This window comes from Streptomyces sp. NPDC002276 (assembly GCF_053891435.1).
In genome coordinates this window covers 224,850-337,286 of record NZ_JBSFCQ010000001.1, presented here as the reverse complement: position 1 = coordinate 337,286, position 112,437 = coordinate 224,850, and the positions used below count along the sequence as shown (strand labels likewise).

The following is a 112,437-nucleotide window of genomic DNA, read 5'->3' as shown; positions in this document are numbered from 1 at the left end:
ATCTGCCGATCTACCGGCGCGCCCTCAGGGATCCGGCGGACAGCGGTGTGTACGACGCGCTCGTGCGCCACTTCGGCGACTACACGCTGTCCTTCATGGCCGACGGCGACCGCCCGGGGCTTCCCGAGGCCAATCGCCGGGTCGTCGCGCAGTTCCTGGCCCACGGCTTCGCGGGCGCCATCAGGGCATGGCTGGAGGACCCGGCGGTCACCAAGGACGGCATGGTCGACGCGGCCGTGGCCTGCGCCCCCGCCTGGTGGACGGCCGAGGGCCGCTGACCGACGGCCCGCCCGGTCAGGCGTCCGTCATCTGCGGCATCTCTCCCTCGGTCGTGCTCATGTCGATCACCGAGAACGACGCGCCCTGCGGGTCGCTGAGCGCCGCGAACCGCCCGAAGGGGCTGTCCATCGGGCCGAAGCGGAGGACCCCGCCGAGCTTGGTGGCCTTGGCCACGGCGTCGTCGCAGTTGTCCACGCCGAAGTACACGTTGACGTACGACGGGATCTCGGGCGGGAACTCGTCGCCCATCTTCATCCGGCCGAGCACCGGGTTCCCGGCGAGGTTGTAGACGCGGAAGTCGACATTGGTGTCGTCCACCTGCTGTGCCGTGTACGGGAAGACCGCCGGGAAGAATCCGTCCGCCTTCGCGGGCTCGCGGGTGAAGACCTCGGCCCAGGCGTACGCGCCGGCCACGCCCGATGCCTCGAAGCCCTCGTGGATGCCGCCCTGCCAGACGCCGAACACGGCGCCGCTGGGCTCACGGGCCAGGCACATCGTGCCGAACTCGCCGACCTGCATCGGCTCCATCAGCACCTCGCCGCCGTTCTCCCGGATCTTCGCCGCGGTGGCTGCCGCGTCCGGCGAGGCGAGATAGAGGCACCACTGCGACTGCCCCTCCTGGCCGGGCATCGGCGGTACGACGGCGGCCACGGCCTTGCCGTCGACGTAGGCCTGCGTGTAGTTGCCGTACTCCGACGACGACTCGCCGAAGGTCCAGCCGAGGACGTCGCCGTAGAAACTCTTGGCTCCCTCGACGTCGCCGAACATCGCGTCGGCCCAACAGGGGGTTCCTTCAGGTTGTACGGCCATGGCTGCGGCCCTCTCCGGTAGCTCGGGTTGGCTGGATCTCGTTGTCCGAATTCTCACGCTAGTCACCAGGCGTGCGGGGCGCGCGCCGAACGCCCGAATCGCCCGCCACCGCGCCCGCGCGCCCCGCGCGCCGGGGTGCGGGCACGAGTCCTCGCCGTCCCCGACCCGACCGGCGCGTTTACGACCTTCGGGTCGTGAAGCCGCCCCCTTCGCGCGGTTACCGGTGCTGGGCAGGACTGTTTGGCTTGTAAACCGACGACGCGCTCACCCCTGTTCACCTCCCGGGAGGGAATGTGTCCACTCCGGAAAGCGTCAACGGACCGGCCACCGACGACTCCGCCCCCGAGCCGGCCGACAACGGACCACTCACCAGCCTCAGTACCGTCGCGGCGCGGCAACTCGCCACGACCACCAAGTCCGAACCGCAGATGCAGGCCATCACCTCCCGCTGGCTGCTGAAGATGCTGCCCTGGGTGGACGTCAAGGGCGGCGCCTACCGGGTCAACCGGCGGCTCCAGCTCAGCGTCGGCCGCGGCCGGGTGCGGTTCGAGCAGAACGGCGCCGACGACATCAAGGTCATCCCCCAGACACTCACCGAACTGCCCGTGCTGCGCGGGTACTCCGACCTGGAGGTCCTCAAGGAGATCGCCGGCCGGTTCCGGGTCCGCGAAGTGCGGGCGGGCGAGGTCCTGTTCGAGGCCGGGCAGCCCGTCACGGAGAACTACCTGGTCGCCCACGGCCGCTTCACCCGCTACGTCGCGGGACCCTACGACGAGGAGGAGATCCTCGGAGTCGTCACCGACGGCGATCAGATGGGGGACGAGGCGCTCGGGCAGTCCGATCCGCTGTGGCTGAGTTCCGTGCGCGCCGAGACCGCGGGCGTACTGCTCGTCCTGCCCTGGGACGTCGTGTCCGAACTCATCGACCGCGTACCGTCGTTGGCCGCGCATCTGGCGGCGTACGCCGAACGGCAGCGGCTGCCGATGAACCGCAAGGGCGAGGCCGATGTGCCGGTGCAGGCCGGCCATGTGGGCGAGCCCACACTGGCCGGCGGCTTCGTCGACTACGAACTCGCCCCGCGCGAGTACGAGTTGTCCCTGACCCAGACCGTGCTGCGGGTGCACACCAGGGTCGCCGACCTCTACAACGATCCGATGGACCAGACCGAGCAGCAACTGCGGCTCACCATCGAGGAGATCCGCGAGCGGCAGGAGTGGGAGCTGGTCAACAACCGGGACTTCGGGCTGCTGCACAGCGTCGACTACACCCAGCGCATCAGCACGTTCACCGGTCCGCCGACCCCGGACGACCTCGACGAACTGCTCTCCATGCGGCGCAAGACCAAGCTGTTCCTCGCCCATCCGAAGGCGATCGCGGCCTTCTTCCGGCAGTGCAACCGGCGCGGTCTGGTGCCGGGCACGGCGAACGTCGACGGGCACGAGATCCCCGCCTGGCGCGGGGTGCCGTTCTTCCCGTGCGGCAAGATCCCGGTCTCCCCGCAGCACACCAGCAGCATCATCGCGCTGCGCACCGGCGAGGCCGACCAGGGTGTCGTCGGGCTCTTCCAGACCGGTATCCCCGAGGAGTACCAGCCCGGTCTGAACGTCCGCTTCATGGGCATCGACTCGGCCGCGATCATCCGCTACCTCGTCACCGCGTACTACTCGATGGCCATCCTGGTCCCCGACGCGGCGGGAATCCTGGAGAACGTGCAGATCGGCAGGACCGCCGAGTGACGGCCTGGAGATGCCCATGAGCACATCCCTTTCGCTGCCCGGTCCGCCGGACCTGGCGGGCACGCTGCGGGCCCGGCGCACCGGCGCGATCCCCGGTCTCACCTACCGTCCGGCGGCGCCCGCCGACCCGGAGAAGGCCGCTGAGCTGGACCGCAGGCTGGAGGCCTGGGCGCGCGGCCTCGACCTCTTCCCGGCCGCGTGGGACGGGGACTTCGCCGGGTTCCAGCTCGGCCGGGCCGTGGTGCTCCAGCACCCGGGGGCGGCCGACCTGGAACGCCTGACCGCCGCCGGCAAGCTGCTGCTCGCCGAGAACATCGTCGACAGCTGCTACTGCGAGGAGGACGAGGGCAAGGGCGGCGCGCACCGCGGCCTCGGCGGCCGGCTGATCCTGGCCCAGTCGGCGCTGGACCCTTACCACGGCACCCCCGAGCTGGAGGCGGAGTGGCGGCAGGGCATGCGGGCCGACGGCCCGTTGCGCTCGTACCACTTCGCGATCCAGGACTACGCCCTCCTCGCCACCCCCAGCCAGACCGACCGGATCGTGCACGACCTCGCGCGGCTGCACCTCGGCTATCTCGCCGAGGCCGCGTGGGCCGAGATCCGGTACAGGCCGCGGGTGTGGGAGTACCTGGTGATGCGGCAGTTCAACAACTTCCGGCCCTGTCTGTCGATCGTGGACGCGGTCGACGGCTACGAACTGCCCGAACAGGTCTACGCCCGGCCCGAGGTCCAGCGGGTCACGGCCCTGGCCTGCAACGCCACCACCATCGTCAACGACCTCTACTCCTTCACCAAGGAACTGGCCAGCGACCCGGAGCACCTCAACCTCCCGCAGGTCGTCGCCGCCAACGAGCGGTGCGGGCTGAAGGCCTCCTATCTGAAGTCGGTCGAGATCCACAACCGGATCATGGACGCCTTCGACGAGGAGTCCGCCGCGCTGTCCGCCGCCTCGCCCCTCGTCGCGCGCTACACCGAGGGCCTGGCCGCCTGGGTGTCCGGCAACCACGAGTGGCACGCGACCAACACCCATCGCTACCACCTGCCCAACTACTGGTAAGAGTCCGGTCCCTGACGTCCCGTCAGTCGCACCACGCAAGGAGTCACCGTTGACCACCACCGACGCCGGCACCACAGCAGCACCGGTGCCGACCCAGTCCACGTACCAGAACCGTGTCGCGGACTACTGGAACGCCGAACAGAACCCGGTCAACCTCGCCCTCGGACAGATCGACGACCTGTACCACCACCACTACGGAATCGGCGGGGCCGACGAATCCGTGCTGGAGGACCCCGACCCCGTCCGGCGCCGGGAACGGCTCACCGCCGAACTGCACCGCCTGGAACACGCCCAGGCCGAACTGCTCGCCTCCCACCTCGGCCAACTCACCCCGGACGACCGGGTGTTCGACGCCGGCTGCGGGCGTGGCGGAGGCAGCGTGGTGGCCCATCTGCGCTACGGCTGCCGGGCCGACGGAGTCACGATCTCCACCAAGCAGGCCGAGTTCGCCAACGCGCAGGCCCGCGCCCGGGGCATCGACGGCAAGGTGCGCTACCACCACCGCAACATGCTCGACACCGGCTTCCCCACAGGGGAGTTCGCCGCGTCCTGGAACAACGAGTCCACGATGTACGTCGAGTTGGACCTGCTGTTCGCCGAGCATGCCCGGCTGCTGCGGCGCGGCGGACGCTATGTGGTGATCACCGGCTGCTACAACGACACCTACGGCCGGGCCTCACGCGAGGTGTCCCTCATCAACGCCCACTACATCTGCGACATCCACCCCAGGTCGGAGTACTTCCGGGCGATGGCCCGCAACCGGCTGGTGCCCGTCCACGTCCAGGACCTCACCCAGGACACGATCCCCTACTGGGCGCTGCGCGGTCAGGCCGACCATCTGGTCACGGGCATCGAGGACACCTTCCTGACCGCCTACCGCAACGGCAGTTTCCAGTATCTGCTGATCGCGGCCGACCGGGTCTGAGTCTCAGCGGCCGGCGATCCTGGAGGCCGCCTCCGGGAGACCGGGCGCCGGATCGAGGACGTCCAGCGTGCCGTGCGCCCGCAACAGGCGCACGGTGCGCGGGGCGCACACCACCGCGAAACCCGCCTCGTGCTCCCGCACCCGGCGGCGGAAACGCAGCACCAGGTTGAGTCCGGTGGAGTCGATGAACGTCGTACGGCGCGGATCGACGACACAGGCTTCGAACCTGCCCAGGCCAAGCACCTGTTCGGGGTCTTCGTGCGGGCGGCCCCGACGGGCCGAGCACACCCGAGGGGCTCGGTCCGGGACTCGCGGTCGCACGCACGGTGGTCGAACTGCACGGCGTCCGGATCGGCGCCCACAGCGAAGGGCCAGGCAGGGGTGCGACGTTCACGGTGCGGCTGCCACGCGCCGACGAGAAGACTCCGGAGCCGGTACGGCCGTCCGCGCCCCCTCGCTCGCGACGCCGACTGGCCATCCTGATCGTGGAGGACGACACCGACCTCGCCGCGACCTACCGCACCCTCCTGGAACGCCAGGGCCACCACGTCACCGCCGTGCACACCGGCGCCGACGCGCTCACCGCGACCGAGTCCGACGTCTTCGACGTGGTGCTGTGCGACCTGGACCTGCCCGACACCGACGGCTACACGGTGGCCCGTACGGTACGCGCCCGGCCGCACGGGGACCGGCTTCGACGCCCGTCTCGCCGAGCCGCTCCCGCTGACGGATCTCCTCGACCTGCTGGAGCGCCTGGAGTAGCGGGGCGTCTTCCCCCTTCACCCCGCCTGTGCTTGCCTGGGGAGCCGGGCGTCCGGGCCCGAGGTCCCTCCGCCGACGCCATCCGTACCGGCCACCGCCCATCGACAAGTCCCCGTCGCCCCGGTGAAGTCGACGCCCGGTGTGCTGTATCTCGGGGACTCCCTCGCGATGGAGAGCCAGCGGGTGCTCGGGCAGGAACTCCGCGGCACGCTCGACGCGACGTACACGAGCGCCCCGTACTCGGGGACCACACTGTGCGACTACCTGGAGGGCACCGGGGCCCGTTCCCTGGTGCCGGACGGCGACAAGGCGGCGGCGCTGGTGCGCGCCCTGCACCCGGACTTCGTGGTCCTCCAGTTCTGGGGCAACGCGTGAGGCTGCACGCCCTGCATGGACGGGATCACCTACGACGCCGACCGGCAGACGTATCTACGGCGGTACGCCTCCGACATCAGGAAGCTCACCGCGCAGATCGCGACCGCCGGAGGTTCCCAACGGCCCACCGTCGTATGGGTGTTGCAGGGGCCGGACCCGAGCGCGTCCGGCGCCCGCTACACCTGGCCCCAGTACCTCCCGTGCACCGCCTACGAGCGCGCCCACCCCGACCACTGCACCCAGCCGGGCAACGGCCGTACGGCCCTCCACCGGGACGACGACTACCTGCACTTCTGCCTGGCCCCGACGACCTCGACGCCGAGGCCGTGTCCGGTCCGCTCCCCCGGCATCCTGCGCATGGCCCGGGAGATCACCCGCGTGACCGGCTCCCAAGCTCCGTCTCGATCAGCCGGTTGAGGTGACGGCGGGCGTCCTCGGTGCTCAACGGGGGTGTCTGGCGCAGCCGTTGCAGGGCGAGGCCGTCGGCGAGGGCGGCGAAGCGGACCGTGAAGCCGTCGAGGTCGTCGGAGCCGAACTCGCCGTCGGCGACGCCCCGTTCGGCCAGCGCGCGGATCTGCTGGTGCCAACTCTCGTACCGCCGGGCCTGCCCGCTGCTGAAGGCCTCGTCGGTGCCCTGTTCGCCCGCGTTCCAGTAGTCGAACCACATCCGCCAGTGCCGGTCGGTGTCCTCGGTGAACAACGCGTCCACGAGCAGCCGCAGCGCCTCGGCCCCGCTGGTCGCCTGCTCGGCGGCCTCGTGCAACTCGGCGTAGTAGCGCTCGATATGCAGGACCATCGCCTCGGACAGGATCTCCTGCACACTGCCGAAGTGGTACGTGACGGTACCGACGGAGACCCCGGCGGCGGCGGCCACGTCCCGCACACCGACCGAGGCGTAGCCGCGTTCCGCTATCAGCGGGACGGCCGCCTCGACGATGAGCCGCCGGCGCACCTCGGTGGGCTGCCGGGTGCGATCGGCGGCGGCGACGGCACGGCGCGGTGCCTTGGCGGCCTGCGAGGGCTTGGCGGCCGTCATCCCGACGTCCTCGGGGTGGTGCGGTGCCATGCGCGCTTGGCCACTGTCTCTCCGTTCGCCCGTGCTTCGACGCGACTGTCCATGACGAAGTCCGCGGCCGTGGCGCGCAGCTCCGTCCGCGCCATGATCTCAGCGTCGTAGTCGTCCCCGCGCCGCAACCGGATCCGCCACTCCGAGACGGCGTGCGCGGACAGCGGGTCGTCGCTCCGGATCCGGTACGTCTCCCGCGCGCTCTCCTCGTAGCGCAGCCCGTCCGGATACGTCCGTGATCCCCCGTAGTTGGGGTCGACCTCCAGCGTCCACTCCCCCTTGGCGACATCGTGCGTGACGAGCCGCTCGGGCGTCGGCTCGGCGGGCCGGTCGTAGGTCACGTCGAGCGGGACCGCCTGCTCGGGCTCCTCGAAACGGATCGACGGCTCCGATCCCCTTTCGCGCACGGGCAGTTGTACGACGCTCTCGGCCGGTACGACCCGCAGCTCGCCGCGCTCGCCGTGCGGCCACACCCACGGCCAGTAGGTGTCGGAGACGGCGACCCGGATCCGGTGGCCGGGCGGGATCGCGTACCCGATGCCGGTCAGCTCGAACTCGACGTCCTCGTACGTCCCCGGTGTCCACTCGACGGCCCGGTCCCGGCCGTGCCGGCTCAGCAGGTTGAGCACTCCTCGCGTGACGAGCGTGGACGAGCCGTCCGGGGCCACGTCGCACAGCCGGGCGACGACATGGGCGCGCGGGGTGGCGCTGTCGAGGCGGAGCCGGACGCGCGGACGGCCGAGGATCTCGACGCGTTCGGTGAGCGGTTCGGAGTCGAAGCACACCGAACGGCCGTCCTCCTCGCGCTGGTCCGGCGGCAGGTCGCTCGCGTTCCCGAAAGGGAAGAAGCGCCCGGCGTCGAGCCCGGTGTGCTGCGGGGACCGCACGAGGACGGGCTCAATGCCTGCGCCGAGCGGCCTTGAGTCCCAACCGACCTTCGGGCTGGGCCAGTTGACGTCACCCACCCAACGGCCGGGCAGCACGTCGTACGACGTCGCCGGCGGCACCGGGTCGGTGATCCAGGCCCGCAGCAGGGGCTCGCCCATCACTCCCGTGTCGATGCCCTTGAGGTGCTGGTCCCACCAGCGCAGGGTCTCTTGGAGGAAGCCGATCGGGGGCCCCGGCGGCAGTCCTCGGTCGGGGTACTGGTGCGACCAGGGACCGATGATCCCCCGGACGCGGTCGCCGGGCAGGTGCTCGACGAGCCGCAACACGGCGTCCCGGTACGGGTCGTTCCAGCCGCCGACCGCGAGGACGGCCGCGTCGATCGCGGTGTAGTCCTCGCAGACGCTGCCGTGCTTCCAGTAGTCGTCGCGCTGTTGGTGGTCGAGCCAGGTGTGCAGGAAGGGTTCGAGGGCGTCGAGGCGTTCGCGCCACATCGGCACCCAGCGGTCCGCGCCGACGCTCGCCGGGTCCGGCGGGCGGGCGGCGAAGGCGAGCATGGTGCCGGCCCAGGCGAGCATGTCGATGCCGAGGACGGCTCCGCCCGTGTAGTGGACGTCGTTGTCGTAGCGGTCGTCGGTCGAGCAGACGGTGACGATCGCCTTCAGGGGTTCCGGCGCGAGGGCCGCGATCTGGAGGGAGTTGAAGCCGCCCCAGGAGATGCCGAACATGCCCACCTTGCCGGTGCACCAGGGCTGCGCGGCAAGCCAGTTGACCACGTCGACACCGTCGGCGAGTTCCTGGGCGTCGTACTCGTCGCCGGGCAGACCCTCGCTGTCGCCGTGGCCCCGGATGTCGACGCGGACGGAGGCGTAACCGTGTCCGGCGTACCAGGGGTGGCGTTGGGCGTCGCGGGGCGCGGTCCAGTCGCTCTTGCGGTACGGGAGGTATTCGAGCAGCGCGGGTACCGGGTCCGACTCGGCGTCATCGGGCCGCCAGACGCGGGCGTGCAGCCGGGTCCTTCCGTCCCGGGTGGGGATCCAGACGTCCTCGCGGACGACCCGACGCTCGAACTGTTCGCGGTACTTCACAGAATTCCTTCTGCCACAGGGGCGTTGAGAGGTCGCCAGCGCCGGACGCGGTGGCCGGTGTCGCCGTGGTCGGTCCAGATGTCGTCGCCGTCCGCCGCGTCGGCCCAGTCGGCGGTGTCGTCGACGTAGGGCTGGGCGTCGGGGTCGGGTTCGAGGGCGGCGGCCATGAGTTGGCGGGTGTAGGGGTGTCGGGGGTCGGCGAAGACGGCTTCGGTCGGGCCCTCCTCCACGACGACTCCGTGGCGCAGGACGACGACCCGGTCCGCGATGCCTCGTACGACCGCCAGGTCGTGGCTGATGAACAGACAGGCGAGGTCGCGCTCGCGACGGAGGTCGTCCAGGAGGCGGAGTACGTCGGCCTGGACCGACACATCCAGGGCGGTGGTGATCTCGTCGGCGATGAGGACGTCCGGCTCGCCCGCCAACGCCCTTGCGATGCCGATGCGTTGACGCTGGCCGCCGGAGAGCTGTGCGGGGAGGCGGTCGGCGAGGGCCGGGTCGAGCCGTACGTCGGAGATGAGTCGGCGGGCCCGCTCGGCCGCCTCCGTGCGGTGGGTCACCGTGCCGAAGAAGCGCAGGGGGTGGCGGACCGCGTCGCCCACGGAACGGCGGGGGTTGAGCGAGGTGTCCGCGTTCTGGAAGACGAGTTGCACGCGTCGCCGCAGCGACAGCGGCCGTTGCTGTGCCGGTCGGGCCAGGTCACCGTCCTCGTGGCGCATGGTGCCGCCGGACGGGGTGCGCAGTCCGGCCAGGGTCCAGGCGAGGGTGGACTTGCCGCTGCCCGACTCGCCTACGAGGGCGAGGACTTCGCCGCGCCGGACGTCGAAGGAGACGCCGTGCACGGCACGCGTACTGCCGTAGTCGATGGTGACGTCCTGCGCGGAGACGGCTACGGGAGCGTCGGCGGGTACCTCGGCCCTGGGCCTGACCTCCCGTTCCCCCGCCTCGCCGACGACCGCGAGACCGGCGTCGTCCAGGCGCGGCACGCTCGCCAACAGGCGGCGCGTGTACGGGTCTTGGGGCTGGGCGAAGAGCTGCCTGGTGGGCGCCGATTCGACCACCCGCCCCGAGCGCAGGACGGTCACCTCGTCGGCCATGTGGGCGACGACTCCGAGGTCGTGGCTCACCAGCACGGCGGCCAGGCCGAGTTCGTCGCGCAGGGCGGCGATCAGGTCGAGGACGCTGCGCTGGGTGACGACGTCCAGGCCGGTCGTCGGTTCGTCGAGGACCAGGACCTTGGGGCGGGCCGCGATGGCCATGGCGATGGCGACGCGCTGCTGCTGGCCGCCGGAGAGTTCGTGCGGGTAGCGCCGGGCCAGGTCGGCGGGGTTCGGCAGCCGGACCTGTTCGAGGAGTTCCACGACGGGGACCTCGCCGCCCGCCTCCGCGATCTGGCGTCCGATGCGCATGGAGGGGGTGAGGGCGTGGCCGGCGTTCTGGCCGACCATCGCGACCGTACCGCCGCGGAGTCGTCGCAACTCCCTGGCGGGCAGGGCGAATACGTCGGCGCCTGACACCTCCACCGATCCCCCGGTGATCCGCGAGCCGTGGCGCAGATGCCCGAGCAGGGTCGCGGCGACGGTCGACTTGCCGCTGCCGGACTCGCCGACGAGCGCGTGTGTCCGCCCCTCGGCGACATCGAGCGACACCTCGTGCACGACGGGCACGTCCCGGCCGCCCGAACGGTAGGCCACGGACAGGGAGTTGACGGAAACGATCGTGGTCATCAGGAGCCCTCCCTGATCCGGTCGACGCCCCACGCCTTGGACAGGCCGTCGGCCGCGAGGTTGAGTCCGACCACGAGGGTGGCCAGGGCGATGATGGGCGCGATGCTCGCCATCGGGACGACGGTGATGGCGGTGCGGTTCTCGGCGACCATCAGGCCCCAGTCGGGAGTTGGCGGGTCGGCGCCGAAGCCGAGGAAGGACAGCGAGGAGATCAGCAGCACGACCCAGGAGGCCCGCATCGCGAACTCCACGCACACCACGTCCGTGATGTTCGGCAGGATCTCCCGGCGCAGGATGGACCAGGTGCTTTCACCTCGGGCGCGGGCCGCCGTCACGTAGTCGGCGGGGACGACCGCGAGCGCGGCGCCGCGTACGACGCGGACGACCTGCGGGACGTAGGTGATCGCGACGGCGAGGACGATGACCGCGGGGCCGGTGCCGAGGGCGGTGACCACGACGAGCAGGGCGAGGATCGACGGGACGGAGAGGACCGCGTCCAGGATCCGGCCCAGTACGTCGTCGAACCAGCCGCCGCGCAGGGCCGCCGCGCAGCCGATGACCGTACCGAGGGCGACGGTCAGGAGGGTGGCGGCGACGGAGACGCCGAGGGCGTACCGGCCGCCGTAGAGGACGCGGGCGAGGACGTCGCGGCCGTACTGGTCGGTGCCGGCCCAGTGGCTCCAACTGGAGCCGAGGAGCGCGTGGTTGGCGTCGTTGGCGATCGGGTCGTAGGAGGTGAGGAGCGGGGCCAGCAGGGCGATCAGGACGTGTACGGCGACGATCGCGAGGCCGACGAGTGCCGTGCGGGAGGTGCTCAGGGTGCGCCAGGCGCGGGTACCGCGCGCTGCCAGGGTCGGGGCGGTGGCGAGCGTGGTCATCGGGTCCTCCCTCGGGTGCGGAGCCTGGGGTTGAGGGCCATGGTGGCCAGGTCGGCGGCGAGGTTGCAGACGACGTAGACGACCGCGCTGATCAGGGCGATGGCCTGGATGGTGGGCAGGTCGCGGTTCTGCACGGAGGAGAGCATCAGCTTGCCGATGCCCGGGTAGTTGAAGACGTTCTCGACCACCGCGACCCCGCCGACCAGCCAGGCCACGTTGAGCGCGATGACGTGCAGGGTGGGCAGCAGGGCGCTCGGCAGGGCGTGTCGGGTGACGACCCGCCAGGTGGAGAGGCCCTTGAGGCGGGCGGTGGTGACGTACTCGGTGGCCATCACGTCGATGACCGAGGTGCGGGCCATGCGGACGATGTACGCGGCCATCACCACGGCGAGCGCGAGGGCGGGAAGCCATACGGCGGGCAGGAGTTGGCCGACGCTCGCGTCGGGGCCGTAGAGGACGACGGCCGGGAACCACGGGAGGGCGACCGAGAAGCACAGGACGAGGACGGTGGCGACGACGAACTCGGGGACGCTCATGCCGACGAGGCTGACGGTGGAAATGAGGTGGTCGGGCCAGCGGTCGCGGTACAGGCCCGCGAGGATGCCGAGGACGATCGAGCCGGTGACCGCGAAGAGGACGGTGACGAGGGCGATCAGCGCGGAGTTGCCCAGGTACATGGACACTTCGCCGCCGACCGCCTTGCCGGAGACGAGGGAAGTGCCGAAGTCGCCGTGGAGCGCGCCTCCCACCCAGTCGACGTACCGCTCCCAGGCGGGCTTGTCGAGTTTCAGCTTCTCCCGCAGGGCGGCCACGGCGTCCGGGGTCGCGTCCTTGCCAAGGATCTGGGTGGCGACGTCGCCGGGCAGGGCCTGGACGGCGAGGAAGACGAGGACGGAGGAGAGGAAGAGGGTGCCAACTGCCGCCGCGATACGGCGGGTTATGAAGGAGAGCATGGTCAGGCTCCCTTCAGGCCGATGTTGAGGTAGTCGAACTCGAAGCCGTGCTCGGCGTATCCGCGTACCTTGCGGGAGATGCCGACGAGCCGGTCGGCGAACATCGGGGTCATCGCCCCGCCCTTCTCGATCACCAACGTCTGTGCCTCGCCGTAGAGTTCGCGCCGCTTGGTGTCGTCGAGTTCGGCGCGGGCCCGGTCGAGGACCGCGTCGAAGCCCTTGTCGGACCAGGCGGTTTCGTTGTACGAGGAACCGCTGCGGAAGATCTGGGTGAAGAGCTGGTCGACGGGTCGGCCCGTGAACCAGTAGGTCGCCATCAGCGGCTTCTTCATCCAGATCTGTGTGTAGTAGGAGTCCGCCGAGGCCGTCTTGACCTTGATGCGGATACCGGCCCGCTTCGCCGAGTCCTGGTAGGCGAGCGCCATCGGCGTGAACAGCGGGTCGTAGGCGGAGGTGTAGAGGTCCATCGCCAGGCCTTCGTGGCCCGCCTGCTTGAGCAGGTACTTCGCCTGCTCGGGGTCGTGCTTGGGGTGCGCGGAGATGTGGGCCGGGTCGCTGGGCGGCACCGGGTTGTCCCAGCCCGCCGTGCCCGCACCCTGGAGGGCGACCTGTACGACGTGCTCGGGGTCGTAGGCGAGCTTCATGGCCTGGCGGACGCGGACGTCGGTGAAGGGCTTCTCGGTGGTGAGCATCGGGAGGACGTACCACTGGGCGTTCTTCACGCGGGCGATGGTGGCGCGGTCGGAGGCGGCGACCACGCGGGCGGTCGCGAAGTCGAGGTTGGTCTGGGAGAGCAGGTCAACCTGCCCTGCCAGCAAGGCGTTTGAGCGGGCCGACATGTCGGCGACCGAGTAGAAGGCGATCGCGTCGAGGACCGGGCGGCCCGCCCAGTGGTCGGCGTAGGCGGTGACGCGGCCGGGGCCTGCCGGTGCGAACGACTCCAGCTTGAAGGGGCCGGTGCCGATGCCGGTGCGGCCGATGGACTTCGCGCTGCCGTCGGGGATGACGTAGCAGTTGTAGTGCGTCAGCAGGCTGGGGAACTCGGCGTTCGGGGTCTTGAGGGGGACGACGAGGGTGTGGGCGTCGGGTGTGCCCAGCTTCGCCGGGTCGATGAGCGGGGCGAGGACCGCGGCCTGCGGGGACGCCGTCGCCTTGTCGAGGATGTGGCGGAGTGTGTAGGCGGCGTCGGCGGAGGTGAAGGCGCGGCCGTTGTGGAAGGCGACGTCCTTGCGGAGGCGGAAGGTCCAGGTGCGGGCCTTGGCGTCGGGTTCCCAGGACTCGGCGAGGTCGGGGGCGAGATCCCCGTCCGGGCCGATGCGGACGAGCCGGTTGTAGAGGGCGCCCAGGTATTCGTACGCGGACAGGGAGCTGGCCGGGTCGAGGGTCTCGGCGTCGGAGGCGGGCGGCCGGGCGATGCGCAGGGTGCCGCCCCGGTCGGGGGCGCCTTTCGCGGCGGCGGCCGGCAGGACGGGGGCGGCCTCCGCCCCGGCACAGCCGGTCAGCAGCCAGGACCCGCCGAGTGCCGCCGCCGAGGCGAGGCCCGCGGTGAGCACCGACCGGCGGCCCGGGTGGTGGATGTCGGACATGTACCGACCGTCCTTGTCGCTATTCGTTCAGCTATTCGTTCAGCGGAACGATTGAGTGAAGTGCGTGAACGATAACGAGGGGATGGATTCCCGCCAACCCTTTGGGCGCGGAAATTAACGTCCGAAACGCACTGGTTACGAGGAGAAGGCGCGCAGGGGGCGCCGGGACGGGCCGAGGGCGGTCGCTCAGCCGGTGGTCTCGCGGGCCCAGGGCAGCAGTGCCCGCTCCGCGAGGACGACGGCGTGGAAGAGGAGCACGCTCATGGCGCTGAGCAGGGCCGTCGCGGCGAACGCGAGGGGAATGTCGGCGTTGCCGCCGGAGGCCACGGTGACGTGGCCGAGGCCCTGGTCGCCGTCCGCGAACTCGTCGGCGCCGAGTCGCGGCGCACGCGCCGCGAGCATCCGTCCACCGTCGTCCTCGTCACCCACTCCGTGGACGAGGCGGTCCTGCCGACCGACCGGGTGGTGGTGCCGACACCCCGCCCCGGCCGGATCCGTACGGTCCTCGACATCACGCTCCCCGGCCGCGCACCCGCGCCAGGGCCGAGCAGGCGGAGCAACTGGCCCAGCGGGCCGCCGAGTTGCACGCGCCGCCGCTGGACAACGACACCTGATCGCCGGCCCCCCTCCCGCCCCCATCGTCAACTGCCGTCCCTCCAGGCCCTGTTGACATCACACAGCGGGCGCCTAGCGTGTCCAGCGCACAGCATGTCGCACGACATTCGGGATCTCGAACCGGAGTGGAGCGGTGGAGGGACACCGCCGCCCCGACTCCAACTCCTCGACATGCGAAGGACATCGGTGATGACCCCACCCCTGGGCAGACGTCAGTTGCTCGCGGCCGCAGGTGCCACCTCGGCCGCCCTCACCCTCACCGGCACGGACGGCACGGCGTACGCCGCCACGGACCGCGCCGCCGACGGACCCACCGCGGTCCGCGCCTTCCCGCTCACCGCCGTGACCCTGCTGGACAGCCCGTTCCGGGACAACCAGCGCCGCAACTCGGCCTATCTGCGCTTCGTCGACCTCGACCGGCTGCTGCACACCTTCCGTACCAACGTCCGCCTGCCCAGCACCGCGCGGCCCTGCGGCGGCTGGGAGGGGCCCGACGTGGAACTGCGCGGCCACTCCACCGGCCATCTGCTCTCCGGGCTCGCGCTCGCGTACGCCAACACCGGCGACACGGTCCTGCGCGACAAGGGCCGCACCCTGGTCGCCGAACTCGCCAAGTGCCAGGCGGCCTCGCCCGCGGCCGGTTTCCGCACCGGCTATCTGTCCGCGTTCCCGGAGAGCTTCTTCGACCGGCTGGAGGCCGGGACCGGGGTGTGGGCGCCGTACTACACGATCCACAAGATCATGGCGGGGCTGGTCGAGCAGTACCGGCTGACCGGGAACGAGCAGGCCCTCGACGTGGTGCTCCGGCAGGCGCGCTGGGTCGACGCGCGGACGGCGGGACTGTCGTACGAGCGGATGCAGCGGGTGCTGGAGACCGAGTTCGGCGGGATGAACGACGTGCTCGCCGATCTGCACGCCCTCACCGGCAACACCACCTGGCTCGATGTCGCCGAACGCTTCACCCACGCCCGGGTGTTCGACCCGCTGACACAGGGCGAGGACCGGCTCGCCGGACTGCACGCCAACACACAGATCCCGAAGATGGTCGGCGCGCTACGGCTGTGGGAGGAGGGGCTGCCCGAGCGGTACCGCACGATCGCCGCCAACTTCTGGGAGATCGTCACCGGCCACCACTCGTACGTCATCGGCGGCAACAGCAACGGCGAGGCGTTCCACGAACCGGACGTGGTGGCAGGGCAGTTGTCGGACAGCACCTGCGAGAACTGCAACAGCTACAACATGCTCAAGCTGACCCGGCTGCTGCACCTCCACACCCCGGACCGCGTCGAGCTGCTCGACTTCTACGAACGGGCCCTGTTCAACCAGCTGTTGGGGGAGCAGGACCCGGACTCCGAGCACGGCTTCAACATCTACTACACCGGCCTGGCGCCGGGTTCGGTAAAGCGCCAGCCGTCGTTCATGGGCGCGGATCCGGACGTGTACTCCACGGACTACGACAACTTCTCCTGCGACCACGGCACCGGCATGGAGACCCAGGCCAAGTTCGCCGACACGATCTACGCGCACGACGAACAGGCCCTGCTGGTCAACCTGTTCATCCCCTCGCAAGTGGTCTGGCGCGAGCGGGGCATCACCTGGCGGCAGACCACCGGCTTCCCCGACCGCTCCACCACCACCCTGACGGTCATCGCGGGCCGGGCCGCACACCGGCTGCGCGTCCGCGTCCCGTCCTGGGCGTCCGGCGCCCGCGCCGCCCTCAACGGCCGTGCGCTGCCCGACCGTCCGAAGCCGGGCACCTGGCTCACGCTGGAGCGGACCTGGCGCGCCGGCGACCGGATCGAGGTGTCACTGCCGATGCGCACGGTCGTGGAACCGACCCCCGACGACCCCGATGTGCAGGCCGTGCTGCACGGTCCGGTGGTGCTGGCCGGGGCGTTCGGCGACCGGGCCGATCCCTGGCTGTCCCGCCTGGACGTCGACTCCGTACGGCAGTTGTCGTCGGACCCACTGCGCTTCACCGCCCGCGCGGACGACACGGACGTCACCCTGCTGCCGATCGCCCGCGTCCACCACCAGCACTACTCGGTGTACTGGCTGACCGGCGAACCCCCGCCCCCTCCACCGGAGTTCACCGCCTGGCACCGCTTCGACGAGACCTCGGGCACGACGGCGTCGGACGCGACGGGCAACGGCCGTACGGCCCAACTGGTCGGCGGAGCCGCATGGTCGGCGGACGGCCGCCTGGGTGGCGCGGTCGCCCTGGACGGTGTGGACGGTCATGTCGCCCTCGCCGACGACCTGTTGGCGGGTGCGTCGGCGTACTCGTTCGCCACGTGGGTCCGGCTGGACGGTCGGCCCGGGACCTGGAGCCGGATCTTCGACCTGGGGACCGGCGTCACCGCCAACATGTTCCTGACCCCGCTGAGCGGCGACGGCACCCTGCGGTACGCGATCACCGCGGGCGGGGCGGGCGCCGAGCAGCGCATCGACGCCGAGCCGCTGCCCGCCGACCGCTGGGTGCACGTGGCGGTGGCCTACGGCGACGGGACCGCCGTCCTGTACGTCGACGGCGCGGAGGCCGGCCGGAATGCCGCCGTCACCGTGGAGCCGCGCCGCTTCGGCAACCACGTCCGGGCCGGGTACATCGGCCGGTCGCAGTACGCGGACCCGTATCTGAAAGGCGCGGTCGACGACTTCCGGGTCTACGGCAGGGCGCTGAGCGCCGCCGAGGTGGCGACGCTGGCGCGACCCACGTAGCCGTAGCCGTAGCCGGGTCACTCCCCCGCGAAGGCCTTCTCCAGTGCGGCGAGGTCGAACTTGCCCATCGCCATGAAGGACTCCGTCGCACGGGCGACCTTCGCGGGGTCCGGGTCGGTGATCATCTCGATCAGCCGGTTGGGGACGACCTGCCAGGACAGGCCGAACTTGTCCTTGAGCCAGCCGCAGGGGCCGGGCTCGCCGCCGCCTTCGAGCAGCTTGGCCCAGTAGTAGTCGATGTCCTCCTGGTTCTCGCACGGGATCTGGAAGGAGACCGCCTCGGTGAACTTGAACATCGGGCCGCCGTTCAGCGCGACGAACTTCTGTCCGAAGGCCGTGAACTCGACGGTGAGCACCGAGCCGGCCGGTTGCTGGGCGCCCTCGCCGTAGTGGCTGACGCGGCCGGTGCTGGAGTTCTTGAAGATCGACACGTAGAGGTCGGCGGCTTCCTCGGCCTGGCCGTCGAACCAGAGACACGTGGTGAATCCGTCGGTGGTCATGCGTTCCTCCATGGGTTTCTGGGGGGGTTCCTGCGGGGCCTGGGGGGGGTTCCTGGGGCATCGAACACGGTCATCTGTATCGACCGATCGTCACCCTGAAACTCATCGGTCGGGCGCCCGGATAATCCAGGTGGCCGATGCGGGGTGCGGAACTAGGCTTGCGCTCCATGACGTATCCGCAGGCAGACAGCGTTCATCCGTTCCGCCTCGACATCCCGCAGGCCGATCTCGACGATCTGTACGCCCGTCTCGACCGTGTCCGTTGGCCAGACGAGCTGCCCGGCACGGGCTGGGCGTACGGCGTACCGGCGGACTATCTGCGGGAGCTGGTGCGGTACTGGCGGCACGAGTACGACTGGCGGGCGGCCGAGGCCGAGCTGAACGCGTGGCCGCAGTTCACGACCACCATCGACGGGTCGAACGTCCACTTCGCACACATCCGCTCCCCGGAACCGGACGCCACCCCGCTGATCATCACGCACGGCTGGCCGGGCTCGATCGTCGAATTCGTGGACATCGTGGGCCTGTTGACCGATCCGGTGGCCCACGGCGGCGACCCGGCGGACGCCTTCCACGTGGTCGTGCCGAGCATTCCGGGCTTCGGCCTGTCCGGGCCCCCCGCGGACACCGGCTGGGAGGCGGGCCGTATCGCCGACGCCTGGGCCGAACTCATGCATCGCCTCGGCTACGAGCGGTTCGGCGCGCAGGGCGGCGACTGGGGCGCGGCGATCTCCCGCGAACTGGGCCGCGCCCACCCCGACCGGGTCATCGGCGTCCATCTCAACCTGCTGCCGGGTGCGCAAGCCCTCACCGAACCCACCCCCGAGGAACTGGAACCGCTGAGCCCCCAGGAGCGGGCGGACACCCTTGAGTCCTGGCGCCGCTGGACCGAGTGGTCGCGCGAGGGCACCGGATACGCCGTCCTGCACTCCACCCGCCCGCAGACCCTGGCGTACGCCCTCACGGACTCGCCGGTCGGTCAACTCGCCTGGATCGTCGAGAAGTTCAGGGAGTGGACCGACTCGGAGGAACTGCCCGAGGAGGCCGTGGACCGGGACCGGCTACTCACCGACGTGATGCTGTACTGGCTGACGGGAACCGCGGGTTCGGCCGCCCGGATCTACTACGAGCGGGCCCACGCCACCGGCGCCCGGGCCGCCGCGCCCACCCTCCCGTCCACCACCCCCACCGCGCTCGCCCTCTTCCCCGCCGAGCTCCAGATCCCGCTGCGCCACAAGGCCGAACGGACCGAGAACATCGTCCGCTGGACCGAGCTCGACCGGGGCGGCCACTTCGCCGCCATGGAGGAACCGGACCTGCTGGCCGAGGACGCACGGGCCTTCTTCCGGCAGCTGCGCGAGAAGGCCGGGGAGTGAGCGCTCTGCCCAGGGCGAATCTGCTACCAGCCTAGAAACCCGCAGCTGGGGCGGTCCCCGGTCGACAGTGGAGACACCACACAGCCTCGACAAGGAGTGCCGATGTCTTCACTCATGGCCAGCTTCGCGCCGGCCATCATGCCTCGCGCCGAGGAGGGCGACACCCCGCCCTCCCGCTTCGACGACCACCTCGCCGCGCAGCTCCTCGCCCAGCGGATCGTCCTCCTCGGCACCCAGGTCGACGAGGTCTCCGCGAACCGGGTCTGCGCCCAGCTCCTGCTCCTGTCCGCGGAGGACCCGCGCACGGACATCAGCCTGTACGTCAACAGCCCCGGCGGCTCGGTGACGGCGGGCCTCGCGATCTACGACACGATGCAGCTGATCCCGAACGACGTCTCGACGCTGGCGATGGGTTTCGCGGCGAGCATGGGCCAGTTCCTGCTGACCGTCGGCGCGCCCGGGAAGCGGTACGCGCTCCCTCACGCGCGGGTCATGATGCACCAGCCGTCGGCGGGTATCGGCGGCACCACGGCCGACATCGAGATCCAGGCGGAGAACCTGGAGCACACGAAAAGGACCATCGAACGCCTCACCGCCCAGCACACCGGCCAGAGCGAGGAGACCATCTCCCGCGACGGCGACCGCGACCGCTGGTTCACGGCCGAACAGGCCAAGGAGTACGGCATGGTGGACCAGGTCGTCGCCTCACTGGCCGACGTGCGCCCGGCCGCCTCGAAGCGACGGATGGGGCTCTGACATGGGTACGTACACGATTCCGAACGTCGTCGAGCGCACCCCGCAGGGCGAACGCTCCTACGACGTGTTCAGCCGGCTGCTGTCCGAGCGGATCATCTTCCTCGGCACCGACATCGACGACGGGGTCGCCAACGTCGTCATCGCGCAACTCCTCCATCTGGAGTCGGCGTCCCCGGAGAGCGAGATCGCGATCTACATCAACTCCCCCGGCGGCTCGTTCACTTCACTCATGGCGATCTACGACACCATGACGTACGTACAGGCCCCGATCTCGACGTTCTGCGTCGGTCAGGCGGCTTCGACGGCCGCCGTGCTGCTCGCGGGCGGGGACCCGGGACGGCGGTTCGTGCTGGAGCACGCGCGCGTGCTGCTCGGCCAGCCTGCGAGCGGCGGGCAGCGCGGCATGGTCTCCGATCTCGCGCTCCAGGCAAAGGAGATGGTGCGGATCCGCTCCCAGGTGGAGGAGGTGCTGTCGCGGCACACGCACCACGACATCGCGACGCTGCGCGCCGACATGGACCGCGACAAGGTGTTCACCGCGCCGGAGGCCGTGGCGTACGGCCTAGCCGACGAGGTGGTCAGCCGACGTCTCGTCGCGGTCTGAGCGACACCGTCAGGCGGCGACCAGGCACAGCCCGTTGTACGGCGAACTCACCCTGCCCTGACGCCTGTTGCGGTGCTGGGTGAACTCGTTCCGGGTCAGCGACAGCAGGTCGCCGAGGTCGAGACCGAGGGCGTGGGCGGCGGCCGCGAGGACCTCCGAGGATGCCTCCTTGCGGCCCCGCTCCACCTCCGAGAGATACGGCATGGAGATCCGGGCGGCGTCGGCCACATCCTTCAAGGTGCGTTCCTGGGCGAGGCGTTCACGTCGTAGGACGTCACCGACCAGGTCGCGCCACAGAGGTTCCTTGGGCGCGGGAACCGCCGGCTCCGGTAGGTGAGGGGCCGGCTCGTGCGGGCGCAGGGGGATCACGCGGGCTTGGTTCGGCGCTTCGTTGCTCACCCCCTCAGACTAAAAGGGTTGGACGCGAGGGCAAGGGATCAGCATTCTGCCCTGGGTGGAATCGCCGATCCGAAGGGTACGGGAACAGTGCTGCGCGACACGTTCGACGGGGTTGCCGAGCGGTACGACCGGGCCCGCCCCCGGTATCCGCGCCCTCTCGTGGCGGAACTGGCCCGGCTGGCGGACCTCGGCCCGGACAGCCGGGTACTGGAGATCGCCCCCGGTACCGGTCAACTCACCGTCCCGCTGGCCGAGTTCGGCTGTCGGCTGACTGCCGTGGAGCTGGGGCCGTCCCTGGCGGCGGTCGCCCGGCGGAACCTGGCAGCCTTCCCCCAAGTCGACGTACAGGTGGCGGACTTCGAGCGGTGGGAACTGCCGGACGAGTCCTTCGACCTGGTGGTGATCGCGACGGCGTTCCACTGGTTCCATGCCCGGGACTTCATGGCGAAGGCGGCATCCGCCCTGCGTCCCGGCGGGCGGCTCGCCGTCGTCACCACCCATCATGTGGCGGGCGGCACCCAGGAGTTCTTCGACCGGATGCAGCGCTGCTACGAACGCTGGGACCCGACCACTCCGCCCGGTTTCCGGAGTCCCACCGAGGACGAATCGGCCACGGACACCGCGGAGTTCGAGCGCTCCGAGCACTTCGACGACGTCACTGTGTGGCGCGATGCGCAGGAGATCACGTACACGACCGACGAGTACCTCGACGTCGTGCTCACGTACTCGGGCCATCTCGCGATGGACGAGCCCTCGCGTCAGGGCCTCCTGGCCTGCCTCCGGGAGCTGCTGGACACACGGCACGGCGGCCGGGCCACCAAGCGGTACCTGCACGAGCTGATCACAGCCACTCGGACCGGAACCTAACCGCTCAGCTCCACCACGGCCCGCACCTGCTTGCCGACCGGTACGCGTTCGACGGTCACCCGGGCGGCCAGGGCGTGCACGATCTCCAGGCCGTGTCTGCCGATCCGCTCGGGGTCGCGGGCGAAGAGCCGGGGCAGGGCGACACTGCTGTCACACACCGACACCGTCACCGCGGCGTCCGTACCCTCCAGCTCCAGGATGTACGGGCCGTTGCTGTGCCGGTCCGCGTTGGTGACCAACTCGCTCACGACCAGCAGCAGTTCGCCCTCGGACCGGTCGTCGATCGTGGCGCACCACTCGGTTCTGAGCTGTTCGAGGAACTGGTGGGTGAAGTGCCGGGCATCGGAGATGCAGCCCGGTTCCCCGGTGTAGTGCGCCGCCCGCCGCAGCGGTTCCACGGGCACGTCGAAACGAGTCGGTATCACTACCCCGTCCCGGTGGTCGATCATGCGTGTCTCTCTCGAAGGCGGGCGCCGGCCTTGTTGCTGTCGCACCAGTGCTCGTACCCAGCCCCACGCCGGGCAGTCCACCTACGAGAGTGACGGTGAACTCGTCCCCGGGGAAACCGGCGCGCTGAAGCTCGACAGCGAAGCCGACGCGGAGTTCGACGCGGACGTCGTCGTAGCGCTGGAGGCGATCGATTCGGGCGCGGAGGACGAGGCCGACGAAGCCGACGACGACTCGGTCGAGGGCGGCTCCGAGGACGGCGATTCCGAACTCGGGGACGACGAGGACGGAGCGGACGGCGACGAGGAGGACGAGGACGGGGAGCTCGACGTCGGCGGGCAGGGGCTCGTGGACGCGCCGGGCGTACCCGGCGTGCCGGGGGCCGTGGAGGCGCACGCCGACGGGGAGTTGGAGGACGGTGAGGTCGGCGGGGACACGGTCACCGAGGGGCTGGCCGGGTTCAGCGGCGGCGGGGTCCGGTGGTCGTGGCGGCCCGTGTCGCCGTGGTGGCGGCCGAACCAGTGCCCGTTGTGGGGGTCGTAGATCACGAAGATGTTGACGACCTGCGGTGCGGGCGTGACCACGACGACGTTCTGCGGCCGGTACGACGACCAGGTGTCGCCGGTCGGCTTCGGGGTGGACTGCTGGGCGACGGGCGGGGAGAGCGGGTTGCCGCAGGCGCAGCGGACGCGGGGCACGCCGTGGCTGTCGACGAGGACGGCGGTGCCCGCCTGGAGGACGGCCTGGTAGCTGGTGGCGACGCCGTCGCGGTAGCCGTGGTTGGTGACGCGGGTGTCCATGCGCAGCTGTACGGGGGTGAGGGAGCGCAGATAGGCGGGGACTCCGGCGGGCTGGACGCCGACGACGGACGCGAACGCCTTGTTCTTCGCCGGGTTCGCCTGGAGCGCCTTGATCTGCTTCTCCACGTCACAGGTGGCGACGTTCTGGGTGCCGCCGTAGAGGCCGGGGGCGCCGCCGTCGACACCGCGCACGGCGTTCGCCGGTTCCGACGCGGTGGGTGAGGCGGAGACGGGCGGGGCGGAGCTCTCGCTCGCGGTGGACTCCGTGAACGGGTCGGGACCGGTCTTCGCCGCGGCCTGGAGAAAGACCTCGCCCTTGCTCGCGGTCTTGGTCGAGCCGCCGTCGGAGCGGGTGAAGACGAGGCCCAGCACCACGGCGGCCACCACGACCGCGGTCAGGATCGCGACGCGCGGCACCGACTTCCACCAGGGGCGGTGGGGTTCCGGCGCCCCGGCGCCACCGCTGCCCGAGGGCTGCGAGGGCGGGCCCGAAGGCGGCTGGGAGGGTCCCGACAGCGGGCCGGAGGGCGGTCCGGTGGGGCGGCCTGAAGACGGAGGTTCGACGCTCACGAGTTCTTCTTCCCGACGCGGTTCTCAGCGGCATTGATGACGTTTGATACCGCTTTGTCCACAACGAACCCATTGTGTGCTCCGGCCCCCGTCCGCCCGCAAGCCGACGCGGACGGCCCTCCCGGCGGGCGCGCTCCCCCGGCGCTGCTTAGCGTGGCAGGCGTGACCCCCCGAACCCCCTCCGACCAGGCAGTCGCCCGCCACGGCTGGATCCAGGCCCTGAGCGCGGTACTGGCCGGGCTGCTCACCATGGGCGTGGTCGCCGCGCTGGGCCTGTGGGCGGCGGGCGCGACGGACCTCCCGGACGGCGCGTTCCCCCGGGTCGTCACGGCGACGGTGGTGACGGCCGTCGGCGGCACCGTGAAGCTCTCCGGCAACGCGGGCGCACTGGCCGACACAAAGGCGGGCCTGACGGTCATCCCCCTCTCGGTGACCCTGGCCGGCGCCCTCGCGACCGCTGCCGCGTTCCTACGGCCCCTGCGGCACCGCGCGGTCGCCTCGGCCGCGGAACTGGCGGGCTGGGCCGCCCGTATCGCCGTGCTGTGGCTGCTCGGCCTGATCGGACTGGCCCTGGGCGCACGCCAGAAGTTCTCGATCTCGCTCGGCAGCGGGACGCTCGGCGACATCGGCGACCTGATCGGCGCCTCGCCCGAGGTCGGTTTCGAGGCGGACGTACCGCAGACGGTCCTGTTCGGCCTGCTGTGGCTCGCCGGGGTACTGGTGCTGGCCCTCCTGGTGTCGCCGGGCGCACCGCTCCCGGCCGCGCTGCTCCGCTTCCACGCGTCCGTCCGCCCGGCCGCGTACGCCGTGGTCACCCTGCTCCTGGCCTACGTCGCACTCGGCGTCGTCATCGCCCTGCTCACCGCGGTGACCCGCGGGAACGTCACCCAGACCTTCGCCCTGATCCTGCTCGGCATGCCGAACCTCGTCTGGCTCACCCTCACGATCGGCCTGGGCGCCACCTGGAACGGCCGGGTCGACGGCCCCTTCGGCCTGCCCATGCCCCACCTGCTGGACGAGGTCCTGCGCACCCCGGACATCTCCACCCTCAACCTCAACTCCATCGCCGCGTACGACGGCAGGGTGTGGTGGCTCCTGGTGGCGAACGCGGTCCTGCTCCTGTCCGCCGCGTTCCTGATGGCCGCCCGCTCCCCGGCCCACACCCGCGCCTGGCAGCACGCCGTCCACCTGGCGGTCGCCTTCGCCCTGGCGGTCCTGATGATCTGCCTCGTCGGCACCGTCTCCGCCCACTACGGCCTCTCCCTCCTCGGCATCGGTGACGTGGGCGGCGGACTGTCCGGAGACCTGTTCCTGAAGCCCGAGTTGTGGTCGGCGGTGGGGCTGGCGGCTCTCTGGGGACTGATCGCGGGCTTCCTGGGCGCACTGCTGGCAAAGCCGGTACGCCGCCACGGCGAGATCGAAATCCCCGAGCAGTCGCAACGCCCGGCATGAGAGTGTGCGCCCAGCCGAGGAAAGGGCAGACATGGCGCTGACGCTCGAAGACCGCCTGGCCATAACGGAGTTGATCGCACTGCACGGCCACTTGGCCGACGAGGGCGAACTCGACCGCCTGGACGAGGTGTTCACCCCGGACGTCGAATACGACCTCACCGACTTCGGCCAGGGCACGGTCATCGGCCTCCCCGAACTCGTGGGCGCGTCCTTGGCGTTGGGGGCCGGGAATCCGGTCGCCCATCACGTCACGAACGTGGTGATCGAGGAATCGGCGGAGGGCCGGGTCCGGGCCCGCTCGAAGGGTCTGGGGATCCGGACGGACGGTTCGTGCGGTTCGGTGACGTACGAGGACATGGTGGTGCGCACGGGGGCGGGTTGGCGGATCTCGCGTCGCAGGGTGGTGGCACGGCGAGTGCCACTGAATGGAGCGCGGGGCTGATCTATATGCGGCTCCGCCGCGGGGCGCGACCAGCTGACAACGAGACCTCACCGCCCCTTGAACACCGGCTCAGCCCACGGAGGTACCGCACCCACCCCCACATCAACCTCCGTCGCCGCATGCCCGGCAGCCCCACCCCGCAACTCCGTCACAAACGCCAGACACGACTCGTACCGATCGTCCGGACTCTTCGCCAACGCCTTCGCGAAGACGGCGTCGACATGCCCCGGCAGATCGGGCCGGGACTCGGTGACCGCCGGAGGCAGGTCGTACTGGTGCGCCCACAGCAGCGCCATGTCGTCGTCCCGCCGGAACGGCGGACGCCCCGCGAGGCTCTCGTACGCGACGCAGGCGAGCCCGTACACGTCACAACGCCCGTCGACCGGCCGCCCGGAGATCTGCTCGGGAGCCACATAGTCGAGCGTCCCGACGAACTGCCCGACCGTCGTGAACCCGGTCAGCGAAAGGGACTTCTTCGTCAGGCCGAAGTCGGTGAGATACACGTGCTCGGGATGGTCGTCGTCCGTACCGCGCGCGACGAGGATGTTGCCGGGCTTCACGTCCCGGTGGACGAGCCCGTGTTCGTGGGCGGCGTCCAGCGCGGAAGCGACCTGGCCGACGATCCGCGTGGCCGCGGAGAGCCCCAACGGGCCCGCCCGGTCCAGGAGATGACGTAGGTCGCTGCCGGAGACGTAGCGCATGGCGATGTACAGGACGCCGTCCGTCTCGCCAGCTTCGAAGACCGGCACGATGTGCGGGTGGTCGATCGCGGCGGCGACCCGGGACTCGTGGGTGAAGCGTTTGCGGAAGGTGTCGTTGCGGGCGAGTTCGGGGGCGAGGAGTTTGAGGGCGACCGTGCGGTCGAGGCGGAGGTCGTGGGCGCGGTAGACGACCGCCATGCCGCCGCGGCCGATCTCGTCCTCGATGCGGTAACCGGCGATCTGCTTGCCGATCAGTTCGGAGGGGCGCCCGGAGAAGAGGCTCGCGTCACGGGCCATCGGGGCTCACGACCTGGGTGGGGGCGTGGCCGGGGTCGGTCGGTTCGGCGCGGGGTCCGTCGTCGGTGGCGTAGGTGCTGAGCCGGGTGCCGTCGCCGTAGACCCAGCGTTCGTGGTCGGGGTCGTAGAGCCAGACGGAGGCACCGTCGACGACCACCCCGATGCGCAGGCCCTTGGTGCGGGCCTCGAAGGAGGCGCCGTCGAGGGCGCCGCCCGCGAGTTCCTCCACGGCGGCGCGGTAGCGGGCGAGGGCCTGTTCGGCGCGGGCGAGGAGCGGGCGTGGGTCGGCGGTGCGGGCCTGCGGGGCGCCGGCGGCGGGCGGGTCCTGGGAGACGGAGATGAGGTGGCGGCCGTCGACCCAGGCGGACCAGCCGTTGGAGCACAGGGTGTGGGCCCAGTCGCCGCGCCGTTCGAGGAGTTGCACGGGGAGCAGCGCGTCGAGGGGCACGGTGGGGCGGGCGGGGTCCGGGGCCTCCCAGGCGGGCATCCCGTGTTCGGGGACGACGTGCGTGGGCCGGAAGCCGGGGGTGGTCGTCATCGGGGCGCCCTATTTCCGCATCACGGCGGGTTCGTGTCGGCGCAGCAGCCAGGACACCAGGAAGCCGAAGAGCAGCGACAGTACGACGAGCATGCCCATGTTGAGCAGCCAGGCCCCTGCGGAGTGCCGGAACAGCGGATCGCCGGTCAGTTCGCCCGGCACGATGCGGGACAGTCCGATGGTGCCGGCCATGCCGCCGAGCGCCCAGCGCGAGGGCACGAGCCAGGAGAGCTGTTCGAGGCCGGGTACGCCGTGCAGTTTCAACAGGGCGCCGCAGAACACCACTTGGACGATGGCGAGCAGCACGAGCAGCGGCATCGTCACCTCCTCCTTGCGGACCAGCGCGGAGACCAGCAGGCCGAGCATCATCGCGGTGAACGCCAACAGGGCGACGGCCACGGTGATTTCGATCAGGGGTGGCATCAACACCCCTTTTCCACGGGGTGCGTTGAGGTCGACGCCGAACAGTCCGACCAGGGTGAGTACCACGGCCTGTGCCACGGTGATGGCGCCCAGCACGACGACCTTGGAGAGCAGGTACGCCGATCTGGACAGGCCGACGGCTCTCTCGCGCCGGTAGATCGCGCGTTCCTTGACGAGTTCGCGGACGGCGTTGGCCGCGCCGGTCAGTACCCCGCCGACGCAGAGGATGAGCAGCGCGTTCATCGCCGTCTCCCGCGTGAGTGTGCTTCCGGCGAGCGCGCGGGCCATCGCGCCCATCACGAAAGGCAGCGCGATCATGATGGCGAGGAAGGTCCGGTCGGCGGCGAGGGCGGCCGCGTAACGACGTACCAGCGTGCCGAGTTGGGCGCTGCGGCTGCGGGGCCGGGGCGGCGGGGCCACGGTGACCGGGCCGGAGCCGAGCAGGTGGGGCTGCGCGGTGGAGTTGCGGATGTACTGGCGTTGGAAGGGGGACTCCTTGAACTCCCCTGCCCAGTCCCGGTCTTGATCGCGTTCGAAGGACTCGAAGGCCTCCGGCCAGTGCTCGAAGCCGAAGAACGCGAGGGCGTCGCCGGGCGGCCCGTAGTAGGCGACCCTGCCGCCGGGCGCGAGCACCAGGAGGCGGTCGCAGACGTCGAGGCTGAGGACGCTGTGGGTGACGACGATGACGGTGCGGCCGTCGTCGGCCAGGCCCCGCAGCATGTGCATCACCGAGCGGTCCATGCCGGGGTCGAGTCCTGAGGTGGGTTCGTCGAGGAAGAGCAGCGACGGCTTGGTCAGCAGTTCCAGGGCCACGCTGACCCGCTTGCGCTGGCCGCCGGAGAGGCTGTGCACGGGCTGCTCGGCCCGTTGCTGGAGGCCCAGTTCGCGGACGACCTCCTCGACCCGGGCCTGCCGCTCGGCCTTCGCCGTGTCCTGCGGGAAGCGCAGTTCGGCCGCGTAGGACAGGGCGCTGTGCACGGTCAGCTGGGCGTGCAGGATGTCGTCCTGCGGGACGAGGCCGATGCGCTGGCGGAGTTCGGCGTAGTCGCGGTAGAGGTCGCGGCCGTCGTAGAGGACGGTGCCGCGGTCGGCGGGGCGCTGGCCGGTGAGCGCGTTGAGGAGGGTGGACTTGCCGGCGCCGCTGGGGCCGACGACGGCGAGCAGGCATTTCTCGCCGACCGGGAACGACACCTGGTCGAGCAGGACCTTGCGGCCGTGGTCGACGGCGACCGTGAGGTCCTGTACGTCGAGGGAGACCTCGCCGGTGTCGACGTACTCCTGCAACTGGTCGCCGACGAGACAGAACGCGGAGTGTCCGATGCCGACGATGTCGCCCGGGCCCATGGGCGCGCGGACGACGGGCTGGCCGTTGAGGTAGGTGCCGTTGTGGCTGCCGAGGTCGACGATCTCGTACGTCCCGTCGGCGAGGGCGCGGAGTTCGGCGTGGCGGCGGGAGACGATCAAGTCGTCGACGACGAGGTCGTTGTCGGCGGCCCGGCCGATGTGGATGGTGCGGGCGGGCAGCGGCCGTACGGTGGTCGGCTGCCGGAAGGTGCCGGTGAAGGCGGGCATGGACACGGACGAGGGGCGTTCCGGGGCCGGGGCCGGGCGGTCGGCGAGGGTGACGCGGGGGCCGTCGGCGGCGCTGCCGAAGCGGATCACGCTGCCGGGGCCGACGCCCCACTCGTGGACGCGGCGGCCGTCGGCGTAGGTGCCGTTCGTGCTGTGTTCGTCCTCCAGCGTCCAGTGGTCGGCGTCGGGCCGCAGTACCGCGTGGTGCCAGGAGACCCGGGCGTCGTCGATGACGATGTCGCTCAGCGGGTCGCGGCCCACGTGGTAGTCGCGGCTGGGGGTCATGACCGTGGAGCCCGACTCCGTCTCCAGGAGGAGTTCGGGCGCGGTCGGCGCCATCGGCCGCTCTGGCATGCCCCGAATTCTACCGATTGGTTCACCTATGCGCCCGGCCAGCGGTCAGGGGTGCGCGACGGGCGACACGTGTCAGGCGACAGGGACGACGAGTGCGGGAACGGTCCGCTGCATCCGGAGGGCGTCCACCGATTCGGCGAGCAGCTCGTACTCGGTGGTCTCGTCACTGATGGCGATCTGCACCAGCCGCCCGGCCGCCAACTCGTAGGCGACCTGCTCCTGATGGCCGACGTCGCGGGCCCAGGTGCGTAACGCCTTCGGCACGTCGGGCGCCGTGTCGGCGACCGGTACCAGTGCCCCACGGGGGAAGCGCGGGTTCTCCGGCTGCGGGTCGAGCCGGTCGGCCATCCACACCGCGCGGTCCCGTAACCACCACAGGGCAAGCGCCAGCGTGGGAGCGCGGTAGGTGCCCAGGGGCACACCGACGCGCTGTCCGTCGCAGGTACCGTACGCGGTGACATGGCACAGGAATTCGTCGTGCACGTTCACTCCCCCGTCGCGTGTCTCGATTGCCGGTCGGGCCTCGCTTTCGATGCGGCTCTGGCTGGCGGCTCGGGTGGCTCAGGTGGTGCGCACGATGGCGGATTCGCATCGTGAAGTTGTGCTCTAGCAGACGAGTATGTTCACTCCCGAAACACTGTCACCACGACTTTTTAGCCAGTCTCTTGGCATATTCACAGCCTCTTTTGGCCGAAAAGCTTCGGGATCCCTTTTGTGGCGTTCTCCGGCGGCCATTACCCGAGAGGTAATCGACCCTCCGCGCGGCCCCCGGCATGGTGGAACCACCGGGTCGACACGCATCGGGATCCGGTCCCTGACCAGTACGAACGACCTCGACGGAGGCTGATTCACCATGTCCGAGAACACAGACCGATACGAGAATGCCGTCGCCCGCTACTTCGAGGCCTGGAACGCGGGCGACCCGGAGGCACTGGCGAAGGCGGTTGCCGCCGCCTGGTCCGTCGAGGGTACTTATACCGACCCATTGGCGACAGTCACCGGCCACACGGAGATCGCGGGACTCATCGCCGGGGCGCACGCACAGTTCCCGGGGTTCGCCTTCCGCCCCCTCGGGACGGTCGACGGGCACCACGACACCGCGCGTTTCGCGTGGGAGTTGGTGAGTGATGCCGACGGTTCGGCGCCGGTCGCCGGCTTCGACGTGATCACGCTGGACGCGGACGGCCGTATCCGCTCCGTGCTCGGCTTCCTCGACCGGGTACCGGCCGGGGCGGCCGGGTGACCGTACGGCTCAGCTCCCTGCCAGGGCCTCCTGGCGGTACTGCCTCGGCGCCACCCCGACCGCGCGCTTGAAGGCGTTGCTGAAGGCGCTCTCGGAGGTGTAGCCGACGGACCGGGCGAGGGCGCCGACCGGGGCGGCGTCCTGGCGGAGGGCCCGGGCGGCGAGGTTCATGCGCCAGTTCAGCAGGTACGTCAGGGGCGGCACTCCGGCCGCCTCCTTGAACCGTACGGCGAACGTGGTGCGGGACATCGCCGCCGCCCGGGCCAGCTCCTCCAGCTGCCAGGGGTGGGCCGGGTCGCCGTGCATCAACCGCAGGGCGGGGGCGAGCCGTTCGTCGGCGAGGGCGCGCAGCCAGCCGGGCGGCAGCCCGTCCGACTCGGCCAGGCAGACCCGCAGCACCTGCACGAACATCAGCTGGGCGAGCTGCGCCGACACGAACTCGACACCGGCCCTGCGGGTCCGCATCTCGGCCGCCAACTGCCCGATGAGCCACCGCAGTACACCCGCCTCGGGCGAGTCGGCCCGCACGTGGACCAACTCCGGCAGCGCCCGGCGCAGCAGGTCGCCGCGGTCACGGCTGAGGTCGATGTGCCCGGACACACAGGCGACATCCACCGCCTCGCCCTGCCCGAGGCGGCCCATCCGCGTCTCCGGGTCCATGACCACGTCGTCGGAGTCGGTCGGCTCCACACCGGGCCGACTGCACAGCGTGTACGGCTGTCCGCCGTCGGAGATCACGACGTCCCCCTCGGCGAGCCGCAGCGGTTCGCCGCCGTCGTCCCGGACCAGCAGGCAGCCGCCCTGGAGCACGGCGTTCACCTTCAGCCGGTCGCGCCCGCGCAGCTGGATCGCCCAGTCGCCACCGGCCGTGAACCCGCCGGAGAACACACTGCGGGCATCGGCGACGGCGAGGGCGTCGGACAGGGGATCCACGGTCATGCTCGAACTATCACGCAAGTAATGCGGATTCTCAAGTATTCATCGTACGGAACCGTCGACCTACGGTGGTCTCACCAGCTCAAGCTGACAAGGAGAGCGCAGACATGACCACCACCGCACAGCAGCCCCTGAACTCCGGCTTCGGCGCCGCGTCGACCGCCGAGGAGGTGGTCAAGGGCATCGACCTCACCGGCAAGGTCGCGATCGTCACGGGCGGCTACTCCGGCATCGGCCTGGAGACGGCTCGGGTGCTGCGGGCCGCGGGCGCCGAGATCGTCGTACCCGCGAGGGACGTGGAGCGGGCCCGGACGGCGCTGGAGGCCGTGCCCGGAGCCGAGGTCGAGTACCTGGACCTGCTGGACCCGGCGTCCATCGACACCTTCGCGGAGAAGTTCCTCGCCTCCGGGCGCCCGCTGCATCTCCTGGTCAACAACGCCGGGATCATGGCGACCCCGCTCGCACGGGACGCGCGCGGCTACGAGGCGCAGTTCGCCATCAACCACCTGGGGCACTTCCAGCTGACCACCCGGCTGTGGCCCGCGCTGGTCGCCGCGAAGGGCGCGCGGGTCGTCGTCCTCTCCTCGCGGGGTATCCGCTTCGCCGGTGTCGACTTCGACGACCTGAACTTCGAGCACCGGACCTACGAGCCGTTCCTCGCCTACGGCCAGTCGAAGACGGCCAACGCCCTCTTCGCCGTCGAGGCGGACCGGCGCGGCAAGGAGCACGGCATCCGCGCCTTCGCCGTGCACCCGGGCCTGATCATCGACACCGGCCTGGTCAAGCACATCGACCCGGCGATGCTCCAGGCCGCGGGCGCGCTCGACAGCGCGGGAGCGCCGATCCGCGACCCGGAGCGGCAGATGAAGACCGTGCGGCAGGGCGCGGCCACCACCGTCTGGGCCGCGACCAGCCCGCGGCTCGACGGTCTCGGCGGGGTCTACTGCGAGAACGTCGACATCACCCCGCTGGTGACCCCCGAGAACGAGGCCGCCTGGGCCACCGGGGACACGATCCCGGGGGTGCTCCCCCGCGCCGTGGACCCGGAGGCGGCGACCCGTCTCTGGGAGGTCAGCGAGCGGCTTATCGCTTGATAATCGCGTCGATTCGGGCCAGCTCGTCGGCGTCGAAGTCCAGGTTGCGGGTGGCCGCGACGCTGTCCTCGATCTGCTGCGGGCTGCTCGCGCCGACCAGGGCCGAGGTCACCCGCCCACCGCGCAGCACCCAGGCCAGGGCCAGCTGGGCGAGGGTCTGACCGCGTCCCTTGGCGATGCCGTCGAGGGCGCGCAACTGACCGACCAGGTCCTCGGTGACCGCGTCCGAGTTCAGGAACGGGCTGTCGCTCGCCGCCCGGGAACCCTCCGGGATGCCGTCCAGGTAGCGGGAGCTGAGCAGCCCCTGCTCCAGCGGGGAGAACACGATCGAGCCGACCTGGAGTTCGTCGAGGGCGTCGAGCAGGCCCTCGTCCTCGGGGCGGCGGTCGAGCATCGAGTAGCGCGGCTGGTGGATGAGGAGCGGGGTGCCCAGCTCACCGAGGATGCGGGCGGCCTCCCGGGTCTGCTCCGCCGAGTAGTTGGAGATGCCGACGTAGAGCGCCTTGCCCTGCTGGACCGCCGAGTGCAGGGCGCCCATCGTCTCCTCAAGGGGAGTCTCCGGGTCGGGGCGGTGCGAGTAGAAGACGTCGACGTAGTCCAGGCCCATGCGCGTGAGGCTCTGGTCGAGCGAGGACAGCAGATACTTGCGCGAACCCCACTCGCCGTAGGGGCCGGGCCACATCAGATAGCCGGCCTTGGTGGAGATCACCAGCTCGTCGCGGTACGACCCGAAGTCCGCCTTCAGCGCCTCGCCGAGGGCGGACTCCGCGGCGCCGGGCGGCGGGCCGTAGTTGTTCGCGAGGTCGAAGTGCGTGACGCCGAGGTCGAAGGCGCGGCGCAGGATCGCGCGCTGGGTGTCGACCGGGCGGTCGGGCCCGAAGTTGTGCCACAGGCCGAGCGAGATCGCGGGCAGCTTGAGACCGCTGCGGCCGGTGCGCCGGTAGGGCAGGTCCGCGTAGCGGTCGGGGTGTGCGGTGTACAACGCGACTCCAGAGGGGTTGGCACACGGGATACCGGTTCCAGGGAACCGTTGCCCACTCTGTCCGACCTGCGGGCAGTGGTCCAACAGGAGAATCCGATGGAATTCAGCGGTTACGCTTCTCAATCATGGAGCTGCGTCATCTTCAGCATTTCATCGCCGTCGCCGAGGACCACCACTTCACCCGGGCGGCCGAGCGGCTGATGGTGTCCCAGTCGGGTCTGTCGGCGTCGATCCGGGCCCTGGAGCGGGAGTTGCAGACCCCGCTGTTCGTGCGCACCACCCGCCGGGTCACGCTCACGGAGGCAGGCCGGGCCCTGCTCGGCGAGGCGGAACGGATCCTCGCGCAGGTGCGGTCGGCGCACGAGGCGGTGGCCGCGGTGCAGGGCGTGCTGCGCGGCACCCTCTCCCTGGGCACCGAGCAGTGCATCGCCGGGGTGCATGTGGCGGGACTGCTCGCCACGTTCCGGCGCCGGCACCCGGATGTGGAGATCCGGCTGCGGCAGGCGGGTTCCGGTGCGCTGGCGGAGGAGGTCGCGGCCGGGCGCCTCGACCTGGCCTTCGCCTACCGCACCCAGGCGGACACCGACCAGCTGCGCTCGGTGTCGCTCACCAGCGAGCCGATGACCGTGCTGTGCCATCCCAGCCACCGGCTCGCCCGGATCGGCGCGGCGGTGACTCCGGACGACCTCGGCGGCGAGGTCTTCGTCGACTTCCACCCCGACTGGGCCTCGCGCCGCACCACGGACGCGGTCTTCGCCGCGGCGGGCGTACGGCGGACCGTCGCGCTGGAGGTCAACGACGTGCACAGCCTCCTCGATCTGATCGACGAGAACCTCGGGATCGCCGTGGTCCCCCAGCACTTCCGCCACAAGCGCGAGCCCCTCACCGCCCTCCCCCTGAAGGGAACAGGCGAGGAGGTGTACGAGACGGTGGCCCTGCTCCCGCCCCCGCAGGCGACCAGTCCGGCGGCCCGCGCCCTGATGACCCTGCTGGAAACCGGGACTCCGGCCGCATGAGCGACGGCGATGCGCGATGGTGGTCGTATGCATGCCAACGACATCCTCATTGACGCGTTCGGCCGCGTCCAGGAAGAAGTCCATGCCGCCCTCGACGGCCTGACACCGGACCAACTGCACGCGCGCGTGGCCGCCGACGCCAACTCCATCGCCTGGCTCATCTGGCACCTCACCCGCATCCAGGACGACCATGTCGCCGACGCCTCCGGCCTCGACCAGGTGTGGCTGACCCAGGGCTGGGAGAAGCGCTTCGGACTCGATCTGCCGCCCCGGGACCACGGATACGGTCACACCTCCGAGCAGGTCGCCAAGGTGCGCGTCGAGTCGGCCGGGCAGCTGACCGGGTACTACGACGCGGTGCACGAGCAGACCCTGGAGTATCTGCGCGGGCTCGTCCCCGAGGACTACGAGCGGATCGTGGACGAACGCTGGGACCCGCCGGTCAGCCTGGGCGTACGGCTGGTCAGCGTCCTGTCCGACGACCTGGAGCACGTCGGACAGGCCCAGTACGTGCGGGGGCTGCTTCAGAGCGCGGCGGCGTAACCCGGCAGGACGACGTCCTCGATGAGGGCCTTGCGCTCGTCGTACGGGATGAACGCGCTCTTCAGGGCGTTCACCGTGACCGTGCGCAGGTCCTCGGCCGTCCAGCCCGCCTCCTCGACCAGGAGGGACATCTCACGCGTCATCGTCGTACCGGACACCAGTCGGTTGTCGGTGTTCAGGGTGACGCGGAAACCGAGGTCCTTCAGGGCGGTGATCGGGTGTTCGGCGATCGAAGTGGCCGCGCCCGTCTGGAGGTTGGAGGTCGGGCACATCTCCAGGGCGATCCGGCGGTCCCGCACCCAGCCCGCGAGGCGGCCGAGCTTGCCGTCGACGATGTCCTCGGTGATGCGGACCCCGTGGCCGATGCGCTGGGCGCCGCACACCTGGAGCGCCTGGTGGATGCTGGGCAGGCCGTGTGCCTCGCCGGCGTGGATGGTGAACGGGACGCTCTCGCGGCGCAGGTGCTCGAAGGCGGCGAGGTGGTCGGCGGGCGGGAAGCCGTCCTCGGCACCGGCGATGTCGAAGCCGACGACACCGGCGTCCCGGAAGGCCACCGCGAGATCGGCGGCCTCGGCGACCCGGTCGAACATCCGCATCCCGCACAGCAACGTCCGCACCTGGACCGGCGTCCCCGCAGCCGCGGCCTTCGCCATACCGGCCGCGAGCCCCTCCTGCACGGTCTCCACGACCTCGCTCATCGTGAGGTCGCCGTTGGTGTTCAGCTCGGGGGCGTAGCGCACCTCGCCGTAGACGACGCCGTCGGCGGCGAGGTCTAGGACGTACTCCTCGGCGGCACGCAGCAGGCCCTCGCGGTTCTGGAGCACGGCGAGGGTGTGCTCGAAGGTGGCGATGTAGCGCACCAGGTCACCGGAGTTGGCGGCGTCGAAGTACCAGGCAGCGAGCTCGTCCGGGTCGGTGGTGGGCAGGGTGTGCCCGACCGTCTCCGCGAGTTCCACCACGGTGGCGGGGCGCAGGCCGCCGTCGAGGTGGTCGTGCAGCACGGCCTTGGGGAGCCGGCGGAGGGCGTCGGCGTCTATGCGCGTAGATGACATGTGCGGTCGTTCCTCGGTCGTCGTTCGGTGAGCGGGGCGGGGCGGGCGCTACGGGAGGTCAGCCGGCGGGTTGGAGCAGGTCCCAGCGATTGCCGTACAGGTCCTGGAAGACGGCGACGGAACCGTACGGCTCGTGGCGCGGCTCCTCCAGGAAGGTCACGCCCGCGGCGAGCATGCGGGCGTGGTCGCGGGCGAAGTCGTCGGTGTGCAGGAAGAAGCCGACACGCCCGCCGGTCTGGTCACCGACCCGGCCGCGCTGGTCCTCACCCTTGGCGCGGGCGAGCAGCAGGCCGGTGCCGGAGCCGTCCGTGCCGGGCGGCGTCACGACGACCCAGCGGGAGCCGTCGGGGCGGGGCGTGTCCTCGACGAGGCGGAAGCCCAGGGCTTCGGTGTAGAAGCGGATCGCCTCGTCGTAGTCGTCGACGACGAGGGTGACCAGGGCGATACGGCTCATCGGGGGCTCTCCGTGCGGTTCCGTTCGGTGGGATGTTGACAGGCGAGGTTATACGTAAAACGTTGATCGCGCCAGTCGCCCGGGCCCGCCCCTCACCGGGCCGCCTCCCCCTGCGCCACCTCCACCCGGTGGTGGACGTCGATCATCGAGGTGGCCGAGGCGGCGAAGGAGAGCACCGCGCAGGCGATCAGCAGGGCTGCGAGTCCGCAGGCGGCGGTGCGGTGGGGGCCGCGCGGGGCCGCGAGGAGGGCCTTGACGCGCTGCGGGACCGGGCCGGTGGTGGCGCCGGGGACGAAGTCCGGGCGCCGGGAGCGGGCCGACTGTCCGGCGAGGGCCGCGCGGGCGATGGCACGGGCGATCAGGCGCCGGTCGCCGACGACGGTGGCGGCGGCCTCGTCGGCCGCGCGTTCGGCCGCGAGCCGGATCGCGTCGCGGACCGGGCCGAGCGCGGGGTGGCAGCGGGCGGCGAGTTCGGCGGCGACGAGGAAGTAGTGGTGGCCGCCCGCGTTGTGCGCCCGCTCGTGCGCGAACAGCGCCTCGCGCTCGGCGGCGCCGAGGCTGCGCAGCATCCCCGTCGTTACGACGATGCGGTGCGGTCGCCCGGGCAGGGCGTAGGCGTCCGGGTGCGGGGAGTCGAACACGCAGAGGTCACCGGCGACGGGCCCGCTCCCGGCCTGTGTACGGGCGGCGCGGAAGGCGCGGGACTGGTGCAGCGCCCACCGGGTCAGCGACCAGGCGCACACGGCGAGGGCCCCGGCGGACAGCACCGCCGCCGGCGGGACGAGACCGCCGTAGGAGGTGCGCAGTGGGTGGATCAGTTCGCCGAGGGACGCGAACAGTGGGAGCCGGAGCAGGCCGGTCAGGACGAACGCGCCGAGGGCGGCGAGCGTGCAGCCGGCCGCGATCACCGCGGAGCCGGTGAGCAGCCACAAGGCGGTGGTCGGCGTGAGCCGCTCCAGGGCACGCCGGGCCGGTGGCCGTAGCGCGAACGGCAGCACGAGCGGGAGGAGCAGCAGGGCGATCATCGGTCACCGGATTTCATCGCATCCAGGATCCCACGCCCCACCGCGCCTCACTCCTGCTCACCGGATTCGAGGAGGTCGCGCAGGACGCGTTCGTCGTCGGGGCTGAGCTGGGCGACGAAGCGGGCGAGGACGGTCTCCCGGTCGCCGTCCCGGTCGAGTTCGGTGTGCATACGGCGGGCGGTGAGGCCCTGTGCGTCCTGGACCGGGAAGTAGGCGTAGCCGCGGCCCTGGCGCAGGCGGTCGACGACGCCCTTGTCGTGCAGCCGGGTCAGGATCGTCGTCACCGTGGTGCGGGCCAGGCCCGTGCCGAGGCTCAGCTGCACCTCTCCAGGGGTCTGCGGGTCACCGGCGGCCCAGAGGGCGGCCATGACGGTGGCCTCCAGCTCACCCGCCGGTCGGCGTTCGTCCTTCGCGTCGGCCATGGGAACGATCCTCACCCCGTCCTCGTCGTACAGTCCAGCAGACCGTCTACAGAATTGTAGTCGCCAAGGTGCCGTGTCGTCACGGCACCCGAGCGCCCGTTCCCGCGTGCCCCTTGCGGAAGGGGTCGGAGCGACCTCCGGGTCCGGGCGTGACAGGGTGGTGATCGTGTCGAGGCCGCCCCGGCACTCCCCCATCGAGCACCGCCGTACAGGAGTTGAGCGTCATGTCCTCCGAGCTGCCGAAGTCGACCGGAGCCCCGGCCCGTCAGAACGTCACCTTTCCCAGCGCCGGGGGCACCGCCCACGGCTATCTCGCGCTGCCGCCGTCCGGGAGCGGGCCGGGTGTGATCGTCATCCAGGAGTGGTGGGGCCTGACCGACCACATCGCCGATGTGGCCGACCGGCTCGCGCGGGAGGGCTTCGTCGCGTTCGCCCCCGACCTGTACGGCGGGAACGTGGCGCACGAGAGCGACGAGGCCCTGCGGATGATGCTGGCCCTCCCGGTCGCCCGCGGTGTCGAACTGCTCTCCGGCGCGGTCGACCACCTCCTGTCCCTGCCCGAGGTCACCTCGGACACGGTCGGCGCGGTCGGCTTCTGCATGGGCGGCGGCTTCGTCCTGTACCTGGCCGCGGCCGACCCCAGGGTGAGCGCGGCGGTGCCGTTCTACGGCGTGATCCAGGGCGAGCTGCCCGACTTCTCCGGCCTGAAGGCGCAAATCCAGGGCCACTACGGCGAGTTGGACGAGAGCATCCCGGTCGCGGGCCTCGACGCACTGCGCGAGCACATCCAGGCGCAGTCCGGCATCACCGCGGACCTGCGCCTCTACCCGGCGAACCACGCCTTCTTCAACGACGGCCGCCCGGTCTACGACGCCGACTCCGCGACCCGCGCCTGGGCGAGCACGGTGCCCTTCCTGCACGCCCAACTGGGCTGACTCCAGGCCCCTTTCAGGTTCCCGCAGCCGAACTGCCGCCACCGCGCCCTCGGTCCGAGGTCCTACGCCCCCGGCCCGAGGCGCCGCGCGGGCGCCGCCGGTAGCGTCCCCGGCATGAAGATCACCGAGCCGCCCCGCGGCCCCGAGGAGCGCAAGCGTGACGTACTGGCGCGGCTGGAGCGGGAGTTGGACATCTGGGTGGCCTCGGCTGACGCCGACGGGCTGCCCTGTCTGGTCCCGCTGTGGTTCGTCTGGGACGGGCAGGCCGTCTGGCTGTGCACCCGGCCCACGAACCCCACGGGCCGCAATCTGAGCGACGGTCGGCGGACCCGGCTGGCCTTCGCGGACACCCGGGACGTCGTACTCGTCGACGGCGAGGCCACTGCCTTCACCGCTGAGGACGTCCCGGCCGCCGCTGCCGACGCCTTCGACGCGAAGTACGGCTGGGATCCCCGGAAGGACCGCGCGCCCTACGCCTTCTTCCGGGTACGGCCACTGGCCGTCCAGGCGTGGCACGAGGTGCGCGAGCTGCCGCAACGCCATCTGATGCGGGACGGAGTCTGGCTGGTGTGAGCGGCCCGGCCCCGGCTCAACCGGCCTTGCTGTGCAGCTCGTTGAGCCCAGCCAGTTCGTCGTCGGTCAGGCGGATCGCGCCGGCCGCCACGTTCTCGGCGAGGTGCTCGGGGTTGCCCGTGCCGGGGATGGCGAGGACGTGCGGGCCCTGGGCCAGGGTCCAGGCCAGGCGGATCTGGGCGGGGCTGGTGTCATGGGCGTCCGCGACGGCCAGGACCTCGTCGTCGTGGGCGGTGGTCGCGCTTCGCGCCCCGCCGGCGCCCGCGATGGCGAAGAACGGCACGAACGCGATGCCCTGTTCCCCGCAGATCCGCAGCATGTCGTCGGTCTCGGCCTGGTAGGAGTCGAGCGCGAACCGGTTCTGGACGCTCACCACCGGGGCGATCTCCTGCGCCTCGGCGAGGTGCGCGGGTTCGACGTCGGAGAGCGCGAGGTGCCGGACCAGGCCCTCCTCCTGGAGTTCGGCGAGCGCGCCGAAGTGTTCGGCGATCGAGTCCTGGCCCATCCGGCGCAGATGGACCACGTCCAGCTGGTCGCGCCCGAGCTGGCGCAGGTTCTCCTCGACGTGCCCGCGCAGGTCGTCGGGGCGTGCCGAACTGCTCCATTCCCCCGAGTAGTTGCGGAAGGGGCCGACCTTCGTGGCGATCACGAGGTCGTCCGGGTAGGGGGCGAGCGCGGTGTTGATGAGTTCGTTGGCCGACCGCAGCGACGAGAAGTAGAAGGCGGCCGTGTCGATGTGGTTCACGCCCAGCTCAACCGCCTTGCGCAGCACGGCGATCGAGCGGTCGCGGTCGCTCGGCGTGCCGAGGTTGAAAGCGGCGCTGCCCGTCAGCCGCATCGCGCCGAAGCCGAGGCGGTTGACGGTCAGGTCGCCGAGTTTCCAGGTGCCCGCGGCTGCGGCGGTGATCTTCGCTGAGGTCATCAGCGGAGTTTCGCACACACGCGCGCCACGGCCACCCGCACTTTACGGATACGTGTAGGTGTTCAGGCTGTCGACGGCCGAGGCGGGGTTGCCGAGGTCGTAGCGGTCCACAGCGAGGAAGTTGGGCTTCTTTCGGGCGGCCGGCTGGCAGAACCGCTGGGCCCGGTCGAGGACCTTGGTGTTGTCGGTCTGCGCCGTTCCGGCGATGGTGGCGTCACGGAAGTGGTTCATGACGAACAGCGGCCGGAACCCCGAATAGGTCTGGGTGAGCGGGACGTTGAGGTCGCTGCCGTACCAGCGGCTGTAGCAGGACCAGTCGGAGGAGCCGGCGCCGGAGCCCATAGACCAGTAGTTCTCGACGGTCCACTCGCGCTGGTACATCACTCCGAAGCTGTCCCGGGTCAGTCCGGCGGACTGGTCGGAGGCGCGGCTGTGGTCGGTGAAGATCAGCAGGCGGTGGTTGGCGGCGATCAGGTCGGCCATCTTCGGCCAGCCGTTCTGCTGCACGCCGGTCTGGTCGGGGCGGTACAGCACGTCGTACAGGCCGTTGACGCGGGCGAGTTCGCCGCGCAGGACCGTCGGGTCGACGTAGTCCTCCAGGAAGACGGTGACGAACTGGTCGGTGTGCGACTTGAGGAAGTCCACGATGCGCTGGAGGTCGACGTTGAGGGCGACCGGGCTGCTGACCAGGGTGCAGCTGTCGTGGCAGAGGATCGCGCCGTCGGGGGTCTGGTGGATGTCCAGCATGAACCCGCGTACGCCGTCGGAGAGTTGCTGGTTGATGCCGCGGGCCTGGTTGGGGAAGAAGTTCACGAAGGGCGGGGCGAAGCCGCCGTCGACCCCGTTGGCGTAGGCGTTGTGCGCGGTGAGGAACGTGACCTGGTCCAGGGTGCGTTGGTCCTGGGCGGGGATCGGTTTGGTGGGTGAGCTGATCGGGGTCAGGTACCAGGAGGCGAGGCCGCCGGAGGAGCCGATGGCGAGCTGGGCCGGGTAGTTGGCGCCTGAGGGCTTGGCGCCCACGGTCAAGTAGCTTGCCGTGCCCGGGACTTGGAGCGTGTACTGGTCACCGCCGGTCGCGGTGATCTGCCAGGCGGCGTCGGCGCTCGTGCAGGCGACGGTCTTCGCCTGGGTGCCCGAGCGGCCGAGGCAGCTGCCGGCCGTGTCGGCGCTCTCCAGGACGTACGAGGATCCGCTCGCCTTGAGGTTCCACTGCTGGTGGTCCTCGTTGCCCTTGGGGTTGTGCTGCTCCACCGCTCCCCCCTTGTCGGCCGCGTTGAGGCCGGTGGTGGCGCTCTGGACGTAGTAGGTGCCGGGGGCCGGGACCGCGTCGGCGGCGCCGGCCGGTGGCGAGACGAGCGTCGCGGCGAGCGCCGCGGTGATGGCGAACAGGGCGTGGGGGGTTCGCATGGGTGCCCTTCGGTTTGAGTGTGGTCAGGCTCATGACACCGGAAAGGTGATCGCGCCACACCCAAGCGTCTTTGGTCTCGACCAGTCAAGAGGCAGGAACGGTCCGCGGAATGAACGGCGAAGGGCGGTCACCGGTCAGCGCGATTTCCTCAACTCCCGCCAGGCCACGTAGTGATCGACGAGGGTCTCCTCCAACGGCCGGTACTGGATGCCCAGTTCCTCCACTCCGCGCCGGTTGTCGACCGCGAACCTGATCCCGAGGTGCTTGCGGATGTAGTCCTGGGTGAGCCCGAACGCGGGCCCCAGGATGCGCACCGGCCAGTGCGGGAGGCCGTGCCGGGGCAGCCTGTAGTGGCGCGGGAAGCGCTGCCGCAGGGCGCGTGACATGTCGAGGAAGGACGCCATCCGGCTCGCGGCGACGATGTAGCGGCCGTGCGCGTCGGGGCGTTCGGCCGCCGCGATGTGCGCGCTCGCGACGTCCCGTACGTCGGCGACGGTGAAGCTGAAGTCGGGTGCCCCGTAGAAGAAGTAGCCCTTGAAGAGTTCGTCGAGGAGGAACAGGCTGCCGGAGTCCGAGGCCGGGGTGAGTGAAGGCCCCAGGATCAGGCCGGGGTTGACGGAGACCATGCGCCAGCGGTCCTGTGCGTGTGCCGCGTCCCAGGCGGCGCGTTCGGCGACGGTCTTGGCGTAGTGGTACGGGTTGTTCTCGACCGTGCTGGTGGTGTTGACGTAGTCCTCGGAGAGGATCTCGTCCTTCATCTCCCGTACGTCGGCGTAGTCCCCGAAGATCGCGCCGACCGTAGAGGTGAACACCAACTTCTCGACGGTGGGCGTGCGTTCGATGCTTGCGAGGACGTTCCGGGTGCCGGTGAGCGCGGGCTCGACGACGTCCCGCCGACCGTCCTTGATCTTCTCCGGCATGAGGAACGGCGAGGCCACATGGAACACGACCCGGCAGCCGTCCATCGCCGCGCCGAAGGAGCCCACGGCCAGCAGGTCGGCCTCGAACAGCTCAAGAGCGCCGGGGAATTGGTCCCGCATCACCCGCAGCGGCGCGACCTTCGCCTCGTTGCCGAGGGACCGCACGGTGGTGTGCACCCGGTAGCCGCGCTCCAGCAGTTGCCGGACCAGATGGCTGCCGACGAATCCGCTGCCGCCGGTCACCAACACCGTCCCGCCGCCGACACTCATCCCTGGCTCCGATCACCCGTGGCATCCAGCGCGCACGCTACAACGGTGATCGGTCCCGGGTCAGCGGTTCGGCCGCTACGACTCTCAACTCCCGCTTCCCGTGTAGGCGGCCGTGGTCCGGTCGGCGGACGCGCGGGCCACCGCCTCGTCCTCGCCGCTCGCGACGTTGGCCGTGTACCAGGCCTCGCTGCTCAGGGTGACGAAGCGGCGGCCCTCCTCGGACGCGAGCCAGGCCATGGCGTCCTCGGGCTTCACGGGACTGCTGCCCGACAGGTTGCCGTCGAGCCCCAGGAGGATCGAGTCCCAGCCGACGCCGACCGCGCCGGGCCCGAACTCGGCCCACTTCGTGTCGTCGACATGCGCGATGTGCTCCAACTCGAAGCGCGTGCCGTCGCCCTCGGGCGTCAACCGCAGCTCGATCCAGCTGACTTCACCGCCGTACTCCCAGGTGGTGAAGAAGCTGTTGGGCGGGTCGCAGCGCTCGACGGTGCCGCCCGCGTTGCCCTGCAACTGGTACTTGCCGCCCACCCGCAGTTCGCCGGTGACCGGCAGGAACCAGCGCGGGATGCGCTCGGGGTTGGTGCAGGCGTCCCAGACGTCGGCGACCGGTGAGTCGTAGGACTGGGCGATGGTGATCACGCGGGCCTCGCCCGCCTGGAAGTCGCGGCGGCCGACCTCGCGGCTCACGGAGTTGATCTGGTGGGTCACGTCGATCATGGGGTGCTCCTCGACTCTTCGGGGCTGTCGTCACCGGCCTCGCGGAGCCGGCGCTCACGCTTGCCTCGGGCCAACTCGGTTGCCAGGGCGTCCAGATGGGGGGTCCAGTAGCGGCGGAACCGGTCGAGCCAGGCGTCGATGTCCCGCAGCGGCTCGGAGTTCACCGCGTACAGGCGGCGGGTGCCGTCCGGCCGTACCGTCGCGAATCCGTTCTCCCGCAGCACCTTCAGATGCTGGGAGACCGCGGGCTGCGATATCCCGAACTCCCGCCGGACGGCATCACTGACCGTCCCGGCGGGCTGCTCGCCCTCGGCGAGCAGCTCCAGGATGCGGCGGCGCACGGGGTCTCCGAGCACATCGAAAGCGTGCATGAGCACCAAAATATCACCGGTCGCTTATATAAGCGACCGGTGATACATGGGGAGGCGGGTCAGGCCAGCGGCTTCTCCAGCAGGGCCTTGCGGTGGCTGAACGTCTCGATGGAGTAGCGGCCGTGGTAGTTGCCCATGCCGCTCTCCCCCACACCGCCGAACGGCAGGTCGGAGACGGTGAGATGGGCGAGCGGGAGGCCGTAGCCGACGGCGCCGGAGGAGGTCTCGGCGGCGATCCGGGCGCGGGTGTCGTCGGAGTCGGTGAAGACGTACAGGGCGAGGGGCTTGTCGCGGTCGTTGATGAAGTCGATCGCCGCGTCGATCCCGGGGACGGTGACGATCGGCAGGATCGGGCCGAAGATCTCCTCCGCCATGACGGGCGCCTTCGGGTCCACGTCGGCGAGCACGGTCGGGGCGATGTACTTGTCGCCGCGGTCGCTGCGTCCGCCGACCACCACCCGGCCGGAGTCGAGCAGTCCGGCGAGCCGGTCGAAGTGCCGCTCGTTGACGATCCGGCCGTACTCCCCGGAGGTCTGCGGGTCGGCGCCGTAGACCTTCTCGACCGCGGTCACCAGCAGGGGTTCGAGCGCGGCGGCGGTCTCCGGGTCGGTCAGCACGTAGTCGGGGGCGACGCAGGTCTGGCCGGCGTTGAGGAACTTGCCGCGCGCCAACCGGTCGGCGACGACGGCGAGATCGGCGTCGCGGTCGACGAACGCCGGTGATTTGCCGCCGAGTTCGAGGGCGACCGGGGTCAAGTGCTCGGCTGCGGCGCGCAGGACGATGCGGCCGACGACGCCGTTGCCGGTGTAGAAGATGTGGTCGAAGTGCTCGGCGAGCAGGGCCGTGGTCTCCGGGATGCCGCCCTCGACGACGGCGACCGCGTCGGTGTCGAGGTAAGCGGGCAGCAGCCGGGCGATGGCGGCGGAGGTGGCCGGGGCCAGCTCGCTGGGCTTGACGACCACCGCGTTGCCGGAGGCCAGTGCGCCGACGACCGGGGTCAGCAGGAGCTGCACCGGGTAGTTCCAGGGGGCGATCACGAGGACGACGCCGAGCGGGTCGTACTGCGTCCAGACGGTGGCGTCCGTGCCGAGGTGGGCCGGTACGGGGGCCGACTCGGGGCGCAGCCACTCTTCGAGGTGGTCGAGGGTGTGGTCGATCTCGCGGATCGTGAAGCCGATCTCGGTGCGCTGGGCCTCGGCGGCGCTCTTGCCGAGGTCGGCGTGGAGGGCGGCGGCGAGGTCGTCGCCGTGCTCCGTGAGCAGGTCGCGCAGGCGGTGGAGCTGCGCGGTGCGCCACTCGACGGGCTTGGTGCGGCCGGTGCGGAAGGTGGCGCGCAGTCGGGCCACGATGTCGGCGGGCTGCTCGGGACTGGGCTGGTTCACGGTGCCTCGCTGCTGGTGCGTGGGAGTGGAGTTCTCTACGGTCAGGTGTATATAGCAACCATTCATACACCGGGGAAAATTCCGGTGGAACCATGGTCACTCCCCACGTGAGGGCTGTCACATCCGCACGAGTTCCCGGCAGCGGCGTTGCAGGTACCCGCGCTCCGCCGCGCTGTCGGTGCGGGCGAGGGCCGCCTCGTACGCCGCCACCGCCTCCGTGTGGCGGCCCAGGCGGCGCAGCAGATCGGCGCGCACCGCGTGCAGCACGTGGTAGTCGTCGAGGTCCAGCGCGTCCACGAGGTCGAGGGCCTTGCGCGCGCCGTCCACCTCGGCGACGGCGACGGCCCGGTTCAGGGCGACGACCGGGCTCGGCGCTACGGCCATGAGCTGGTCGTAGAGCTGGAGGATCTGTCCCCAGTCCGTCGTGTCCGCCGTCTGCGCGTCGCTGTGCACGGCGTTGATCGCGGCCTGGATCTGGTACGGCCCGGGGTTGTTCAGCCGCAGGCACCGCCGGACGAGTGACTGGCCGTCGGCGATCAGCTCGCGGTCCCACCGGTCGCGGTCCTGCTCGGGCAGCGGCACCAGCTCGCCGTTCGCGCCCTCCCGGGCCGACCGGCGCGACTCGATGAGCAGCATCAGCGCCAGCAGGCCGGTGACCTCGGGCTCGTCCGGCATCAGCTCGGACAGCAGGCAGCCGAGGCGCAGGGCTTCGGCGCACAGCTCGGGCGAGTCGGTGTAGCCCTCGTTGAAGATCAGGTAGACGACGGCCAGCACGCCCCCCAGCCGGTCGGGGAGGTCGGCGTCGCGGGGCACCCGGTACGGGATTCTCGCGTCGCGGATCTTGGCCTTGGCGCGGACCAGGCGCTGGGCCATCGTCGGTTCCGGCACCAGGAAGGCGCGGGCGATCCGGGCGGTGGTGAGCCCGCCGAGCAGCCGCAGGGTGAGCGCGACCTGTGCCTGGGTGGCGAGCGCGGGGTGGCAGCAGGTGAAGATCAGACGGAGCCGGTCGTCGCGCACGGGTCCCTCCTCGGCGGGCGCGTCGGACGCGTACAGCAGGGCGGCCTCGCTGTGCCGGGCCTCCCTGGAGGACTCGCGGCGCAGCCGGTCGATCGCGCGGTTGCGGGCGGTCGTGATGATCCACCCGGCCGGACTCGGCGGCACACCGGTCTCCGGCCACTTCTGTACGGCCGTGGTGAAGGCGTCCTGGACCGCTTCCTCGGCGAGGTCGATGTCGCCGAGGAAGCGGACCAGGACGGAGACCGCGCGCCCGTACTCGGTACGGAAGACGGCCTCGATGTCGGTGTCGAACGCCATTAGTCCTCGGAGGTATTCATGAAGGGGCGCACCTCCACAGGCAGGGTGGTGGCCCAGGTCGCCCGCTTCCCCCACTCCAGGGCCGCGTCCAGGTCGGCCGCCTTGATCAGGCAGAGCCCGCCCAGATACTCCTTGCCCTCGGCGTACGGGCCGTCCGTGATCAGCACGTCACCGTCCTTGGGGCGCAACACGGTGGCGGTCTCCGGTCCGTGCAGTCCGCCGGCGAAGACCCAGGCACCGGCGGCCTGGAGCTCGTCGTGGAAGATCTCCAGCTTGCGCCTGATCTCCGCCATCTCCTCGGGCGAGGGCATCTGTCCGTCGGTCGGCGTGATCACACTGAGCAGGTAGTGCTGCATGGCGTCCTCCATGGCGCAGGGGGTTCTCGGAGTCCCTCGGGGGATCTCTCACCTCCTACACGAACGCCGTGTTCCCGGATCGACAGCGCGCCTCAGGAGACCGGCAGGATTTTCTCCGCGGGCTCGTCCCTGGTCTCTTCCGTGGGCTCCTGGTCCAGGGCCGCGGTGAGCCGCGCCAGCAGTCGTACGAGGTCGCCGTGGTCGTCGATCGCGTCGAGCAGCCGGGTCTGGTCGGTGAGGAGGCGGTGCGCGGCGCGCTGATGGAGGGTGCGGCCCCGGGCGGTGAGGTGGAGGAGGACGCGGCGGCGGTCGGCGCTGTCGGGACGGCGGTATACGAGGTTGTCGGCCACCATGCGGTCCACCAGCTTGGTCAGGCTCGGCGCGGGCATCAGGGCCTGGTCGGCGATCTCGGTCATCGGATGTCCCTTGCCGTCCGCGATGATCGACAGGACGCGCCACTGCTCGACCGAGCAGTCCTCCTCGGCCAGTACGGCGGCCATGCGCAGGCCCAGTCGCCGCTCGGCGTGACTCAGCAGGTGGGCGAGGCCCGGCGACGGTACGGACGACATTGCCGCTGTCCTTCCGGTAGGTCTACTGTGCGGTTCAGATTACGAGCCTCTGCGAGGGCGCCGGGGCCGGGCCCGGTTTCCGTGCCCTCAGGCCCTCACGGAGGTGGTCTGGTGCGTTCCCTGCCGCCCGGGCGGATCAGCGGCCCGGTCAGGACTCTGGTCGTGGCGCTGGTCGTCCCGCTGCGAGGTCCGGCGGGCGTCTTCGGCCCGTCCTGCGAACTGGCCGCGCAGCTCGCCGTGGAGGAACTCAACGCTACGGGCGGGGTGTTGGGCCGCGAGGTCCGGCTGATCGTGGTGGACGGCGGTGCTCCGGCGGAGCAAGTGGCCGCCGAGGTCGAGGTGTTGGTGTCGATGCGCGCGGTCGACGCGGTGGTCGGCTGGCACACCTCGGCGGTCCGCAAGGCACTGGTGCCGCGCATCGCGGGCCGGGTGCCGTACGTCTACACCGCGCAGTACGAGGGCGGCGAGCGCACCCCCGGCGTGTTCCTGACCGGTGAGACCGACGCGGCCCAACTCCTGCCCGCCATGCGCCTGTTGGCGGAGGAGACGGGTGCGCGCCGCTGGTGCACGGTGGGCAACGACTACGTGTGGCCGCGCGTGACCGCACGGGCCGCGCGCCGCTACGCCCGGGAGTGCGGCGGCCGGGTGCGCGACGAGGTCTTCGTCCCGCTGGGCACGTACGAGTTCGGTCCGGTCCTGCGCCGCGTCGAGCGGTGCGAGGCGGACGCCGTGCTGATGCTGCTGGTCGGGGACGACGCGGCGCGCTTCAACAGGGCGTTCGCCGCCCACGGGTTGCATCAACGCTGCCTGCGGCTGAGCACGCACATGGACGAGAACATCCTGCTGGCCACCGGCGCGGAGGCCACCGAGGGACTGTGGGCGGCGGCCGGCTACTTCGAGACCCTCGCCACCGCCGAAAGCCTTGATTTCAGCGGGCGTTACGCGGCCCGCTTCGGCGTGGAGGCACCCGTCGTGGGCAGTCTCGGCGAGTCGTGCTTCGAAGGCGTACGGCTGCTGGCGGCACTGGCCGAGCAGGCGCGGTCGCTCGACGTGGGGACCATGTGCGCAGTCGGCGGCAGCGTCTCGTACGAGGGCCCGAGGGGCGTACTGCGTCTGCACGGCAATCACCTCCGCCAACGGCTGTATCTGGCGCGGGCGGACGCCTTCGACTTCGACATCGTCGCCCAACTCTGACCTCCCCCACCTGCCAGGACTGAGGCTACCTTCCCGCAGAAATAGTTTCCACAGGAAGTATCAATTAAATCTACGCGCGTCGCCAAAAGAATTTTGAAAGGTCTCTCATTTAAAGCGTCCGAAACGGTCGGGAAACAATTCGGCGTGACTCTTCCGTCCAACTCCCCCGGGCCGTCCGGGAGATGACCCACACCCGTGGAAGAGGGAAGTGTCGTGACGGAGATCGTCGACGAAGAGGCGCCGGCAACGGCTGCCGGACGGACCTACAACGACTGGGCGCAGAACGACACCCTGGAGGACTACTCGCTGCGCTACGCGCCGAAGTCCTTCCGGCGCTGGACGCCGTACGTGGTGGCCACCACCGCGCTCGGCGGCATCGCGTACCTCGCCGACTTCGCCATCGGCGGTTCGATCGCGATCTCGAACGGCTTCTCCAGCGCCATGGTGGCGATCCTGGCGGCGGCGGTGACGATCTTCCTCACCGGCATCCCGATCTCGTACTACTCGGCCAAGTACTCCATCGACATGGACCTGTTGACCCGGGGCGCGGGCTTCGGCTACCTCGGCTCGACCCTCACGTCGGTCATCTACGCCAGCTTCACCTTCATCTTCTTCGCCCTGGAGGGCTCGATCATGGCCCAGGCGCTCGACCTGGGCCTCCACATCCCCCTGGCCGTGGGCTACTTGATCTGCTCACTGATCATCCTGCCGCTGGTGATCTACGGCATGACCGCGCTCTCCAAGATGCAGGTGTGGACCCAGCCGGTGTGGCTGGTGCTGATGGTCGCGCCGTTCGTGTCCATCGCCATTCAAGAGCCGGGCAAGTTCTCGCAGTTCGCGCACTTCGCGGGCAACTCCCCCACCGGGTCCAGCATCAGCATGCTCGGGGTCGGCGCGGGCGCCGGTGTGGCGCTGTCGCTGATCGCGCAGATCGGTGAGCAGGTCGACTATCTGCGCTTCATGCCCGACAAGACCCCGCAGAACGCCAAGAAGTGGTGGGGCGCGGTGCTCTCCGCCGGCCCCGGCTGGGTGATCCTCGGTGCGGCGAAGCAGATGGGCGGCGCGTTCCTGGCCTTCTACATCGCCGGCAGCGTGGGCCTGGCCAAGGCCAACGAGCCCATCCAGCAGTACGTGCACGGCTTCAAGACCTTCGCCGCTCCGGTCGCCCTGGGCCTGGCCACGTTCTTCGTGATCCTCTCCCAGGTGAAGATCAACTCGACGAACGCGTACTCCGGTTCGCTGTCCTGGTCGAACTTCTTCTCCCGCCTGACACACCGTCACCCGGGCCGCGTGGTCTACATCTTCCTCAACGTCGGCATCGCCCTGGCCCTGATGGAGGGCGGCGTCTTCGGCTTCCTCAACACGGTCCTCGGCTTCTACTCCAACGTGGCGATCGCCTGGATCGGCGCGGTGGTCGCCGACCTGGTCATCAACAAGCCGCTCAAACTCAGCCCGTCCTACATCGAGTTCAAGCGCGCCCACCTCTACAACTTCAACCCGGTCGGCTTCGGCTCGATGCTCATCGCCTCGGCCGTGTCCATCGCCGCGTACTTCGAGGCGTTCGGCGACTACGGCAAGGCGTACTCCCCCTTCATCGCCCTGTTCCTGGCGATGGTCCTCTCGCCCCTGTTCGCGTACCTCACCAAGGGCAAGTACTACATCGCCCGCCTCGACGACCTGGAGGAGCCGCTGCTCGGCCCCGACGGGCTGCCCTCGGCCGTGGAGCTGACCTGCACGGTCTGCGCGACGGCCTTCGAGCGCCCCGACGTGGCGAACTGCCCCTTCCACTCCGGCCCGATCTGCTCCCTCTGCTGCTCCCTGGACAAGGACTGCCACGACTCCTGCAAGACCGGCCCCGGCGACACCGGCCCGGTCGACCTCGCGATGCCCGCCGTACGCTCGTCCGACTGACCGCCGCGTCGTCCCCACCGCTCCGGCCCGCGTCCTCCGACACGGGCCGGAGCGTCGCGCGTGACCGGCCCGGCCGATCGGGAGAATCACCCGCATGACCTCCCACGTTCTCGTCACCCGCGCCCGACGACTGGCGGACGACCTCCTCGCCCCGCACGCCGAACAGGTCGACCAGGAAGGCGTACCGGCGACCCACATCGAGGCGATCAAGAAGTCCGGCCTGCTGGGCGTGAGCGCCCCCGTGGCCTACGGCGGCTCGGCGGCACCCGGCGCGGTGGCGAGGGAGACGGCGGAGATCCTGGCCGGGGCGTGCTGCTCCACGTGGTTCGTGCAGACACAGCACCACACGCCCGTCATGACGCTGACGAAGAGCGAACTGCCGGTGCGGGAAAGCCTGTTGGGCCCGCTCTCGCGAGGCGAGTTGATGTCCGGGGTGGCGTACGCGCATCTGCGGGCGTATCCCCGGATCCCGGTGCGGGTGTCGCGGGAGCGGGGCGGCTGGCGCTTCGACGGGACGGTGCCCTGGTACACGGGCTGGGGTCTGAACGACGTCATGCTGCTCGCGGGGGTGACGGACGCGGACGAGGCGCTGTTCGCGTTCACGGAGGCGCGGGAGCAACCCGGCCTGCGCCCCTCAACTCCCATGCGGCTGGCGGCACTTACCGCGTCCCGGACCGTGTCGCTGGAGCTGGACGGCCTGTGGCTCCCCGAGGAGGCGGTGGCCCTGCGCACGCCGTACGCGGAGTGGGCGAAGGCGGACCGCCCGAAGCCGACGAACGCGTCACCGGCGGTGTTCGGAGTCGCGGCGGCGGCGCTCGGCCTGCTGGACGACGACACCGCCGACCCGCTCCGCACCCGCCTCGACGAGGTACGCGAGCAGGCCTACGCCCTGGCCGAACTCCCGCTGCCGCACGAGCACTTGGCCGAGCGGCTGGCGCTCAGGACACAGGCGTACGAGGTGTTGATGACGGCCACGACGGCGGCCGTGGTGGCCGGTGGCGGCAGATCCCTGTCCTTGACGAGCAGGGCCCAACGCCTCGCGCGCGAGGCCCTGTTCCTGCTGGTTCAGGGCCAGACGGCGGAATCGAGAGCGGCCCACTTGAAGGCGCTGGCCGACGCTTAATTCGCTTGACCCGGTCGCGGAGCGACGCTGCACTGTGGCGGGGCATCACGGGACGTGGTGCCGTTATCCCCGGGGAGGTAGCGACAGTGGTGGAGATCCGTCCCACGACCGACGAGGACCTGGACGTGTTCGTCGACACGCTCCATGCCGCCTTCGGGCTCTTCCCGGAGACCCCGACCGACGGGGGCGGTCTCTGGTGGTCGGCGCTCGAAATGGATCGCTGCCTGCTCGCCACGGCGGCGGACGGCCGCCCCATCGGAACCGCCGGTGCGCACTCCTTCGAGCTCACGCTGCCCGGCGAGATCGTCGTCCCGGTCGGCGGGGTGACCGCGGTCGGTGTCCTGGCCTCGCACCGGCGTCAGGGTGTGCTCAGCGCGATGATGCGCCACCAGCTCACCGAGCTGCGGTCCCGCGGGGAGGCCCTCTCCGTGCTGCTGGCCTCCGAGGCCCTGATCTACCGCAGGTTCGGCTACGGACCGGCGACGTACACGCAGCGCCTGACGGTGCCGCGCCACCGGGCCGCCCTCGCCCCGCCCCGGGCGCGCGACACCGCCGACGGCTCGGCGTCCGACTCGGCTTCCGGTTCGGTCGAGTTGCTGCCCCGCGCCAAGTGCGGCGACATCCTGGAAGAGGTCTACGACCGCTACCGCCGCGCACAGCCCGGCGCGCTGTCCCGGCCGCACCGCTGGTGGGCCCTGCGCGCGGGACAGCCCCCGATCTCTCCGAAGCCGCGCTATGTCGCCGTCCACCGAGACGCCGACGGGGTACCGGACGGCTACGCCAGCTATGCGCTCGGCGAAGCCAAAACCCTGACCGTGGACGAGACGATCGCCACCGATGACGCCGTCTTCACGGCGCTGGCCCGGTTCGTGCTCGGCCACGACCTGGTCGATCAGGTGGTGTTCAGGCACTTCCCGCCCGGCCATCCGCTGCGCTGGCAGCTCACGGACTTCCGCGCCGGAGAGGTGAGCGGCGACACCGACTGGCTCTGGGTGCGGCTGCTGGACGTCCCGCGTGCGCTGACCGCGCGCGGCTGGTCGACGGACGGCGAGCTGGTCCTCGCCGTCGACGACCCGTTCCTCGACGAGCACGGCCGTTACCTGCTGACCGTTCGGGACGGCAAGGCCGACTGTGTCCTCACGGGCCGGGAGCCCGATCTGTCCATGGACATCGGCGACTTGGGCTCGGTCTACCTCGGCGGCACCGCCCCGAGCACGCTCGTGCGCGCCGGACACATCCGGGCCCACCGCCCGGGCGCGGCCGCCCTCGCCGACGCCCTCTTCCGGGCGGATCGCTCCCCGCACTGCCTGCACTGGTTCTGACGAGGGTTCAGCCCGCGAACGGCACCTGCGCCTGGGCGGGTTGCCGCCCACCGACCGGGTGCCGCCAGACTCCCTCGGCGGCCAGCCTCGGCAGCACGCCCTCGCCGAACCAGTACGCCTCCTCCAGGTGCGGATACCCGGACAGCACGAACTCCTCGATGCCGAGGGCCGCGTACTCCTTGATCCGCTCGGCGACCTCTTCGTGGCTGCCGACCAGGGCCGTTCCCGCTCCACCCCGGACCAGCCCGATTCCGGCCCACAGGTTGGGGTGGATCTCCAGCCCGTCCCGGCTGCCCCCGTGCAGGGCCAGCATCCGCTGCTGCCCTTCGGACTCGCTCCGGGCGAGCCCCGCCTGCACGGACTTCACGGTCTCGGAGTCGAATCCTTCGAGCAGCCGGTTCGCCTCGGCCCAGGCCTCCGCGGACGTGTCACGCGTGATGACATGCAGCCGGATACCGAACCTCAGCGTCCGTCCCTCCTTCGCCGCCAGCCCCCTGATCCACGCGATCTTCTCGGCGACCTGGGCGGGCGGCTCGCCCCAAGTGAGGTACACGTCCACGTACTTGGCGGCAATCTCCCCGGCAATCGGTGAGGACCCCCCGAAGTACACCTCCGGCACCGGCTCCGGCAGCCGCGCCAGCTTCGCGTCCTCGACGCGTAGATGCTCCCCGGCCAGGTCGACGGTCTTGCCGTCCCACAAATCCCTTACGATCTCCAGGAATTCGCCGGTACGGCGGTAACGGTCGTCCTTGTCGAGGAAGTCCCCGTAGGCCCGCTGCTCGTGGCTCTCGCCGCCGGTGACGACGTTGAGCAACAGCCGTCCGCCGGACTGCCGTTGGAACGTGGACGCCATCTGCGCGGCGAGCGTCGGCGAGACGAAGCCGGGCCGGAACGCGACCAGGAACTTCAGGCGTTCGGTGTGCTGGCTGACCATCGCGGTGGTCAGCCACGCGTCCTCGCACCAGGCGCCGGTGGGTGTGAGGGCGCCCACGAATCCCAGGTCCTCCGCCGCGCGGGCGATCTGGCTCAGATAGGCGACCGTCGGCGGCCGGTCCCGTCCGGAGACGGTGGCGGGGGTGCCGTGACCGCCGCCGACGACATGGCGGCTGTCTCCGTTGGTGGGGAGGAACCAGTGGAAGGTGAGGGACACGTGGGGTCTCCGATCCGGACTGTCCTGAAGGTGGGTTAGAGAAGGCCGTGGCGTGGCGGCCTGGTGCCATTGAGCACGTACCTGCCGATGTGCTGGATCTTCCAGCGCGCCGGGTCGTGCAGCGTGTGGGTGCGGGCGTCCCGCCAATGGCGGTGCAGGTTCAGCGAGTTGAGGGCCGAGCGGGTGCCGGACACCTCGAAGAGGGCGCCCGCCACCTCCACGGCCGTCTGCGCCGCGTGCACCTTGGCCGCCGCCACCGCGATGGACGCTTCCGCCGCCGAGTCGTCGGTGAGGTTGGCGCGCGCCGCGTCCACGGCCCGGGCCGCCTGGATCAGCAGGGCCTCGGACGCCCGTACCTGGATGGCGAGTTCGCCGAACCGCTGGATCAGCAGCGGATCCTCGGCAGCCGTCTCCAGCCCGCTCTCGAACCATGGGCGGCTCTTCGTCCGTACGAACTCGGCCGCTTCGGCCAGGGCTCCGCCGGCGATTCCGGCGTCGATGGCCGCGTGCAGCAACTGGGCCACTGCGCCGTGGAGTTGGGGGCCCTCGAAGGTGAGATGGTGGGGCAGGACCCGGTCCGCCGGGACGGAGACCGCCTCCAGGCGGACCGTGCCGCTGGCCGTCGTGCGCTGGCCCATTCCGTCCCAGTCGTCGACGACCGTGACGCCCTCGGCGTCGCTCGGGACGTAGGCGACGTGCAGGTTGTCGTTCTCGGCGCGGGCGAGGACGGGGATCCAGTCGGCGAAGAGGGCGCCGGTGGAGTAGTGCTTGACGCCGGTCAGGAGGTACGAACCGTCCGGCTGGAGGGTCAAGCGGGTGCGGATGTCCTGGACGTGCTTGGTGCCGGCCTCCGACTGGGCGTTGCCGAAGCGGCGGCCCGCGAGGAGTTCGGTGAAGAAGAACTTCCGCTGGTCCGGGGTGCCCTGACGGCGGATCACATTGACGTAGGCGAAATGGCTCTGCGGGATCTGGGCGAGGCTGCCGTCTGCGGAGCCGAGCAGGCGGAAGATCTCGGCGAGGGTCTGAGAACTCACGTCGGCGCCGCCGTACTCGGCGGGTACGGTGACGGCGAGCAGCCCGGAGTCGGAGAGCCGGTCCAACTCGGCGCGCGGGAGCCTGCGTTCGGTGTCGCGGGCGGAGGCCCCGGCACGGAACTCGTCGGCGAGCGCAGCGGCGAGGACGAGGGCTTCGGCGTCGTCGGCGATCACATGAGCGTTCGCACGGGCGGTCATGGTGGTCAGCTCGCCGCCGCCAGGAGCGGGGTGCGGCCGAGGGCCGCCGAGAACTGGTCCACCACCTGGGTGAGCGCCTCGGTGGTGCCCGGGGCGACGGTGAGCGAGCCGTCCTCGTGCGTGGTGATGTCCTTGTCGAGGGTGAACCAGCCCTGGACTATGTGCGCGGCACCCATGGAGTTCAGCACCGGGCGGAGCGCGTAGTCGATGGCCAGCACATGTGCGGTGGACCCACCGGTGGCGAGCGGCAGCACGGTCTTGCCGGTGAGGGCGTACTGCGGGAGCAGGTCGAGCAGCGCCTTGAGGACTCCGGAGTAGGAGGCCTTGTAGACGGGGGTGCCTACGACGACGCCGTCGGCGAGGGCGAAGAGTTCGGTCGCCTCGACGATCGCCGGGTGGCGGAAGTCCGCGCCGAGCAGTGCCTCGGCGGGGATGGTGCGCACGTCGAGCGGGATCACCTCGTGCCCCTGGGCGATCAGCCGCTTGTCCAGGTGGCGCAGGAGCCGGTTGGTGCGGGAGGAGACGGAGGGGCTGCCGGAGACGGACAGGACGGTGGCCATGGGTCCTCTTTCTGGTCTGCTGCGGGGACGGTCAGGCGTGCACGGAGACGGACTCGGCCTCGGCGTCGGGGAGTTGGGCCTCCAGTTCACGGACCAGGGGCAGTACCCGCTTGCCGAAGTACTCGACCTCCTCGTGGTAGTGCAGGAAGCCCAGCAGGAGAAGGTCGACGCCCAACTTCCGGTAGGCGACGATCCGTTCGGCGATCTGCTCCGGCGTGCCGATGAGCCCCGTACGGAAGCCGTCGTTGTACTGCACCAAATCCTCGAACGTGGAGTCCTGCCACATGCCCTTGCCGTCGGCCGAGGACTGACCGGCCTGCTTCACCGCGGCCCCGAAGCCTTCCACTGCCTCGCGGTCGGCTTTGGCGACGATCTCGCGGAGCGTGTCGCGGGCCTCGGCCTCGGTGTCACGGGCGATGAGGAAGCCGTTGAGGCCGAACTTCGGTGCGGTACGGCCGACTTGGGCCGCCGAGTGGCGTACGTCGGCGATCTGTTCGGTGACGCCGTCGAAGTCCTTGCCGTTGGAGAAGTACCAGTCGGAGACCCGGCCGGCCATCGCGCGGGCGGCGGTGGAGTTGCCGCCCTGGAAGATCTCGGGGTGCGGTCGTTCGGGGGTGTTGAGGGGTTTGGGCTTGAGGGAGAAGTCGCGCAACCGGTAGAAGTCTCCGGCGAGTTCGGTGTGGTCCTCGGTCCAGATCTGGCGCAGGGCCTGGATGAACTCCTCGGAGCGGCGGTAGCGCTCGTCGTGCTCCAGCCAGGGTTCGCCGAGTGCGGTGAACTCGCCCTTGAACCAGCCGGAGACGACGTTGACGGCGAAGCGGCCGCCCGACAAGTGGTCGGCGGTGGCGCCGAGTTTGGCGAGGACGCCGGGGTGCCAGAGGCCGGGGTGGACGGCGGCGATGACCTTCAGGCGCTGGGTGGCGAGGAGCAGGGCGAGGCTGAAGCTGGTCGACTCGTGCTGGAACTCGGCGCCGTAGCTGGCCATGTAGCGGACCTGGCTGAGCGCGTACTCGAAGCCGTTGTTCTCGGCGAGGACGGCGAGTTCGCGGTTGTACTCGTAGCTCCAGTCGGTGCGTTGCTCGATCTTGCTGGTGACGAGTCCCCCGCTGACGTTGGGGACCCAGTAGGCGAATTTCACGGGCGCTGCGGACACAGGGAACTCCTGTTGCGGAATATGTTTCCGGGCACGCCGAATCCGGCCGGAGCGATATCCGGCGAATGTCGGGCGGAGGCGGAAAGAGGGCGGCGGATCGGGAGCGAGAAAGAGGGGGATCAGGCCGCGGTGCAACAGGAGGCACTGGAGACGCGCGCGAGGTCGACGTGGCGTCGCCGCGTGAGGTCCAGTCGCATCTTCATGTCCTCGATCGTGGCAGCCGTCCGCGAGGACCGTCAAGGAAAACCCGACCGGTCTCGTATCGCGGACCATTGAATTTCACGAAGGTGTGACAGGGAAACCCTTGAACAGCCCGGGAAATCGGCCGCATTCTGCGGGCATGCGGACCGAACAGCTGGAATACATCGCGGCCGTGACCCGGCTCGGCTCGCTGCGCCGGGCCGCCGAGGAACTGCGCCTGTCGCAGCCCGCGTTGAGCGAGACCGTGCGCAATCTCGAACGCGAACTCGGGGTCGACCTCCTGGAGCGCAAAAGGACCGGCGCGACGATGAGCACGGCGGGCCGGGAGCTGCTGCCGAAGATCGTCGACGTGCTGGACGCGGTGGACCGGCTGCGGGCGGCGGCGGGCGAGCGGCACCGGATCAGCCGCATGGTGCGGGTGGGCACGGTGAACGCGGCGACTGTGCCGCTGCTGCTGCCCGTCGTCCGGGAGTTCCGCGCCTCGCATCCGCTCACCCAGGTCGAGGTGGTCGGCGCGCAGCAGACCGACATCCATCGGGCGCTGGCGGAGGGCGGTTTCGATCTCGGGCTGGTCAACCATCTCGACGGTGACGACATGCCGGCCGACTTCGAGTCCACCGAGCTGCTGTCCGGGCTGCCGGTGGTGTGCGTGCGTCCCGACAGCCCACTGGCGGCCCGGCCGACCGTAAGTGTGGACGACCTACTCACCGAACCGCTGATCGGTATGCGCTCCGGCTATGTGATGCACCGCTATGTCCACCGGCTGCTCCATGGGCGGGGACCGGCTTTCGCCTACTCGACCGATGGCGCCGAGATGGGCAAGCTCATGGTCGCGGAGGGGCTGGGGGTGACCGTCCTGCCCGACTTCAGTGTGATCGGGGACCCGCTGGAGCGGCTCGGCGCGATCACCTACCGGCCGATCGCGGGCGACACCGCCCGGGTGCTGCTGATGCTGCGCCGCCGACGCGCGGAGTCCGTGCCGCAGGCGGCCGGGGATCTGTACGAGGCGTTCGTGCGCCGGGCGCGCGAGCTGGGCGGCACACAGCCCTGAGGCCGGTGTGCCGTCCGGTCAGTCCTCGTCGCCCACCGGGACCACCACGAGGAACGCGTCGGACTTCAGGTCCATGACGACCCTGGCGGGCTGACCCTCGGCGCGGCGCCGGGCCGCGAACTCCTCGGCGGGCCATGATCCGCGCGGGGCTCCCGCCGGAAACCGCTCCAACACCTTCGCGCCCATGTCCGCAGACACCTCCAGCTTCGGCCTTCGGCTCCCCACGGGGACCGCCGCAACCGTGCGTCTGCCCCCGATCCGCGTTGACATGCATGTCACCGCTCCGGGGAGAGGCGTACACCGGCCGGGTGACGGCCGCATCCGTCGGGCGTGCCCGCACGGAAACACCTCACGGCCGCCTTTTCCCGTCTCCCGGAGCGCGCACCATGAACGTCTCGGTCGTCCTGTTCACCTCGGACCTGCGTCTGCACGACCATCCCGCGCTGCGGGCCGCCGACGGGGCCCGCCAGGTGGTCCCCCTGTTCGTGCGCGACCGGGCTGTGGCGGACGCCGGGTTCACCGCGCCCAACCGGCTCGCGTTCCTGGCCGACTGTCTGCGCGATCTCGACGCGGGGCTGCGTGAGCGGGGCGGAAGGCTCGTGCTCCGCTCCGGTGACGTCGTCGACGAGGTGTGCAAGGTGGCCGCCGAGACCGACGCGGACGAGGTGCACATGGCGGCCGACGTGAGCGGTTACGCGCAGCGGCGCGAGCAGCGGTTGCGGCGGGCGCTGGAGGCGGAGGGACGGCGACTGCACGTCCACGACACGGTGACCACGGCCGTCGCCCCAGGTGCCGTGACCCCCGCCTCCTCGGACCACTTCGCGGTCTTCACGCCGTACTTCCGGCAGTGGTCGGGGGTCCATCTGCGCGCCCCGCTCGCCGCACCGCGCACCGTGCGGGTCCCGGAGGGCGTCGGTTCCGAGGAACTGCCGTCCCGCACCGACATCGCAGACCTCTCGCCGGGCCTCGCGACCGGCGGGGAGACGGCAGGCCGCAGGGAGTTGAGCCGATGGCTCCGCGGCGGAATCGCCGCGTACGAGGACATCCACGACGACCTCGCCGGGGACGCCACCTCCCGTCTCTCCCCGCACCTCCACTTCGGCACCCTCTCCCCCGTCGAACTCGTCCACCGGGCACGGCGGTTGACCGGACCGGGCGCCGAGGCGTTCGTACGGCAGCTCGCCTGGCGGGACTTCCACCGCCAGGTCCTGGCGGCCAGGCCGGTGGCCGCGAGCGCCGACTACCGTACGAAACACGACCGTTGGCGGTCGGAGACCACGGCGCGTGCGGACATCGCGGCTTGGAAGGAGGGCCGTACCGGCTATCCGCTGATCGACGCGGCGATGCGCCAACTGCGCCACGAGGGCTGGATGCACAACCGGGGACGGCTGCTGACGGCGAGCTTCCTCACCAAGACGCTCTACGTGGACTGGCGGATCGGTGCCCGGCACTTCCTCGACCTGCTGGTCGACGGCGATGTGGCGAACAACCAGCTCAACTGGCAGTGGATGGCGGGCACCGGCACCGACTCGCGCCCCAACCGCGTGCTCAATCCCGTGACGCAGGCGAAGCGGCACGACCCGGAAGGTGTCTACGTCCGCCGTTGGGTGCCCGAACTCGCTGAGCTGGAGGGGCCGTTGGTGCACGAACCGTGGAAACTCAAGGGACTTGAGCGGGTCGCGCTCGGCGACTATCCGGATCCGATCGTCGAACTCGCCGACGGACTGGCGCGGTTCAGGCAAGGACGGTCAGGTGACTGAGGTCCCGTACGCCCCCGACAGAAGGTCTACGGCGTCGGCGAGTGTCGTCGGCCGTACCGCGCCCCGCGCCGAGGTGCCGGACCAGCCGGGACCGGCCAGGACCACCGAGGGCTGCCGTCGCGCCCCCTTCACTCCCCAGCGGAGGTCGGCGAGGTGCCGGGCCAGCGGCGGGCTCGCGGCGGAGCGCGCCTGTGCCCACAGGACGACGGCCGCGGGTCCCAGTCTCCGCACCGCCGCGGCGAGCGCCTCGGCGGGTACGGCGGCGCCGAACATCCTTGTGGGCAGGGCGAGTTCACCGAGGGCGGCGTTGAGCGCCTCGATCGGCAGGGTGTGCTGTTCGCCGGGTACGCAGGCCAGGACGACGGGCGGGGCGTCCGGCTGCCGTCCTGAGGCCGGGGTGTACCGGCGCAGGGCGGTGGAGACCTGCCAGGACAGCAGATGCTCGACCTCGACGTAACGGTCCCCGGACGAGGCCCACTTGCGCCCCACCGCGTGCAGGGTCGGCGCCATCACCTCCTGCCAGGCCACGACGACGCCGTACCGGTCGACGGCGTCGGCGAGTTGGCGTTCGACGGCCGGTGCGTCGAGCCGCACGGCGGCGCGGGCGAGGCCTCGGCACTCCTGGCGCACATCGCCGAGGGGCAGGGTGCCGGCCGCCCGTGAGCGGCCGGGGGCCCGCGCCGGACGCTCCGTCCGCGCACCCGCGGCCTCTCTCGCCGCGTGGGCCGCCTCGGCCGGGGGTACGCCCGACGAGGTCAGCCGGCACATCTCCTCCAGCAGCGCCACGTCACGTGGGGTCCAGCGCCGGTGCCGTCCCTCGGCTCGGACGGCGGGCCCGATGCCGTAGCGCTGCTCCCAGGACCTCAGCGTGGTGGGTGCCACGCCCAGTCGGCGGGCCAACGCGCCGGTGGTCAGGGGGAGTTCGGCGGTGGACCGGTTCGGCGCGTCCCGGTCGGCGGGCAACTCGCTCATCCTTCGACTATACGACGCAGAATCGACGCGAGTTGATGGCCTTGATCCTTGGCTCCCAGGATGGACGAACCGGGGCATGTCCCGTCAGACATCCCCCACCGCCATCGCGCAAAGCACTCAGCGCGGGCGGTCGCCGTCCGACGTGAGGAGCCGTCGCCATGGGCCCGCAGCACAGTGCCGTCCGTCCGAGCCCGGCGGCGGAGGCGCGCACCGACGAGGAACTGGCCGGTGGGCTGGCGGCGGGCGACGAGGACTGTCTGGCAGCCGTGTACCACCGCTGGTCGCCCCTGGTGCACGCGCTGGCCCGGCGCTCACTGGGGGACGCCAAGGAGGCCGAGGACGTGACCCAGCAGGTGTTTCTCGGGGTGTGGCGCGGACGGCTGGGTTTTCGTCCCGAGCGCGGCACGATCGGCGCCTGGATCGTCGGCATCACCAGGCGCAGGATCGCGGACGCGCTGTCCGCCCGGACCCGCCGCCTGCACCTCGTGGCCGCCGCCGGAGCGGCCCTGCCCCTCGCCGACCCGGCCACCGACCGGCCGGACGCCGCTCTCGACCGGGTCCTCGTCCTGCGTGAATTGGCCCAACTGCCCGCGCCCCAGCAGCGGGTGCTGCGACTGACGTACTACGAGGACCTCACCCAGACCCAGATCGCGCGGCGCACCGGCTGGCCGCTGGGCACGGTCAAGAGCCACGCCCGACGCGGGCTCCACCAGCTGCGCCGCAGCCTCCGGCACGGCGAACAGGCTGACCACTACACATAAAGGGTGAATAAGGAGCAGAATGGAGTGAAGCGGCTCTTACCGCACACCGCACCAGACGCGGTCAGGCCAGCCAAGTCAAAGGAGACGAGTCATGGCCAACGTCTCGCACACCAGAGGTGACATAGCGAGCCACCCTGATGTCTCCGAAATGCAGGCGCGATACGCCCGCATGCTCGGTGGACGCGATGTGGCGCTCGTGGACGGACCGGTGTTCCTGCTCGGTCTGTACTGCGCCGTATCCCCGTGGATACTCCACTACACGACGAGCCAGCCGGCGCTCGTGCCGCACAATCTGATCGTCGGCATCGCGATCGGCCTGCTGGCCCTCGGGTTCACCAGGGCGCCGGAGCGCATGTACGGCCTCAGCTGGGCGATGAGCGCCCTGGGTGTCTGGATGATCGTCTCGCCGTGGATCGTCGGCGACAGCCCCGACAAGGGCGTCATCCTGAACAACGTCATCATCGGCGGGCTGGCCGTGCTCCTGGGCATCGTGTGTGCCGCGACGGCGGCGCGGAGCACTCCCAAACCGTAGAGCGCTCGGAGGAAGGAACCACGCCCCCTTCAGTGGTCGCCCGGCACCAGCCACGGCGACTGCGGGAGGGGGCTGCCGGTTTCGAGGACGGACTTCAGGTTGGACAGCACCGCGGGCCAGCCGCCGGACACGTCGGACAGCTCGCCCTCGTCGGCGAGGTCCTCGTGGGTGACGGTGAGACGCACGATGTCCTCGTGCCGCCGGATGTCGTAGGTAACGCGGGAGTACGCGTCCTCCTCGCCCTCGTTCTCCGGCGAGGTCCAGGTGGTCACCAGGCGGTTCGGGCGGTCGCTCTCGACGACGGTCCCGACGACGTCGGCGATACCGGAACCGTCGATGCGCACATGCTCCCAACGCGAACCCCGCCGCCAGTCGGACACATTGCTGTGCCCCCAGTAGGCGGCGGTCAGATCGGCGTCGGTGAGGGCGTCCCAGACCTTCTCGGGCGTACTCGCGATGTAGGTGACGTAGACGAATGTCGGTTTGTCGGCCATGGCTTCCTCGGCTCGTCGCTTCAGGTCTCCGAGCGCGCGAAGGCGCGGGCGCTCGAACTTGTCGATCCAGCGCTGCTGTATCTCGTGCAGCGGAACCGGATTCAGGTAGTGCAGCTTCTCCCGCCCGCGCCGCACCGTGCTGACCAGGTTGGCGGCCTCCAGGACGGCCAGATGCTGGGTCACCGACTGGCGGGTCATGTCGATGCGCCCGCACAGCTCGCCGAGCGTCTGCCCGTTGTGCTCGTGCAACCGGTCCAGCAGCCGCCTGCGGGTCTCGTCGGCCAGCGCCTTGAAGACCGCGTCCATCCCTGGGTCATGTTCGGATCGCACACTCAACGTTATGCAGGCAATTACCTGCACGTCAAGGCGAACAGCTCCAGCGCTCCTACGGCGCTCAGCCCAGGAACGCGCCCAGCTCGCGGCGGTGCGCGGCCACCCAGTCCCGCGCGTCCCGGATGTCGTCGACGACTCCGCTCGCCCGCAGGGCCGCCATGCCACGTTCACCGCGCTCGGCGCCGGACTCGATGCCTCGCGCGCACCGGTCCTGCCACCGCAGGACCCCGTCCAGGAGCCGGTCGGTGTCATCGAGGCCGTACGCCTCGCAGATCAGCGCGATCCGGCGGGCGGTCCCGCGTACGTCGGTGACGGCCGGGCCGAGGTCCAGGTACTGCCAGCAGACATGGGCGACGTCGTGGACACGCTCGCCCGGGCCGGCGAGGTCCCAGTCGACGAAGGCCACCGGCCGCCACGTGGTGTCGTAGACGGTGTTCTTGGGGGCGAGGTCGTTGTGGCAGACGACGTCCTGATCGCCGGCCGACGCTGTGCCGTGGGTCAAGTCGTGGAAGGCGCGGACGAGTTGTGCGACCCGGACCAGGGTGTCGTCGCCGCGGGCGGCCGACCGCTCCTCGGGACCGACGGCCGCCCGCCCCTCGATGTACTGGAACACCTCCCGCCCTCGCTCGTCCGTACCGAGGAAGCGCGGCGCCCCCGCCCACCCCCGCCGCTCGAACAGCGCGAGCAACTCGCTGACGTACCGCGACCGTTCGGAGGGCGTACGGCGTACGGTCGCCCCGACCCGTACGACCTCGTTCACCGCGCCTCCGCCGAGCACCGACTCCTCCACGTGACCTGCCTCCCCGAACTCGTTCGACCAAATGAGTATCGCTGGGCGTGAGATCGGGACGGGACGGGCCAACAGCCGCTAGGTACCGGCGGGTTCAGGCACCGTCTCCGTGAGGTACTCCTCCGTGATCTCATTCGGGCCGAACGGCCACACCTTCTCGAAGCGGGCCCAGACGACGAACGCGACACAGCCGAGGGCGAGCCAGGCGAGGGACCACTCGATGGGGTGGCGGCCCGGGGAGTTCTTGTCGGCGTAGCCGTAGATCACGCACCAGCCGACGAAGGCGATGATGCTCGGTACCGGGTAGAGCCACATGCGGTAGGGGCGGCGGAGGGTCGGCTGGCGTTTGCGCAGGACCGTCAGGGCGATGATCTGGGCCAGCGCCTGGACGATGACCATGACCGTGGTGAGGAGCTGGATCAGGGTCGCGAGGTCGGTGTGGCGGCCGATGAGGAAGCCGATCGCCGTGATCACGCCCATGGTGGCCAGGCCGAGCATCGGGAAGCGGTGCTTGGGGTGGAGTTTGGCGTAGGGGCGGAAGAAGACGCGTTCGCGGGCCGCGTCGTAGGGCACCCGGGAGCCGCCGAGAAGGCCGGTGAAGACCGAGGCGAAGGCCGTGATCAGGATCAGGACGGTGACCGTGTCGGCGGCGCCCTTGCCCCAGGTCTTCTCCAGGACCGCGGAGGCCACCGAAGTGGAGGCGATGTCGTTCGGGTTGATCATCCGGTGCCAGTCGATGACGCCGAGGGTGCCGATCTGGAGCAGCAGGTAGATCACCATGATGCCGACGATCGAGAAGAGGATGGAGCGCGGCAGGGTGCGGCCGGGGTCCTTGATCTCGGCGCCCATGTAGGCGGTGGTGTTGTAGCCGAGGTAGTCGTAGATGCCGATGGTGAGGCCGCCGGCGAAGCCGAGCCAGAAGTGGTCGCTGCCCAGGTCGAAGGCGTGCGCGGGGTAGGTGAAGGCGAGGTGGCCGCTGAAGTGGGTGGCGGCGGCCAGGATCACCAGGAACACCGAGGCGATCATCACGGTCCACATCACGGCGGTGATGCGGGCGATGTTCTCGATGCCGCGCCAGAGCAGGAGGATCACCAGGGCGATGACGCCGAGGCCGATGAGGTCGCCGGACGTCTGGCCCAAGTCCGGTGCCAGGTAGCCGAGATACTGCACGAAGCCGACCACTCCGGTCGACATGATCAGCGGGATGAAGAGCATCGCCGTCCACACGAACAGGAACGGCATCAGCCGGCCCGTGCGGTACTGGAAGGCCTGGCGGAGATAGACGTAACTGCCGCCGGAGCCGGGCATCGCGGCGCCCATCTCGGCCCAGACGAGCCCGTCGGCGAGGGCGAGGATCGCGCCCGCGACGAAGCCGATGACCGCCTGCGGGCCGCCGAACGCGGCGACCATCAGCGGGATCGTGACGAACGGCCCGATGCCGCACATCTGGCTCATGTTGATGGCGGTGGCCTGGAAGAGGCCGACGCGGCGGACGAAGCCGCCTTCTGGGGGCGGACTACCGGACATGGGGGCTCCTGGAGGGGTGCGTGACGCGAGGGAAGCGGGGTGCGGCGTGCGGGCCGGTATCCGGTGGCTGACTGGGCGATAAAGTTAAGGAGCCTTACTAGACTCGTCAAGAGGGTGTCCCCGATGAGTGAGAATGGTGCGATGCCCGCCAGCGACGCCGTAGAGCAGCACGAACAGCCCTGGAGCCGGCAGCGGTTGCGGAGCGTCAACGAGCGGCTGCTGCTCGACCGGCTGCGCACCGCCGGTGCCGCCTCGCGCGCCCAACTCGCCCGCGAGACCGGCCTGTCGAAGCCGACGGTCTCCAGCGCGCTCGCCGCGCTCGCGGAGGCGGGACTGGTCCACGAGGTCGGCACCCGGGCCCCCGAGCGCGGCCGGACCGCCGTGCTCTACGCCCCCGATCCGGCCGCCGGGTACGCACTCGGGATCGATGTGGGGCGCAGCTGGCTGCGGGTCGCGGTGGCCAATCTGGACGGCGAGGTGGTGGCCCGCGCGGACGTCCGCAACCGGGCCCGCAGCTCGGGCGCCATGGCCGAGCTGGTGGTCGCCACCGCGCACCAGGTCGTGGCGAACTCCGAGGTCGCACCGGCCGCGGTCGTGCACGCCGTGGTGGGAACTCCCGGCGTGTACGACGAGCAGCGGCGGCGGGTGCGGTACGCGATGCATCTGCCGGGCTGGGGCCGGGCCGGGCTGTTCGACCGGATGCGCGAGGAGCTGGGTGTCCCGCTGGAGGTGCACAACGACGCCAATCTCGCGGCGCTGGGCGAGTACACGTACGGCGTCGGCGCGGGCAGTCGGCTGTTCGCGTACATCATGATCGGCACCGGTCTCGGCATGGGTGTGGTCAGCGAGGGACGGCTGTTCACGGGGGCGCACGGCGGGGCCGGGGAGATCGGGTTCCTGCCGTGGCCCGGGCAGCAGAAGCCGGAGACGCTGGAGGACGCCGTGTCCGGGGTGGCCGTCGTCGAGGCGGCCCGGATGTTCGGCATGAGCGGGCAGCAGCTCACCGCGAAGTCCGTGTTCGACGCGGCCCGGCAGGGAAATCCCGCCGCAGTCAAGGCAGTTGAGCTGGAGGGCGAGCGGATCGCGCACACGGTGGCCGCCGCGGCGGCCGTGCTCGATCCGGACCTGGTCGTCCTGGGCGGCGGGGTCGGGCACAGCGTCGATCTGCTGCTCCGCCCGGTGCGCGAGAACCTGCGCGCGCTCACCCCGCTGCGGCCGAAGATCGTGCCGAGCGCGCTGGGCGAGGACGCGGTGTTGCTGGGCGCGGTGGCCACCGCCCTGGGCACGGCACGGGACCTCGTCTTCGAGCGCCGTTCGGCGTCCTGAACAACTCACCCACGGGCAACGGTGATTGACACGCCTCATCCTCCGGCCTACCTTCTCTCGCAGTTAGTAAAGTTTCCTAACTTGACGAGGCTGGAGTCCCCCGTGTTCCACCGCCCCGCCGTCCCCCCACTGCTCAGAAGCCGTCTCACCACGGCCGCCGTGGCCCTCGGCCTGCTCGGTACCCTCACCACCAGCGCGTGGGCGGGAGCCCGGGAGCCGTCGCCCACCCGGGCCCCGGTGACCGCCGTAGGGTCGACCGCCGTAGGCTCGACCGCCGGGGCCGCCACCCCGCTGTCCGGCTACGCGATCCAGTCGTCCGCCAAGGTCACCGACTCCCCCGCGGCCGTCTCCTCCCCCGGCTACCGGGCGACCGGCTGGTATCCGGCAGGCGCGCGCTCGACGGTCCTCGCGGCCCTGATCGCCGACGGCGTGTACGCCGACCCGTTCCACTCGACCAACCAGCAGAAGATCCCGAAGGCCGACTTCCAGGTCCCGTGGTGGTACCGCGGCGACTTCACGGTCGCCGACCGCACGAAGCGCACCTACCTCGACTTCAGCGGGGTGATCTCGGCGGCCGACGTGTACGTCAACGGCAAGCGGATCGCCGAGGCCGCCTACGTCAACGGCGCCTACACGCAGCACGAGTTGGACGTCACCTCGCTCGTCCGCTCCGGCACGAACACGGTCGCCTTCCGCATCCGGCCGAACGACCCGAACAAGAATCTCACCATGGGCTGGATCGACTGGCTCCAGCCGCCGCCCGACCAGAACATGGGCATCGTCCGTGACGTCCTCGTCCGCCGCGGCGGCCCGGTCGCGCTCCGCGACGCACATGTGGTCACGAAACTCGCCGTGCCGTCGCTCGCCTCCGCCGACCTGACGGTCAAGGCGCGGGCACGCAACGACACGAACACTCCCGTCACCGCCGAGGTCAAGGGCAGCATCGGCGCCAAGGCCTTCGCGACGACCGTCTCCCTCGCCGCACACCAGACGAAGACCGTCACCTTCAGCATCCATCTGAACTCCCCGAAGGTCTGGTGGCCCGCGGGCATGGGCGGCCAGCCGCTCTACGGCCTCTACCTCACCGCCTCCGTCAACGGCACCCCCTCCGACACCGCGCACCAGACCTTCGGCATCCGCGATGTCCAGGCCCCGCTGAACTCCTCCGGCGACCGCCAGTACCGCGTCAACGGCCGCAAGTTGCTGATCAAGGGCGGCGGTTGGTCGCCGGACGAGTTCCTGCGCTGGGACCGGACCTATGTCGAGGACCGGCTGAGGTACGCCCTCGACCTGGGCCTGAACACCATCCGCCTGGAAGGGCACATCGAGCCGGACGAGTTCTTCGATCTGGCCGACCGCTACGGCATCCTGACCCTCCCCGGCTGGGAGTGCTGCGACAAGTGGGAGGGCCAGGTCAACGGGGACGAGACCGGCGAGAAGTGGACCGCCGCCGACTATCCGGTGGCCAAGGCGTCGATGGCCGCCGAGGCCGCCCGGCTGCGCGACCACCCGAGCGTGATCTCGTTCCTCATCGGCAGCGACTTCGCCCCCGACGCGACGATCGAGAAGACCTACGTCGACGCGCTGAAGGCGGCCGACTGGAAGACCCCGGTAGTCGCCGCCGCATCCGACAACTCCTCACCGATCACCGGCAGTTCGGGCATGAAGATGACCGGCCCGTACGACTGGATCCCGCCGAACTACTGGTACGCCAAACGCGAGGGCGGCGCCACCGGCTTCAACTCCGAGACCAGCGCGGGCCCCGACATCCCCACCCTCGACACCCTGCGCCGCATGATGACCCCGGCCGAACTCGCCACCCTCTGGAAGGACCCGGGCGCCAAGCAGTACCACCGCTCCCCGTCCCCGGTCTTTAACACCCTCAAGCTCTACGACAACGCCCTCACCGGCCGCTACGGCCCACCGACGAGCCTCACCGACTACGTCCGCAAGGCCCAGCTCGCCCAGTACGAGAACGTGCGCGCCCAGTTCGAGGCCTACGAGCGCAACGCCACCGACACCTCGAAGCCCGCGACCGGAGTCGTCTACTGGATGTTCAACAGCGGATGGACCTCGCTGCACTGGCAGTTGATGGACCGTTACCTCGACCAGGGCGGTGCCTACTTCGGCGCGAAGAAGGCGAACGAGCCGCTGCACATCCAGTACTCCTACGACGACCGGTCGGTCGTCGTGGTGAACAACCGGAACGCGTCCGCCTCCCAACTCACGGCGCGGGCAACGCTGTTCAGCACCGACGGCACACAGAAGTACGACAGGCGGGTGGCCGGGGTGACGGTCTCCGGCGGCGGCGCGCACGGCACCGCGCTCACCCTGCCCGCGTCGGTGAGCGGGCTGTCGACGACGTACCTGGTGCGGCTGACGCTGACCGACGCGTCCGGCAAGGAGGTGAGCCGGAACGTGTACTGGCTCTCCGGCAAGCCCGACACGCTCGACTGGGCGCACACCGACTGGTACTACACGCCGACGACGAGCTACGCCGACCTCAAGGGGCTCAACTCGATGGCACGGGTGCCGGTTTCGGCGAGCGCGTCGACCTCGGCGGGCACGGACGGCACCTCGACCACGACCGTCACGGTGCGCAACTCCGGGAAGGGGAAGACTCCTTCGCTCCTCACCGATGTCCACCTCGTGGACTCGGCGGGCAAGCCGGTGCTGCCGGTGACGTGGTCCGACAACGAAGTGAGCCTGTGGCCCGGGGAGTCGAAGACGCTGACGGTGACCTACCGGACGTCCGAGCTGCACGGGTCGGCGCCCCGGGTGCGGATCTCCGGCTGGAACACGCCGGAGCGGACGGTCCCGGCGGGCTCGCCGGGACCGTCCGGACGGCTCAGCTCACGTTGAGAGCGGTGTCGTCGATGACGAACGACGTCTGGAGGGTGGACCCCTCGACGCCGCTGAACTTGATGGTGGCGGTGGTACCGGCCAGGGAGGAGACGTCGAAGGACTTCAGGACGTATCCGGAGGCCGCGTTCAGGTTCGAGTACGTGGCCAGGGTGGTGGATCCGGCGGTGACCGTCAGCTTGTCGTAGGCGGTGCTGGTGGTGGTCTCCGCGGTGTCGATGTGCAGATAGAAGCTGAGGGTGGCGGAGCAGCCGGAGGGGATGGTCACCGACTGGGAAAGTGTGTCGGTGTGGGCCGTTCCGTAACCGTCGAGCCATGCCTTGTAGGAGCCGGTGCGGGCGGCCTCGCTGGTGGAGCTGGTGATGACGCCGCTGCTGGCGGTCCAGGTGGTGTTGCCGGACTCGAAGCCCGGGTTGCCGAGCAGCTGGGCGGCGGTGCAGGTGCCGCCGCCACCGCCGCCTCCGCCACCGCCGGTGCTGCCGTCGCCGGCCAGCCACGCGGTGGCGTTGAGGGCGAGGGCGGCGTTGGTGGCGCCGGTGTCGTTCCAGCCGTCGTAGAGCGTGTTGCCGGACTGGCCGGTGCCGTCGTCGATGGGCGAGCTGTCGCCCCAGAAAGCGACGCGACCGCTGCCGAAGGTGCTGGTGGCGAAGAACGCGCCGGTGTTGCCGGAGTAACCGCTGCGGTACACGAGGCCCTTGACGTTCGCGTTGTCCGCGGGCTTCAGCGTGGCCGTCGTACCGTCGGCGATCAGGCTCTTGGTGACGGTGCCGAAGGCGCCGTTCAGGACGGCGTTGCTGCTGTCGCTGATCGCTGCGGGGTAGCCGGAGCTGATGTCGAGGGTGTCGATGGAGAAGCCGAACGGGTCGGTCGAGTCGACGCTGTTGTTGGTCATCAGGTCGTTGAGGATCTCGACCGCGTCCTCACCGTCGCTGTTGCGGTCGGCGCCCGTGTGGTCGGAGATCATGAAGAGACCGCCGCCGTTCTGGACGAACGTCATGATCGCGGTCTTCTCGGCCGTCGTGAACAGCGTGTTGGGCTCCGGCAGGACCAGCGTGTCGAAGTTCGACAGGTCGGTCGTCGACGAACCGCCGTACGTGAGCGCGCTGGTGGCGGTCTTCAGGCTGTAACTGCCGGTCTTCTGAAGGGCCACGCCCCACGACGACAGTGCCCCGGTCCAGTCCGTCTCCGAGGACGGGGAGGAGTCCTGGGCCAGCGGGTCGGGCTTGCTGGTGGAGATGATCCAGTCGGCGTTGCCCGCCTCCTCGGCGTGGCCGTCGTCGAACAGGATGCGGTGCGTGGTGGCCGCGTGCGCGGGCGTGGCCGTGGTGGTGACCTGGAGGGCCGCCCCCGTGACGAAAAGTCCCAGGCCGGCGAGGGCGGTGGTGAGTCTGCGGCGGGATCTTCTGGATCCAAGCATCCGGCGAACCTCCGTGAGGGGATGGGAAAGGTGCGGTGCGGGCGCCTGATCTGCGCGCGTAGAACGGTAGTTGGGGAGTTCTACACGCGTTGAACGATTGAAAGGTACATGGCATGAAGGGGTGGTGAACAGAAAGTCGCGGCAATAACAGCCGACAGAACTCGTCGGAGTGGCTCGGCCCGCAGCGGGCACAAGGTGAGAGCGAGGACAACGACAAAGAGGGGCGGAGATGGAGATCTCGGGCATCATCAGTGCCATCATCATCGGCATCATCATTGGCGTGTTGGGACGGCTCGTCGTTCCGGGCCGCCAGCACATAGGCATCGTGCTGACGATCGTGGTCGGCATCGTGGCGGCGCTGCTCGGCGCGGCGATCGCCTCGGGCCTGGGGGTCGCCGACACGAAGGGCATCGACTGGATCGAGTGGCTCATCCAGATCGGCCTGGCGGCCGTCGGCATCGCCGCGCTGGACCGGACACGGGTGCGCCGCTGAGCGGGGGACGGGAAATGCGTTGCGGGTGAGACCCGGCGGCGGCAGGCTACTGCGAGCCCGCCGCCCGGTCCCGTGCTTCGCGTATCCCTCCCGGAGATCCCTTGTCACCACGCGTCATCCCGCTCGTCGACCCGGAGTCCGGCCCGTCGAGCCGTCGTCTCGTCTGGCTCGCCCAGGACGCCGACGGCGTGCCCGTCGGGTCGGCTTCACTGCGCCTGTTCCTCAAGGAGGGGCAGGCGCATCTCGGTGAACTGGAGCTGTCGGTGCACGCCGCCGAACGCCGACAGGGCATCGGCACCCGGCTGTTGGAAGCCGCGGCAGCCGCAGCCCGCGCGGAGGGCCGACGTTCGATCGTCACCCAGGCCCAACAGGGTTCGCCCGCCGACGAGTTCCTGCCGGCCAGCGGCTTCCGTCCAGTACTGACCCTGACGTACGCCCGCCTGTCGCTGGCCGACGCGGATCTCACGGCGATCGGCAAGTACGCCCAACGCCCGCACCCCGGCTATGAGTTGACGGAATGGCACGGCACGGTTCCGGCCGAACTCGCCCGCTCCTACGCCGAGTCGCGCGGCGCGATGGACGACATGCCGATGCAGGACACCGACTACGGCACCGTCGTATGGGATGTGGAACGACTGGTCGCGGCGGCGGAGGCGGTCGCGCGCCGCGGGGAGCTGCTGCACACCGTCGCCGCCGTGGACACGAACGACGGGCGCGTCGTCGGTTTCTCCGAACTGGTCGTACCGGGCGACGGACGCGGCGACGCGCAGCACTACGGTACGGCCGTACTGCCCGCCCATCGTGGCCGCGGTCTCGCCCGCTGGATGAAGGCCGTCTCGATCCACCGGGCGCGTCAACTCCACCCGCTGCTCGCCGGGTTGCTCACGGACACGGCGGACGACAACGCGCCCATGCGGGCGGTGAACGACGCGCTCGGCTATGTGCCGACGCATCGGGCGGTGGAGTACCAGCTCGACCTGTAGACGCCTACGGCTGGTACACGTACGGCGTGGTCGTGGTGAGCGGTGTGAGGCCGAGGCGTTCGAGGATGGGGCGGCTCTGGTCGGAGGCGTCGACCTGGACGTAGCGGTAGCCGCGGTCGGCCGCGATGCGGGTGCGGTGCGCGACCAGGGCGCGGTAGATGCCGCGGCCCCGCCAGCTCTCGACCGTGCCGCCGCCCCACAGGCCGGCGAACGGGGTACCGGGGACCAGTTCCATCCGCGCCGCGCTCACCGGTTCGTCCCCGGCCAGGGCGACGACGGCGACGACCGTGTCCGGATCGGCGGCGAGCTGGGCGAGCAGGCTGGAGCGCAACCGGGAGCTGTCCGTGCCGAAGGCCTTCTCGTGGACGTCCGCCACGAGGTCGACGCTCGCGCGGTCGGTGGCGGGCAACAGGCGGATGCCGTCCGGCAGTTCGGCGTCGAGGGCGAGTGCCGCGATCTCGCCGATCATCAGGGTTTCCCGCGGTTCGGGGGTGAACCCGGCCGCCGTCAGCCGCTGTCCGAGATCCGTCGGCAGATCGTGGCCGTAGAGCTTCCACTCGAAGTCGCGGCCGAGTCCGGTGAAGTACGCGATCTGTTCGGCGATCGCCGCGTCGGCGTCGGTCTCGTCCAGGTCCGCCCACAGGACGCCGTTCCAGCCGTCCGCGCCGGCGACCTGGCGCACCACTCCCCCGGTCCGCTCCACCCGGGCACCGGGTCCGTTGGGCTGGGCGCGTTCGCGCAGGTCGCGGTCGTGGAGGGCGAGCACCTCGGCATGATCCATGCGGCCACTTCAACATCCGCGGGCGAGCCCGGCAACGGAATTATGCGCCCCGGGCGCGGCGCCATTGCCGGGAGCCCTGCTTCCTACTCCACTCACTCCATGTCGAAGTAGTGGCCCGCTTCGAGGTCGGCGATCAAGCCCACCTCCACGGGCTGCCACCCCGTCTGCTTCTGCGTCAGCGTGCTCGACGCCGGGCAGTCCAGCGAGGCGATGAGGCCCAGGAAACCGAAGTGCCCGACCGCTTCCTCGGGCGTCACGCTGCCCGTCGGGACGTCGACACGGGTGCCGATGACCTCCGCGATCTCCCGGAGCGGCAGCCCCTCGTCGCCGACCGCGTGGTACCGCGCGCCCGCCGGGGCCGACTCCAGGGCCCATCGGTACAGTCGGGCCGCGTCGAGGCGGTGCACGGCGGGCCACCGGTTGGTGCCGTCGCCGACGTATACCGACAGGCCCTTCTCGCGGGCGGCGGCGATCAGCGCCGCGACGAATCCCTTGTCGCCCCTGCCGTGCACGGACCGGGGCAGCCGGACGACCGAGGACCGTACCCCGCGCTCCGCGAGCGCGACCGCAGCGATCTCGGACGGCTGGCGGACGGCCGCGAACGACTCCGGGTCGACGCTGTCCTCCTCGGTCGCCACCCGCCCCTGGTCGAGCCCGGGGGTGCCCGAAGTCACCACGAAGGGCTTGTCGGTGCCCGCGAGCGCGTCGCCGATCGTCTCGATCGCGCGCAGGTCGGTGGCGCAGTTGGCGGCGAATTCGGTGAAGTCGTGGATGAACGCCAGATGGCAGACCCCGTCCGCCGCCTCGGCGCCGCGGCGCAGGCTGTCGAGGTCGTCGAGCGAACCCCGGTGCACGGCGGCGCCCGCGGCCGTCAGTGCGTCGGCGGACGCGTCGGAGCGGGCCAGACCGGTGACCGTGTGCCCCGCGTCGAGCAGTTCACGGACCACGGCGGAGCCGATGAATCCGGTCGCGCCGGTGACGAATACTCGCATGCTGCGTTCCTTCGATGGATGGGTGCCGAACCGGGTCGTGCTGTGCTTCCATCGTGGTCGGGGCACCGGTTCCGGGTCCAAAGCCTGTTTCGTATGAGGCAATGCGGATCAGGCATCACTGCTGTTCAGCAGCTATTTCTTCGAGATGTCTGGCGCGTCGCGCAGTACGGTGGGGGCATGACGGACCTCCCTCCCGCGCCCGATCTCGAACTGCGTCTCGTGCGGTACTTCGTCGCCGTCGCCGAGCAGCGTCACTTCGGTCGCGCCGCCGAGACCCTGCACATCACCCAACCGTCCCTGAGCCGTCAAGTCCGGCGGCTGGAGGGGCAGTTGGGTGCCCGGCTGCTGGACCGCACCCCGCAGGGGACTCGGCTCACGGAGGCCGGGGAGGTCTTTCTGCCGCGCGCCAAGGGGCTGTTGCGCGCCACCGCCCAGGCCGCCGCCGAGACCCGCGCCGCCGCGGAGCCCAGCCGTCTCACCGTCGGGTACATGGCGAACCTGTTCGTGACCCCGGCGGTACGCGAGGTACGGCGCCGGCATCCGGACGCCGATGTGCACGTCGTACATCTGGCCTACGACGACGTACGCGCGGCCCTGCTCGAACGGCGGGTGGACGTGGTGGTGGCCCGACTGCCGTTCTCCACCGACGAGTTGGACGTCACGGTCCTCTACGACGAGCCGCGCGTCCTGCTCGTGCCGCTCGACCACCGGCTGGCCGGGAAGGAGTCCGTGACCGTGGACGACATCGCCGACGAGCCCGTGCCGCAGGTCCCCGGGGCGGATCCGGCGTGGGCGGCCTTCTGGCGTATCGATCCCCGGCCCGACGGCCGGCCGGCGCCCGGTGGTCCGGTCGTCCGGGCCCTGGAGGACAAGTTCGAGTTCGTCGCCGACGGACGGGCCGTGGCCATCGCGGCCGGCGTCCGCCCCGGGCAGACGATCCGCCCCGACATCGTCGCGATCCCCCTGCACGGCGTCGAGCCGAGTCATGTCGCCCTCGCGACCCGGGCAGGCGAGCACAACCGACTGCTGTCCGCGTTCCGGAAGGCGGCCCACGCCCTCCTCAGGGCTCCGGCCGATTCCGCCGAACGCCCCGATGGCGCGCACTAGTTGAGGCCCTCTAGCTTGTCCCGTATGACCTTGGACAACATCGCACTGCGGCCGGTGGACGAAGCCGGCCTGGCCGTCATGGAGCGCTTCCTCGGCGACCCGGAGGCCGCGTCGGAGTTCCAGTGGCACGGCTGGAGCGATGTCCGGCGCTGGCGGCGGCAGTGGTCCGAGGATCGTCTGCTCGGCGGTGACCAGTCGTATCTGATGGTGCTCCGAGCCGAGGAGCCCGTGGGGTTCGTCGCCTGGAGGCCGGTCACCACGACGCCGAACTGCCACTACTGGAACATGGGCATCACCCTGCTGCCCGAGGCGCGCGGACAGGGCATCGGGACCGAGGCACAACGGCAGTTGGTGCGCTATCTGTTCGCGCACACCCTGGTGATGCGTGTCGAGGCGGACACGGAGACGGAGAACTTCGCCGAGCAACGCGCCCTGGAGAAGGCCGGGTTCACCCGGGAGGGCGTTCTGCGCAGCGTCGTGTACCGGAACGGGCAGTGGCGGGACGGGGTGCGGTACAGCATTCTGCGCGGCGAACTCCCCTGATCCATCAAGGCAGTTCGTACGGCGGAGGCCCCACCGGTCGTCTGCCCGGTGGGGCCTTCCGTCCTGGCGCGGGTGTCCGGGTCAGCGGCCCGCCCCGGGGCGGAAGCGCCGGTACAGGGCGGCGCCGCCCAGGAGGAGGGCCGCGCTCGTGGCGGCGGCCGGGACCAGGTCGTCCGTGCCCGTGTGGGCCAGCGAGGCCGCGGCGGCGGGCGGGGCCGGGCGCCCCCGCACGTGCGTGGCGGGCGCCGGGTGCGGTTTCGGCGGCGCGGGAGTCGGTGCCGGCGGCTCGGGCGTCGGCCGCGCCGGGTGGTGGGGGTGGCGACCGGGAGTGTTCTCCGACCGGTTGCCCACGACGGGATTGCCGACGCCCACGACATTCACGGAATTGCCGGTGACATTCACCGGGAGATGGACCGGGAGCCGCACTCCGTTTCCGGTCACCACACCGGGCGAATCCTTTCCGCCTCCCTGTGCCGAGGCTCCTCCGCGTGGCCCGGCGGGGCTCTTTCCGCCACCGCCCTCATTGGCACACCTGTTGCCCGCGGCGGGATTCAGCAGCCCCACCACGTTCACGGTGTTTCCGCACACGTTCACCGGTACGTGCACCGGGAGCTGGATCGTGTTGCCGGAGACCACCCCCGCCGAACCGGCCGCCGAACCGGCCGCTGCGGAGTCGGCGAACGCGGGCATCGCCGCGGCCATCGCACCGGACGCGGCGGCGACGGCGATCATTCCGTTTCGGGTAACCCGTTTCATAGGCTCCCTGCCTTCCAGACGTGTTCGCGGGCGGTCACCCGCACCGAATAAAACGTGGGCGCACCATCCGAGTTATGGCTTATCGGCCTTTCACTCCATCGAGCGTCACGGTTATCGAACTACTCGTAACAACTCCCCCGACACCCCCGGGCAATCGGAAAACCATTAGTCGGAAAACCCCTTATGCCTATTGAAGGGGCGCAGAATACGGCAGCGATCGCCGTTCCGCCCGCCGGGAGGCGGGCCCCGTGAGGCCCGCTTATCGTGATCGAGGGCGCTGGTCACAGCGCGTCCTTGGAGGCATTGATGCTGGCCAGGCTGTCATCGCGGCCCGCGTTCCGGCGCTGCGCGTTCACCGGGGTCCTCACGCTGGCACTGCTCGGCGCGGGGCTGCCCACGGTCGCCGCGGCCGACAACGGGTCGCGGCCCGACCTGTCCCGGTTCTACCGGCAGAAGGTGAAGTGGGCCGCGTGCAAGGACCAGGACGCGCCCAAGGATCTGCGGTGCGGGAAGGTCACCGTCCCGCTCGACTACGCGAAGCCCGCCGGAGCGACGCTCGATCTCGCGCTCGCCCGCTACCGGGCGACCGGGAAGTCGAGGGGTTCCGTGTTGCTGAACTTCGGTGGGCCCGGTGGCGCGGGCGTCAGTGAACTCGCCTCGGACGGCAAGGAGTTCATGGATCTGACGAACGGCTACGACGTCGTCACCTTCGATCCGCGCGGAGTCGGCCAGTCCTCGCCCGTCAGTTGTGGCGCGGGCACCGAACAGGGCTCGACCGCGACGGACGAGGAACCGGCGGACATCGACAGCAGCGATCCGAAGGTGGTCCTCAAGCAGTTGCGGAAGGCGGCGGCCGTCTGCGCCAAGTACTCCGGTGCGGTCCTGCCCCACATAGGAACGGTCAACGCCTCCAGGGACCTGGACGTGATGCGCCAGGCCCTCGGCGACAAGAAGCTCAACTACCTCGGCTTCTCCTACGGAACGCGGCTCGGCGCGGTGTACGCGGCCCAATTCCCCAAGAAGGTCGGCCGGTTGGTGCTCGACGGAGTCGACACCCTCACCGAGCCGCTGTCCGAGCAGGGCAGGGCCGGGGCCGAGGGACAGCAGACGGCGCTGGAGGACTTCCTCAACTGGTGTGTGCGGGACATCGCCTGTCCTTTCGGCACGGACGCGCGATCGGCGCCGGACCGGGTCGTGGGGCTCGTCGACTCGCTCGACCAGGATCCGGTGCAGACGGACTTCGGTGACACCTTCTCCGGTCAGGATCTGGTGGGCGCCATCAGTCAGGCGCTGTACAGCAGGCAGTTGTGGCCGACGCTGGAGCGTGCCATCGCCTCGCTGGTGGAGGACGGTGACACACGGGCCGTGATGGCGTTCTCGTCCGGCGGGTCCGGACTGCCGGGCCTGCGGAGCGGCGGCAAGGAGTCGGGCGGCGGGCTCGTCGACGCGCAGAACGTCCCGCTCGACAACCTCCCGGCCGCACTCATGGCCATCAACTGCGCCGACGACCCCGACCGCCCCACCGCCGAGCGGATCACCAAGGACCTGGCCGGGCTGCGCGCCGAGTACCAGGCCGCGTCACCGGTCTTCGGCCGCTACCGGCTCACCGAGGTGCTGATGTGCTACGGCCGCCCCAAGGGCACCGACTACATCCGCGACGACGTCAAGAACGTGGACACGTCGAAGATGCTGCTCGTCGGCACCCGGGGCGACCCGGCGACGCCGTACCGCTGGACCGTGGAGACGGCACACAGGCTCGGCTCCTCGGCCGTGGTGCTCGACAACAAGGGTGAGGGCCACACCGGTTACGCGTCGTCCAAGTGTGTGCACACCAAGGTCAACGACTTCCTGCTGTACGGCTCGCTGCCGCCGAGCGGGAGTTCCTGCCAGCCGGACACCTCGGGCTCAGGCGAGTGAGATCTCGGGCTTGTAGAGGTCGAGCCAGATCGCCAGGTCGAGGGCGCGTTCCAGTCCGCGCCGGCCCGCCTGGGTACTGATGGGGGCATCGCGGTGGGCGACCTCGCGGAGCTTGTCGCGGTCCACGAGGTCGAAGACCGGGTGGGAGGGGCGGGCGAGCAGGTCCTTGGCGTGGTCCTGGAGGGCGACCGCGTACTTGGGGTCCTGGGTGGACGGGTACGGGCTCTTGACCCGGTCGTACACGGACTTCGGGAGGACGTCCGCGGTGGCCTCCCGGAGCAGGGTCTTCTCCCGGCCGTCGTAGGACTTGAGGGACCAGGGCGTGTTGTAGACGTACTCGACGAGCCGGTGGTCGCAGAACGGGACGCGGACCTCCAGGCCGACGGCCATGCTCGCGCGGTCCTTGCGGTCGAGCAGGATGCGGACGAAGCGGGTGAGGTGGAGGTGGCAGACGCGCCGCATGCCGTACTCGAAGTCGCTCTCGCCGTCGAGACGTTGGACGCCTGAGACGGCGGTGCGGTAGCCGTCGGCGATGTACGACGGCGTGTCCAGCGCCTCGGTCAGGTCCGTGCGCAGTACGCCGACGTCGTCGCCGAAGTCCCGGCCGAAGCGCACCAGCCAGGGGAAGGTGGCGGCGCGCCGGGCCTCCTCGTCGAAGAACTGCTGGTAGCCGCCGAAGACCTCGTCGGCGGATTCGCCGGACAGCGCGACGGTGGACTGGTCGCGGATGGCGCGGAACAACAGGTACAGCGAGGAGTCCATGTCGCCGAAGCCCGTGGGGAGATCGCGGGCCCGGATCGTCTTCGCCCGTACGTCGAGATCGGCGAGGGCCTGTGCGTCGAGCACGATGTCCTGGTGGTCGGTGCCCGAGGCGTGGGCCACGTCGTGGACGTACGGCGTGTCGGGGGTGGCGCGGAGCGGGTCGGCGACGAAGTTCTCGCTCTGGCCGACGAAGTCGACGGCGAAACTGCGTACCTTCTCGCCATGTTCGCCGAGTTGGCGGGCGGCGATGGCGGTCATGGCGGAGGAGTCGAGGCCGCCGGAGAGCAGGGTGCAGCGGGGCACGTCGGCGACGAGTTGGCGGCGCACGATGTCGTCGAGGAGGGTGCGGACGGTGGCCACGGTCGTGTCGCGGTCGTCGGTGTGCGGGCGGGTCTCCAACTGCCAGTAGACGCGGCGGCGCAGGCCCCCGCGATCGACGGTGACGACTGTGCCGGGCTCGACCTCGAACATGCCGTCCCAGATGGCGTGTTGAGGTGTCTTGACCATGGTGAAGACTTCCCGCAGGCCGTCCAGGGTGACCTTGGCGCGGGCGAGCGGGTTGGCGAGGATCGCCTTGGGTTCGGAGCCGAAGAGGACGCCGTCGGGGGTCGGGTGGTAGTAGAAGGGCTTGATGCCCATGCGGTCGCGGATCATGACGAGCCGGTCGCGGCGGCCGTCCCAGATCGCGAAGGCGTACATGCCGTTGAGGCGTTCGGCGACGGTGTCGCCCCATTCGAGATAGCCGCGCAGGACGACCTCGGTGTCGGAGTCGGTGGTGAACCGGTGTCCCCGGTCGGCGAGTTGGCGGCGCAGTTCGGTGAAGTTGTAGGTCTCCCCCGAGTAGACGAGGGCGACCGTGCCGTCCGCCGTGTCGGCGGTCATCGGCTGGTGCCCGCCGGGCAGGTCGATGATCGCGAGCCGGCGGTGTCCGAGGGCGGCGGGGCCCTGCGCCCAGACGCCTCGGTCGTCCGGGCCGCGGCAGGCCATCGTCTCGGTCATTGCATCCAATGTCGCGGCCTCGGTGCGCAGTTCACGGTCGAAGGAGACCCATCCGGTGATGCCGCACATGCGTTACCTCCTGCGTCCGGTCGGTCGGGCAACCCCGTTCCACCTGGTATTTCTCTCAGATAGAGGTTGCCTGAACGAACCAGTTGTATCTAGCACCTACACATCGAGGGTGCGCCACCGCATCGAGGTCGGTCAACATGCCCGTAACGTGAACGGCCGAGCCACCCCACCGCTTTCGGCCGTGCTTTGCGTCCCCGGGATCCACCGACCGGCGTCCCACCGGGCAGCGCTCGTCAGGAACCGGCCACAGGCAAAGAGTTCACCAACATCCCTGGTTCGCCCGGCAGTTCAGAACTCCACCGGGTCCCGCACGATCGGGCAGGTCATGCAGTGGCCGCCGCCCCGGCCGCGCCCCAGTTCGGCGCCGACGATCGTGATGACCTCGACGCCGGCCTTGCGCAGCAGGGTGTTGGTCTGGGTGTTGCGGTCGTAGGTGAAGACCACGCCCGGTTCCAGCGCGACCGCGTTGTTGCCGCTGTCCCACTGCTGGCGCTCGGAGGCGTAGATGTCGCCGCCCGTCTCCACGACCCGCAACTCGGGCAGGCCGAGCGCCTTGGCGACGACGTCGGTGAACGGCGTCGAGCCCTCGTCGACGATGTCGATGCCGGGCCCCTTGGTGCCGGGGCGCAGGGAGAAGGCGTGGACGGCGTCCATGATCGCCGGGTACAGGGTCACCAAGTCGCGGTCGGCGAAGGTGAAGACGGTGTCGAGGTGCATCGCGGAGCGCAGCTTCGGCATACCGGCCACGACGATGTGCTCGGCGGCGCCCAGGTCGAAGAGCGCCTTGGCGACCTGGGTGATGGCCTGGCGCGAGGTGCGCTCGCTCATCCCCATGAGGACCACGCCGTTGCCGACGGGCATGATGTCGCCGCCCTCGAACGTGGCCTGCCCCCAGTCGAGTTCGGGGTCGCCCCACCAGACGAGGGAGCCCGCGAAGTCCGGGTGGAAGGTGTAGATCGCCTTCATCAGCAGGGTCTCGTCGTGCCGGGCGGGCCAGTAGAGCGGGTTGAGGGTGAGGCCGCCGTAGAGCCAGCAGGTCGTGTCGCGGGTGTAGAGGGTGTTGGGCAGCGGTGGCATCAGGTATTCGCGGACGCCGGTGGACTCGCGGGCGAGGGCGACGTAGTCGGTGCGGTAGTCGTCGGGGAGGTCGGTGGTGGCGAGGCCGCCGATCAAGTACTTGGCGAGTTCGGCCGGTTCGAGGCTCTCCAGATAGGCGCGGGTCGCGTCGATGAGGCCGAGGCCGACCTCGTTGGCGACGATCTTCCGGTCGAGGAGCCAGTCCTTGGCGGCGGGGATCGTCATGGTCTGGGCGAGCAGTTCGTGCAACTCGACGACGTCGACGCCGCGTTCGCGGAGTTTGTTGACGAAGTCGGCGTGGTCGCGCTGGGCGTTCTCGACCCACATCACGTCGTCGAAGAGCAGGTCGTCGGAGTTGGTCGGGGTGAGCCTGCGATGGGCCAGGCCCGGGGCGCAGACCAGCACCTTGCGCAGTCGGCCGACCTCGGAGTGGACGCCGTACTCATGTCGGCCCACGGTGTCTGGGTTGGTCACGATGCACACACCTTTCCGGAGGTCACAGGCGGGTCAGAGGCGGGTCAGAGGCTGATCCAGCCCGCTGCGAGCGCGACGATCCCGACCACGGCGCCCGCGATCGAGACGGCGAGGATCACCAGTTCGCGGGCCGAGAAGGGCGAACGCCCCTGTTCCCTGCGGGCCTTGACGAACAGGAAGGTGGCGGGCGCGTAGATGATGAACGAGACGAGGAGGTACTTGAAGCCGGCCGCGTAGATGAGGAACGCGGTGTAGACGGTGGCGAGCACAGCCACCACCAACTCGCCCCGCCCGGAGCGGGTTTGTGCGAGGGCGATCCGCACGGCGAAGCCCGCCGCCAGCAGGAACGGGATCAGCGTCAGCGAACTGGTCAGGTCCAGCGCGAAGTTGAAGGCGTCGTCGGAGAAGTAGGTGACGACCAGGACGACTTGGCTGAGCAGGGTGGTCATCACCAGTGCGGGGACGGGCACGTCGGCGGCCGTGGACTTCTTCAGGAAGCGCGGCATGTCGTCGTCCTTGGCGGCGACGAACAGCACCTCGGCGGCCATCAACGTCCAGGCGAGATAGGCGCCGAGCACCGAGATGATCAGCCCGACGCTGACGAAGACCTTGCCCCAGGTGCCCACCGCGTGTTCCAGCACGCCCGCCATGGACGGCTGCCGCAGCTCGGCGATCTCACCCATCGGCATCAGGCCGTACGACACGATCGTGACCGACGCGAAGACGGCGAAGACGCTGAGGAAGCCGAGGACGGTGGCGCGGCCGACGTCCTCGCGGCGCTTGGCGTGCCGGGAGTAGACGCTCGCGCCCTCAACTCCCAGGAAGACGAAGACCGTTGCCAGCATCGTGCCCTTGACCTGTTGGAACAGGGAGCCCGCGTAGTCGGCGCCGCCGAAGTTCTCGGCGAAGACATGCGGCTTGAGATAGAAGAGCGCCAGGATGACGAAGACGAGGATCGGGACGACCTTGGCGACGGTGACGATCCGGTTGATCGCCGCCGCCTCCTTCACCCCGCGGCTGATCAGCAGGAAGAAGAGCCACAGTCCGGCCGAGGAGAGGACCACCGCGAGGACGGTGTCGCCCTCGCCGAGCGAGGGTGCGATCGTGCCGATCGTCGACATGATCAGCACCCAGTACGTCACGTTGCCGACGCAGGCGCTGGCCCAGTAGCCGAACGCGGCGAAGAAACCGAGGTATTGGCCGAAGCCTGCCTTCGCGTAGGCGTAGACACCCGCGTCGAGATCGGGTCTGCGGACGGCGAGGGTCTGGAAGACGAAGGCCAGCATCAGCATCCCGGTACCGGCGACGGCCCAGGCGATCAGGGCGCCGGCCACGCCCGTCTCCTGCGCGAACCGGCGCGGGAGCGAGAACACCCCGGCCCCGACCATGGAGCCGACCACCATGGTGGTCAGCGTCGGCAGGGTCAGCTTGGCGGCCGTGGTCCGGGAGTCGGTGGTGGTGGCGGCTTGCGTCACCCGAGGGACGTTAGCAACCAATTGCCCCATTTGCCTGGCGGGCTTCCCCCATATGCCCCATCGGTGAATCGGCCCTATCGTGCTGTTATGGAGCACGCACTGAGTCCCGCCACCCTGACCGAACTGCGGCGCCCGCGCCCCTACCCCGCGGTCTCCGTGCTCACCCCGACACATCGCCGTGAGCCCGACAACGCCCAGGATCCGGTCCGGCTGCGCAATGTGCTGGCCGAGGCCAAGAAGCAGCTGGAGGCCGATCCCGCGGTCCCCCGGGACCGGCGCATCGACGTCTCCCGCCAGCTCGACCAGGCCCTCGCCGAGATCGATCTCGCGCACGCCGAGGACGGTCTGGTGATCTTCGCCGCGCCGGGTGAGCACCAGGTGTGGTCCCTCGCCAGGTCGGTGCCTGAACGTGTGGTGCTCTCCGACACCTTCCTCACCCGCAATCTCGTCTCCGCGCAGGCCTCCGAGCGGCCGTTCTGGGTCCTGTCGGTCTCCGCGGACCGCGTCACGCTGTGGAACGGCGGTGTCGACCGCGTCACCGAGGACCACACCGGCGGCTTCCCGCTGACCCGCGACCACCGGGACAACTTCGACGCCGAGCGCCAGGAGCGCATCGGCGACATCCCGAGCACCTTCCGCGACGAGGACACCCGGCACTTCCTGCGCGAGGCCGACACCGCGATGGGCCGGATCCTGCGCGAGCACCGGCGCCCGCTCTACATCACCGGCGAGCAGGCGGCCCTGTCGGCGCTGGACGAGGTCGGCAGCGCCACCAAGGGCGCGGTGCACATCCCCCATGGCGGTCTCGCGCACGGCACACCCGACGCGGTGTGGCAGGCCGTACGGCCACTGGTCGACGCCGAGGCCCGGAACAACACCGTCACCGTGACCCAGGAGCTCGAATCGGCGCGCGGGCGCAAGGAGTTCGCGGCCGGCGTCGACGAGGTCTGGCAGAACGCCCGCGAGGGCCGGGTCCGGCTGCTGGCCGTCGAGGAGAACTACCGCGTCACGGTCCGCGACGACCACGGCGACCACCTGGTGCCCGCCGAGAGCGGCGACCTCGACGCCCGCGAGGACATCGTGGACGAGATCGTCGAACAGTGCCTGGAGACCGGCGCCGAGGTCCGCTTCGTCCCCGACGGCACCCTCACCGACGCGGCCGGCATCGCGGGCGTGCTGCGCTACTGAGGCCGTCTGTTCATCCCCGAGGTCGCCCCTCCCCTGCGGCGTACGCTACGGCGTGATCGTCGACGTAGAGGGAGAGCACACGTGGGTGACCTGCTGGGCGTGGCCGTACTGGGTGCGGGACACATGGGAGCCGACCACATACGACGCCTCGACCAGGTGGTGAGCGGAGCGAGGGTGGCCGCGGTGGCCGACCCGGACACCGAACGTGCCAAGGAGGCGGCGGCCGGTCTGGACGCGGTCACGGTGCACGAGGACGCCGTGGCCGCGCTCGACGCCCCCGGGGTCGAGGCCGTGCTCATCGCCTCGCCGGGTCCCGCACACGAGGAGGCGCTGCTCGCGGCCTTCGCGCGCGGGCTGCCGGTGCTGTGCGAGAAGCCCATGGTTCCCGACTCCACCGGAGCGCTCCGGGTGGTGGAGGCGGAGGCGCGACTCGGGCGGCGGCTGGCGCAGATCGGGTTCATGCGGCGCTACGACGCGGAGTATCAGCGTCTCAAGTCCCTGCTGGACACTGGCCAGTTGGGGCGCCCGCTGATGCTGCACTGCACCCACCGCAATGTGTCCTCGCCGCCCTACTTCACCTCGGCGATGCTCATCGACAGCTCCGTCTCGCACGAGATCGACGCGGCCCGCTGGCTGCTCGGTCAGGAACTCACGGCGGTGACGGTGCTCAGCCCGCGCTCGTCGGCGAACGCCCCGGAGGGGCTGATCGACCCGCAGCTCGTGCTCTTCGAGACCGACGGGGGCGCCCTGGTCGACGTCGAGGTCTTCGTCAACTCCGGCTTCGGCTACCAGGTGCGCTGCGAGGCCGTGTGCGAGGCGGGCAGCGCCCGGATCGGCGAGGACCACACGATGGTCGTCACCACGCACAGCAGCGCGCACGAAGACGTACCGCTGGACTATCTCGTGCGGTTCGCGGACGCCTACGACCGTGAGGTGCAGTCCTGGGTGGACGCCACCCGGCAGGGCCGGGTCACCGGCCCGAGCGTCTGGGACGGCTACGCGTCCTCCGTGGTCGCCGAGGCCGGGGTCCGGGCGCTGGAGAGCGGCGGCCGGGTGGCCGTGGAGCTCGCCCCGCGCCCGGAGTTGTACGCCGACGTCAGCCGCTGACGCTGGCCGCGCCAGACTCCAGGTGTCCGGTGAACCGGCGCGACCAGGTCGCGTCGGAGTCGACGGTGACCGTGAAGTCGTACCAACCGCCTTGGTTCGCAACGGCGTTGAAGAAGTCCTCCGTGGACGCACCTGCGGCGACCGTGTACGTCCACGGCCCGTCGGTGCGGTAGTGGTTGGAGGTGATGGTGAACTTCACCGGCGCGGAGCCCGAGTTGGTCATCTTGAAGTAGATCGCGAGCTTGCCGGTGCCCGACTCGACCGCGTAACGGGTGCTCACCTCAACGGACTTGCCCGCCTTCGTGGCGTCGCCCTGGAAGCGGCGCAGGAAGCGGTTGGGGCCGACCATGGAGAGGTCGTACTTGCCGCTGCCGTAGCCCGTACCGATGTTGAAGTAGTCGGAGGCGGTGCCGCCCGGGTCGATCGTGTACTGCCACGGCGTGGTGTCGCGGTAGGCGTTGGGGTGGATGGAGAGATGGGCGGCGCTCTTGGCGGCGCCGCCCTGGTTGGCCATGGCGAACCAGGCGAGGATCTTGCCGCTCGACCCGAACTCCAGGTGGTCGAGGTACCCGTTGGGCTGGTAGGGCAGCGCGCGGGCGGGCCGGGTGCCGGTCTCCTGCGTGGGCAGGGCGTTGTTCGTCGGCACCGGGTTGGGCAGCGGACCGCAGGTGGAGAGCCCGATGACGCTGGTCGCGGGCAGGGACACCACGCCGTGGACCGGGTTGGCGAAGTCGAAGACGCCGGTCAGGTCGCCGCTGACCTTGCGGCGCCAGGTGCTGATGTTGGGGCAGGCGGCAGGCTTGCCGAGGGACGTGGTCCAGGTCTCCAGGAAGCGCAGGACCGAGGTGTGCTCGAAGACCTCCGAGGAGACCCAACCGCCGCGTGTCCAGGGCGAGATGACGATCATCGGGACACGGAAGCCGAAGCCGTACGGGACGCCGTTGAGGAACTCGCCGTCCGTGCCGGCGGGCGGGGCCGGTGGCGGGACGTGGTCGAAGTAGCCGTCGTTCTCGTCGTAGTTGAGGAACAGGACGGTCGAGTCGAGGACGTCCGGGTCGGCGGCGAGGGCCTGGTAGACGAGGCCGATGAAGTGCGCGCCGTCGCCGGGCGGGGCGTAGGGGTGCTCGGAGAAGGCCTGGTTGGGGACGACCCAGGAGACCTGCGGGAGGGTGCCCGCGAGGACGTCGGCCTTGATGGCGGCGGCGATGTCGTCGGGGGTCGAGCCGGTGGCGGCCGGGACGGAGGACATGCCTCGGTCGTAAAGGGGGCTGCCTGCCTTGGAGTTGGCGAAGTTCTTGAAGTAGGCGCAGGCGTTGTCGCCGTAGTTGTCGGCCGCGTTCTGGTAGACCTTCCAGGTCACTCCGGCGTTCTGGAGTGCCTCGGCGTAGTTCTGCCAGGTCAGGCCGGACTCGTCACCGCCGTCGTAGCTGGAGGAGTCGACCTTGCCGCTCCACAGGTAGGTGCGGTTGGGGCCGGTCGCGCTGAGGGTGGAGCAGAAGTAGGCGTCGCAGATCGTGTAGTTGTCGGCGAGCGCGTAGTGGAAGGGGATGTCGGCGCGGTCGAGGTAGCCGAGCGAGCGGACGTTGCCGACGCCGGAGACCCAGTTGTCGAGGCGGCCCTTGTTCCACGCGGAGTGCTGTGAGGACCAGGAGTGCGGGAGGTCGCCGTTGCACTGGGCGAGGGTCTCGCCGTCCTTGCCGCCCGCGGCCGGGGTGGCACTGAGCTTCCACGGGTACTGACGGCCGCTGCCATTGGGCTGGTTGAAGACCGGGTAGCCGCCGCTCAGGGTGATGCCGCTGCGGTCGTCGAAGCCGCGAACTCCCTTGAGGCGCCCGAAGTAGTGGTCGAAGCTGCGGTTCTCCTGCATGAGGATCACCACGTGTTTCACGTCCGAGATCGTTCCGGTCGCCGCCTGCGTCTGCTGCGCGGCGATCGCGGGTCGTACGCCGGTGCCCGTCGCCATGCCCGCCGCCACGGTCGCACCGAGCCCCACGAAGCCTCTTCGGCTGATCGGTGTCATGCGCTCCGCCCTCGTCACAGGCGTGCCCGAGCGGCACACCGCGCGCAAGGGTGCACGGGGTGATCGCCAAGGTCCATACCCGGACGGTGAGATGGAGGTGAACAAAAGTCAAAGCCGCTGCCCTGGCGTCGAATTGCCCTCAGACACTTCCGAACAGGGCGCTCAGCCCCCGGTCGACGACCGCGTCCATGTCCTCCTGCCCGGTGGCCACCACGTCGTACGTCCGCAGCAGGAAGCGGCGCAGCGCCGGGGTGTGGAAGTGGAGCAGGGCGAGTCCGAACGGCGAGTGGAACTCCAGGACCGTACGGGCCAGGCCGCACGGCCACAGGTGCACGTCCCCGCTGCCGGCCGGCCGCCGCAGCCCCTCCTCCAGCAGCGCCCGGGCGAAGGTCCAGGTGACCGTGTCACCGTCGAGGGACACCTCGGGTGGGAAGTCGAGGTGCACGGCCAGTGGGTCCGAGGCGAGATAGCGGAGCGTGGCCGACACGGGGATCTCGGTGTCGTCGGCGGTGATCAGCCGGGCTCGGGTGGGCTGTTCGAGGGTGATGTCCATGGTCGGTCTCCGCTACGGGTGAGAGGTCGGCCGGATTGCCGTGTGCCTGTACGACCTCGTAGGTGCCGTTCGCATTACGCGGAACCCCGAATGAATTCATGTGACCTGCGTCACACAGTCGAGGAATCGCTCCCTCCGTCGAGCGCGGCGGCACGCAAGGCAGCCGCCACCCGGGTGACCGCCTCGGTGGGCGTCCCCGGTAGCCGGGCCAGCAGGAGACGGCGCTGCTCCTGGGGTCCGCCGCGCACCGGCAGGACGCGTACGCCCGGCGGAACGGCAGGAGCCAGGGACGCGGACACGGTCGTCAACCCGCAGCCCGCCGCGACGAGTTGGAGCTTGGCCAGCCAGTCTCGGGCGGTGTGGGCGATCTCGGGCCGTTCGTCGAGGCCGGGCCATACGCCCATGAGGCGGTCCTCGCCGGAGGAGGACCCGGCGATCCAGCGCTGCCCGCGCAGATCGGCCACGTCGACGAACTCGGCGCGGGCCAGCGGATGGGTGGCGGGCACCGCGAGGTACAGCGGGCGCTCGGCGAGGGTGCGCAGGACCAGCGGGGGCGATTCGGTGTCCGGCGGCCGGAACGGGGGCGCCGACGCGAGCAGCGCCAGATCGAGGCTGCCGGCCCGCAGGGCACGCACCAGGGCCGGGGTGCCGCCCTCCCGGCTGACCACGTTCAGGTCCGGGTCGCTGCGACGCAGGGCGAGCAGGACGCGGGGCAGCAGGGCCGCTCCGGCGCTGGGCAGCCAGCCCAGCCGGACGGTCGCGCCCTCGGTGGGCAGCCCGGACAGTTCGCGGGCGGCGGTGTCGATCTCGTCGAGCACGACCGTCGCCCTGCGCATGACGATGCGACCGGCCGGGGTCAGCCGTACGCCGTCGCGTCGCCGTTCCAGGAGTTCCGCGCCCGCGACCCGTTCGAGCGCGGCGATCTGCCGGGACACCGCCGACTGGGTGTATCCCAGCGATACGGCGGCGGCTGTGAAGGTCCCCTGCTCGGCGACCGCGCGGAAGACGCGCAGGGCGGTGAGTGACACATCCGTGAAGTCCATGACGATTACGCATACTAGTGGTGCGCAACTTTCGTTGGACGCATGGAGGTGATCGTTCCTACCGTGGAGCCATGAACGCTCCACGCATCGCCCTCGTCACGGGCGCCAACCAGGGACTCGGCCGCGCCCTAGTCGAGGGACTGGCGGCCCGCATGGGCCCCGACGACACCGTCCTGCTCACCGGCCGCGACGAGCGCCGGGTCACCAACGCGGCCCGCGAGGTCGCGAGCCTGCCCGGCACGCGCGGCCGGGTGGAGGGCCGGGTCCTCGACGTCACCGACACCGACGCCATCGCCCACCTCGCCGACGACCTCCGGCAGCGCTACGGCGGCGTCGACATCGTGATCTCCAACGCCGTGGCCCGGATGCTCCCCGGGGAGTCGCAGTCCGAGCGCGCCGACGAGTTCATCGACGTCTCCAACACCGCCACCCACGCGATGCTGCGCTCCTTCGGCCCGATCCTGCGCCCCGGCGGCCGGTTCCTCGTCGTCGCCAGCAGCCTCGGCACCCTCGGCCATCTCGACCTCGCGCTGCACGACCTGTTCGACGGCGCGAGCCTGGACCAGGTCGAGTACGCCGTCGAGTCCTGGCGCAGCGCCGTCCACCACCGCACCACGGCCGAGGCGGGCTGGCCGCTCTGGCTGAACGTGCCCTCGAAGGTGGCCCAGGTCGCCGCCGTCCGCGCGGTCGCCGCGGAACGCCGCCAGGACGACCTCGCGAGCGACACCCTGGTCGCGTCCGTGTGCCCCGGCATGGTCGACACGGCCACCTCCCGCCCCTGGTTCGACGACTTCAGCCAGGCCAAGTCCCCCGCCGAGGCCGCGAACGCCGTGCTCGACCTCGTCTTCACGGAACACGTCGATCCCACGCACTACGGCGAGTTGGTGCGCTTCGGCGCCGCCCTGGACTGGCACTCCGGCAAACCGCTGGTCGAGCAGGACCTGAAGCTCACCCCCTGATCACGGCGCAGCACGGCACAACCAGCGCCGCACAGCAAGGAGTTCACGCATGGCTGCCCTCACCACCCCCTTGGGCTTCGCCGGCACCGCCGATGACGTCGTGGACGGGATCGATCTGACCGGCCGCCGTGCCGTGGTCACCGGCGGCTCCTCCGGCATCGGCGCGGAGACGGCCCGCGCGCTGGCCGCCACGGGAGCCGAAGTAACCCTCGCCGTAAGGGACTTGGCGACGGGCGAGCGGGTGGCCAAGGACATCACCGCGACGACCGGCAACGAGGGCGTTCACGTGGAGCGGCTCGACCTGACGGACCTCGCCTCCGTCACGGCCTTCGCCGCCGCCTGGCAGGGCCCGTTGCACGTCCGCGCTCCTCGCCACCTCACCCCTGCTGGAGGGCGTCGGCGGTCGCTACTTCGTCGACTGCAACGAGACCGACATCGTCAGTCCACGCAGGCCGGTGCCCGACGCTCACCCCAGTCCGGGCAGGCTCCGCAACTCCCCTATCCGCAGCAGCCGGGCCAGGAGCAGGAACAGCACGGCCATCGCCGTACCGCCCGCCGCCAGCGAGAGCGCCGGTGCCCAACTGCCCGCAACCAGGCCCTGGTTGCAGACCCGGGCGAGGAGCCACCCGGCACCTCCGGCGGCGGTGGCGGCCACGGTCAGTTTCGCGTAGGTGCGACAGATCCGCCGCCCGTCGAGCAGTCCCGCCGTACGGCGCCGCAGGCGCAGCGCGGTCAGCAGCAGACCGATCCCGTACGACACGGCGTAGGCGCCGGCCATTCCGGTGACCGCCCAGCGCGCGGGCAGCAGGAAGTGGCAGGCCACGGCCAGCGCGATGTTGACGCCCGAGATCAACACGGCCATCCGGAACGGCGTTCGGGTGTCCTCGAAGGCGTAGAAGCCGCGCAGCAGGAGGTATTGGGCGGAGAAGGGGATCAGTCCGAGGCCGAAGGCCTGAAGCATGTGGCCCAACGGGACGGTGGCCGTGGCGTCGGCGGAGCCGTGGGCGAAGAGGAGTTGGGCCGTCTGCGGGCCGAAGGCGAGGAAGAAGAAGGCGGCGGGGACGATGACGACACCGCTGACCCGCAGGGCACGGGACAGATCGGCGCGCAGGTCGTCGAGGCGGTGCTCGGTCGCCGCCCGGCTCATGCGCGGGAGCAGCGCGGTCACCAGGGAGACGGTGACGATCGACTGGGGCAGCATCCAGATCTGCTGGGCGTAGCTGTAGGCGGTGTAGCCGACGCCGTCGCGGGGCCGGGCCGCGTCGGCGGCGGAGGCCAGACGGGTCACCACCGTGCTCGCCGCCAGGTTGGTCAGCACGAACAGCAGTGTCCAGCGGGCCGCGTTGACGCTTTTGCGGAGCCCGGTGCCGCGCCAGTCGAAGCGCGGTCTGAACCGGAACCCGGCCGCCATCGCATAGGGAATCAGGGCGAGTGCCTGGACGGCGAGGGCGAGTGTGGTGCCGATGCCGAGCAGCCGGACCTGGGCGCCCGTGATGTCCGACACCTGTTCCGGCACGGTCAGCAGGCCCAGGTAGAGGCCGAACATGGCAATCAGGACGATGTTGTTGAGGACCGGGGTCCACATCATCGCGCCGAACCGGTTCCGGGCGTTGAGGACTTGGCCGAAGATGCTGAAGACGCCGTAGAGGAAGATCTGCGGAAGCAGGCACCGGGCGAAGACGACGGTCAGGCGGAACGCGTCGTGCGTGGCGGGGGTGTCGTGCTGGTAGACGCTGATGATCTCGGGGGCGGCCCAGGTGGCCAGCGCGGTGCCGACGCCCAGGACGCACAGCACGAGGGTGACCAGTCGCTGCTCGAACGCCGCCCCGCCGTCGGGGTGTTCGGTCCTGGCCCGGACCAACTGGGGTACCAGGACGGAGTTCAGGGCACCGCCGATCAACAGGAAGTACAGGCTCGTCGGCACCGTGTTGGCCTGGTTGTAGGTGGTGGCCAGCAGTCCGGTGCCCAAGGCCGCGGCCTGAAGTACCTGGCGTATCAGGCCTGTTGCGCGCGAGACCAGGGTTCCCGCCGCCATCAGCGCGGACGAACGCAGCAGTCCGCCCCCGCCCTCCGTCTGCTTCCGCGCGGCATGCCTGCGTCGGGTGCCCGAGCGCTGTAACCGCTCGGGCGCTGTCTCCTCGATCATGGACACAATCTACGACGCACGGGTGACGGCTCCGGCCGCGCCCACCTGGTGCGGGCGCGGCCGGGACCGTCATGGACGGTCAGTCACACGGGCGGTGCATCAGGGGGTCAGCTGCCACTGCTCGATGTAGCCGACGTCGATCGCCGCGTGGTCCTGGACCCGCAACTTCCAGGTGCCGTTGACCGGTTGGGCGGAGGCGTCGACGGTGAAGGTCTGGTCGACGTTGTCGGCGGAGCCGCCGGCCCGGTTCAGCAGGGAGTAGACCGTACCGTTCGGGCCGACGAGGTCGACGGTCAGGTCGCCCCGGTAGGTATGGACGATCTTGACGTAGACCTGGGTGGTGGCCGAGGCGTTGCCGTCGCGGCCGGTGACCGTGATCGGGGACTCCACGGCGGCGGCGTTGTCGGGGATGTCCACCCGGGTGCTGCTGGCGTAGATGTTCGCCACCCGCCAGGTGAAGGAGGTGGTGGCGGACGCGCCCGTGTCGTCGGTGACGGTCACCGTGACGTCACTGCTGCCGAGGGTAGTCGGGATACCGGAGATCAGACCGGTGCTGTCGATGGAGAGTCCGTCCGGCAGTCCCGTGGCCGAATAGGTCAGCCCCGCACCGGAGTTGGTGGTGTACGCGCTTGCCTGGAGGGACACGGACTGTCCGACTCCGCTGATCTGGGCGGAGATCGGGGCCAGGTTGACGCCGAGCGCGATCCGGCTGCCGACGTTGATCGCAGCCCACGCGTCGGCCACGGCGAGGTACGTCGGGCTGTACGCGCCGAAGAGGTCCGCCGCCGCCTGGAGCGTCGCGGTGCGGGCGCCGGCGTAGTTGGTGGACGAGGTCATGTACGTGGTGAGCGCCCGATACCAGACCTTCTGGGCGTTGTCGATGCCGATGCCGGCGACGGGCACGCCGTCGTAGGTCGGGCTGTCGTAGGAGACGCCGTTGACGGTCTTCGCGCCGCTGCCCTCGGACAGCAGGTAGAAGAGGTGGTTCGCCGGGCCCGAGGAGTAGTGGACGTCGACGCTGCCGAGCGTCGAGCTCCAGTAGTCGCGGGACGAACCGTCCTTGGAGGGCTTGTCCATGTACCGCAGCGGTGTGCCGTTGCCGTTGATGTCGATCTTCTCGCCGACGAGGTAGTCGGGGACGTCGGCGGGCAGGTTCTCGTGGAACTCGACGGCGGCGGCGAAGATGTCGGAAGTCGCCTCGTTGAGGCCGCCCGACTCACCGGAGTAGGTGAGGCCGGCAGTCGCCGCAGTCACGCCGTGGGTCATCTCGTGCGCGGCCACGTCCAGCGCGGTCAGCGGGTGGGTGTTGCCCGAGCCGTCGCCGTAGGTCATGCAGAAGCAGGTGTCGGACCAGAAGGCGTTGACGTAGCTGTTGCCGTAGTGGGCCCGGCTGTAGGCGGCCACGCCGTCGTTGCGTATGCCGTTGCGGCCGAAAACGTCCTTGTAGTAGTCCCAGGTGGCCGCGGCGCCGAACGCGACGTCCACGCCCGCGGTCTGACGGTTGGTCGCGGTGCCGTCACCCCAGACATCGTTGTCATCCGTAAACAGTGTGCCGGTGCCGGAGGTGCCCTGGTTCAGGTCGTAGGTCTTGTGTCCGGCGCGGTCGCCGTCGACGAGCTGGTAGGTCGAGGTCGCCGGGTCGAGCGTGGTGCTGAGCGGGACGGTTCCGTTGAACTGGCCGGTGCCAGTGCCCGTTTCGATGCCCTGGTACTGGAAGACGGCCTTGCCCGAGTCCGCGTCGGTGATCACGTGGAGTTCGCTGGGGGTCCCGTCGTCCTGGAAGCCGCCGACGACCGCTTCCCAGGCGAGGACGGGCTTGGCTCCGGCGGCCCAGACGACGAGTCGCGGGGCGCCGTCGAGCTTGGCCTCCTCGCCGCCCTTCTTGGCCGCGGCCACCAGCGCCTTGGCCTTCACCGTCGCCGACGTCACGTTCGGGGTGATGTCCGCCAGCTTCAGGTCGGCCTTCGCGGCCTTCGTCACCGTGAGGCGGCCACTCTTCGCGTGGACGACCAGGTCGCCGCCGAGGACGGGCAGTCCGTCGTACGTCCGCTCGTAGCGGGTGTGGGTGGTGCCGTCGGCGTCCTGGGTGACGTCCTTGACGACGAGCTTCTCCTTGGCCCCGAGGCCAAGGGTCTTCGCCGTGTTCCGCACCGCCGCGCCCGCGCTCTTGAGGAGGGCGGCGTGCTTCGCCGGGGACAGCGCGGCCGGGGCCGCTCCGGCCCTTGGGGCGGCCAGGATCTTCGCGGGGGTGGGGCGGCCGCCGGGAACGGCGGAGGCGGCGCCGGTCTGCATACCGGCGGCCAGCAGGGTGCCGACCGCGGTGAGCACGAGGGCGGCGGTGTATCTGGGGTGGTGCGAATAACGGTCATGCCGGGTCAAGGCGTTCTCCTTATGTGGGGTGGTCGGACTCGGTGGAGTCCTGGAGAGCGGGTCGGGCCGGGGTACGGCCGTCCGGCGGCGCGCGGGTGTGAGGAGGAAGAGTGAGGAGCAAGTGAACGCTCGGTGAGCGTGGTGCACAGCAGAGTGGCATCACACCCACAGAATTGTCATGGCTATAACAAAGCAACGGCCAAAAATGACTGTTCCGCACTGCGGATCACTCACCTGAGCAACACTTTTCGGCCTCACGCCGGGCGTCGGCGCCACATGCGAACACCAGGCCGTAGAACAGCTGGTTGAATGTCGACCCGAGGGGGTATCCAATCCCTCAACTCGCGTACGGCGTCTACGACTTGCCCCACCGGGACAGCTGCGCCACGAGCACGGCACATCACGCCCGTGAAGACGCTGGCATATGCCAGAAGCACCACCGGATCGGGTGTTGCCAAATCCCTTACAGGGCGTCGCGGGCTGTGCGACAGTCGTAACCGGTCCCTCCATCCGCCTTGGTCGAACCGTCCCCGCATCGGAGTGCGTCATGCCGTCCCATCTCTCTGCGGACCGCCCAGCCGCCCAGCCGCCCGCGCGCGGCTCGGTCGACGCGCTGATATCGCAGGCCCGGCGGCTCATGGGCGACGTGGACGCCGTACGGCGGGACGCCCAGCACGACGGTTCGGATCCCCGGGAGCGGTGGCAGCGGGCCCTGTGCGATCTGGCCCTGCATCAACTCAACGACGTCGACGAGCACTTGGCCCAGTTGCGGGACGGCCCGCCGCCCGTACCGACGGCCGTCGAGGCACCGCTCGCGCCAACCGCCGTACCGGAGGCGCCCCGATCCGACTCGCTGCTCAGCCGGGTCGGCAGTGCCGAGTGGAACCTGCTGACGGACGCGGTGAGTTGGTCCGGGGAGCTGTACCAGATCCTCGGCCGTGATCCGGCAGCTCCCCCGCTCACCCTCGACGAACTGCCGTCCCTGGTCCTGGACGAGGACCGGCCGAGTCTGACCGCGATGGTCACGGACTGCCTGGTCGACGCCAAACCCATCGACGGCGAGTTCCGCGTCGTACGGCCCGACGGCGGCGTACGGACCGTGCACATGATGGGCGAGCCCGTGCTCGACGCCGACGGTGGCACCGCCTCGATGTGGGCCGTACTGCGGGACGTCAGCGAACTGCGGCGCAGCCAGCGGACGGTGAGCGAGACCCGTGACTCGCTACAGCGCCACCGGCACCACGCGCAGACCGAGCGCCGGCTCGCGGTCGAGTTGCAGGAGGCCGTGCTGCCGCCGTGGCGCGGCACCCTGCGGCTCCCGCACCAGGGCCCGGAGACGCTGGACCTGGCCGCCCGTTATCTGCCCTCCTCGACGAACGCGCTGATCGGCGGCGACTGGTACGACGCGCTCCAACTCTCCGACGGTGCCACCCTGTTGAGCGTCGGCGACCTCACCGGACACGGTGTGGCCGTCACCTCGGGCATGGCGATGCTGCTCGGTGCCCTGCGCGGGATGGCGATGGCGGGCACCGAGCCCGGCCAACTGATGTCCTGGCTCAACCAGTTACTGGACGCCACCGTGCAACCGGCCCTGGGCAGCGCGGTGTGCTGCCGGTACCGGCCCGAGACCCGCACCCTGACCTGGGCGCAGGCAGGACACCCCGCCCCGCTGCTGTTCCGCGGCGGGACGGGGCGCGTGCTGAGCGCACCGGACGGCGTCCTGCTCGGCGCCACCTCGGGAGCTTCCTACGGACAGGCCGAGGAGATCCTAGAAGCGGGCGACGTGCTCGTGCTGCACACGGACGGACTGGTGCCCGGACACAGCGGAGCGGCAGCCGTCGACCAACTCCTCGACCTGGCCCCGCGGTTCGGCGGGGCGCGCACCGCACAGGACTGCGTACGGACGGTCGTGGAGGAGTTCGGCGACTCCGCGCGCGAGGACGACGCCTGCGTGCTGGTCGCCAGGATCGGCTAGGGCATCCAGATCACCTACGCCTGGGCGCTGTTGCCGTACCTGGTCCTCGCGCTCCTCGGCGGTGTCTTCGGCAGCGCGAGCTTGATCTCCTCCCGCAGTTGGTGGATCTTCGGGTAGTTGGAGTACTGGGCGGTGAGCCGGTACATCTCGCGCAGCCGGTCCCAGGTGCGGTGGGAGGAGTTCGATCCCATCGACGCCAGGGCCAACCGCGCGTACCTGTCGGCCTGTTCGGGGTCGTCCGCGATGAAGCAGGCGGAGGCCATCGACAGGAAGTCGAAGATCTTCGACCGCTGCCGTCCGTCGACCCGCAGCGCCAGCGCCTTCTCCGCGAAGTACTGGGCGTGCACGGCCGCTCCCGGCTCGTGCTCGGCCAGTGTGCGGTAGGCCAGGGCCTGCATGCCGTAGAGGTCCTCCTCCTTGAACGTCTGCATCCAGCTGGGGGGCGGTACGTCGCCGCGGTCGGAGACGAAGAGATCCTCCGCCTGGCCGAGGGTGCGGCGCATGGCCTGGCCCTTGCCCATCGATGCCTGTGCCCAGGCCTCGATGGTGTAGAGCATCGCCCGGGTACGGGGCAGTACTTGGTCGCCGGAACCGGTCTTGGCGAGTTTCATGAGATCGAGCGCGTCGTCGGGCCGGCCGAGGTGCACCATCTGGCGAGCCGCCCGGGAGAGCGCCTCCCCCGCACGGGGCCGGTCGCCGCCCTCACGGGCCGCGTGGGCGGCGATGACGAAGTACTTCTGGGCCGTGGGCTCCAGACCGACGTCGTGCGACATCCAGCCCGCGAGCACGGCGAGATTGGCGGCGACGCCCCACAGACGACGCTGTAGATCGGCGGGGTGCCGGTAGGCGAGCATGCCGCCCACCTCGTTGAGCTGTCCCACCACGGCCTTGCGCTGGAGCCCGCCGCCGCGGGCCGCGTCCCAGGCTCGGAACACCTGGACGGACTCCTCCAGTTCCTCGATCTCCTGCGACCCGATGGGGGCGGCCTCATAGCGGTCGAACCCAGCGGGGTCGGCGTGCAGGGGATCGTCGAACCGGGGAGCGTCGGCGGAAAGAGTCGGATCGGAGTGCAGCCATGTGTACATGGCGCTGCTGAGTGCGGAGCCTGCGGCGAGCGCGGCGCCCGCGCCCACCAAGCCGCGTCGGTTGAGCATGAGGTCCATTCCCGTGAATTCGGTGAGGACCGCAGCAGTCCGTTCGGGCGCCCACGGCACACCGTCGGGATGTTCCACACTCCCGTCGTCGGGCCGTTTCCCCGTACGCCCGTGCCGGACCAGACCGAGGTCCTCGATGGTCACGACACGGCCGAGACGCTCGGTGAACAGAGCCGCCAGCACCCGCGGCACCGGATCGCGCGGGATCTCTCCCATGTCGATCCAACGCCGTACCCGCGAGGTGTCGGTCGAGAGCTGGGGGTGGCCCATGGCCGCCGCCTGCCGGTTGACCAGCCGCGCGAGTTCGCCCTTGGACCAGCCGGCCAGGCCGAACAGGTCCGAGAGACGGGAGTTGGGTTGTCCGTTCACGTCAAGCCCCCAGGTTCTCGGCTGACTTGAACATAGCCCGGTGCGCTGTGCCGGGCGACTATTCGCCAGGGTTCGCCAGGGTTCGCCAGATGGTGTGCCAGTGCGCATCCGGTGTCAGGTAGGAACGCGCCACCCCGACCCGGTCACCGAGGAACACTCCCCAGGGTGCACCCACGGAACCGGGCCGGGAGCGCGCTTGCTTGGACAGGCACTGCAGGCACACGAAGGGATCTGTCTCTCCCATGTACACAGCATCGTCCTCCGTGTCCGCCCCGCCCCGGTCGCTGCACCCCCGCCCGGGCGCCGGCGGCCCCTACCTCGACCCGGCGCGCCCGGCGGCCGGCCCCGTGCTCGGTGCGGGCAGGCCGCGGCGCGTTCCGGGGCTCGGCACTCAACCGCTCAGCGGGAGACTCGACTTGTCCGGCCCTCAGGGCGCCCAGCTGCGTACGGCGATCGCGTCGGTGCACCGGATCTGCCCGGAGTTCGCTCCGGTGCAGGTGCTACGCCGCAACGGGCGCTCCGTGCTCCTGGTCGGAACGACCGGACGCAGCACGGCCGTAGCGAAGTGTTTACTGGACCACTCCCCCGCGTGGGCCGAGCGGATCCGGCACGAGATAGCGGCATACCGCTCGTTCGTCCGGCACCGCCCCCCGGTGCGGGTGCCGCGGCTGATCGCGGCGGACCCGGACAACTGCACGCTCGTCATCGAGCGGATGCCGGGCCGGGTGGCCGCGCTGCACCGGCACCCGGCGGAGGCCCCGCCGCGGGCGGACATCAGGGCGGCACTCGGCGCGATCTGCCGGCTCAACGCGTGGCGCCCCCCGGCGGGCACCTTCGACGCCCCGCTGGACTACGCGGCCCGGATCTCGCGCTTTCACGAGCTGGGGCTGCTCACCGACCGGGACATGGGAGACCTTCAGAAGCTGTTGCACGGCATCGCGCACTCGGCCGGTCGGCAAGGCATGGGCCAGTTCTGCCACGGTGACGCCCTGCTGTCCAACATCCTGCTCTCACCGGCCGGTCCAGTGCTGGTGGACTGGGAGCACGCGGGCTGGTACCTGCCGGGCTACGACCTCGCCACGCTGTGGGCGGTCCTCGGCGACGCGCCGGTGGCCCGGCGGCAGATCAGCCAGATCGCGCAGTCGGCGGGACCGGCGTCGCGGGACGCGTTCCTGGTGAACCTGATGCTGGTGCTGACCCGGGAGATCCGTACCTACGAGATGGCCGTGCAGCGTTCGATGCACGACACGACCCCGACGGCACCGGGAGCTGCCCACCCGGGTGCCGCACCGTCCGGCGAGGAACAACGGCTGCTGCTGCGGCGGCTGCACGACGACTGCCAGTTGGCCCGCCGGGCCGTGCGTGCGGCGGTCGGCACTCGCTGACGGGGGCGAAGGTCCGCGGTGCGCCCTGCATCGGCGCACCGCGGACCTTCGTGCTTCCCCTCCCCATGACTCCACCATTGGTGTAGTCCACTGACGCCTCGCAGGCCCGGGAGCCGCCGCCACGAAACTCCTCGTATCCCCTGGTGACAAGGGAAATCACCTCCCTCTGGGCATGATTGACGGATCGTCGGCCAGCCGGTACCACTGACGCACGCCCGGCCCCGAACGGATCGTCACACCCCCACCGTCCCAGGAGGCTGCATTGCGAGGATCCTCGACCGACCCCACCCGCACTCCCGGGCACAGACGCGCGCGGAGAACCGTCGGCGCGCTCGCCACCGCCGCCCTGCTGCTGCCCCTGCTGGGCGCGGCCCCCGCGGAGAACACCAGCGGGTCCGCCGCCTCCACCCTCCAGCGGGCGTTCGCGTCGGCGTCCGCCGAGTACCACGTGCCGCAGACGGTGCTGCTGGCCGTCTCCTACCTCCAGTCCCGCTGGGACACCCACGGCGGAGCGCCGAGCGTGACCGGCGGCTACGGCCCGATGCACCTCACGGACGCGCGCACCGCTCTCGCCGCCACGGAGCACCTGAGCGAAGGCACCGAGGACGCCCGCGGCGACAGCGCCCGCCCGGCCCTGCATCCCACCGCGCAGCTCCCGGCGAACTCCCAACTCCCGGCCCGGCTGAGGACGTTGACGAAGGCGGCCGAACTGACCGGGCTTCCGGCCGCCGACCTGCGCGGCGACGAGGCCGCGAATGTGGCGGGAGGCGCCGCGCTGCTGGCCGACGCGCAGAAGGGCCTGGGCGAGCCGCTGAGCGCGGACCCCGCCGAGTGGTACGGCGCGATCGCGCGCTTCTCGGGCGCGGACGACACGGCGACGGCCGCCGCCTATGCCAACGATGTCTACGACGTCATCCACACCGGCGAGCAGCGCACCACGGACGCCGGGCAGCAGGTAGTCCTGGCCGCGCAGCCCGAACTCGCCCCCGACACCGCGCAGTTGGCGGAGACCGGACTGCGCACCGTCTCGGCCGACGGCACGGAGTGCCCGAAGAAGGTGTCCTGCGAGTGGATCCCGGCGCCGTACTCCCAGTTCGGGGACAACGACTACGGCAACCACGACCTGGGCGACCGGCCCGCGTCGCAGGGCATCAAGTACATCGTCATCCATGACACCGAAGGCCAGTGGGAGGGTGTCCTGAACCTGGTCCAGGACCCCACCTATGTGTCGTGGAACTACACGATCCGCTCCAGTGACGGTCTGATCGCCCAGCATGTGAAGGCCAAGGACGTGGCCTGGCACGCGGGCAACTGGTACATCAACGCCAAGTCGATCGGCATCGAGCACGAGGGCTTCCTCGCCGCGCCGGACTCCTGGTACACGGAGGCGATGTACCGCTCGTCGGCCCGTCTGGTGAAGTACCTGACGAAGAAGTACGGCATCCCGCTGGACCGGCAGCACATCCTCGGTCACGACAACGTGCCCGGGCCGACCACCTCCACCGTCCCCGGGATGCACACGGACCCGGGCCCGTACTGGGACTGGGCGCACTACTTCGCCCTGCTGGGCCACCCCTTCCAGCAGACCGCCAAGAAGAACGGCGGCCTGGTGACGATCCGCCCCGACTACACCACCAACCAGCCGGTGTACACGGGCTGCGTCACCGCGGGCCAGCCGTGCGCGGTGCACGGTTCGAGCGAGGTCCGGCTGTACTCCGGACCCAGCGAGACCTACCCCCTGATCAAGGACATCGGCCTCGGGACGACCCCGACGACCGGAGTCAACGACCTCTCCTCGCGGGTGTCCACCGGTCAGCAGTACGCGGTGGCGGACCGTTCCGGCGACTGGACCGCGATCTGGTACCTGGGCCAGGAGGCCTGGTTCAAGAACCCGAAGAAGCACCCGACAGCGGTGGCTGCGGCGGGCTGGGTGATCACGCCGAAGGACGGTCTGGACAGCGTCCCCGTGTACGGCCGCGCCTACCCGGAGGCCTCGGCCTATCCGGCGGGAGTGCCCGTCCAGGCGGTGTCCCCGCTGCCGTACACCCTGCTCAAGGGCCAGAAGTACGTGGTCGGCGGCAAGGTGCCCGGTGAGTACTACTACGCGGTCACCTTCACCACCGACTCGCACAAGGTCGTCGTAGGAAAGGATCTCTACTACGAGATCCAGTACGGCCACCGGGTGGAGTTCGTCCGGGCCGCCGATGTGACGGTCGCGCGGTCGGGCCGGTAGCCGGGCCTCAGCCCTGCTGGAACAGTTCCGCCGGGAGCGGTTTCAGCAGGGCGTAGAGGTCGTCCGTGATGGGGCGGTCCCAGGCGGCGATGGTGACCAGGACGTTGTCGCTGCGGTCGAACTGGACGCAGGAGATCCGGCTCTCGGAGAGCTTGAGGCGGCGCACGATCAGCAGGTTGTCGCCCTGCATCACCGGCATGTCCTCGGTGCCTACGACGGTCACCTCCTCGTCGTTCTCCAGCGCGAGGAGCAGCTGCGCGACCTCGAAGGGGATCTCGTCCTCGGCGACGTCACGGGCCGGGGAGCCCTCCGGCAGATTTCCGATGACCATCGCGGGGCCACGGCCGCCGAACAGGTCGTACCGCAGGAACACGCCCTGGCAGGTGCCGTCGGGGGCGGGCAGCAGACCGGCGCCGAGGTTGCCGGGCCAGTCGCCCGGGTCCATGGCCAGCACATCGAATTCGGGGCCGGCGGGGGTGGCGCTGCGGCGGCGGAGGAACGACATGGGGCCATGGTACGGGGTGCCGTCCGGCGGTGGAGCCGTGGTTGGGTGCGGGTTCGTTGTCGGGTGCGGGTGCGTTGAGGCTGGGCGCGCCCACGCGGCGGAGCCGCATATCGACACAGCCCCGCGCCCCTAGGGGGTTCGGCCTTGCGTCGGTTTGATCAGTGCCGTTTCTAGGCCTGTCCTGTCTGTGCCCAGTTTTTGGTAGGCCGACGACAGGAGGCGTACTGCCGACTGTTCGTCCGTGTCCAGTTCTACGGCGATCTCGTGGTCGGTGCTGCCGTGTGCGGCCAGGGTTGCCGCTGTGCGTTCGTCGGTGGTGAGAGTGTCTGTTTCGGGGCTGTGGAGGCGGCGGGGGCGTAGGCCGGCGGCGGCGAGTTCGGAGCGGGTGGTGTCGGCTAGGCCGTCGGCGCCGCACTGGACGGCCGTGTCCAGGCCTCGGTAGAGGTAGTCGGCGGCTTCCCTGGAGCGGCCGGTGCGGCGGAGTTCGGTGCCGAGGGCGACCAGTGCGCACGCCAACTCGTAGGCGGCCGGGGAGCGTTCGAGGTGGGCGACGGACTCCTCAAGGAGCTTGGCGCGGGCCGAGCCGGAGGAGACCTCGGCGGCGACGCGCAGGGCCTGGCCGATGGCGGACGGGGTGCCGAACTGGCGGGCGCGGGCGACCGCTTCGTGGGCGGTGGCGACGGCGCGTTCGGGGGTCTCGTGGCGCTCGGCGCGGGCCAGGTGAAGCTGCCAGGGGCACCACGCGGGGTTACGGATCCCGCGCGGGTCGAGGCGGCGGCCCGCGGAGGCCAGTTCCTCGGCGGCTTCCTTGGTGAGGCCGCGGGCCAGCAGCAGTTCGCCGTACACGGTCTGGGCGTCCGGGAAGACCACGGCGGCCGGGAAGGGCTCCGCGAAGGCGTGGTCCTCGGCGAGCTGTGCGGCCTCGGCGACCCGGCCGCGGGCGAGCAGGACCTCGATGAGGATGCCGGTGCCGTACCAGTAGACGGGGGTGCCGGGGCCGACCCGCTCGGCGAGGCGCAGTCCCGCGCGGGCGAAGTCCTCGGCCTCGGCGAGTCGGCCGCGCCGGTAGCGGAGGTAGCCGAGGAGGGTGTAGCCGAAGGCCAAGTGGGCCCCGCGCCAGCCCTGTTGCTCGAAGTCGGCGATGCCGGTGGCGAACAGTTCCTCCGCGCGGCCGGGCCGGTCGCAGTACATGTGGGCGAGCGCGACCAGCACCGGTACTTCGAAGCCGCGGTCGGCCTCCGCCCAGCCGAGGCCACCATTGAGTGCGCGCTCGGCATGGTGGAGGGCTACATGTGCGGGTTCACCACGCAGGACGGCGTCCCAGGTGCGCAGGCCGATGATGTACCGCTCGGTGAGGTCGCGGCCCTTGAGGCGGTCGGCGAGTTTGGTGAGGCGGCGGGAGCGCGAGGGGTGGTCGGGTTCGTCGGCGCGGAAGGCGTCCCACATGAACTGCTCGGAGAGCATGCGGAGTTTGACCCGGGCGTCGTCGGTGACGTGGATCTCGCGGGCGAGGGTGTCGGAGGCCTCGGCGAGGCGGTCGCTGTGGGCGAGGACCTGGGAGAGCCGGTAGACGATGTTCTGCCGCAGGCCCGCGTCGCTGATCGGCTCTTCGAGGGCGGCCCGCAGATGGTTGACGGTGGTCGCCGGTTCGGTGAGCAGGGAGGCGCTGCCCAGTTCGTAGAGGACGGCGGCCCGGTCGTCGAAGGGCGGGGGTTCGCGCAGGGCGCGGGCGAGGTAGCTGCGGGCCGTGTCCGGGGCGCCCGCGCGCAGCGTTTCGCCTGCTGCCGCGCGGAGTTGCTGGACGACCCAGTTGTCGCCGTCGGGGTGGGTCTCCATGAGGTGGCGGGCGGCGGCGGAGGGGCCTTGGCCGTCGTTGATGACGCACCAGGCGGCCTGGCCGTGCAGGGCCACGCGGACGCCGGAGGGGATGGCCCGGTAGACGGCGGTGGCGATGAGCGGGTGGACGAATTCGAGGGTGCCCGCGACGGTCGGCGTGCCGGTGAGGATGCGTGCGCCGCGCAGCGCCTCGGCGGCGTCGGCGGCTTCCTCGTGGCCGAGTCCGGCGACGGCCGCGGCGAGCGCCGGACGGGTCTCGGTCCCGAGGACCGCACAGGCCCAGGCGAAGCGGACGGTCGAGGTGCCGAGGCGTTCGAGGCGGGTGAGGAGGCCGGTGCCCTTGACGGCGGCGGCGAGATCGCGCAGGAGGTAGGCCCCGGACTCGGTGGGGGTCAGGCCCCGGTCGTGGATCTTGGCGGTGAGTTCCACGGTCTCGAACGGGTTCCCGGCGGTGACCGCCCAGCACTCCCGGCAGAACGCGTCGTCGGCGTGCTCGCCGAGCGTCTCGCGCACGAGACCGGCGACGGCGTCGACGCTGAGCGGTTCAAGGTCGAGGGGACGACCGCCTGCCCGGCCGGGCAGTCCCCTGAACGACTCGGCGTGGTCCGGGAGTTCGTCGGGACGGTAGGCAACGACTACCAGCAGCGGGAGTTGTTCGGCGCGGGGTGCGAACGCGGCCAGCCAGCCCAGGGATTCGGGGTCGGCCCAGTGCGCGTCGTCGAGGACGAGGACCATCGGGGCACGCTTCACCGCGAGGTGGGTGAGCACCCAGTCGAGGCCGTCGCGCAGGCCCTGTTGGTCCGGCGGAGAGCCCTCGGTGGGGGCGCACAGACCGAGGGCGGGGCCGACGATGTCGTACCAACTCCCCAGCGCGGTACGGAGATCGGCGTCGGCGGAACCGGCGAACTGCGGTTGCAGCAGCTGGCGGGCGACGTGGAAGGCGACGCGCTGTTCCTGATCGCCGCCGCGCGCGGACAGCACGGTGCAACCCTGTGCGGTGGCGCGGCGGCGCACCTCGGTGAGGAGGGTGGTCTTGCCGATGCCGGCCCGTCCCGCGAAGGCGAGCAGGGCGCCACGGGGCCGATGTCCCGGCTCGGCGCCGTCCGTGCGCAGGCCGGTGAGTTCGCCTAACGCGTCGTCCACGGCGGAGAGTTCACCCTCCCGTTCGAAGAGTGTCCTGTTGCCGCGCGCGCTCCACTGTCCCATCCCCATACCCCCTGCCACGGCGGGCACGTCCGCGCGGGGAGCGAACGCATACCGTGAGCTACAGGGACCTCAGCGTACGCTTTCCGAGGGTGTGACGACCTGTTAGTCGACAAAGGCGTACTGGCCAGTTTTCCCCGGTGCGCGGTTCGGTCTTCTCGGGTGCGCGGTTCAGGTTTCCCGGGTGCACGATCCGTAGCGATCTCACTCCTCCAAGGCCTGTGGCGGCACCACCGCGACCGGGCTCGCCGCGTGCAGCAGGACCGCCTGGGTGACCGAGCCGATCAGCCGGGCCGGGGCCAGCAGGCGTCGGCGGTGGCGGCCCACGACGACGAGGTCCGCGTCCTTGGAGGCGGCGACGAGGTGGCCGGCCGCGTCGCCCGGTGCGACGTAAGGCTCGACGCGGACGTCCGGGTGGTCCTCGCGGTGCGGGGCCAGGAGGGCCTCGGTGAGGATGCGGGTCTCGTTCTCGACGGCGTCCTGGTCGATGACCGGCGGGACGAGTTCACCGGCGGACGCCCAGGCCTGCGGCGGCCACGGGTAGGCGGCGACGACCTGGAGGCGGGCTCCGCGCAGGGCGGCCTCGGTGAAGGCGAAGGCGAGGGTGGTGTCGTCGGGGCTGTCCACGTGCAGGCCGACGACCACCCGGGGTCCGGGCTCGGCGGAGGTCTCGCCGTGGACTTCACGTCCGGGGCGGGGCACCACGACGACGGGGCAGTCGGCGTCGCGGGCGGCGGCCATGCCGTTGGAGCCGAGCAGCAGGCTGGCGAAGCCGCCGCGGCCACGGGAACCGAGCACCAACAGCTGTGCGCCGGCGCCGAGTTCGGGCAGCACGGCACCCGGTGCGCCCTGTAGCCCGAGGTACTCCATGACCGGTCGGTCGGGGCGCCCGTCGAGGTAGGTGCGGACCTGGGCGAGCACGTGGTCCTCGTCCGGTTCGGGCGGTCCGGCGACCAGGCCGCCGGGCGGTGTCCAGGCGGCGGCGTACTGCCACACATGGACGACCCGCAGCGGCGCCCCGCGTCCACGCGCGGCGCCGAGGGCCCAGTCCAGGGCGCGCAGGCTGTCGTCCGAACCGTCGACCGCCGCGATGACCGGCAGAATGCTCATGGGTTCCTGACCTCCGGTGTGACGGGACCTTCCCCTCCGGGCCAGCCTGGCTCAGGCGTCGGCTCCGGAAGGGCACTCAAGGTCGCGTGTCCGGAAAAACAGGTGGAACGCCCTTCAGGTCAGGTCGAACTCCCCTTCCCGCGCCCCCGACACGAACGCGCCCCATTCCGCGGGCGTGAAGATCAAGGAAGGGCTTTCCGGGCTGCCGCTGTTGCGCATCGCGATGAATCCCTCGACAAAGGCGATCTGGACATCCCCCAGTCCACGGCTCCCTGAATGCCACTCGGCGTCACTGAGGTCCAGCTCCGGCTTGTCCCAGCCCGCAAGCGGGTGCTGCTGGATGGTGCTCTCGGCCACGTCCGTGCTCCTCCCGGTTCGTCGTCCGCGGCCAGCCTAGCGATCGGTTTCTGATGCCAACAGGCCACGTGAGGGGGACCTTTCAGGAGGCGGGGGGTTCACTGCCCACGAGCCACATCGAGAAGAACTGGGATCCGCCGCCGTAGGCGTGTCCGAGAACCCGTCGGGCCCCTTCCACCTGGTGTTCTCCGGCCTGGCCGCGCACCTGGAGGGCGGCCTCCGCGAAGCGGATCATGCCGGAGGCGCCGATCGGATTGGTCGAGAGCACCCCGCCTGACATGTTCACGGGAAGGTCGCCGTCCAGCTCTGTCACCCCCGACTCGGTGAGCTTCCAGCCCTCTCCCTCCTCGGCGAATCCGAGGTTCTCCAGCCACATGGGCTCGTACCACGAGAACGGCACATACATCTCCACTGCGTCGATGTCCCGGCGCGGGTCGGCGATCCCCGCCTGCCGGTACACGTCGCCCGCGCAGTCCTTCCCGGCCTGCGGCGACACACAGTCCTTTCCGGCGAACAGTGTGGGTTCGCTCCGCATGGCGCCCCCATGCATCCAGGCCGCCGGACGTGGTGCGCGGGCCGCGCCCGCCCGGTCGGTGAGGACCATCGCGCAGGCGCCGTCCGAGGAGGGGCAGGTCTCCGAGTAGCGGATCGGGTCCCACAGCATCGGCGAGGCCTGGACCTTCTCCAGGGTGATGTCGTGCTCGTGGAGATGGGCGTACGGGTTCTTCAGCGCGTTGCGCCGGTCCTTGTACGCCACCAGGGAACCGACCGTGTCGGGAGCCCCGGTGCGCCGCATGTAGGCCCGCACATGAGGAGCGAAGAACCCGCCCGCACCAGCCAGCAGCGGCTGCTGGAAGGGGATCGGCAGGGACAGTCCCCACATGGCGTTCGACTCGGACTGCTTCTCGAAGGCGAGGGTGAGGACGGTGCCGTGCACCCGGGCCGCGACGAGGTTCGCGGCGACCAACGCGGTCGACCCGCCCACCGAACCGGCGGTGTGCACCCGCAGCATCGGCTTCCCCACGGCGCCCAGCGCGTCGGCGAGATACAGCTCGGGCATCATGACGCCCTCGAAGAAGTCGGGCGCTTTCCCGATGACCACGGCGTCGATGTCGGCCCACGTCAACTCGGCGTCGTCCAGGGCCCGTTGAGCCGCCTCCCGGACAAGCCCCGCGATCGACACGTCCCGCCGCGCGGCGACATGCTTGGTCTGGCCGATCCCTACGACGGCCACGGGCTCCTTGCTCATCGCGGATCCCCTTCGAGTACGGCGACCAGGTTCTGTTGCAGACAGGGGCCGGAGGTGGCGTGGGCGAGGGCCCGGTCGGACTCGCCCCGGTGGATGCGGGCGGCGGCCTCGCCGATGCGGATGAGCCCGGCGGCCATGACGGGGTTGGCGGCGAGGGCCCCGCCGGACGGATTGACCCGCACCTCGTCGCCGAGCCGCAGCGCCTTCCGCAGGACGACCTCCTGCGCGGTGAACGGCGCGTGCAACTCGGCGCTGTCGACAGGCCGTTCAAAAGCCCCGGCCTTCTCGGCGGCGAGCCGCGTGGACGGCGAGTCGGTCAACTCCCGTACGCCCAGGCCGTGTGCCTCGATGCGGTGGTCAATGCCCCTGATCCAGGCGGGCCGTTCGCACAGTTCGCGGGCCCGGTCCCCGGCGGCGAGGATGACGGCGGCGGCTCCATCCCCGATCGGCGGGCAGTCGCCGGTACGCAGCGGCCGTACGACGTAGTCCCCCTGCGGCACCGAACCCCGCACCTGCGCATGGGAGTTGGCGCTCGCGTCGGTCCGGCTGCGGGCGGCCACGGCGGCGAGCGCGGGCTCGTCCGTGTCACCGGCGTCGATGAGGGCCTGGGCCTGGAGGGCGGCGAGGGCGACGGAGTCCGGCCACAACGGGGCGACGTAGTACGGGTCGAGCTGTCGCGTCAGCACATCACGCACGGAGCCGGGCGACGACTTGCCGTAGGAGTAGACGAGCGCGGTGTCGGCGTCACCGGTCAGGAGCTTGGTCCAGGCCTCGTAGAGCGCCCAGGCGCCGTCCATCTCGACATGCGACTCGGAGATCGGCGGCCAGGCGCCGACGCCGTCGAGGGCGAGGGTGAAGGAGAAGGCGCGGCCCGCGAGATAGTCGCTGGAACCGGAGCAGGTGAAGTCGATGTCGGCGGTCTTGAGTCCGGTCTGTTCGAGTACGCCGTGCAGGACCGGCATGAGCATCTCCACCTCGGAGAGCTCGTCGGTGGTACGCCGGTGGTCGGTCTGCGCGAAGGCGACGACGGCGATCTCACGCATCGCGGCAGCTCCAGGCATCACAGCAGCTCCTTGTAGGCGTCGTAGTCGGCGTCGGGCTCGCCGGTCGGCCGGTAGTGGTCCGGATAGCGACCCCCCTCGCTCCACACCGCCTCGACCCGCAGCCCCATGCGCACCTGGTCGTACGGGATCCCGCCGATCCGTCCGTGCAGCGCGAGGTCGGCGCCGTCCAGGGCGATGTGCGCGTAGACGTACGGCACCTCGATGTCGAGGTTCTTCGCCTTGATGTTGACGATGCAGAACGTGGTGACTGTGCCGCGCGGCCCCACTTCGACATGTTCCGCTGTGGCGACACCACATGTGGGACACGCACCCCTCGGCGGGACGTACACCTTCCGGCAGGAGGGGCAGCGTTCGCCGACCGTGCGCTGTCCGGAGAGCGCGTGGATGTAGTCGGTCTGGGCACGGCCGGGCGAGTAGACGTAGTCGAGGCGGGCCGGGGCCACGATGCCGGTGACCATGTTCTCGAACTCGCCGCTGTGGTCGACGGATTGACCCCTCTCATCACCGTCGTACGGCTCGAAGCAGGCGATGTCCGTGATGGCGCCGGTACGTTCCTCGGCCCACCGGACACGGACGCGCATGCCGGTGCGGACGGCGTCGGGTCCAGGGGCGTCAAGGGCGTGCAGGAGAGCGGTGTCGGCGCCGTCGAGCCGGACCAGCACCCAGGCGAAGGGGGTGTCGAGGGGCTGCCCGCGACGGGGTTCGTGATTCCAGGCCCAGGTGGTGACCGTCCCGATGGAGGCGACCTCGACGAGATCGCGGATCTCCTCGGCGGTGACGGGGTCGTATTCGACGGGAGGGACGAGGGTCCGCCCGTCGCCGGTCTTCACACCGAGGAGGACACGTTCCCGCAGCCCGGTGAGAAAGGCGCTCTGGACGGGCCCGAGGGATCGGGTGAAGGGAAATTCGAGAGTCAGGGGGGCTTTGAGCACTTCAGGCACGAGATCTCCTCACTAGACAGCTGGGGCCGACTGTCCCCACTTAGGGGCGCGGGGAACTGCGCGATCAGCCACAACGCACCCGCGGACACAAACGGACCTACATCCGCTTGTAAACAGGCGCCCGTTTCTCCGCAAAGGCACGCGCCCCCTCCTTCGCATCGGCGGTGTCAAAGATCGGCCACCCCCGCTTGAGCTCGGCCGCGAGGCCGTCCGTCTCGGTCTGCTCCGCCGTCTCGTACACCGACGCCTTGACCGCCTCGACAGCCAACGGCCCACAGGAGTTGACGAGTTGAGCGATCTCCAGTGCCTTGGCGAGAGCCGTCCCGTCGGGGACGACATGCCCGACAAGGCCGATGTCCGCCGCTTCCCGCGCGCTGTACGGACGCCCCGTAAGCAGCATCTCCAACGCATGCGTCCGCGGAATCTGCCGCTGGAGCCGCACAGTTGAGCCCCCGATGGGGAACAGCCCGCGCTTGACCTCGAACAGCCCGAACGTCGCGGACTCCCCCGCGACCCGGATATCGGTGCCCTGAAGAATCTCCGTACCGCCGGCCACGCAGTACCCCTCGACCGCGGCGATCACCGGCTTGCGCGGCCGGTGATGCCGCAGCATCGCCTTCCAGTGCAGGTCGGGGTCGGCGGTAAGCCGGTCACGGTACTGCTGCCCCTCCATGCCCTTCCCGGCCAGCGCCTTGAGGTCCATGCCCGCGCAGAACGCGCCCCCCGCACCGGTCAGCACGATCGAGCGGATCTCGTCGTCCGCGTCGGCCTCGATCCACCCGTCGTAGAGGCCCACGAGCATCGGCAACGAGAGCGCGTTCTTGGCCTCGGGCCTGTTGAGCGTGAGCACCAACGTGGCGCCTTCGCGCCGCACGGTCAGGTGTTCCGTACCGCTCATGGTCGTCTCCCGTCGCCGTACCGCCTCCGGAACGAGAACAGGTTGCAGGAGGCGCCCTGCCAGTACAAGAGGTTTCTGACACTCAGTCAGATTTCTTCTGCGCGGACCCTTCACAGTTGCCGCGCCCTTTGCTCTGATGACCGGCGAACCGACGTCAGGAGGAGTGGTGGAGTACAACATTGCCGACCTGTTCGAGTCGGTCGTCGACGTGGTCCCGGACCGCGAGGCGCTCGTGTACATCGACCACCCGGGCACGGGCGCGGAACGCCGCCTGACCTACGCGGAGTTGGACGCGGCGGCGAACCGCATCGCCCATCATCTGATCGACACCGGGATACGCCCGGGTGAGCATCTGGGGCTCCATCTCTACAACGGCATCGAGTACTTGCAGACGGTGCTGGGCTGTCTGAAGGCGCGGGTCGTGCCGGTCAACGTCAACTACCGGTATGTCGAAGAGGAGTTGGTGTACCTCTACCGGGACGCCGATCTCGTCGCGCTGGTCTTCGACACGGAGTTCACCGAGCGGGTGGCCGCCGCGCTGCCTCGCGCGGAGAAGCTTCGCCACCTGGTACGGGTGGGGACACCGGCCCAGGACGCCCCGGACGTGCCGG

At 70.4% G+C, this 112,437-nt stretch carries 102 protein-coding genes and 3 pseudogenes (2 of these 105 running past the window's edge); 42 read left to right on the top strand and 63 right to left on the bottom strand.

Annotation, left to right across the window (positions count from 1 at the left end):
* Positions 1-278, top strand: the final stretch of a protein-coding gene (locus tag ACWIHT_RS01595) for a TetR/AcrR family transcriptional regulator (protein WP_456163233.1). It extends 337 nt beyond the left edge of the window; the window shows 278 of its 615 coding nt (coding positions 338-615); its start codon lies beyond the left edge, outside the window; it ends in the stop codon at positions 276-278.
* 16 nt (positions 279-294) lie between these two features.
* Here ACWIHT_RS01595 and ACWIHT_RS01590 read toward each other — a convergent pair whose 3' ends face one another.
* A complete protein-coding gene (locus ACWIHT_RS01590) occupies positions 295-1,089 on the bottom strand; it encodes a VOC family protein (protein ID WP_456163231.1) in 795 nt (264 codons plus the stop codon).
* Positions 1,090-1,382: 293 nt separating this feature from the next.
* On the opposite strand from ACWIHT_RS01590, the gene ACWIHT_RS01585 reads away from it, so the two are divergent.
* From ACWIHT_RS01585 to ACWIHT_RS01575, 3 genes are read left to right on the top strand one after another with little or no spacing between them, the layout of a single operon-like run.
* The gene (locus ACWIHT_RS01585; protein ID WP_456163229.1) at positions 1,383-2,825 is read left to right on the top strand and encodes a family 2B encapsulin nanocompartment shell protein; all 1,443 of its coding nucleotides are present in this window, start codon (positions 1,383-1,385) and stop codon (positions 2,823-2,825) included.
* Between the two features lie 16 nt (positions 2,826-2,841).
* Positions 2,842-3,882, top strand: a complete 1,041-nt coding sequence (locus tag ACWIHT_RS01580; RefSeq protein WP_456163227.1) for a family 2 encapsulin nanocompartment cargo protein terpene cyclase — start codon at positions 2,842-2,844, stop codon at positions 3,880-3,882.
* Between the two features lie 49 nt (positions 3,883-3,931).
* Positions 3,932-4,807, top strand: a complete 876-nt coding sequence (locus ACWIHT_RS01575) for a geranyl diphosphate 2-C-methyltransferase (protein ID WP_456163225.1) — start codon at positions 3,932-3,934, stop codon at positions 4,805-4,807.
* A gap of 3 nt (positions 4,808-4,810) precedes the next feature.
* Here ACWIHT_RS01575 and ACWIHT_RS01570 read toward each other — a convergent pair whose 3' ends face one another.
* On the bottom strand, positions 4,811-5,050 hold the full coding sequence (locus ACWIHT_RS01570) for a hypothetical protein (protein ID WP_456163223.1): 240 nt from the start codon (positions 5,048-5,050) through the stop codon (positions 4,811-4,813).
* A gap of 83 nt (positions 5,051-5,133) precedes the next feature.
* Here ACWIHT_RS01570 and ACWIHT_RS01565 point away from each other — a divergent pair.
* A pseudogene (locus ACWIHT_RS01565) lies at positions 5,134-5,427 on the top strand (hybrid sensor histidine kinase/response regulator); the annotation flags it as partial.
* A 178-nt stretch (positions 5,428-5,605) separates the two neighbouring features.
* A pseudogene (locus tag ACWIHT_RS01560) lies at positions 5,606-6,361 on the top strand (SGNH/GDSL hydrolase family protein).
* On the opposite strand, the gene ACWIHT_RS01555 reads toward ACWIHT_RS01560, so the two are convergent.
* From ACWIHT_RS01555 to ACWIHT_RS01525, 7 genes are all read right to left on the bottom strand, one after another.
* Positions 6,315-7,010: a TetR/AcrR family transcriptional regulator gene (locus tag ACWIHT_RS01555; RefSeq protein ID WP_456163221.1), complete on the bottom strand. Its 696-nt coding sequence runs from the start codon at positions 7,008-7,010 to the stop codon at positions 6,315-6,317. The pseudogene ACWIHT_RS01560 and the gene ACWIHT_RS01555 overlap by 47 nt on opposite strands.
* Positions 6,977-8,983: a CocE/NonD family hydrolase gene (locus ACWIHT_RS01550; RefSeq protein WP_456163219.1), complete on the bottom strand. Its 2,007-nt coding sequence runs from the start codon at positions 8,981-8,983 to the stop codon at positions 6,977-6,979. Before ACWIHT_RS01550 ends, ACWIHT_RS01555 begins: the two co-directional genes overlap by 34 nt.
* Positions 8,980-10,710, bottom strand: a complete 1,731-nt coding sequence (locus ACWIHT_RS01545; RefSeq protein ID WP_456163217.1) for a dipeptide ABC transporter ATP-binding protein — start codon at positions 10,708-10,710, stop codon at positions 8,980-8,982. Before ACWIHT_RS01545 ends, ACWIHT_RS01550 begins: the two co-directional genes overlap by 4 nt.
* Positions 10,710-11,588: an ABC transporter permease gene (locus ACWIHT_RS01540; protein WP_456163215.1), complete on the bottom strand. Its 879-nt coding sequence runs from the start codon at positions 11,586-11,588 to the stop codon at positions 10,710-10,712. Before ACWIHT_RS01540 ends, ACWIHT_RS01545 begins: the two co-directional genes overlap by 1 nt.
* A complete protein-coding gene (locus tag ACWIHT_RS01535) occupies positions 11,585-12,541 on the bottom strand; it encodes an ABC transporter permease (protein WP_456163213.1) in 957 nt (318 codons plus the stop codon). The genes ACWIHT_RS01540 and ACWIHT_RS01535 overlap by 4 nt, the downstream gene beginning before the upstream one ends.
* 2 nt (positions 12,542-12,543) lie before the next feature.
* Positions 12,544-14,127 carry an ABC transporter substrate-binding protein gene (locus tag ACWIHT_RS01530; protein WP_456163211.1) on the bottom strand — a complete coding sequence of 528 codons (1,584 nt, stop codon included), beginning with the start codon at positions 14,125-14,127 and terminating at the stop codon, positions 12,544-12,546.
* Between the two features lie 186 nt (positions 14,128-14,313).
* Positions 14,314-14,529 carry a hypothetical protein gene (locus ACWIHT_RS01525; protein ID WP_456163209.1) on the bottom strand — a complete coding sequence of 72 codons (216 nt, stop codon included), beginning with the start codon at positions 14,527-14,529 and terminating at the stop codon, positions 14,314-14,316.
* Between the two features lie 402 nt (positions 14,530-14,931).
* Between ACWIHT_RS01525 and ACWIHT_RS01520 the strand changes: the two genes are divergently transcribed.
* Positions 14,932-17,460 (top strand): beta-L-arabinofuranosidase domain-containing protein, encoded by a 2,529-nt coding sequence (locus tag ACWIHT_RS01520; protein WP_456163207.1) that lies wholly within the window; start codon positions 14,932-14,934, stop codon positions 17,458-17,460.
* A 17-nt stretch (positions 17,461-17,477) separates the two neighbouring features.
* On the opposite strand, the gene ACWIHT_RS01515 is transcribed toward ACWIHT_RS01520, so the two are convergent.
* Positions 17,478-17,960 carry a VOC family protein gene (locus tag ACWIHT_RS01515; RefSeq protein WP_456163205.1) on the bottom strand — a complete coding sequence of 161 codons (483 nt, stop codon included), beginning with the start codon at positions 17,958-17,960 and terminating at the stop codon, positions 17,478-17,480.
* A gap of 167 nt (positions 17,961-18,127) precedes the next feature.
* Between ACWIHT_RS01515 and ACWIHT_RS01510 the strand changes: the two genes are divergently transcribed.
* The 3 genes from ACWIHT_RS01510 (at position 18,128) to ACWIHT_RS01500 (ending at position 20,696) form a co-directional block, all read left to right on the top strand.
* Positions 18,128-19,336 (top strand): epoxide hydrolase family protein, encoded by a 1,209-nt coding sequence (locus tag ACWIHT_RS01510; protein WP_456163203.1) that lies wholly within the window; start codon positions 18,128-18,130, stop codon positions 19,334-19,336.
* Between the two features lie 102 nt (positions 19,337-19,438).
* Entirely contained in the window at positions 19,439-20,092 is a 654-nt protein-coding gene (locus ACWIHT_RS01505; protein ID WP_456163201.1) for an ATP-dependent Clp protease proteolytic subunit, read from the top strand.
* 1 nt (position 20,093) lies between these two features.
* Positions 20,094-20,696, top strand: coding sequence for a ClpP family protease (locus ACWIHT_RS01500; RefSeq protein WP_456163199.1), 603 nt, complete (start codon positions 20,094-20,096; stop codon positions 20,694-20,696).
* 9 nt (positions 20,697-20,705) lie between these two features.
* On the opposite strand, the gene ACWIHT_RS01495 is transcribed toward ACWIHT_RS01500, so the two are convergent.
* Positions 20,706-21,095: a helix-turn-helix domain-containing protein gene (locus ACWIHT_RS01495; RefSeq protein ID WP_456163197.1), complete on the bottom strand. Its 390-nt coding sequence runs from the start codon at positions 21,093-21,095 to the stop codon at positions 20,706-20,708.
* An 87-nt stretch (positions 21,096-21,182) separates the two neighbouring features.
* Here ACWIHT_RS01495 and ACWIHT_RS01490 point away from each other — a divergent pair, with 87 nt between their 5' ends.
* Positions 21,183-21,962, top strand: coding sequence for a class I SAM-dependent methyltransferase (locus tag ACWIHT_RS01490; RefSeq protein ID WP_456163195.1), 780 nt, complete (start codon positions 21,183-21,185; stop codon positions 21,960-21,962).
* Here ACWIHT_RS01490 and ACWIHT_RS01485 read toward each other — a convergent pair.
* Together ACWIHT_RS01485 and ACWIHT_RS01480 are read right to left on the bottom strand one after the other, a co-directional pair.
* On the bottom strand, positions 21,959-22,411 hold the full coding sequence (locus ACWIHT_RS01485; RefSeq protein ID WP_201055920.1) for an ATP-binding protein: 453 nt from the start codon (positions 22,409-22,411) through the stop codon (positions 21,959-21,961). The two genes, ACWIHT_RS01490 and ACWIHT_RS01485, sit on opposite strands and share 4 nt — an antisense overlap.
* A gap of 81 nt (positions 22,412-22,492) precedes the next feature.
* Positions 22,493-23,779 carry a DUF6777 domain-containing protein gene (locus ACWIHT_RS01480; protein ID WP_456163193.1) on the bottom strand — a complete coding sequence of 429 codons (1,287 nt, stop codon included), beginning with the start codon at positions 23,777-23,779 and terminating at the stop codon, positions 22,493-22,495.
* A 162-nt stretch (positions 23,780-23,941) separates the two neighbouring features.
* On the opposite strand from ACWIHT_RS01480, the gene ACWIHT_RS01475 reads away from it, so the two are divergent.
* Complete coding sequence (locus tag ACWIHT_RS01475; RefSeq protein WP_456163191.1) at positions 23,942-25,231, top strand: streptophobe family protein; 1,290 nt, start codon at positions 23,942-23,944, stop codon at positions 25,229-25,231.
* A gap of 31 nt (positions 25,232-25,262) precedes the next feature.
* Complete coding sequence (locus tag ACWIHT_RS01470) at positions 25,263-25,673, top strand: nuclear transport factor 2 family protein (protein ID WP_456163189.1); 411 nt, start codon at positions 25,263-25,265, stop codon at positions 25,671-25,673.
* A gap of 47 nt (positions 25,674-25,720) precedes the next feature.
* Here ACWIHT_RS01470 and ACWIHT_RS01465 read toward each other — a convergent pair whose 3' ends face one another.
* The 4 genes from ACWIHT_RS01465 to ACWIHT_RS01450 all read right to left on the bottom strand — a co-directional run bounded on the left by ACWIHT_RS01465 (position 25,721) and on the right by ACWIHT_RS01450 (position 30,041).
* Complete coding sequence (locus tag ACWIHT_RS01465) at positions 25,721-26,671, bottom strand: serine/threonine-protein kinase (RefSeq protein ID WP_456163187.1); 951 nt, start codon at positions 26,669-26,671, stop codon at positions 25,721-25,723.
* Positions 26,661-27,209, bottom strand: a complete 549-nt coding sequence (locus tag ACWIHT_RS01460; protein WP_456163185.1) for a hypothetical protein — start codon at positions 27,207-27,209, stop codon at positions 26,661-26,663. Before ACWIHT_RS01460 ends, ACWIHT_RS01465 begins: the two co-directional genes overlap by 11 nt.
* A gap of 9 nt (positions 27,210-27,218) precedes the next feature.
* Positions 27,219-29,558 carry an FHA domain-containing protein gene (locus tag ACWIHT_RS01455; protein WP_456163183.1) on the bottom strand — a complete coding sequence of 780 codons (2,340 nt, stop codon included), beginning with the start codon at positions 29,556-29,558 and terminating at the stop codon, positions 27,219-27,221.
* Between the two features lie 72 nt (positions 29,559-29,630).
* On the bottom strand, positions 29,631-30,041 hold the full coding sequence (locus ACWIHT_RS01450) for a hypothetical protein (RefSeq protein ID WP_200709653.1): 411 nt from the start codon (positions 30,039-30,041) through the stop codon (positions 29,631-29,633).
* 370 nt (positions 30,042-30,411) lie between these two features.
* On the opposite strand from ACWIHT_RS01450, the gene ACWIHT_RS01445 reads away from it, so the two are divergent.
* Positions 30,412-30,801, top strand: coding sequence for a nuclear transport factor 2 family protein (locus ACWIHT_RS01445; protein ID WP_456163181.1), 390 nt, complete (start codon positions 30,412-30,414; stop codon positions 30,799-30,801).
* A 9-nt stretch (positions 30,802-30,810) separates the two neighbouring features.
* On the opposite strand, the gene ACWIHT_RS01440 is transcribed toward ACWIHT_RS01445, so the two are convergent.
* The gene (locus ACWIHT_RS01440) at positions 30,811-31,740 is read right to left on the bottom strand and encodes an AraC family transcriptional regulator (RefSeq protein ID WP_456163179.1); all 930 of its coding nucleotides are present in this window, start codon (positions 31,738-31,740) and stop codon (positions 30,811-30,813) included.
* 104 nt (positions 31,741-31,844) lie between these two features.
* Between ACWIHT_RS01440 and ACWIHT_RS01435 the strand changes: the two genes are divergently transcribed.
* Entirely contained in the window at positions 31,845-32,831 is a 987-nt protein-coding gene (locus ACWIHT_RS01435) for an oxidoreductase (RefSeq protein WP_456163177.1), read from the top strand.
* Here the strand turns inward: ACWIHT_RS01435 and ACWIHT_RS01430 are convergent.
* Positions 32,821-33,813 (bottom strand): aldo/keto reductase, encoded by a 993-nt coding sequence (locus ACWIHT_RS01430; protein ID WP_456163175.1) that lies wholly within the window; start codon positions 33,811-33,813, stop codon positions 32,821-32,823. The two genes, ACWIHT_RS01435 and ACWIHT_RS01430, sit on opposite strands and share 11 nt — an antisense overlap.
* 125 nt (positions 33,814-33,938) lie before the next feature.
* Here ACWIHT_RS01430 and ACWIHT_RS01425 point away from each other — a divergent pair, with 125 nt between their 5' ends.
* Together ACWIHT_RS01425 and ACWIHT_RS01420 are read left to right on the top strand one after the other, a co-directional pair.
* Positions 33,939-34,829, top strand: a complete 891-nt coding sequence (locus ACWIHT_RS01425) for a LysR substrate-binding domain-containing protein (protein ID WP_456163173.1) — start codon at positions 33,939-33,941, stop codon at positions 34,827-34,829.
* 27 nt (positions 34,830-34,856) lie between these two features.
* Positions 34,857-35,372, top strand: a complete 516-nt coding sequence (locus ACWIHT_RS01420; RefSeq protein WP_456163171.1) for a mycothiol transferase — start codon at positions 34,857-34,859, stop codon at positions 35,370-35,372.
* On the opposite strand, the gene ACWIHT_RS01415 is transcribed toward ACWIHT_RS01420, so the two are convergent.
* The 4 genes from ACWIHT_RS01415 to ACWIHT_RS01400 all read right to left on the bottom strand — a co-directional run bounded on the left by ACWIHT_RS01415 (position 35,354) and on the right by ACWIHT_RS01400 (position 38,325).
* Positions 35,354-36,424, bottom strand: a complete 1,071-nt coding sequence (locus tag ACWIHT_RS01415; protein ID WP_456163169.1) for an adenosine deaminase — start codon at positions 36,422-36,424, stop codon at positions 35,354-35,356. The genes ACWIHT_RS01420 and ACWIHT_RS01415 overlap by 19 nt on opposite strands.
* Positions 36,425-36,482: 58 nt before the next feature.
* Positions 36,483-36,878 (bottom strand): VOC family protein, encoded by a 396-nt coding sequence (locus ACWIHT_RS01410; protein WP_456163167.1) that lies wholly within the window; start codon positions 36,876-36,878, stop codon positions 36,483-36,485.
* A 92-nt stretch (positions 36,879-36,970) separates the two neighbouring features.
* Complete coding sequence (locus tag ACWIHT_RS01405; protein WP_456163165.1) at positions 36,971-37,903, bottom strand: M48 family metalloprotease; 933 nt, start codon at positions 37,901-37,903, stop codon at positions 36,971-36,973.
* Between the two features lie 47 nt (positions 37,904-37,950).
* The gene (locus ACWIHT_RS01400; RefSeq protein WP_456163163.1) at positions 37,951-38,325 is read right to left on the bottom strand and encodes a BlaI/MecI/CopY family transcriptional regulator; all 375 of its coding nucleotides are present in this window, start codon (positions 38,323-38,325) and stop codon (positions 37,951-37,953) included.
* A 224-nt stretch (positions 38,326-38,549) separates the two neighbouring features.
* On the opposite strand from ACWIHT_RS01400, the gene ACWIHT_RS01395 reads away from it, so the two are divergent.
* Positions 38,550-39,260, top strand: coding sequence for a dienelactone hydrolase family protein (locus tag ACWIHT_RS01395; RefSeq protein ID WP_456163161.1), 711 nt, complete (start codon positions 38,550-38,552; stop codon positions 39,258-39,260).
* Positions 39,261-39,374: 114 nt separating this feature from the next.
* Positions 39,375-39,833, top strand: a complete 459-nt coding sequence (locus ACWIHT_RS01390; protein WP_456163159.1) for a pyridoxamine 5'-phosphate oxidase family protein — start codon at positions 39,375-39,377, stop codon at positions 39,831-39,833.
* Positions 39,834-39,849: 16 nt separating this feature from the next.
* On the opposite strand, the gene ACWIHT_RS01385 is transcribed toward ACWIHT_RS01390, so the two are convergent.
* From ACWIHT_RS01385 to ACWIHT_RS01345, 9 genes are all read right to left on the bottom strand, one after another.
* Entirely contained in the window at positions 39,850-40,755 is a 906-nt protein-coding gene (locus tag ACWIHT_RS01385) for an aldo/keto reductase (RefSeq protein ID WP_456163157.1), read from the bottom strand.
* A gap of 42 nt (positions 40,756-40,797) precedes the next feature.
* Positions 40,798-42,162 carry an RICIN domain-containing protein gene (locus ACWIHT_RS01380; RefSeq protein ID WP_456163155.1) on the bottom strand — a complete coding sequence of 455 codons (1,365 nt, stop codon included), beginning with the start codon at positions 42,160-42,162 and terminating at the stop codon, positions 40,798-40,800.
* 135 nt (positions 42,163-42,297) lie between these two features.
* Positions 42,298-43,353, bottom strand: coding sequence for an NAD-dependent epimerase/dehydratase family protein (locus tag ACWIHT_RS01375; RefSeq protein ID WP_456163153.1), 1,056 nt, complete (start codon positions 43,351-43,353; stop codon positions 42,298-42,300).
* Positions 43,354-43,437: 84 nt separating this feature from the next.
* Positions 43,438-44,070: an SRPBCC family protein gene (locus tag ACWIHT_RS01370; protein ID WP_456163151.1), complete on the bottom strand. Its 633-nt coding sequence runs from the start codon at positions 44,068-44,070 to the stop codon at positions 43,438-43,440.
* Complete coding sequence (locus tag ACWIHT_RS01365) at positions 44,067-44,441, bottom strand: ArsR/SmtB family transcription factor (RefSeq protein ID WP_456163149.1); 375 nt, start codon at positions 44,439-44,441, stop codon at positions 44,067-44,069. The genes ACWIHT_RS01370 and ACWIHT_RS01365 overlap by 4 nt, the downstream gene beginning before the upstream one ends.
* Positions 44,442-44,500: 59 nt before the next feature.
* Positions 44,501-45,889, bottom strand: coding sequence for an aldehyde dehydrogenase family protein (locus ACWIHT_RS01360; protein WP_456163147.1), 1,389 nt, complete (start codon positions 45,887-45,889; stop codon positions 44,501-44,503).
* Positions 45,890-45,940: 51 nt separating this feature from the next.
* Positions 45,941-47,137: an RNA polymerase sigma factor gene (locus tag ACWIHT_RS01355; protein WP_456163145.1), complete on the bottom strand. Its 1,197-nt coding sequence runs from the start codon at positions 47,135-47,137 to the stop codon at positions 45,941-45,943.
* The gene (locus ACWIHT_RS01350; protein WP_456163143.1) at positions 47,137-47,493 is read right to left on the bottom strand and encodes a YciI family protein; all 357 of its coding nucleotides are present in this window, start codon (positions 47,491-47,493) and stop codon (positions 47,137-47,139) included. Before ACWIHT_RS01350 ends, ACWIHT_RS01355 begins: the two co-directional genes overlap by 1 nt.
* Before the next feature lie 92 nt (positions 47,494-47,585).
* On the bottom strand, positions 47,586-48,062 hold the full coding sequence (locus ACWIHT_RS01345; protein WP_456163141.1) for a MarR family winged helix-turn-helix transcriptional regulator: 477 nt from the start codon (positions 48,060-48,062) through the stop codon (positions 47,586-47,588).
* Between the two features lie 111 nt (positions 48,063-48,173).
* Between ACWIHT_RS01345 and ACWIHT_RS01340 the strand changes: the two genes are divergently transcribed.
* The 4 genes from ACWIHT_RS01340 to ACWIHT_RS01325 all read left to right on the top strand — a co-directional run bounded on the left by ACWIHT_RS01340 (position 48,174) and on the right by ACWIHT_RS01325 (position 53,612).
* On the top strand, positions 48,174-49,256 hold the full coding sequence (locus ACWIHT_RS01340) for a substrate-binding domain-containing protein (protein ID WP_456163139.1): 1,083 nt from the start codon (positions 48,174-48,176) through the stop codon (positions 49,254-49,256).
* Between the two features lie 213 nt (positions 49,257-49,469).
* A complete protein-coding gene (locus ACWIHT_RS01335) occupies positions 49,470-51,167 on the top strand; it encodes a purine-cytosine permease family protein (RefSeq protein WP_456163137.1) in 1,698 nt (565 codons plus the stop codon).
* A 94-nt stretch (positions 51,168-51,261) separates the two neighbouring features.
* Positions 51,262-52,290, top strand: a complete 1,029-nt coding sequence (locus tag ACWIHT_RS01330) for an acyl-CoA dehydrogenase family protein (protein ID WP_456163135.1) — start codon at positions 51,262-51,264, stop codon at positions 52,288-52,290.
* Between the two features lie 89 nt (positions 52,291-52,379).
* On the top strand, positions 52,380-53,612 hold the full coding sequence (locus ACWIHT_RS01325) for a GNAT family N-acetyltransferase (RefSeq protein ID WP_456163133.1): 1,233 nt from the start codon (positions 52,380-52,382) through the stop codon (positions 53,610-53,612).
* Positions 53,613-53,619: 7 nt separating this feature from the next.
* Here ACWIHT_RS01325 and ACWIHT_RS01320 read toward each other — a convergent pair whose 3' ends face one another.
* From ACWIHT_RS01320 to ACWIHT_RS01300, 5 genes are all read right to left on the bottom strand, one after another.
* Positions 53,620-54,762, bottom strand: coding sequence for an LLM class flavin-dependent oxidoreductase (locus ACWIHT_RS01320; RefSeq protein ID WP_456163131.1), 1,143 nt, complete (start codon positions 54,760-54,762; stop codon positions 53,620-53,622).
* Between the two features lie 35 nt (positions 54,763-54,797).
* Positions 54,798-55,994 carry an SfnB family sulfur acquisition oxidoreductase gene (locus ACWIHT_RS01315; RefSeq protein ID WP_456163129.1) on the bottom strand — a complete coding sequence of 399 codons (1,197 nt, stop codon included), beginning with the start codon at positions 55,992-55,994 and terminating at the stop codon, positions 54,798-54,800.
* A gap of 5 nt (positions 55,995-55,999) precedes the next feature.
* On the bottom strand, positions 56,000-56,554 hold the full coding sequence (gene ssuE / locus ACWIHT_RS01310) for an NADPH-dependent FMN reductase (RefSeq protein WP_456163127.1): 555 nt from the start codon (positions 56,552-56,554) through the stop codon (positions 56,000-56,002).
* A gap of 31 nt (positions 56,555-56,585) precedes the next feature.
* On the bottom strand, positions 56,586-57,707 hold the full coding sequence (gene sfnG / locus ACWIHT_RS01305; RefSeq protein WP_201048720.1) for a dimethylsulfone monooxygenase SfnG: 1,122 nt from the start codon (positions 57,705-57,707) through the stop codon (positions 56,586-56,588).
* Positions 57,708-57,826: 119 nt separating this feature from the next.
* Positions 57,827-57,904, bottom strand: coding sequence for a putative leader peptide (locus ACWIHT_RS01300; RefSeq protein WP_351520955.1), 78 nt, complete (start codon positions 57,902-57,904; stop codon positions 57,827-57,829).
* 143 nt (positions 57,905-58,047) lie between these two features.
* Here ACWIHT_RS01300 and ACWIHT_RS01295 point away from each other — a divergent pair, with 143 nt between their 5' ends.
* Positions 58,048-58,959: a LysR family transcriptional regulator gene (locus ACWIHT_RS01295; RefSeq protein ID WP_456163125.1), complete on the top strand. Its 912-nt coding sequence runs from the start codon at positions 58,048-58,050 to the stop codon at positions 58,957-58,959.
* An 18-nt stretch (positions 58,960-58,977) separates the two neighbouring features.
* On the opposite strand, the gene ACWIHT_RS01290 is transcribed toward ACWIHT_RS01295, so the two are convergent.
* On the bottom strand, positions 58,978-59,145 hold the full coding sequence (locus ACWIHT_RS01290) for a hypothetical protein (protein ID WP_199827269.1): 168 nt from the start codon (positions 59,143-59,145) through the stop codon (positions 58,978-58,980).
* Between the two features lie 200 nt (positions 59,146-59,345).
* Between ACWIHT_RS01290 and ACWIHT_RS01285 the strand changes: the two genes are divergently transcribed.
* Entirely contained in the window at positions 59,346-60,719 is a 1,374-nt protein-coding gene (locus ACWIHT_RS01285; protein ID WP_456163123.1) for a cryptochrome/photolyase family protein, read from the top strand.
* Here the strand turns inward: ACWIHT_RS01285 and ACWIHT_RS01280 are convergent.
* Entirely contained in the window at positions 60,708-61,691 is a 984-nt protein-coding gene (locus tag ACWIHT_RS01280; RefSeq protein ID WP_456163121.1) for a MerR family transcriptional regulator, read from the bottom strand. The genes ACWIHT_RS01285 and ACWIHT_RS01280 overlap by 12 nt on opposite strands.
* A 158-nt stretch (positions 61,692-61,849) precedes the next feature.
* Here ACWIHT_RS01280 and ACWIHT_RS01275 point away from each other — a divergent pair, with 158 nt between their 5' ends.
* Together ACWIHT_RS01275 and ACWIHT_RS01270 are read left to right on the top strand one after the other, a co-directional pair.
* Positions 61,850-62,452, top strand: a complete 603-nt coding sequence (locus ACWIHT_RS01275; RefSeq protein ID WP_456163119.1) for a sigma-70 family RNA polymerase sigma factor — start codon at positions 61,850-61,852, stop codon at positions 62,450-62,452.
* A gap of 91 nt (positions 62,453-62,543) precedes the next feature.
* Entirely contained in the window at positions 62,544-62,984 is a 441-nt protein-coding gene (locus ACWIHT_RS01270; RefSeq protein ID WP_019069111.1) for an SPW repeat protein, read from the top strand.
* Between the two features lie 29 nt (positions 62,985-63,013).
* On the opposite strand, the gene ACWIHT_RS01265 is transcribed toward ACWIHT_RS01270, so the two are convergent.
* The 3 genes from ACWIHT_RS01265 to ACWIHT_RS01255 form a co-directional block, all read right to left on the bottom strand.
* Positions 63,014-63,784: an ArsR/SmtB family transcription factor gene (locus ACWIHT_RS01265; RefSeq protein WP_456163117.1), complete on the bottom strand. Its 771-nt coding sequence runs from the start codon at positions 63,782-63,784 to the stop codon at positions 63,014-63,016.
* 88 nt (positions 63,785-63,872) lie between these two features.
* Positions 63,873-64,601, bottom strand: coding sequence for a phosphotransferase (locus tag ACWIHT_RS01260; RefSeq protein ID WP_456163115.1), 729 nt, complete (start codon positions 64,599-64,601; stop codon positions 63,873-63,875).
* Between the two features lie 78 nt (positions 64,602-64,679).
* Positions 64,680-66,128 carry an APC family permease gene (locus tag ACWIHT_RS01255; protein ID WP_456163113.1) on the bottom strand — a complete coding sequence of 483 codons (1,449 nt, stop codon included), beginning with the start codon at positions 66,126-66,128 and terminating at the stop codon, positions 64,680-64,682.
* Between the two features lie 141 nt (positions 66,129-66,269).
* Between ACWIHT_RS01255 and ACWIHT_RS01250 the strand changes: the two genes are divergently transcribed.
* Positions 66,270-67,454 (top strand): ROK family protein, encoded by a 1,185-nt coding sequence (locus tag ACWIHT_RS01250; protein WP_456164552.1) that lies wholly within the window; start codon positions 66,270-66,272, stop codon positions 67,452-67,454.
* A 102-nt stretch (positions 67,455-67,556) separates the two neighbouring features.
* On the top strand, positions 67,557-70,316 hold the full coding sequence (locus ACWIHT_RS01245; protein WP_456164550.1) for a glycoside hydrolase family 2 protein: 2,760 nt from the start codon (positions 67,557-67,559) through the stop codon (positions 70,314-70,316).
* Here the strand turns inward: ACWIHT_RS01245 and ACWIHT_RS01240 are convergent.
* On the bottom strand, positions 70,303-71,733 hold the full coding sequence (locus tag ACWIHT_RS01240; protein ID WP_456163111.1) for a hydrolase: 1,431 nt from the start codon (positions 71,731-71,733) through the stop codon (positions 70,303-70,305). The two genes, ACWIHT_RS01245 and ACWIHT_RS01240, sit on opposite strands and share 14 nt — an antisense overlap.
* A gap of 229 nt (positions 71,734-71,962) precedes the next feature.
* On the opposite strand from ACWIHT_RS01240, the gene ACWIHT_RS01235 reads away from it, so the two are divergent.
* The gene (locus ACWIHT_RS01235) at positions 71,963-72,226 is read left to right on the top strand and encodes a GlsB/YeaQ/YmgE family stress response membrane protein (RefSeq protein ID WP_200709613.1); all 264 of its coding nucleotides are present in this window, start codon (positions 71,963-71,965) and stop codon (positions 72,224-72,226) included.
* 101 nt (positions 72,227-72,327) lie between these two features.
* On the top strand, positions 72,328-73,209 hold the full coding sequence (locus tag ACWIHT_RS01230; RefSeq protein WP_456163108.1) for a GNAT family N-acetyltransferase: 882 nt from the start codon (positions 72,328-72,330) through the stop codon (positions 73,207-73,209).
* 4 nt (positions 73,210-73,213) lie between these two features.
* Here ACWIHT_RS01230 and ACWIHT_RS01225 read toward each other — a convergent pair whose 3' ends face one another.
* A complete protein-coding gene (locus tag ACWIHT_RS01225; RefSeq protein ID WP_456163106.1) occupies positions 73,214-73,990 on the bottom strand; it encodes a GNAT family N-acetyltransferase in 777 nt (258 codons plus the stop codon).
* Between the two features lie 92 nt (positions 73,991-74,082).
* Complete coding sequence (locus ACWIHT_RS01220) at positions 74,083-74,982, bottom strand: SDR family oxidoreductase (RefSeq protein ID WP_456163104.1); 900 nt, start codon at positions 74,980-74,982, stop codon at positions 74,083-74,085.
* A gap of 177 nt (positions 74,983-75,159) precedes the next feature.
* Here ACWIHT_RS01220 and ACWIHT_RS01215 point away from each other — a divergent pair, with 177 nt between their 5' ends.
* Entirely contained in the window at positions 75,160-76,089 is a 930-nt protein-coding gene (locus ACWIHT_RS01215) for a LysR substrate-binding domain-containing protein (protein ID WP_456163102.1), read from the top strand.
* Positions 76,090-76,113: 24 nt separating this feature from the next.
* The gene (locus ACWIHT_RS01210) at positions 76,114-76,632 is read left to right on the top strand and encodes a GNAT family N-acetyltransferase (RefSeq protein WP_456163100.1); all 519 of its coding nucleotides are present in this window, start codon (positions 76,114-76,116) and stop codon (positions 76,630-76,632) included.
* 81 nt (positions 76,633-76,713) lie between these two features.
* Here the strand turns inward: ACWIHT_RS01210 and ACWIHT_RS01205 are convergent, their stop codons facing one another.
* On the bottom strand, positions 76,714-77,364 hold the full coding sequence (locus tag ACWIHT_RS01205; protein ID WP_456163098.1) for a chaplin: 651 nt from the start codon (positions 77,362-77,364) through the stop codon (positions 76,714-76,716).
* 330 nt (positions 77,365-77,694) lie between these two features.
* Between ACWIHT_RS01205 and ACWIHT_RS01200 the strand changes: the two genes are divergently transcribed.
* On the top strand, positions 77,695-79,305 hold the full coding sequence (locus ACWIHT_RS01200) for an alpha/beta hydrolase (RefSeq protein ID WP_456163096.1): 1,611 nt from the start codon (positions 77,695-77,697) through the stop codon (positions 79,303-79,305).
* Here ACWIHT_RS01200 and asnB read toward each other — a convergent pair.
* From asnB to ACWIHT_RS01185, 3 genes are all read right to left on the bottom strand, one after another.
* On the bottom strand, positions 79,294-81,135 hold the full coding sequence (gene asnB / locus ACWIHT_RS01195; protein ID WP_456163094.1) for an asparagine synthase (glutamine-hydrolyzing): 1,842 nt from the start codon (positions 81,133-81,135) through the stop codon (positions 79,294-79,296). The two genes, ACWIHT_RS01200 and asnB, sit on opposite strands and share 12 nt — an antisense overlap.
* Positions 81,136-81,423: 288 nt before the next feature.
* The gene (gene arcA, locus ACWIHT_RS01190; protein ID WP_456163092.1) at positions 81,424-82,686 is read right to left on the bottom strand and encodes an arginine deiminase; all 1,263 of its coding nucleotides are present in this window, start codon (positions 82,684-82,686) and stop codon (positions 81,424-81,426) included.
* A gap of 44 nt (positions 82,687-82,730) precedes the next feature.
* Positions 82,731-84,161 (bottom strand): basic amino acid/polyamine antiporter, encoded by a 1,431-nt coding sequence (locus tag ACWIHT_RS01185; RefSeq protein ID WP_456163090.1) that lies wholly within the window; start codon positions 84,159-84,161, stop codon positions 82,731-82,733.
* An 87-nt stretch (positions 84,162-84,248) separates the two neighbouring features.
* Here ACWIHT_RS01185 and ACWIHT_RS01180 point away from each other — a divergent pair, with 87 nt between their 5' ends.
* Both ACWIHT_RS01180 and ACWIHT_RS01175 read left to right on the top strand, forming a co-directional pair.
* Positions 84,249-85,349, top strand: a complete 1,101-nt coding sequence (locus ACWIHT_RS01180; RefSeq protein ID WP_456163088.1) for a baeRF3 domain-containing protein — start codon at positions 84,249-84,251, stop codon at positions 85,347-85,349.
* A gap of 81 nt (positions 85,350-85,430) precedes the next feature.
* Positions 85,431-86,456, top strand: a complete 1,026-nt coding sequence (locus ACWIHT_RS01175; protein ID WP_456163086.1) for a Gfo/Idh/MocA family protein — start codon at positions 85,431-85,433, stop codon at positions 86,454-86,456.
* On the opposite strand, the gene ACWIHT_RS01170 is transcribed toward ACWIHT_RS01175, so the two are convergent.
* From ACWIHT_RS01170 to ACWIHT_RS01160, 3 genes are all read right to left on the bottom strand, one after another.
* Positions 86,446-88,476 carry a phosphocholine-specific phospholipase C gene (locus ACWIHT_RS01170; protein WP_456163084.1) on the bottom strand — a complete coding sequence of 677 codons (2,031 nt, stop codon included), beginning with the start codon at positions 88,474-88,476 and terminating at the stop codon, positions 86,446-86,448. The genes ACWIHT_RS01175 and ACWIHT_RS01170 overlap by 11 nt on opposite strands.
* Before the next feature lie 139 nt (positions 88,477-88,615).
* Positions 88,616-89,029: an SsgA family sporulation/cell division regulator gene (locus ACWIHT_RS01165; RefSeq protein WP_200714768.1), complete on the bottom strand. Its 414-nt coding sequence runs from the start codon at positions 89,027-89,029 to the stop codon at positions 88,616-88,618.
* A 110-nt stretch (positions 89,030-89,139) separates the two neighbouring features.
* Positions 89,140-90,072 carry a LysR family transcriptional regulator gene (locus ACWIHT_RS01160; protein ID WP_456163081.1) on the bottom strand — a complete coding sequence of 311 codons (933 nt, stop codon included), beginning with the start codon at positions 90,070-90,072 and terminating at the stop codon, positions 89,140-89,142.
* 71 nt (positions 90,073-90,143) lie between these two features.
* On the opposite strand from ACWIHT_RS01160, the gene ACWIHT_RS01155 reads away from it, so the two are divergent.
* Together ACWIHT_RS01155 and ACWIHT_RS01150 are read left to right on the top strand one after the other, a co-directional pair.
* Positions 90,144-91,031 (top strand): SDR family NAD(P)-dependent oxidoreductase, encoded by an 888-nt coding sequence (locus ACWIHT_RS01155; protein ID WP_456163079.1) that lies wholly within the window; start codon positions 90,144-90,146, stop codon positions 91,029-91,031.
* Positions 91,032-91,080: 49 nt separating this feature from the next.
* Positions 91,081-91,392 (top strand): annotated as a pseudogene (locus ACWIHT_RS01150) (SDR family NAD(P)-dependent oxidoreductase); the annotation flags it as partial.
* 105 nt (positions 91,393-91,497) lie between these two features.
* Here ACWIHT_RS01150 and murJ read toward each other — a convergent pair.
* Together murJ and ACWIHT_RS01140 are read right to left on the bottom strand one after the other, a co-directional pair.
* Entirely contained in the window at positions 91,498-93,177 is a 1,680-nt protein-coding gene (gene murJ / locus ACWIHT_RS01145; protein ID WP_456163077.1) for a murein biosynthesis integral membrane protein MurJ, read from the bottom strand.
* A gap of 99 nt (positions 93,178-93,276) precedes the next feature.
* Positions 93,277-95,556 (bottom strand): M4 family metallopeptidase, encoded by a 2,280-nt coding sequence (locus ACWIHT_RS01140; protein WP_456163075.1) that lies wholly within the window; start codon positions 95,554-95,556, stop codon positions 93,277-93,279.
* A gap of 538 nt (positions 95,557-96,094) precedes the next feature.
* Here ACWIHT_RS01140 and ACWIHT_RS01135 point away from each other — a divergent pair.
* Positions 96,095-97,522, top strand: a complete 1,428-nt coding sequence (locus ACWIHT_RS01135) for a PP2C family protein-serine/threonine phosphatase (protein WP_456163073.1) — start codon at positions 96,095-96,097, stop codon at positions 97,520-97,522.
* 14 nt (positions 97,523-97,536) lie between these two features.
* Here ACWIHT_RS01135 and ACWIHT_RS01130 read toward each other — a convergent pair whose 3' ends face one another.
* Positions 97,537-99,045 carry a DNA-binding protein NsdB gene (locus ACWIHT_RS01130; protein WP_456163071.1) on the bottom strand — a complete coding sequence of 503 codons (1,509 nt, stop codon included), beginning with the start codon at positions 99,043-99,045 and terminating at the stop codon, positions 97,537-97,539.
* A gap of 242 nt (positions 99,046-99,287) precedes the next feature.
* Here ACWIHT_RS01130 and ACWIHT_RS01125 point away from each other — a divergent pair, with 242 nt between their 5' ends.
* Positions 99,288-100,430, top strand: a complete 1,143-nt coding sequence (locus tag ACWIHT_RS01125) for an aminoglycoside phosphotransferase family protein (protein ID WP_456163069.1) — start codon at positions 99,288-99,290, stop codon at positions 100,428-100,430.
* Positions 100,431-100,692: 262 nt separating this feature from the next.
* Positions 100,693-102,663, top strand: a complete 1,971-nt coding sequence (locus ACWIHT_RS01120; protein ID WP_456163067.1) for an N-acetylmuramoyl-L-alanine amidase — start codon at positions 100,693-100,695, stop codon at positions 102,661-102,663.
* 7 nt (positions 102,664-102,670) lie between these two features.
* Here the strand turns inward: ACWIHT_RS01120 and ACWIHT_RS01115 are convergent, their stop codons facing one another.
* The 8 genes from ACWIHT_RS01115 to ACWIHT_RS01080 all read right to left on the bottom strand — a co-directional run bounded on the left by ACWIHT_RS01115 (position 102,671) and on the right by ACWIHT_RS01080 (position 111,826).
* Positions 102,671-103,168, bottom strand: coding sequence for a hypothetical protein (locus tag ACWIHT_RS01115; protein WP_200677790.1), 498 nt, complete (start codon positions 103,166-103,168; stop codon positions 102,671-102,673).
* Positions 103,169-103,297: 129 nt separating this feature from the next.
* Positions 103,298-106,210: an ATP-binding protein gene (locus ACWIHT_RS01110; RefSeq protein WP_456163065.1), complete on the bottom strand. Its 2,913-nt coding sequence runs from the start codon at positions 106,208-106,210 to the stop codon at positions 103,298-103,300.
* Positions 106,211-106,411: 201 nt separating this feature from the next.
* Positions 106,412-107,317, bottom strand: coding sequence for a universal stress protein (locus ACWIHT_RS01105; protein ID WP_456163063.1), 906 nt, complete (start codon positions 107,315-107,317; stop codon positions 106,412-106,414).
* 114 nt (positions 107,318-107,431) lie between these two features.
* Positions 107,432-107,674 carry a DUF397 domain-containing protein gene (locus ACWIHT_RS01100; RefSeq protein ID WP_456163061.1) on the bottom strand — a complete coding sequence of 81 codons (243 nt, stop codon included), beginning with the start codon at positions 107,672-107,674 and terminating at the stop codon, positions 107,432-107,434.
* 82 nt (positions 107,675-107,756) lie between these two features.
* Positions 107,757-108,923, bottom strand: coding sequence for a thiolase domain-containing protein (locus ACWIHT_RS01095; protein WP_456163059.1), 1,167 nt, complete (start codon positions 108,921-108,923; stop codon positions 107,757-107,759).
* Entirely contained in the window at positions 108,920-109,984 is a 1,065-nt protein-coding gene (locus tag ACWIHT_RS01090; RefSeq protein WP_456163057.1) for a thiolase domain-containing protein, read from the bottom strand. Before ACWIHT_RS01090 ends, ACWIHT_RS01095 begins: the two co-directional genes overlap by 4 nt.
* On the bottom strand, positions 109,984-110,928 hold the full coding sequence (locus ACWIHT_RS01085; RefSeq protein ID WP_456163055.1) for a Zn-ribbon domain-containing OB-fold protein: 945 nt from the start codon (positions 110,926-110,928) through the stop codon (positions 109,984-109,986). The genes ACWIHT_RS01090 and ACWIHT_RS01085 overlap by 1 nt, the downstream gene beginning before the upstream one ends.
* 97 nt (positions 110,929-111,025) lie before the next feature.
* Complete coding sequence (locus ACWIHT_RS01080) at positions 111,026-111,826, bottom strand: crotonase/enoyl-CoA hydratase family protein (RefSeq protein ID WP_456163053.1); 801 nt, start codon at positions 111,824-111,826, stop codon at positions 111,026-111,028.
* Between the two features lie 166 nt (positions 111,827-111,992).
* Here ACWIHT_RS01080 and ACWIHT_RS01075 point away from each other — a divergent pair, with 166 nt between their 5' ends.
* Positions 111,993-112,437, top strand: partial view of an acyl-CoA synthetase gene (locus ACWIHT_RS01075; protein WP_456163051.1) — the start only. 1,184 nt of this gene lie beyond the right edge of the window; 445 of the gene's 1,629 nt are visible here — the first part of the coding sequence; its start codon is at positions 111,993-111,995; its stop codon lies beyond the right edge, outside the window.

Coding starts and splice junctions, on each gene's coding strand:
- ACWIHT_RS01365 (WP_456163149.1), bottom strand. CDS start 44,441: ATGCACGCTTTCGATGTGCTCGGAGACCCCGTGCGCCGCCGCATCCTG.
- ACWIHT_RS01590 (WP_456163231.1), bottom strand. CDS start 1,089: ATGGCCGTACAACCTGAAGGAACCCCCTGTTGGGCCGACGCGATGTTC.
- ACWIHT_RS01545 (WP_456163217.1), bottom strand. CDS start 10,710: ATGACCACGATCGTTTCCGTCAACTCCCTGTCCGTGGCCTACCGTTCG.
- ACWIHT_RS01390 (WP_456163159.1), top strand. CDS start 39,375: ATGAAGATCACCGAGCCGCCCCGCGGCCCCGAGGAGCGCAAGCGTGAC.
- ACWIHT_RS01280 (WP_456163121.1), bottom strand. CDS start 61,691: ATGAGCGAGTTGCCCGCCGACCGGGACGCGCCGAACCGGTCCACCGCC.
- ACWIHT_RS01240 (WP_456163111.1), bottom strand. CDS start 71,733: ATGCTTGGATCCAGAAGATCCCGCCGCAGACTCACCACCGCCCTCGCC.
- ACWIHT_RS01500 (WP_456163199.1), top strand. CDS start 20,094: ATGGGTACGTACACGATTCCGAACGTCGTCGAGCGCACCCCGCAGGGC.
- ACWIHT_RS01380 (WP_456163155.1), bottom strand. CDS start 42,162: ATGCGAACCCCCCACGCCCTGTTCGCCATCACCGCGGCGCTCGCCGCG.
- ACWIHT_RS01485 (WP_201055920.1), bottom strand. CDS start 22,411: ATGATCGACCACCGGGACGGGGTAGTGATACCGACTCGTTTCGACGTG.
- ACWIHT_RS01080 (WP_456163053.1), bottom strand. CDS start 111,826: ATGAGCGGTACGGAACACCTGACCGTGCGGCGCGAAGGCGCCACGTTG.
- ACWIHT_RS01180 (WP_456163088.1), top strand. CDS start 84,249: ATGGAGCACGCACTGAGTCCCGCCACCCTGACCGAACTGCGGCGCCCG.
- ACWIHT_RS01510 (WP_456163203.1), top strand. CDS start 18,128: ATGACGTATCCGCAGGCAGACAGCGTTCATCCGTTCCGCCTCGACATC.
- ACWIHT_RS01555 (WP_456163221.1), bottom strand. CDS start 7,010: ATGGCACCGCACCACCCCGAGGACGTCGGGATGACGGCCGCCAAGCCC.
- ACWIHT_RS01250 (WP_456164552.1), top strand. CDS start 66,270: ATGCCCGCCAGCGACGCCGTAGAGCAGCACGAACAGCCCTGGAGCCGG.
- ACWIHT_RS01165 (WP_200714768.1), bottom strand. CDS start 89,029: ATGGACATCACCCTCGAACAGCCCACCCGAGCCCGGCTGATCACCGCC.
- ACWIHT_RS01200 (WP_456163096.1), top strand. CDS start 77,695: ATGCTGGCCAGGCTGTCATCGCGGCCCGCGTTCCGGCGCTGCGCGTTC.
- ACWIHT_RS01110 (WP_456163065.1), bottom strand. CDS start 106,210: ATGGGACAGTGGAGCGCGCGCGGCAACAGGACACTCTTCGAACGGGAG.
- ACWIHT_RS01520 (WP_456163207.1), top strand. CDS start 14,932: ATGACCCCACCCCTGGGCAGACGTCAGTTGCTCGCGGCCGCAGGTGCC.
- ACWIHT_RS01315 (WP_456163129.1), bottom strand. CDS start 55,994: ATGACCGCCCGTGCGAACGCTCATGTGATCGCCGACGACGCCGAAGCC.
- ACWIHT_RS01385 (WP_456163157.1), bottom strand. CDS start 40,755: ATGACCTCAGCGAAGATCACCGCCGCAGCCGCGGGCACCTGGAAACTC.
- ACWIHT_RS01170 (WP_456163084.1), bottom strand. CDS start 88,476: ATGACACCGATCAGCCGAAGAGGCTTCGTGGGGCTCGGTGCGACCGTG.
- ACWIHT_RS01400 (WP_456163163.1), bottom strand. CDS start 38,325: ATGGCCGACGCGAAGGACGAACGCCGACCGGCGGGTGAGCTGGAGGCC.
- ACWIHT_RS01375 (WP_456163153.1), bottom strand. CDS start 43,353: ATGAGTGTCGGCGGCGGGACGGTGTTGGTGACCGGCGGCAGCGGATTC.
- ACWIHT_RS01330 (WP_456163135.1), top strand. CDS start 51,262: ATGACCTCCCACGTTCTCGTCACCCGCGCCCGACGACTGGCGGACGAC.
- ACWIHT_RS01410 (WP_456163167.1), bottom strand. CDS start 36,878: ATGAGCCGTATCGCCCTGGTCACCCTCGTCGTCGACGACTACGACGAG.
- ACWIHT_RS01535 (WP_456163213.1), bottom strand. CDS start 12,541: ATGCTCTCCTTCATAACCCGCCGTATCGCGGCGGCAGTTGGCACCCTC.
- ACWIHT_RS01275 (WP_456163119.1), top strand. CDS start 61,850: ATGGGCCCGCAGCACAGTGCCGTCCGTCCGAGCCCGGCGGCGGAGGCG.
- ACWIHT_RS01360 (WP_456163147.1), bottom strand. CDS start 45,889: ATGAATGGTTGCTATATACACCTGACCGTAGAGAACTCCACTCCCACG.
- ACWIHT_RS01540 (WP_456163215.1), bottom strand. CDS start 11,588: ATGACCACGCTCGCCACCGCCCCGACCCTGGCAGCGCGCGGTACCCGC.
- ACWIHT_RS01090 (WP_456163057.1), bottom strand. CDS start 109,984: ATGCCTGGAGCTGCCGCGATGCGTGAGATCGCCGTCGTCGCCTTCGCG.
- ACWIHT_RS01355 (WP_456163145.1), bottom strand. CDS start 47,137: ATGGCGTTCGACACCGACATCGAGGCCGTCTTCCGTACCGAGTACGGG.
- ACWIHT_RS01530 (WP_456163211.1), bottom strand. CDS start 14,127: ATGTCCGACATCCACCACCCGGGCCGCCGGTCGGTGCTCACCGCGGGC.
- ACWIHT_RS01265 (WP_456163117.1), bottom strand. CDS start 63,784: ATGGACGCGGTCTTCAAGGCGCTGGCCGACGAGACCCGCAGGCGGCTG.
- ACWIHT_RS01455 (WP_456163183.1), bottom strand. CDS start 29,558: ATGCCAGAGCGGCCGATGGCGCCGACCGCGCCCGAACTCCTCCTGGAG.
- ACWIHT_RS01580 (WP_456163227.1), top strand. CDS start 2,842: ATGAGCACATCCCTTTCGCTGCCCGGTCCGCCGGACCTGGCGGGCACG.
- ACWIHT_RS01300 (WP_351520955.1), bottom strand. CDS start 57,904: ATGCGACTGGACCTCACGCGGCGACGCCACGTCGACCTCGCGCGCGTC.
- ACWIHT_RS01470 (WP_456163189.1), top strand. CDS start 25,263: ATGGCGCTGACGCTCGAAGACCGCCTGGCCATAACGGAGTTGATCGCA.
- ACWIHT_RS01220 (WP_456163104.1), bottom strand. CDS start 74,982: ATGCGAGTATTCGTCACCGGCGCGACCGGATTCATCGGCTCCGCCGTG.
- ACWIHT_RS01235 (WP_200709613.1), top strand. CDS start 71,963: ATGGAGATCTCGGGCATCATCAGTGCCATCATCATCGGCATCATCATT.
- ACWIHT_RS01160 (WP_456163081.1), bottom strand. CDS start 90,072: ATGGACTTCACGGATGTGTCACTCACCGCCCTGCGCGTCTTCCGCGCG.
- ACWIHT_RS01210 (WP_456163100.1), top strand. CDS start 76,114: ATGACCTTGGACAACATCGCACTGCGGCCGGTGGACGAAGCCGGCCTG.
- ACWIHT_RS01505 (WP_456163201.1), top strand. CDS start 19,439: ATGTCTTCACTCATGGCCAGCTTCGCGCCGGCCATCATGCCTCGCGCC.
- ACWIHT_RS01155 (WP_456163079.1), top strand. CDS start 90,144: ATGAACGCTCCACGCATCGCCCTCGTCACGGGCGCCAACCAGGGACTC.
- ACWIHT_RS01095 (WP_456163059.1), bottom strand. CDS start 108,923: ATGAGCAAGGAGCCCGTGGCCGTCGTAGGGATCGGCCAGACCAAGCAT.
- murJ (WP_456163077.1), bottom strand. CDS start 93,177: ATGATCGAGGAGACAGCGCCCGAGCGGTTACAGCGCTCGGGCACCCGA.
- ACWIHT_RS01525 (WP_456163209.1), bottom strand. CDS start 14,529: ATGCTCGCGGCGCGTGCGCCGCGACTCGGCGCCGACGAGTTCGCGGAC.
- ssuE (WP_456163127.1), bottom strand. CDS start 56,554: ATGGCCACCGTCCTGTCCGTCTCCGGCAGCCCCTCCGTCTCCTCCCGC.
- ACWIHT_RS01460 (WP_456163185.1), bottom strand. CDS start 27,209: ATGACGACCACCCCCGGCTTCCGGCCCACGCACGTCGTCCCCGAACAC.
- ACWIHT_RS01440 (WP_456163179.1), bottom strand. CDS start 31,740: ATGACCGTGGATCCCCTGTCCGACGCCCTCGCCGTCGCCGATGCCCGC.
- ACWIHT_RS01225 (WP_456163106.1), bottom strand. CDS start 73,990: ATGGATCATGCCGAGGTGCTCGCCCTCCACGACCGCGACCTGCGCGAA.
- ACWIHT_RS01515 (WP_456163205.1), bottom strand. CDS start 17,960: ATGACCACCGACGGATTCACCACGTGTCTCTGGTTCGACGGCCAGGCC.
- asnB (WP_456163094.1), bottom strand. CDS start 81,135: ATGTGCGGCATCACCGGATGGGTCTCCTTCGACCGTGAACTGCGCACC.
- ACWIHT_RS01205 (WP_456163098.1), bottom strand. CDS start 77,364: ATGATCGCCGTCGCCGCCGCGTCCGGTGCGATGGCCGCGGCGATGCCC.
- ACWIHT_RS01255 (WP_456163113.1), bottom strand. CDS start 66,128: ATGTCCGGTAGTCCGCCCCCAGAAGGCGGCTTCGTCCGCCGCGTCGGC.
- ACWIHT_RS01415 (WP_456163169.1), bottom strand. CDS start 36,424: ATGTCATCTACGCGCATAGACGCCGACGCCCTCCGCCGGCTCCCCAAG.
- ACWIHT_RS01435 (WP_456163177.1), top strand. CDS start 31,845: ATGACCACCACCGCACAGCAGCCCCTGAACTCCGGCTTCGGCGCCGCG.
- ACWIHT_RS01295 (WP_456163125.1), top strand. CDS start 58,048: ATGCGGACCGAACAGCTGGAATACATCGCGGCCGTGACCCGGCTCGGC.
- ACWIHT_RS01445 (WP_456163181.1), top strand. CDS start 30,412: ATGTCCGAGAACACAGACCGATACGAGAATGCCGTCGCCCGCTACTTC.
- ACWIHT_RS01370 (WP_456163151.1), bottom strand. CDS start 44,070: ATGATCGACGTGACCCACCAGATCAACTCCGTGAGCCGCGAGGTCGGC.
- ACWIHT_RS01270 (WP_019069111.1), top strand. CDS start 62,544: ATGGCCAACGTCTCGCACACCAGAGGTGACATAGCGAGCCACCCTGAT.
- ACWIHT_RS01425 (WP_456163173.1), top strand. CDS start 33,939: ATGGAGCTGCGTCATCTTCAGCATTTCATCGCCGTCGCCGAGGACCAC.
- ACWIHT_RS01115 (WP_200677790.1), bottom strand. CDS start 103,168: ATGTCGTTCCTCCGCCGCCGCAGCGCCACCCCCGCCGGCCCCGAATTC.
- ACWIHT_RS01135 (WP_456163073.1), top strand. CDS start 96,095: ATGCCGTCCCATCTCTCTGCGGACCGCCCAGCCGCCCAGCCGCCCGCG.
- ACWIHT_RS01125 (WP_456163069.1), top strand. CDS start 99,288: ATGTACACAGCATCGTCCTCCGTGTCCGCCCCGCCCCGGTCGCTGCAC.
- ACWIHT_RS01465 (WP_456163187.1), bottom strand. CDS start 26,671: ATGGCCCGTGACGCGAGCCTCTTCTCCGGGCGCCCCTCCGAACTGATC.
- ACWIHT_RS01290 (WP_199827269.1), bottom strand. CDS start 59,145: ATGGGCGCGAAGGTGTTGGAGCGGTTTCCGGCGGGAGCCCCGCGCGGA.
- ACWIHT_RS01395 (WP_456163161.1), top strand. CDS start 38,550: ATGTCCTCCGAGCTGCCGAAGTCGACCGGAGCCCCGGCCCGTCAGAAC.
- ACWIHT_RS01345 (WP_456163141.1), bottom strand. CDS start 48,062: ATGTCGTCCGTACCGTCGCCGGGCCTCGCCCACCTGCTGAGTCACGCC.
- ACWIHT_RS01285 (WP_456163123.1), top strand. CDS start 59,346: ATGAACGTCTCGGTCGTCCTGTTCACCTCGGACCTGCGTCTGCACGAC.
- ACWIHT_RS01215 (WP_456163102.1), top strand. CDS start 75,160: ATGACGGACCTCCCTCCCGCGCCCGATCTCGAACTGCGTCTCGTGCGG.
- ACWIHT_RS01350 (WP_456163143.1), bottom strand. CDS start 47,493: ATGCAGCACTACCTGCTCAGTGTGATCACGCCGACCGACGGACAGATG.
- ACWIHT_RS01420 (WP_456163171.1), top strand. CDS start 34,857: ATGCATGCCAACGACATCCTCATTGACGCGTTCGGCCGCGTCCAGGAA.
- ACWIHT_RS01105 (WP_456163063.1), bottom strand. CDS start 107,317: ATGAGCATTCTGCCGGTCATCGCGGCGGTCGACGGTTCGGACGACAGC.
- ACWIHT_RS01405 (WP_456163165.1), bottom strand. CDS start 37,903: ATGATCGCCCTGCTGCTCCTCCCGCTCGTGCTGCCGTTCGCGCTACGG.